The sequence below is a fragment of the Brevibacillus sp. NPDC058079 genome (assembly GCF_042885155.1).
In the GTDB taxonomy this organism is placed as follows: Bacteria; Bacillota; Bacilli; order Brevibacillales; family Brevibacillaceae; genus Brevibacillus.
Genome location: NZ_JBHVSO010000003.1, coordinates 403,700 through 519,042 on the forward strand (window position 1 = coordinate 403,700; position 115,343 = coordinate 519,042).

A 115,343-nucleotide genomic window follows, 5' to 3' on the forward strand; every position below is an offset into this window, starting at 1 on the left:
TTCTCGTTCCGGCCTCTCCACTCCATTGTATCCTTCGTTATTATAGGAAATATTCTGTAAAATTTGTTTCAAAACTTTTACATGTATTTGCACAATCTTTACTCCTTTTCGAAAACACGCAAGATTCCACGCAATACGTAAAGATCATGCAAAAACTAGTAAAAAAGATGAACAACCTTGTTCGAAATATTCACTACAATTAACATAGACAGCTAGACTGGACTCTCATCCACTAAATGCACTACAGAGAAAGGGCTGATTTCTAGTGATGCAAACTTTTTGGTTAACCAACGTTCGTCTTGATAAAGGATTTGAAACAGGAGACGACGGCGTCTTTCACACACTCTCAGAAATCTGTCATTTGAAAATCGAAGACGGCAAAATCGCAGAGATCGTTTCGGCGAACGAAACACTCGACACCACTTTACCGCAAGAAGATGCAAAAGGTTTATTGGCCCTCCCCTCTTTTGTTGAAAAGCATAATCATCTGGACAAAACGTATGCGGGCGCAACCTGGAAATCGTGCCTCCCTCCGAAAAAACTGATCGATCGCTTGGAGTTCGAAGCAAAAGAAATGCCGCTGATAACTGGGACGACCAAGGAGCGCGCGCAAGCAATGCTCCAGTGGCATATCAAAGGCGGTGCCACACATGTCCGCACACACGTCAACATCGATCCATACATCGGGCTGAAAAACCTGGAGGGTGTGCGTGCAGCCCTGGAAGAGTACAGCGATCGCCTGACGTATGAAATCGTCGCTTTCCCGCAGCAGGGGCTCCTGCGCACACAAGCAAGCTCCTTGATGAGACAAGCGATGAAGGAAGGCGCTACGTTGGTTGGGGGATTGGACCCAGCTGGGATTGATAATGAATTGGAAGGCTCCTTGCGTGAAATGATGGACATTGCGGTGGAAGCAGATGCGGATGTCGATATTCACCTGCATGATCCGGGGACACTCGGCTTCTATACGATCAAAAGACTGCTCGATCTGACCGAGGAAGCTGGCTGGCAAAACCGCATGGCGATCAGTCATGCCTTTGCGCTCGGAGATGTGTCGATAGAGGAAAGCTCGGACATGGCAGACCGATTGTCCCAGCTGGGAACGATGATCATGACGACCGTTCCGATTAATCGGGCAATGCCACCTGTTCCGATGCTTCATGCCAAAGGCGTACAAGTCGCACTTGGTTATGATGGCTTCTACGATTCGTGGTCGCCATATGGTACAGGCGATATGCTGGATAAGTTAAACCGTCTGGTTGAGCGCTACCGTTGGGTCGATGAGAAATCATTGGTGCAATCCTTGTACTTCATCACCGGAGGAAAAACAACGCTCGATAAAGATGGCAACCGTGCATGGCCAAAGGTTGGCGACGCGGCAAGCATCGTGTTTGCAGAAAGCTCCTGCTCTGCGGAAGCGATTGCGAGAAAATCTCGTCGGGCTGCTGTTATGTTTAAAGGGAAGATTGTGCATGGTGCTTTGGAGAGATTGGAAGCGGGCAGATAATAGATGGGAAGGCTTCGCAGATTTGGGCGAAGCCTCTTTATGTTTTATCGGATATTAAGCTGCTGGATGATTGGAGAAAGATTCCTTCTCTTTAGATAAGAACCAACCCAGTACAGCGATCAAGAGAAGAACGGTCCAGAACGTTGCCTTCCACGCGACCGACTTTGGGAAATCTGCTGCCAAATAACCTAGCTCAGGGTGCGACAGTGTGTATACGGCCAACTTAACACCAACCCAGCCGACGATCAAAAATGCGGCTGTCTCTATTCCAGGCTTTCGCTGTAGCAACCCTACAAAGTAAGAGGCGGCAAATCGCATTATGACTAACCCGATGATTCCACCGGCAAGAATGACACCAAACTGCCCGCCATCCAATCCGCCTACTTTTGGTAATGACGTCCCCGGGAGTGTCACAGCGAAGGCAACAGCAGCGAGGATAGCGTCAACTGCAAAGGCAAGGTCCGCTAATTCCACTTTCAGTACCGTCATCCATAATCCAGAGCCCTGCTTCTCGGCGCCAGTCTCCTTTTTTTGATCTTTGCGCAATATAAATTTCTTCACGATATGGTGGATGGCTATAAACAGGAGATAAGCTGCCCCGATTGCCTGTACTTGCCATACGTCCACAAGGTAGGAAATGATAAATAACGAACCGAAACGGAATAGAAAGGCTCCAGCAAGCCCATAAAATAAAGCTTTCTTCCGCTCTTTCTCCGGAAGATGCTTCACCATAATTGCGATCACCAAAGCATTGTCTGCCGCTAAGATCCCTTCTAGGCCAATCAGGACAAGTAGCACCCATCCATACTCCACTATCATAGCCCAATCCATTCCAGTCCCCCCTTATGTAAGTCCTATCCCTCTTTGTGGTAAATCCATCCTTTCTCTTTTTTTATTATACTGTATTCTTGTTGTTTATAAGTATATAAACATATGTTTATGTTAATGGATTTTAAAACCAAGCCTTTTTTAAGAGCTTCACACCAAGTTGGATTTCATCACTTGATAAATTACTGAAACCAAGCTTCATCATTGGTTGATCGGTTTTGTTTTTAAGGAAGTAGAGTGAAGTCGGATAGACTTTAACTCCCTGAATGGCCGCTTGTTGAATGAGCCATTCTTCTGAACGCTCCACGTGTACTTTGACTAATACGTACAATCCAGACTGCTCCCCAATGATAGAAATACGTTGTTTGAAATGCTTCCTCAATTCACAAACGAAGTGCTGCATTTTTCTTTTATAAACAAGACGCATCCGTTTAATATGGCGATTCCACTCCCCTTCTTCCATAAATTTCGCCATTGCGAATTGGCTAAGTAGTGAAGTGGTACTCTCGAAATGTGCGAATTGATTTTTATAACAGTTGATAAGTGGCTGTGGTAACACCATATAACTTAAACGAATTCCTGGCAGAAAGCACTTCGAGAAATTTCCGAGATAAATAACTCTCGTTGAATCGATGGAAGCGAGAGCCGGAAATGGTTGTTGGGTATAGCGATATTCACTATCATAATCGTCTTCGATAATATAGCCTTGCCTATTTTTTGCCCAATGGATGAGTGTATGCCTTTGTTGAATGGGCATGCTTACCCCATATGGACTGTGATGGGACGGCGCCACATATATCAATCGTGATTTCATATGTTCCAAGTATGAAAAATCAGCACCTGTCTCATAAACGGGTAACGTTTCCAGTGTAAAACCGTTCAATTGAAAAGCATTTCTAGCGCCATCATAACCAGGGTCCTCCACAATGATGCTAGGAAAATCATGTTTCAGAACAAGACCAAGATACACAAGCATTTGTTGGGTACTACTCCCGATAATGATGGCATCTGGTTCTGTTCTCACTCCACGAGACTGGAGTAAATATGCTGCGATTTGCTCACGTAGGCTCCATTCACCAAAAGGCTCCCCATACCGAAAGCTGTCCTTTGCCGTTAATACTTGATTCGAAATCCTCCGCCATGTTTTTAAAGGGAAATGCGCTTGATCGACGATGTCTGCGCGAAAATCAATGCGAACAGGTGGTACCGGCTCTGCATGCTTGTGAGTAGAAGAGCTGCGGGCCTCTAGAAATAAAACGGGCTCTAACTCATTCACAAAATAACCCTTGCGGCCTTCTCCACGAATATACCCTTCAGCAACAAGTTGTTCATACGCCATTAATGTTGTATTACGGCTTACATGTAAGGAATCTGCAAGTTGACGAATGGAGGGCAATGGCTCATCCGCCTTAATGTCGCCTTGTTCAATAAATAATTTAAATTTCTCGTATATTTGTTTGTATTTAGGAGAGTTATCTTTGAATGTAAAAATGGTATTTTTCATTTGCACCCCTTCTGACATGTATATTTGTTTGTTATTGTATCTTTTTTTATGTCAGTTTGTATCATACTCTTGGTTCAAGAACAAGTTGAAAGGGTGGTTACTGTGTACATTCCTAAGCAATATCGGATGGATCATGACGAGGCAGTTCAAATGATGAAGTCTAACCCGTTTGCCCTATTGATTACGGTTGATGAACATCGCCCGTTGGCTACGCATATTCCGTTGGAAATTCGTGAAGAGGAAGGGAAAATCTATGCGACTGGGCACATCGCATACGGAAACACGCAGAAGAAAACGTTGGATAACAATAGAGAAGTTTTGCTTATTTTTCAAGGACCGCACGCTTACATTTCGTCAAGCTGGTATGAGAGTGAACAAGTTCCCACATGGGACTATCTCGCTGTACATGCGTATGGGACAGCACGTATCCTCACGAAGGATGAACTGAAATCGGCTTTGGATTCTATGCTTACACACTATGAATCTGACCGAGAAAATGGTCGGCTCTGGGAGACCTTCAATCCTGAGTTGCTTGAGAGAGAAATGAAAGGAATCGTTGGTTTTGAGATTGAAATCACCTCTTTTCAAGGGGCAGCCAAAATGAGCCAAAATCGCAACAACACCGATTATCAATCGATTGTGGCAGAGCTTGAAAAATCAAGTGATCAAGGGGAAATTCAGGTTGCTCAGTGGATGCGTGAGCAACGGAAAGAGTTATTTAAATGATCAGCCTATAGAACGGCTTCCGAAATTCCAAAGGCCCCTCCAAAACATAATAAGTGAAATGAAACGGAGAGATAGGTTATGACTAGATTTATCATTGAAGATGATTTTTGGTCGTTATTTCCGCATGCAAAAATAGGCATCGTGATTTGCCAAGGAATTGATAATTCAATTAGGGACGTTGAAAAATACGAGAAGCTGCTGCAGGAGGCAGAGAAAGAAGCGCATAAATTCTTACGTCTAGAGGAATTCAGTAGTAATCCTGTCATTTCCGTTTGGCGAGAAGCTTTTCAGAAATTCAAGACTAAGAAAGGGGCAAGGTGTTCCATTGAAGCTTTATTAAAAAGAGTGAAAAATGGCAATCCGATCGGAACAATAAACCCGCTTGTTGACATCTATAATTCCATTTCATTGCGTTATGGGCTTCCGTGTGGTGGAGAAGATATCGATACTTTTGTAGGCGATATTCGGCTAACACAAGCAAACGGTAACGAACCGTTTATCCCATTGGGACAGGATGAAAATGCTTCGCCATATGAAGGGGAAATTGTTTATAAAGATGATGACGGTGCCATCTGCAGATGCTGGAATTGGCGTGAAGCTCAGCGGACGATGCTAACAGAAAATACGAATAATGCATTCCTCTGTATTGAATTAATAGATGAAACAAGAAGCGATGAATTCCTTATGGCGCTAAAAGAATTGTCTGATTTAGTGCCACATCATCTTGGCGGTATGGTGAAGATGGAAGTGTTAGATATCAATCTTAAGGAAATGACCATCTTTGGTTAAACAAACGGCAGCCAAATGCACTGGCTGCCATTCTTTGTGTTTATGAAACGATCGATGCCCGTTCGCTCAACAACCATATCCTGACTTTAGAACATTCCATTCTCATTGGGGGAATCATCCGGTATGGGCTGGCCTACATCCCACAATTCAATGATTTGGTCGTTATGAAAACGGAAGATATGGACCACAGCTCCCCCAAGATCCTCTTGGTTTTGCTTCACATGGGAATGAACCGCAACGATCTCCCCCTCTTCGATGGCACGTTTCACTTCGAGAGTCTTATGAGGATTCTTTGCGGCGTTCTCTTCCATTGCGAGCATAAGAGAATGAGCATCGCCACGGAAAAAGGGATTATGGTGGCGGAAATTCGGACCAGTGTATCTTTGGTATGCTTCTCGCACATTCCCCGACGCTACCAGTTGCAAAAACGACACCGCATTCTCTTTGAGAGAAGTCTTCATACCAAATCATCCTTTCTTTAATAAGATACCCGTTCATACAACACGTCTATCTATGCCCAACTTTTTGCACTTTTTAACACTCCTCGTACGTCCTCCTCGTCACTCGCTATGCTTTCAATCTTGCCATTCGTATTTACTATTTCTTCTGTGTACCCAATTAACCTTTTTCCCACATCCGTTATTCAACCGCTCATCTTGCCTGCTGCGTTGAGGTATAATAGTTCAAAGAAAAGGGGGCGGAAAACTGTGGAGTGGTTAATCGGTCTGGCATGCAGCGCCGGGATTGCCGGAGCGGCTTATGTAAAACGGTCGCTGGCTGGTTCCGGCTTTTTGGCGGCAGTGATACTGGGCACCATGATGTACGCACTCGGAAGCCCTATCTGGTTCGGCTCCCTCATCGCTTTTTTTGTCTCGTCCACCTTATTGTCCAAGTGGAAAAAGCATAAAAAGCAAGAGGCCGAGCGCGGTTATGAGAAAACAGGGAGACGCGATGCTGGCCAGGTGCTCGCAAACGGCGGGCTCGGGCTCCTGTTTTGTGTAGCAAATTGGGCGTGGCCGCATCCGCTATGGTGGTACGCGTTCCTCGGCGTGATGGCGGCGGTCACAGCCGATACATGGGCGACAGAAATCGGCGGCTTAAGCCGGAAGCCTCCGCGATCGATCAAGACGGGTCAGCGTGTTCCGCCCGGCACTTCTGGCGGCATTTCTGGCCTGGGCATGGGGGCTTCGCTGGCTGGTGGACTATTTATCGGCGTTGTAGCGTGGTTGCTGCTTGCAATTCCCGGGCAACCCGCGCCGGATGTGATCACACCTGCCCTTAGACTGGCAGCCTGGATCGGCATAGCAGGACTGGCGGGCATGGTAGGGTCACTGGTTGATTCGTGGATCGGTGCGACATGGCAGCAAATGTACCGTTGCGGCGCTTGCGGTCGTGAAATCGAGCAGGCTCGTCACTGCGGCAAACCAGCCGTGCGAATCCGCGGCCGCACTGGTTGGAACAACGATGCCGTCAATGTCGCTGGCTCACTTGCAGGTGGTGCTTTCGCCGTCTTATTGGCGCTGGCAATTGGCTAATCGTTTGACATATAAAGAAACGGAAAGACTTCGTATCACAAAAACGATACTGAGTTTTTCCGTTTCTTTATTTCGGGACACAAGTCTAGGCTATTTTCGTCACTTTCTTCGCGTTCTGTACCATTTTTGAGACGCACGCCCAAAGTATGAAGCCAACCAGGAGAAAGCCGACATTCATGCTGATGACGCCTCCCCATCCGTATGCGGACCAAAACAATCCTCCGATTGTTCCTCCTACACTTGAGCCCGTATAGTAGAAAAATAAGTACAAGGAAGAGGCCTGTGCTTTGTTCTGTAAAGCAAGCTGTCCTACCCAGCTGCTTGCAACGGCATGAGCTCCAAAAAATCCAAAAGTAAAAAATCCAAGTCCTCCTATTTTTAGAATGAGATTCGCTTCCCACGTCAAGCAGACGCCGATCAATGCGAGAATCAAGCTTATGAATAATAGCTTTTGCTTACCATGACGATCTATTAATTTTCCTATCCAGACAGAGCTGAACATTCCGATGATCATAATTAAAAATGTCCAACTTATAAATGTTTGGCTGAGTGAATAGGGCTTTTCGAGCAATACATAAGCGATGTAATTGAACAGCGCTACATTACTCCCTAAAAGTATAAAGCCGATGACAAATAAACAAATGAGACTTGGAGCCTTTAGATGGTCCATTAAAGACAGACCTAACTTTCTAATGACGAATGGGCGTGCTTTGAAATTTTGTGATGGTGGTAAGGCGTTCCAAAAAATCAGTGTGGCAGCCAAACTGATGAGACCAATCCCCCCTATTGCGATCTGCCAGCCGAAGTAGTCACTCATCATTCCAGAGAAAACCCGGCCAAACACAGCCCCAATGGAATTGCCGCATATATAGAGACCCATAGCGGCTCCCAAACTTTTGGATTCGATTTCTTCTCCGAGATAGGCCATTGCGATGGAGGGTAAACCGGCCAATGAAATTCCTTCAATCGTTCGCAATACTAGCAGAACATGAAAATTCGAACTAAATGCTGTGAGAATACAAAACACAGACGAAGCGAGCATGGAAACGATCATGATTGGCTTGCGTCCCCATACTTCTGACAGCGACCCAAAAATGAGCATACTGATGGCAAGAACCATCGTTGTAATGGAGAGGGAAAAGCTTGCTGTCGTTGGACTAACCGAAAATTCTTTTGAAAATTCCGGCATTAAAGGCTGTACGCAGTAAAGAATAGCAAACGTATTGAAACCAGCAGCAAAAAAAGCAAAGCTGGTTTTGCGGAAGAGTGGCGTGCCTTGTTGTATCATGTGATCACCATATCATTTCAGGATGATTATGGTTTCATGGTATCACCATTTATCTATGATGTATAATTCATTATAATCATGTTTTCCATGCATTTATGTAATGAAAAATCCGAACAGAAAGTGGTGCTTTCGAATGGAATGGCAACAGTTCGAATATTTTCAAACCCTGGCAAGAATCCAACACGTGACACATGCTGCCGAAGCTCTCTCGATTTCGCAGTCTGCCCTTAGTCGTTCGATTGCCCGATTTGAGGATGAAATAGGCGTGCCCCTGTTTGACCGTCAGGGACGATCTATTCGGCTCAATAAATATGGTCAGATCTTTTTAAAGCGAGTCGAAAATATGATGAAGGAATTTCAAGAAGGAAAACAAGAGATCATGGATTTACTTGATCCAGATAAGGGAGAAGTGTCACTTGGATTTCTGCACACGTTAAGTACGAGTCGTATACCTGATTTACTAGCTTCTTTTCGCTCCCACTACCCAAACGTTCATTTTCGGCTCGGACAAGGTCCCTCCCATACGCTTATGAATCAGTTACAAGGAGGAGAATTTGATCTTTGTCTACTTGCTCCTATGGATATGAAATCTCCCTTTGTATGGAAGCCGCTTTGGAATGAAGAACTTTTTGTAATTGTCCCCAAAGACCACAAATATGCAAATCGTCCCTCGATTACTTTGAAAGAGATTGCAGATGAAGCATTTATTCATTTAAAAGAAGGGTACTCCCTTCGTATCACCGTCGAGCAATTATTTCAAGAAGCTGGCATTACACCTCCGATTACATTTGAAGGAGAAGAAGCAGACACCGTTGCAGGACTGGTCGCTGCTGGGCTAGGAATCTCCCTTTTGCCCAATTTAAAGGGCACGGACCAGAGTAAGATCACACAAATCCCTGTCAAAAGCCCGAAGTGCCAACGGACAATTGGAATTGCTTGGGTAGAAGGGAGATATTTATCACCTGCCACTGAAAAATTCAAACAATTTGTTATGAACCATGCCTGCGATTTTGAATAGGGATGTGTGAATCTACGACTCCCCCGCTTGCCTTGATTCCCGTCGCCAACTTCTAAGTACCAAAGACAATGAGATTGTCGTGAGGATAATGCCAAGCGCTTGCAAACCCTCGGCGCTAAACTTATCTCCCATTACAATGCTTATCAACAACGAGGAGAGAATGGTTCCCAGGTATCTGGATGTATTAAATAATCCGGATGCTACTCCGATGATTTCTTTTGGAGAACTTTTGAACAAGGTTGCTTGCATTCCGACATTGTTTAACCCGTTGCTAATACCGAATGCTGCTAACGCCACACACACACTGATCACATGTGAATCTTGATTGAACGTCACGAGCCACAATGACCCAAATGTCATAAGCATGGCGGATGCGAACAATGCCGGCCGAGGTCCTGATTGATCAATCCATCTTCCTGCTATTGGAGACACAACGAGTGAGCATAAACCTAAGCTGAGCATGAGCATTCCTGTATGGAACTCGCTGACATGACGAACCATTTGCAAGTAGGACGGAAGCCCGAAAAAGAGCGAATAAAAAAGGACGTTAACAAGCATGAATTCAATATTGACCCACGTCATCGCAGGATACTTGGCGAATGTCCGTAGAGGAATAAACGGAGACGTCGTTTTTAACTCATGTCGTACGAAAGCCCCCAGTGTAACGAGGCCGATCCCTCCAACCATGATATGCCACCATGTGACATGCCCCGATGATTTTGCTGACAGTAATCCAACGAGCAGTGCAACCAGACCCACTGCGAAGAGCATGATCCCTGTTGCATCAATCAGCTCCAACCATTTTCGAAAGGACATGTTATGTGCAACAGATGCTGTCGATTCATTCTTTGGAATCATCTTCCAGGCTAACAGTAAGCTCGCCACCACGAACGGAATATTAATGAGAAAGATAGCAGACCAATCCCAATAATGAATCAATACCCCGCCGATAAAAGGTCCAATTGCTGCTGCTCCGGATAGGAATATGGACAGTACGGAAAGCGCAGTCGCTTGTTTCTCCGTAATATGGATTCGTACAATGGCCATTCCAACCGCAACCATCATGCTTGTTCCGATCGATTGCACAATTCGGAACACAATGAGCCACCCAAAGCTTGGTGATAATGGAGCCAATGATGAAGCAACGAAAGATACGACAAGCCCGGTAAGAAATATCTTCTTACGGCCGAACAAATCGCTTGCCTTTCCCATGACAGGCTGAGCGATCGCACTCGCAATGTAAAACGAGAAAATAATCCACGAAACAACAGTGAAGTCAAGACGGTACACATTTTGCAGCCTTGCAATCGCAACAGAAATCATCGAAGAATTTAATGGGTTCAATAATATCCCCAGTCCAACGGAAATCATCAACCACCTGTTGTGAGTCCCCATTTTCATCCCCCCTTAAAGCGTTTTGATGATATCGTACTGGAAATCAAACATTTACTCCAACGCATTTCATGTTATGATTTCATGGATTGAAAGGAATGAATGGAGGAGCTACATGGAACTTCTTCAACTGCAATACTTTCTTACGGTAGCTCGTATGGAGCATATGACCGAAGCTGCGAGAAGTCTGCATGTGACCCAGTCGTCTCTAAGCAAAACGATTCAACGATTAGAGGAGGATCTGGGAGTCCCGCTCTTTGATCGAAAAGGGAGAAAGCTACGTCTGAATGAGTTCGGAAGCAAATTCCTTTGCCGTGTGGAAAGAGCTTTATTTGAATTAGAACAGGGGAAGCTAGAGCTTAGCGATTTGTCCAACCCGGAACATGGCACACTTGAATTGGCGGTGACAACTGCAAGCACGCTGCCCAATATCCTTCGCGAGTTTCGGAAAAAGCGGCCCGATATCCAATTCCATGTACAAATGCTCACCACGCAGGAAATGGTTACGCTTCTTCATAGAGGAGAGGTCGATTTTTGCTTGTCCTCCCCTCCTATACAAGACGATGACATTGAATGTCAAATCGTCTTCATTGACCCTATCCTCGTAGCTGTTCCAAGGGGGCATCGACTAGCAGACCGAAGTATCGTATCTTTGACAGAGCTGAAGGATGAATCGTTTGTCGGTGTAAAGAAAGGGTACGGTACACGCGATTTCGTAGACGCTATATGCAAGTCAGCTGGATTCGCACCTACATATGTGTATGAGGGAGATGAACCCGCAAGGCTAATCCAGCTGGTGGAAGCAGAGATTGGCATAGCCTTCATACCAAGCACAGCAAGAGATTCTCGTGAACAAATCAAGTATCTCCAAGTAGAAAATCACGAATTGGTACGGGAAATCGCATTATTATGGCACAGGAGTCGGTACATTTCGCGAGCCGCTCAAGAATTCCGTGAGGTTGTTGTCGATTATTTTGGGGATGTAATTACGTTGATGAGAGGTGATGAATCATGAAACTTCACGATTGTCCTACTTGTAATACCAACAGTCAAGAATGTATGATCGTCATCGAGAATGCGTTGCACCCTACAGCTGAGAGATTAACGTGCAGTATATGTTCCTGGAGCGGCAAGTGGTCGGACATGAAAGTGCGCGAGATCCCAGACGAACCAATCCCGGGCGTCGAACCGATTACCGACTATGGTGTGCTACATTCAGATCAAATTCGGCTTCGATATACAGGAGGTTGTTGCCCTCATTGTGGGGGAGATGATCCTTTATGCTGGTGCCATGCATTTTAGTTGCAGGCAAATGAACAAAAAAACAGACACGTCACATTTGCGTGTCTGTTTTGATAGAGGATACAGGCGTCGTCAGGATGATGCGATCTTTTTCCAGCTCGATTCGGAGCTTGCCGTCCGCCTGAATCGCCTGGAGGTACTCCATTGGGATCTGCAGCCTCCCCACCTGATCAAGCACCGCCAATTCCTCATGAGTGTCCTCGTTAGCTGACTCATCCGAAGACTCGGAAGTGTTTTCTTCCGTTCCTTTTCGCCGCAACAACTCGCTGGACGTTTTCCCATCCCTAATTGCTACGACGCGATCCACATTGCGCGCCAGCTCCAAGTCATGAGTCACGATGACGACGGTTAGCCCAAACGATCGGTTCAGCTCTTGAAACAAATCCAGAATGATAGCTGCCGTTCGAGTGTCTACACTGCCAGTCGGCTCATCTGCCAAAAGTAGTTTGGGCTCGTTCGCCAACGCGATCGCGATGGCTACCCGCTGTTGCTCCCCGCCGGAAAGTTCGCTCAGCTTGTTCTTTTTTCGGTGGCCCAGCCCCACCAGTTCCAACAACTCGTGGGCCCGCTCCCTTTTTCGCTTGCCCCGCAAAAGCATTGGCATCTCCACATTTTGCAGAGCAGATAGATAAGGGATCAGATTGCGTGCGTTGTTCTGCCAAACAAAGCCTACAGTCTGCAAACGATACTGAACCAGCTCGGAAGTCGTCAATCGAAATAAATCAGCTCCCGCGACGGAAAGTTTTCCTGCCGAGGGACGGTCCAGCCCTCCTAGCATGTTCAGAAGCGTTGATTTTCCGCTGCCGCTATTCCCGATGATCCCCATTAGCTCTCCAGCCTCTACACGCAAATCCAACCCTTGCAGCGCCACCACTTCCAGATCATTTGCCTTGTAGATTTTCACCAAATTTTCGCATACGATCATTTGATTAGTCCTCCCCCAGCTTTACGGCTTGATGGATCTGCATCCGTGACAGCAGAATACCGACGACCCCGATTCCGATAACTAGTGTCACAGCAATGAACGTATAAATGATTTGTTCATCTTGCGGCATCGAAATAACAGTAAAGGGAGGAACTTGCTTATCGGCATGCAAATAGAGACTGAGTGCAGGCAAAAACAGGCTATTTGCCAGCTTGCCCGCTGTCATTCCCATTGCAAAAGCGACGCCAAACGTCAAGAGCTGCTCCCACGCGAGTATGGCAAGAAGCTGTCTGAATGGCATTCCCATCGCGCGGAACACGCCGTATTGCAATTTTCTGGCTCCTAGTGTAAGCACCCAGTACAACACGTAGCCGATAAAGGTGACCAGCATGGAAAGCAGGAATCCGAGCGTCAGCGATCCGTTCAGCCCCAAATAAAATGCGTTGTTTTTCATCTGGATGACTTGCTGTCTGGCATTATTCAGCATGGCGAGCTTGACTCCCTCTTGTGCCAGACCCTTGTAAAGCGCTTCAGAAGACGAGCCCTCTTTCATTTTGATCCAAACCTCATACGGCTCCATGCGAATCTTGTCTTGTACGAACGGGAGATTGGCGACTGCCAAATACTGCTCTTCCATTCTGCTTCCGTATGTGCTTTTTACAGACGTAGGATTCCATCCCGGCCAGTAATCCACGATGGCATACACAATCATTTCAACCCTGCGAGAATCCCCCCAACCGAGCAGAATGGTTTGTCCCTCCACCACGTGCAGCTTGTCAGCGAGGCTGCGAGACAGCAATAGGGCACGCGGTTCTTTTGCTATCAAATTCAAATAATCGTGGAAGTGATGCGGGAGCAAGTCAGACTTCATCCAAGCGGTCTTTGCAAACTCTTTGGGGTCGATCCCCATCAAGGTGATGTCCTTCACAGGATCGCCCTGAAAAGAAGCCTCCGCCAGGCCGTTCACAAAGACTTTTGTTGCATGCTCAACTTCAGGCAGTCGACTGTACACTTCGAAATCCGGCTCTACATACTGAACGGGAGGAGCAGCAGGCGCTTGTTCCACTTCTGCTTCCTCACCTTCTTCCGCATTCCTTCCTCCCCGATAGACCGTTACTTCCGGTTTGTCGCTCTGCCACTCTGCCTTCAAACGAATATCCGTGCCGATCTGGTAACGGATTCTCTCCTCTGCATTTTGATTGATCGTCCGTGCCATGCTTGCACTGAACATTCCTACTGCGACCGTAATCGTCACAAACAGCATGAGAAAATGATACTGCCGTGGAGCTCTCCCCACCTGAACCAGCGTCGTATGTAGAGAAAGCGGGAAAAAGGAGCGTCCTGCCCAAGACATCAGACGCAGGAGCCACGGGTACAAACGGAGAAGCAGCAGGCCAAGACCGAGCGAAAACAGAACGGGCACAAAAAAGAGAAGGAAATCGATCGAGATCGCCGTAGCTCCTTCGCTCGTTTTTGCTGCGGTTTCAGCGGCGTTTTGATAGGAATACCATCCATACCACGAGACCGCAAGCAGCAATACGTCGAAAAACAGCCGGTGCCAAATGGCGGATCCACTCATTCTCGCCATGTTTTGTTTGTGCGTGACGATATTTTGCCTGGTTGCCAGAAACACAGAAATCAAAACAAGTGTGATACAAGCAACCACCATCCACGCAGCATACACGAATACTTCCGGACTGATCGTGACATCTAAACCTTTGCGATCGACAAATTCGAGAAATCCATTCGAGACGCCAAGTATCTTACTAAGCTGAATCCCCACAAAGGGACCGATCAAGAAGGCGCATAACCCAAGAATGGCGATCTCCATAAAATAAATAGAAAAAATCTGCATTCTGCTGGCTCCCCTGCTGCCCAGCACTGCGATTTCCGTTCGTTGCCTTTCCACAATTAATCCCGAAACCATCACGAGATAAAGGCCCAGCATAATGAAAATGGGGATGTAGAGAGACCAGAGAATGGTTTTGAATTGCTTCTCTTGCTCATTGTACTTGCCCACAAGACTAGCCGCCGGAAACTGAACGTCGATTTCCGCTTTTTTCAATCCATGCTGTTGCAGCTTCCCTTCGATTCCGGCCACCAATGAATTCAGCTTCTCTGTATCGCTGATCCGAAATGATTGATAGTGAAAGGCCGTATACATCTGGGTTGAAATGACCAGATTTTTCTCTTCCAAAAACACACTCTGAAAAAGCCGTTCATCCAATACGAAGCCACTGGAGTATTCACTGGTCGAAGCAAACCAATAAGGATCGTTCCCCTCTTTTTCCTTGAAAACACCGACTGGCTTGATTCGCACCTTGAGTCCTTCTACCTGGATCGTGGTCAGCTCATACAAGCTGCCTAGCACCATCCGGCGGTCCTTTAACGCTTTTTCCGTTACCAGCGCTTCGTACACGCCATCAACGGGGGTTGCAGCAGGCAGGCGACCGTCGACAAGCGTCATATGCTGCGCAAGTCCGCTCAGCGAATAGATCCGCGAACTGTCGGAACTGACCGGGCTCTTCGGCTGTATGTTTTCTTGAATGGCATTAAACGGAATGGTCCGCAAAACGGTCACTTCTGCATACACCGGGACATCCAGTTGAGCGATTACTTCGTTTTGCAGATGAGCGGTCATTTCGTCTACAAGAGCCGCCCCATTCTTTCCCAGTTTGTTTTGATTGACCCCGATCAGTAAGCCACCAGGGAAGCGGTTCACATTCTTCTGGTATTCCTCCATATCCTTGGTCAACATGCGTTGGAGTACCCCTGACGTGAATGCGGGTATACTCGATACCAATCCGACAGCGACGACCAGCCCGATCAACAGACTGCCGACCAGCCAGCGGTTATTCATCATTTTCCGCAAGATCATTTGCAGCATCGCCACGAAATTGTCCCCCTATTCCAAAATAACCAGTTGGCCTGCCGATAGACCTTTGCGAATCTCAACCTCCCTCTGGGTGATGATACCAGTCTCCACGTCCACTTCCTTCTTGCTATTCCCGTCGAGCACCCGAACGTACTTCCTACCTGATAATTCATGAAGTGCTTTTCTCGGTATAAAAAGCGTCTGATCCTGCTTGTCCACAATCACTTCAATACTGACTCCTGTCCCGATCTCCAAGCCCTTTGGAGGGATTTTCGGTGTAATGAGTAGACTTCTCTGATACAGCTTCGTCAAATCCTCTGGTAAATTGGATGGGACATGCAGGGGTGTCTGAACAACGGTCCCCTCGCCTTTTTCGCCGTCTTTGCCCGAGAGAATGACTTTCATCCCTTCCCTAACATCTTGCAGCGCCTCTTTCTCGGGAGCGGTATACACCACGAACAGCTTGGTCGGATCGCCTATCGTTACCAACTTTTGATGCGCTTCCACCTCATCTCCCACCTGTTCGTTGCTTGTAAAAAGCACGATGCCGTCAAAGGGCGAGATCAGCTTGGTTTCGGCCCAACGCTGTTGCAGGTTCTTCAGGTCCATCTCTTTTTGCTTCACGTTTAGTCTGGCACGCTCCACCACGTACTGCCGCTTCTTGGGATCCTGCAATTTCGCCAAGTCTAGCTGAGCCTTTTCTAATTCGATCTTGGCTAGCTTGGTCTCGTCTACCTTGGCGTTCATCTCTGCCTTCAAAACATCCAGCTTGGCGGATTCGACTTCGTAGTGATTATCCTGCTGGGCTTCAAGCAGCTCCAGCTTTGCCTTCTCCACTTCATACCGGGCCGACTCGATCGATCTCTCCATTTCAGCCGCATCCAATTCAGCAAGTACCTGTCCTTTTTTCACCTGATCGCCGCCTTGGACAGAGAACGACTTCAGCCGCAGTCCCTTCGTCTCTGGGAAAGAGAGCTCCGCCGTTTTCACGGTTGTAAAGGAGGCGTTTCCTTTCACACTTTTTACGATCGTCCCTTGTAAAACTTCTGCCACCTCGTATTTGATAGGCGACGGCTCCACTAATGGCGGAGCCAGAACCTCCTCTTCCTTAGGGAATAGGGAACAGCCCGTCAACAAAAGGAAAACGCTCAAGTACGCCCATTTTATTTTGCTATTCCTTGATACGACCGTCCTCCAATTCATAGACATCGTCCGCCACCTCCATTACACCAGGATCATGTGTCGTCATGACAATGCTCATAGCACCTTCATCGACCAGTTGGCGAAACAAACGGCTAATTTGCAGACCCGTTTTACTATCTAGCTCAGCTGTCGGCTCATCCGCCAATAGTAGTGTTGGCCTGTTCGCAACAGCTCTGGCAATCGCACAGCGTTGCTGTTCTCCACCGGACATCTCAAACGGCCGATGATGCGCCCGTTTGGACAACCCTACGATATCCAGCGATTCGCGAACACGCTCCCTCCATTCGGCAGCAGGCACCCCTGACAGGCGGAGTCCAAACTCGACGTTTTCAGCGGCTGACATCAGCGGAAGCAAGCCAAACGACTGGAAAATAAAGCCCATGTTCTTTCGCCTGATCCTCGTTCGCTCATGATCCGATAGCTGGCCGATTTCTCGTCCCTGAAAGTACACGCTTCCTACCGTCGGACGATCGAGACCACCCAAAAGGTTTAATAGAGTCGTTTTTCCTGATCCTGATCTGCCTTTTAGTACGAGCAATCGCCCTGATTCTACGCGCATTTTTATGCCCGCAAGCGCTCTGACGGCAGTTGCCCCTCTACCAAACGTGCGTTCTATGTTTTTTGTCTCTGCAATGAACGACAAAATGACACCCCCGAAAATATATCTGAAAAATGCAAGTTTTGTTAATAGTAACTCAAACAAAAACTATTGTTTAGTAAAATTGGAATAAACTAATATAAACGAAAATAAATACCCGCGTTTTGGCCGCTATTGCCACTTACAAAAAGAAAAAGGCAAAACCCTGTGGTTCTGCCTTTTTTCTTATTTCATTTTCGATTTTACAAAGCCCCAGAAACGACATTCCCGCGGAACATCACTGCTTGACGCTTCGCACGGCGTGCAACTGCTTCTGCTGCCGAGGATGCATGAACGAATACGATATCCGCCTCGTCGCCAACATTTGGCCACATACGATTGCCCTCTTTATCCAGCGGCGTTTTCCCGCCTGTAATGAAGCCCAGTGCTTGGGACAGGGAACGCTCATCCTGCATGCGGAAGCGCTCTGCCAAGCGACCTGCTTTTTCCAAGCTGTCACCTTGTCCAAATGGCGACCAGTGATCGGTAATACTGTCGTCTCCGAGAGAGACGGAGACACCTTTTTCATGCAGCAATGGAATGGGAATCGTCCCTCTGTTCACTGGTACAGTGGAAGTGATCGAAATGCCCAAGCCAGCAAGCATTTCAGCAACGTCACCTGCTTCTTCCAGGCTGATGTCAGCAAGGGAGTTGGCATGGCTGATGGTAACGCGACCTTGCCACCCTGCTTCTTCGGTCATTTTAGCCAAACGCTTGAATGTAAACACCCCGAGATGATCTGGGTCATGCAAATGAACGTCGATTGGTGCATTCGCTTCGACTGCCAGCTCAAAAATGGTAGCGAGCGATTTCTCGATGTTTTGATCCACTGTCGCCGGGTCTACACCACCAACGTAGGTCGCGCCCATCTTCAAGGCTTGACGGATGTTCTCCACTTGGTTGCTTCGCAGAAGACCTTGCTGTGGGAAGGCAACGACCTCGCACTGTAATCTGCCGCTAAAGGTCTCCAGTGCAGCCATGGTCGCTTCCAGGTTTTTAAGTCCGATGTACGGATCGATATTACAATGGGAGCGAATATGGGTGGAGCCTGCGGACAGCAGCAATTCCAGCATTTTTTCCGCGCGCTCTTGTGCTGTTGGCAACAGCTTCGGCATGAGCTGGCTCTCTTCTTCCAGTCGACCCAAGATGTTTTTTACTGGTGTCACGGCTTTCCAAGGACCGCCATAGTACGTTTTATCGATATGGATGTGCATATCCCTAAATGACGGCAGTGCCAACAAACCGCTGGCATCCTTCGTTGGCAGCTCGGTTTGTGGAGCAGCTCCACTCACGATCTGTGCAATTCGTCCGTCTTCTATTAATAGATGCGCCACTTCAGTATCTGTAGCAACCACCTTGTCATTTTCTTTGCGGTATCCGCTCTCCAAGCGGACGTTGGTAATCCAATAGGCTGTAGACATCTATCCATGACATCCTTTCTATTTAAAAGTAGTACTACCACTCACCTGCTACCCGGTTACCTTGGAAAAGAACGACCTTGCGCTTCGCACGTCTCGCAACAGCTTCTGCTGAACATGTCGCTTCGACCGCCATCAGGCTCGCCTCATCTCCAGCCAATGGCCACAGGCGATTCCCGGTTTCGTCGAGAGTGATCCGCCCTTCTGTCACAAAGCCGAGTGCTACGCCTAACGATCTTTCATCCGTCAAGCGGAAGCGTTCAGCCAGTCGTCCTGCTTTTTCCAACAAGTCTCCGCTGCCAAAGGGTGTCCAGTTGTCTGTCAAGCTATCGTTGCCGAGCATGACCGCTACGCCTTCTTGATGCAGCAACGGAATCGGAATGGTCGGGCGATTGATCGGCACTGTCGATGCAATGGAGATACCAAGGGAGGCGAGACGTTGCGCCATCTCTCTGGCTTCCTCCTGTGAAACATCGCCTAATCCCATCGCGTGGCTAATCGTGACACGTCCTTGCCAGCCTGCCTCTTCAGTCAGAGTAGCAAGGCGCTTCATCGTAAATACTCCGAGATGCCCCGGATCATGCAAATGCATGTCAATGTCGGCATCCGCTTCGACTGCCAGCTCTAGCATCGTTTGCAGAGAACGCTCGATGTCGCCGTCTACTCCACCTGGATCGACGCCGCCTACATGAGTGGCTCCTTGACGCAGTGCCTCACGTACCATGTCGCGCGCTTGTGTACGCAGCATGCCATAATGCGGGAAAGCAACGATTTCGTGGGAGACACGGTCTGCAAACGTCTCAAACGCACTCTTCATTCCTTCCAAAAACCCAAGACCAACCTGTGGGTCCACATGACAATGCGTTCTTACATGCGTAACCCCTGTTTCCACCAGCAGCGAGAGAATATTTTCTGCTCCTGTCTGAGCCTGTTTGAGATACAACGGCAACAGCCCTCTGTCCTCAGTGTGGCGTTCGAACAAGTTTTTTACGGGAGTCGTTGCCTTCCATGGGCCGCCGTAATACGTTTTTTCCAGATGAATGTGCTTCTCGGCCATAGACGGCAAGATCAGTAAGCCCTTCGCGTCCTTTTTAGGCAGCCCATCCTCCAAAATTTCACTAGAAGGGACAATGCGTGTGATTTTTCCATGCTCAATGAGCAAATCGCACAGCTCTGTCCGCGTTCCACTGATCACGCCTTCTTCCCACTCATACCCGATTTCCAATCGAGCGTTGACGATCCAATAAGGAGAAGATTTCACCGGCTTTTCACCCCTCTTAAACGTTCACTTCATCCACTTGACCAGAAGCGAGATTGCCTTTGAAGAATACTGCGTGTCGATCTGCACGGCGCGCGATCGCTTCTGCCGAGCAGGTCGCATCCACGAGGATCAGGCTAGCGTCTTCGCCTTGTGCAGGCCACAGCTGTGTTCCGTTGGCATCCAACGTCGTTTTGCCACCTGTGATAAAACGTAGCGATTGAGATAGGGACAACTCATCCAGCCAACGATTGCGTTCTGCCAGTCGCCAGAGGCGCTCCAATACATCGCCATTTCCATATGGTTGCCACGTGTCAAAAATGTTGTCGCAGCCGACCGCAACGTCTACGCCATTTTGGTGCAACAGCTGCACAGGTGGAATGACGCGGCTAAATGGTACGCTGGTGATGATCGTGATGCCCGCTTCCCGCAGGATCGTCGCCATCTCTTCTGCTTCTGGCACAGGGATGTCTCCGAGCGCAAACGCATGGCTGATTGCTACGCGACCTTGCCAGCCAGCGTCTACGGTCATTGCAGCCAGTCGTTTCATTGTGTAGGTTCCCAAATGTCCTGGGTCATGCAAATGCAAGTCCACACCTGCGTTTGCTTCTACAGCCAGCTCCATCATTTGGTGCAAGGATTCTTCTATATCGCCATCCACATTAGCTGGGTCTACGCCACCTACATGAGTCGCGCCTTGACGCAATGCCTCACGTAAGAGCGCTTTTGCATCTGTACGCAACAAGCCATGCTGCGGGAATGCCACGATCTCGTGGGTTACTCGATCCGCGTAGGTTGCTAATGCTGCTTTTACTGATTCCAAATTGGAGATTCCCACTTCCGGGTAAATGTCCACATGTGTACGCACGTGTGTCGAGCCATAGGACAAGAGGATCTCCAACAGATTCTTCGCACGCTCTTGTGTAGTTGTCGGCAATCCCGGCAGTGTACGTTTTTCAATTTCACAGCGTTCAATGATAGTAGACACAGGAATGACGGCCCGCCATGGTTCTCCCTGAAGCGTCTTGTCCAAATGAACATGCTTCTCTACGAAAGATGGGAGTGCCAATAAGCCTTTTGCATCCTTTTGCAAAATACCATCTGTAAGCTTCTCTGTCGCTGGTGCAATACGCGCGAATTTTCCGTCTTTTACCAAAATGTGAAACAAGGATGCCTCTGTCCCCGTGACGACACCGTTTTCCCGACGGTAGCCCGTCTCCAAACGAACATTGGTCAACCAATAGGTAACGCCCATCCATTATCCACCCTCTCTTTGTCTCTCTCCATTCCTTTCTCCCCCATTATCTAGGAAGCCGGAAGACTTGATTTGCACAATCTTTACGTCTATTTTCACTATTTTTACGACTTGTTCAAATTGCCTTTACTTCGTACATTTTTCTGATAACTTTGACGTAAGCAAAGGAGGGGTTACACCATGAAGGTTGAGATCGCACCAACCAATCAAGCTCTTCCGCCGAAAGCAGCGGCTGCACGCCCTAGCAGATGGCGGACTTTTTACAGGAAATTACGAAAAAACAAACTCGCCATGGTAGGTGGCTGTATCGTGATTTTTTATATTGCGATTGCCCTGTTGGCACCATTCATCGCTCCCTACGATCCATATGAGATTGACTTGGTTAACAAGTTGAAGCCACCATCTGCTGAACACTGGATGGGTACCGATGACAAAGGTCGGGATGTAATGAGCCGTCTTTTATACGGAACACAGCTCTCGATGTCCGTCGGATTTGTCGCCGTCTTTATTGGTGCATTTTTCGGAATTATTCTCGGATTATTATCCGGTTATTACGGAGGCTGGGTAGATACAGTTATCTCCCGTATCATCGATGTCCTGCTCGCCTTCCCGGGAATCCTGCTTTCTCTGGCCATCGTAAGTGCTTTAGGGCCGAGTCTCTTTAATGTCATGGTCGCCGTCGGTATCTTCTCGATCCCTGTATTTGCACGGATTGTTCGCGGTTCTACCCTGACTGTGAAAAAGCTGGAATACATCGATGCGATCCGCTCACTCGGTGCTAATGACTTCACGATTATCTTTAGACACATTTTTCCAAACATTTTGTCTCCTATTATTGTACAGGCAACGATGCGCCTAGCTACCGCGATTCTTTCCGCCGCTGGCCTTTCGTTCCTCGGACTGGGAGCACAGCCTCCTCTGCCGGAGTGGGGCGCCATGCTCAGTAACGGACGCGACTTCTTGTTTACCGCTCCGCATCTGGCCATGTTCCCTGGTTTCGCTATTGCAACTCTTGTTCTCGGCTTCAACATCTTTGGGGACGGCCTCAGGGACGCTCTCGATCCACGAATGAAACAATAGGAGGGAATGCTACATGTTTGTTTACATTATCCGTCGCCTGCTGCAGATGATTCCCGTCCTGCTCGGTGTCATTCTGGTCGTGTTTTTGATCATGCAAATGGTTCCTGGCGACCCGGCGGTATTGCTTGCTGGTGAAGGCGCTTCTGAAGAAACGATTGCAAAAATGCGTACACAGCTCGGCTTGGATCAGCCGGTCATGGTTCAATACGTGCAATATGTCGCCAACGTGTTCCAAGGCGATCTAGGTACATCACTTCGCTCCAATCTTCCCGTGTGGGATGAGATCATGGCGCGCCTGCCTGCTACCATCGAGCTCGCCGTTGCCAGTATTTTTGTAACGGTTGTACTCGGAATGATCGCAGGGATCATCTCTGCTACCAAGCAATACTCTGCTGCTGATATCACGATCATGGTTATTGCCTTGCTCGGTGTATCCTTGCCAAGCTTTTGGCTCGGCTTGAGTTTGATCTACACGTTCTCCGTCAAGTTGCAACTCTTCCCGGTCGCAGGCTGGGGCACTTGGAAGCACATGATTTTGCCAGCGATCACACTCGGTACCGCTGGGGCTGCCATCGTTGCTCGTATGACTCGCTCCAGTATGCTCGACGTCGTACGTCAAGACTACATCCGCACTGCGAAAGCAAAAGGCTTGCGTGAAACAGTCATCATTTACAAACATGCTTTGAAAAACGCGTTGATCCCGATTATTACCGTCGTTGGCTTGCAGTTCGGTTTCCTTTTGGGTGGTACGGTTCTCGTAGAATCAGTATTTGCCATCAACGGCTTGGGTCGTCTGATCGTCGATGCGATCCGCATGCGCGATTTGCCTGTCGTACAAGGCGGCGTACTCATCGCTTCCATTATCTTCGTGTTCGTGAACCTGCTCGTCGATGTATTGTATCGCTACTTTAATAAACGAATTGATCTGAACTAAGGAGGGATCACCATGCCGGAACAACAAGATATCATCCTGGACGTTCGCAATCTGCAAACGCATTTTTTCACAGAAGATGGCGTCAGTAAAGCAGTGGACGGCGTTGATTTCTCTCTAAATAGAGGAGAGACACTAGGTCTGGTAGGAGAATCGGGCTGTGGAAAAAGTATCACTTCCCTCTCGATCCTGCGTTTGATTGCCAGCCCTCCGGGAAAAATTGTAGGAGGAGAAATCCTTTTCAAAGGGCAAGACCTCACAAAGAAATCCGAGTCAGACATGCGCTCGATCCGCGGCAACGAGATTTCGATGATTTTCCAAGAACCAATGACCTCGCTTAATCCGGTTTATTCGGTTGGGGAACAAATCGCAGAGGTATTGCGTCTGCACCAAAACATGGGACGTAGGGAAGCGTGGGACAAAGCAGTCGACATGCTGCGTCTGGTCGGTATTCCTTCCCCGGAAAAACGCGCGACTCAAGAGCCACATGAATTGTCTGGTGGTATGCGCCAACGCGTCATGATCGCGATGGCTCTCGCCTGCCGCCCGGAAATTTTGATCGCGGATGAACCGACGACGGCTTTGGACGTTACCATTCAGGCTCAGATTCTCGAGCTGATGAAAAAGCTACAAGTCGAAATGGGCATGAGCATCATCATGATTACTCACGATCTTGGCGTCGTTGCTGAAACATGCGATCGCGTTGCGGTCATGTACGCAGGAAAAGTCGTGGAGTACACGACTGCACAAAATCTGTTCGCGAATCCACGCCATCCCTATACAGTAGGGCTGATGAACTCCCTCCCCCGTCTGGATGAGGACGTGGAAGAGCTGCAAGCGATTAAAGGGAACGTTCCAAGTCCGTTCAACATGCCAGTTGGATGCCGATTCGCTCCACGTTGCCCGCATGCAACAGAGCTGTGCAATACGAAGCTTCCTGAGCTCTTGGAGTATGCAGACGGAAGCAAAGTACGCTGCTGGATGTATACGTCAGAGTGGAACGGCGACACCAAGACTGCTACGGAAGTGGGGGTATGACCATGATGACGACACAAACGAATCCAACAAAAAAACCACTGCTCGAAGTTAAAAATCTCAAGCAGCACTTCCCGATCAAAGGCGGCATTTTAGGCCGTACCGTCAACCATGTAAAAGCCGTGGATGACATCAGCTTCACGATCCATGAAGGAGAAACACTGAGTATTGTAGGCGAATCCGGTTGTGGCAAATCCACTACCGGTCGTGCCATCCTCCGTCTAGATGAACCGACGAGCGGAACGGTATTATTCGAAGGACAAGATCTGCTGGCGATGTCCAAGAAGCAAATGCGCGACATGCGCAAGCATTTGCAAGTCATTTTCCAGGACCCATTTGCTTCGCTCAACCCGCGCCAATCTGTATCCGCTATTCTCGGGGAAGCGTTGGCGATCCAAAATATCGTACCTGCGCATCAACGCCGCGAGCGCATTATCGAGCTGCTCGGCTATGTAGGCTTGCGTCCGGATCAAATTGATCGTTTCCCGCATGAGTTCAGCGGTGGACAACGCCAACGGATCGGGATTGCCCGTGCCCTCGCGATGCAACCAAAGCTGATCATTTGTGACGAAGCCGTATCGGCACTCGACGTGTCCATTCAGGCTCAAGTGCTGAATCTCCTGAAATCGTTACAAAAGCAGTTCAAGCTGACGTATTTGTTCATCTCCCATGACCTCGGCGTCGTTCGTCACATCTCGGATCGCGTCATGGTGATGTACCTCGGTAAAGTGGTAGAGATCGCGGATAAAAAGTCGCTGTTCGACAACCCGCAGCATCCTTACACACAGGCACTCTTGTCTGCGATCCCGGTGCCAGACGTTAACAAAAAGCAGGAGCGAATCATTCTGCGCGGAGATGTACCTTCTCCCATCAATCCTCCGCAGGGCTGCCGCTTCCATACGCGTTGCCCGTATGCGATTGATCGCTGCAAAACAGAAGTACCTGGCTTGACCAGCCTGCACGACACACACCAAGTCGCCTGCCACATCGTCTAAGAGGTTGTTCAAAAAGTCGACTTTTGATCACGAAGTAATTCTGAAAGCGAATTCGGCATCGAAACTGGCGTTCACCTTTGAAGTCCGGTGCTCATGTAGGTTTCCTACACTCCGCTCCTCCTTCTTCAGGTTCTCGCCACTTTCTCGGTGCTGAAAAGCCGACTTTTTGAACTTTACCGTAAAGAGATTAAAATTTTCTAAAAACGCAAGCGATAACGAAGCAGCATGATATGATGGTAACTGCAAAATCTATCCATACAGAAGGGATCTCATGATAAGCTTCGAAGGTTTCACATTGCTCATTCTACTGTTTATTTTGGCTCCTATCATAGGAGCTATTGCTTTATTGTTTCTGTTCATTTTCGAGAAGCGGATTGATCTGTTAGAAAACAAGAATCTGAAGATCGAGCTGGAAAAAGAGCTACAGCAAGCGCTCTACAATCAGTTGAATCAACAAATCCAGCCTCACTTCTTGTTTAATACGTTAAATGTCATTCTGAGTCTGGCGCGATTGAACCGAACGAAGGAACTGGTGAGAGCGCTCGAAGTCCTCTCCCAGTTTCTCAAATTTAAATACAAATCCACTGAGCCGTTGATTTCATTGGCGCGGGAGATTACGTACACGGAACAATATTTGGAGATTCAAAAGCTGCGTTTCGGCAATCGGCTCCGTATTCAGCTAGATTGTGCAGAGGATCTCTTGCAAGCATCGATTCCGCCATTCGTCTTGCAAACGCTCGTGGAAAACGCATTTAAGCATGGATTGGAACGAAAAATGGGCGAAGCTACCTTAGACATCCGCATAAGCCGAAAAGATGACGATGTCCTGCTTACGGTCATCGACAACGGTTCTTCCGGACTCACAGCATTCCAGAATGAAAGTGAGATCGAAACTGAACAGCCACATGAGGAGAGCGGTCACGGGTTAGACAACATCCGCAGGCGGCTCCACCTTTGTTTTGGTGATCATGCACATCTGGAGCTTGCTCCGATATCTGAGGGAGGAACTCTTGTGTCTGTCAGGTGGCCCTGTACGTATGAACAAATCGATCTGAGGTGAGAAGATGAACGTACTACTCGTGGATGACGAACCGTTGGAGCTGGACCAACTCGAGTATTTGATTCAGCCCATGTTCCCCTTGTGGAAATTCTACAAGGCCGCAGATGGCAGTCAAGCCATGGCGATCAGCCAGAAGGTTCCTCTTCATCTCGCCTTTCTGGACATTAATCTTCCGGGGAAATCCGGGCTGGTGCTTGGCGAAGAGCTGAGAGCCCAGCACAAAGACATCGAGCTCATCATTGTCACGGCTTATCAAGATTTCCATTATGCCAAGCAATCGATCCGTCTCGGTGTCGTCGATTACATCACGAAGCCCGTCATTGAGAGCGAGCTGGTCGACATTCTGAAAAAATATCAGAAGAGCCCTGCCCTCTCCGCTTACACCCGAATTATTTCCGATGCGATGAACATCATTCATCAAAAATTCGCGGAGAAGCTGAATTTGGCTGATCTTGCCGCAGAAGTCCATATCAATCCTACCTATTTGAGCCGCCGTTTTCATGAAGAAGTAGGCGTCTCATTCTCTGAGTATTTAATGCAGTACCGCATTCAAATGTCGAAGAAGTTCCTGATCGCTCACCCTGATTGGAGCATATCGACGGTTGCCGAGCGGACTGGCTTCAACAGCCAACACTATTTCAGCACCATTTTTCGCAAGGTAGTGGGGAAAACCCCGAAAGAATACCGGGACAAGGGGAATGTATCTTGACCTACTTATCGTTTCGCGAATACATGGTAGGTGCAGCAAAGATCGGCATTGGGCTTGGGGTCGTCTCAATCCTCGCCCGCTGGGTGACCGGAAACACGATCTTCGGTTCACCGGAAGCACTCGTCAAATACGGGATATTTGGCGGGATCGGCTTCGCTTTGATGGGAGCATTTGCCCTCAGTATGTTTGGACTGCTTGGGCGTAAGGTCCGCCGTGAGTTATCAGAAGGGATGACCATCGGGGATTACATGCGGGACAAGCTGCATCCTTTTGGTTACTGGTTGATGATCATCATCCTTTTGATTACCACGATTGAAGCGATGTTCGTCCAGGGAATGGCTGGGGGCGTATTGCTGAACATCTTGTTTGGCTTACCGATCCCGCTCGGCTTGCTCTGTTTTTTTGGATTTTGTGTGCTGTTTGCAGGCATCGGAGGTATCCGCTCGATCCATCGTTTTGCCATCGTACAAATTGTCATTACGTTTGCGGCCATCATCCTGATTCCCGTCTACTTTTTCGTTGGAAAAGGGGTCGAGCACGTCTATAACGGACTGCGCCTTTACCATCCTTACCTTCTGGTGCTCAACAACAACGAGGGTCTTTTTTTTATCATTACCGGGCTGTTAATTGGGTTTGGTCAAGTGTTTGTCGATCAGGCATCGTGGCAGCGGCTCTATATGATGGAAGAGAAAAAGATCGTCCCTACCTTTCTGGTGTCTGGACTCATTTTTGCCACCGTACCACTGGCGTTTTCCTCGCTGATCATCATCGTTCTTTTTACGGGCGGCTTTGATGATATTTACTCGCTGTTGTTTGATCTCGTACGCAAGATTGACACGATGATCTTGCTTGTATTATTTGTCCTCTGTGCCTTTGGTGCGATCATGTCCGCTTTTGGTGCAGGTCTTCATTCCATGATCAGTCTGATGGTCAACAACGTCTATCAGCTGTTCCGCCCAGACGCTTCTGAACGGCAAAAAATCCGTTTGGGCTACATCCTTGCCATTGCCATCGGCGCGCTTTCGTATGGTTTGACGATCTACTTCCAGCCGACCTTGCTGGATTTGCTGTTCTTCTTTGGCATTATTTATGCCTCGCTGTTTTTGCCTGTCGTCGTCATCGTGTTGACGAAGGGGAAGGCACCTACTTTCATTTTGATCAGCGCAGTAATGGGATTCGTCGCAGGCTATAGCAGCCGGATGTACGTCGATCCCATGATGGCAATCTGGATTGCCTCCTTATGTACAGCTCTGGTCTTAACGGCCTACTTGTGCATGACCTGGCTATGGAAACGGTACATCCGAACGCCGGATCACACTCGCTGACCCACAGGAAGGAACGAATCCTATGCTACGCTCCTACTTGCTACTCATTTTTTGCGTAACCGCTTGGGGCAGCAATTTCGTCTTCGGGAAAATGCTCGTCGCCGAGTTTTCTCCGCTCTTTTTGTCGGCTATGCGTCTCTTGTTTATCGTGTTGTTTCTGCTCATTTGGTCCAGAGGGTGTCTAAAAATGCCAAAGCTCTCTCGTACGGACTGGCTCTTGCTCGCGGTACTGGGAGTTGTCGGCGTATTCATCAACCAGTGGTCCTTCTATAAAGGTCTCGTTACAGCTGATCCGACCACCTCTGCCCTGATCCTGGCGCTGACGCCGATTACAACGGCTCTCTTGGCTGCCTTGTTCTTGAAAGAATCGCTGACTGGCCGCATGGCAATCGGTTCGGTGATTGGAACATCAGGCGTTTTATTCGTCATTTATACAGGGGCAGAGCTGCATTTTGATGTCGGTATCCTCTGGATTGTATTGACGATGCTGACGTTCGCTACGTCGATCATACTCGTCAGGTTGTTGGGACATCGACTCCCTCCACTCGTGACGACACTCGTATCCAATTTGATCGGCTTCGGATCGATGCTGCCTTTTGTCCTGATCAGCATTCCTGCGGCCACGGTAAGCACCAGCCTCTCATCCTGGCTTCTCTTGTTTGTCACCGCTGTCGTCATGCACGGCATTGTGACCCTAATCTGGAACAGTCAACTACAGAAGGTGGGCGCTGCCAAAGCCGCGATGTTTGCCAATCTGGAACCGTTTATTGCCATGCTTTTTGGCTTATTATTGCTGGCAAAGCCTGTAACAGCCGTACAATTTTTCGGTGCGATTCTCATCATCGCGGGGGTGACCTTGACCACAACTTCCAAGGGGCCGCGTGAAAAGAAGAAGCTCTCCTCGTTTTCATCCTGAGTAAAGCAGTTCGCCGCACTTTTCATACTAAAACAGTCGGAATTGTAGTTGAGAAGTACAATTTCGTTGCTTTATACTAGAAGAAAGCGGGCGAGTCTGTACCGTTACATCGTGATAAGAGGAGAGGACAGTCCATGTCTACCGTAAAACTATCCCAGTGGGAAACGATGCTCTTAGAGGCAGCCCGTGCCCATGGATTCGTCGAGGAAGAAATCATCCACAAGCTGAGAACAGGTGACCCTGCGCCTTTTTCGGACGTGGAGGGCGGTAAATACGATTACACCCATCTCTTTGAGCTGTCCAAAAATGATCCCTCTACGCTGGAAGCTGCGATTCGCGAAGGCTACCAGATCAAGTTCACCACTTTTAACGGGATCAAATTTTTGCTGAACAAACGCTACAACATCCAAGCGGAGCGTGACTATCAAGTCGAGGAAACAGCGCTGCACCACGTTCGCTTACCAGACGATGCACTGGCGTGGATGCGCAGGACAATCTCCCCTAACTGGCGAATTGTTGAACTAGAAAAGCTCGCAGACACCAAAGAAACGCTCGTCAGATTTGAACTGGCAGCATCGTAAATACAAAAGAGCACTTTCCTTAGGGGAGAGTGCTCTTTTTTCGAAATGCGGGGTATTGGAAGGAGAATCATGACGACAACGCAAGCGTATATCCAACACATTCAAGCAACGTATCCAGAATTGACCATCACTTCCGCCAACTTTAACGAAATGGGTCAAAACAATGATGTGCTCATCGTCAATGACGCGTACGTGTTTCGCTTCCCGAAATATACCGCCGGAATCGAGCAACTGAAGGTCGAAACGAACATTTTACGTACGGTAAAACCATATCTCTCCCTGCCGATTCCAGCTCCGATCTATTTGTCCTTTGCCGAGGAACTACCTGGGAAGGTGTTTGCCGGATATCCGCTACTCGAAGGTGAGCCTTTTACCCGAGAAGCTTTTCAAGCAGCCTCTCTTCAAAACTCGGTACCGACTGTCGCTGCCCAGCTGGCACAATTTCTTCATGAACTACACCAGCTTCCCGTCTCCTCCTTGCTCCCGGAGCTTATCTCCTGCGATTTTGACATGGCCAAGCAGTTGACTGAGCTGTATGAACAGATTCTATCGCAGCTGTTCCCAGCCATGCGTGAGCAAGCGAAAAAGGATGTAGCTGAGCGGTTCGAATCGTACCTGGCAGACCCTGCCCACTTTGGTTTTCAGCCTTGCTTGACTCACGGAGATTTCGGCACAGGGAATATCTTGTACTCCCCGGCAAAACAACGCATCACAGGCATCATCGACTTTGGAGGCTCGGGTGTGGGCGATCCGGCATACGACCTCGCAGGACTCTGCGCAAGCTACGGGGAACCGTTTTTGCAGCATTTCACTCCGGTGTACCCCCAGCTTGAGCAGGTGATGACAAGGATGAGATTTTACCGCAGTACATTTGCCTTGGAGGAAGCGCTGTTCGGTTTGGAAAACGATGATGAGACAGCGTACCAAGCCGGCATGCGGGACTACATCTAGCCTTTTACGGCACCCTGCGTGAGCCCTTCCACCAAGTACTTTTGGCAAAAGGCAAACAGCAGCATCGTCGGGATGACTGACAGCACCGTAGCTGCCGACATCGCTCCCCACTCGATATCGTACTTTTTGATGAAGGCATTCATCGCGACGGGAATCGTTTTGACCGACTCTTCATCAATGAACAGAACTGCCATAATCAGCTCGTTCCAGCATTGCACAAAGGCGAAAATAAACGTGGCCGCAATTCCGGGGAGCATGATCGGCACGATGACGCGAAACAGGGCGCTCAACCGGGAACAGCCGTCCATCATCGCTGCTTCCTCCAAGGCGTTGGGTATTCGTTGGAAAAAGCCAGACATGATGATCGTACAAAATGGAATCAGCATGACCGTGTAGATGAGCATCAACGAAAACAGGCTGTTTAAGATGTGCATCTTGGACATCATCATGTACAACGGCGCCATGCCAATGAACATCGGGATCATTTGGGTGACGAGAAATCCGAACATCACCTGCCGCTTCCCTTGAAACGAAAAGCGGGCCAACACGTAACCGCCGAGCATCGAGATGAACACGACCATAGCCGAAGCGACCAAGGAAACGAGAAAGCTGTTCCAGATATATACCTGAAAGTGGGAAATCTGAAAGATCTCCAAGTAGTTGATCAGTGTCACCTGTTCCGGCCAATATTGAATCGGGAGCGAAAAGATTTCCTTTTGACCTTTGAGCGACGTAATGATAATCCAATACAGCGGGAAAATCGCGAACGCAAGAAACAAGGTCAATACAATCGCTCTACCAGTCCTCCACCCTAGATGTTCACGGTGCATCAGAAGTCCCCTCCCTTCTCTACTTTGGTCGCTTTCACGTAAAAGATCGTGAATAACATCAAAATCAGCACGATGATGACACCCACTGCCGAGGCTTGCCCGTAGTCTTGTCCAAAGATGACTTTATCGATCATGTAGGTAGCGAATATATGCGTGGAGCCTGCAGGAGCTCCATTTGTCATCGCGTAAATAATGTCCGGGAAGTTGAGAATCCAGATCACCCGCAACAGGATCGTCACCAGCATCGTAGGCATGATATATGGCAGCGTCACTCTCCAAAACTGCTGAATCCGTCCCGCTCCGTCCATCGCTGCTGCTTCGTACAGCTCCTCTGGGATCGATTGCAGGGCTGCCAGGATCATGATGGCAAAAAACGCGACGCCATACCATATATTCGCGATAATGACAGCAGCCATCGCCCAAGCGCCATCCGCCAAAAAGGAGATCGGCGCATCAATCAGGCCCGTTTTCAAGAGCAAATCGTTAATGACGCCAAACTGGGCATTGAACATCCACCGCCAAATTAACCCAATCAGAAAGCCGGACATCGCCCACGGGAAAAAGACAAATGCCTGATAAATCCCTCTCCCGCGAAATTTTTTACGCATCAAGAGGGCCAGCATAAAGCCAAACAGCAATTGAAAGACAAGGGAGAAAAACACCCAGTAAAAGCTGTTCATGGCAACTCGCGGGAAGTCTGGGCTTGTCAATACGTTCACAAAGTTGTCCAGCCCGATGAACTGAATATTCATCAAGTCAAAGAGCGTGTAGTTCTGAAAAGACATGATGATTCCACGCACGAGTGGATAATACGTAAAGACCGAAACAAACAAAAGGGCGGGCAATAAGCACAAAAATATAAAGCGACCTTCTTTGGAGATCTGGAACGATTTCTTCCCTTCCGGCACAACCTGCTTCGTCGTCATGACGATGGGTTTTTGTGTGTCCAAGCTACCATCCCCCCACGTCTACTTTCGCTCGTCTTTTTCTTTCGTCCAGTATTGATCCCATTTTTTCAACAGGTCCTCTGCGGTGAGCTGATCGAGCAAAAAGCTTTGAATATCTTTATCCGCCGTGCTTTGCCAAGCTCCCCAGCCTTTGTAATCCACAGGACGTGAAACATCGAGGAACTTCGTTGGCTGCTGGCTCATCTCAATAAACGGCTGGAAGTAACCTGACTTGTAAAACTCATCTTCTGCCGCGCTCTTCACGACAGGAATCGTGGAAGTCTTTTTCGCAAAATGAGTGCTCTGTTCAGGATCAGAGAGGAATTCAATCAGCTTCCACGCCTCTTCCTTGTGCTTCGAGTACGAAGCCATCCCCCAGCCTGGTCCACCGACTACTTGTTGCGCGACACCTGAAGGACCAATCGGAATCGGAGCGGTCGCCCACGTCCCTTCCTGCATCTTCTCCTTGGCTCCATCGATGACGTCAGGGTCTTGAATCAGCATGGCAGTCGAACCCGCTACAAAGCCCTGTACCATCTCCTGAAAGCCCCAGCTCACCGAATCTTTTGGTGAGGCTTCCTTGTAAAGCTGTTTATAATACTGCATCGCTTCCAGTGATTGTGGCGTGGAGAAGAGCGTGCGTCCATCCTTCATGAAAAAGGCTGAGTCAGGGTCGACCTCTGTCCCGTTATAGGCCCACATGGTGATCAACGCATAATCCCACCCAGTCGCACCTCCCCGGAAGCTGTACCCGTAGCGGTTTTTGGCTGGGTCCGTCAGCTTTTTAGCTGCGACCAAGAGCTCATCCCACGTCTTCGGCACCTCGATCCCTGCTTCCTTAAACCAATCCGTCCGATAATACAAGACGCGCTGGTATAGTCCATTCGGAATGTAATAAGGAGTTTTGTCCACCCAAGTGGCTCGACGTTTGGCGACATCGGTCAGCTGATCGTAATTCTGCCATTTGTCTGTGTAGGGCTTCAAATTTTCAATAAAGCCGTTCATCGAAAACTGCTTGGCATTAAATTCGCGAACCTCTAGTACGTCCAGCTCTTCTTTTGCCATCAGCATCTGTGTGATCTTCTGATCCGCTCCTTCAAATGGAGGTGAAATCAGATCGACTTTGATCCCCGGATTCTTCGCTTCAAACTGGGCTAGCATTTCTTTTAACAGCGCAGTTCGTTGTGGGCTAGTAATGCTCTCGACCATTTTTAGCGTGACGCCATTCGTACCTGACGACGATGCTGAGTCAGGAGTGGCCGTCGGCTGACTACAGCCTACAAGCAATGCTGTCGCCATCGTTAATTGGAGCGCCACAGAAATCCAGGAACGAAATCCCATACACGAACCCCCTCATGATCTTTTTGTAAGACAGTTCGTATTATATTAAATATTCTGAATTATGAGTTTTAATATTTTTACCAGTTTTTTCGTTTTCTTTACTCTTTTTTCAGTGAGGCTTTCCCGGCACTCTTTTATTTGACTAACTGGAATAAATAAGTTAGCATTTTATATGCTACAGCATGTATACGAAGGAGTTTGGATTCTTTATGGAATTATTCAATCTGACTGGATTTCTTCTTCACCGTACAGATATGAAAATGACGAACTATTTTAAGAAGAGGTTAAAACAATTTGAGATCACGCCAGAGCAATGGGGAATTCTTAGTGTAATGGATGGAGAAAGAGCGATAACACAAAAAGAACTTTCAGATGCTATTGACCGCGATCAAACCACAGTCGTCAGAATGATTTACTCGCTTGAAAAAAAGGGAATCGTCATTCGCACTTTAAATGACGCGGATAAACGCTCTCATAACTTGTTGCTGAGTGACAAAGGGATGGAGCTAAAATCAAAGCTTCTACCCGTTGTTACCGAAGCGCATAACCATGTAACGCAAAACCTTACCGATGTAGAGATTGCAGAATTGCATGCATTGCTCGACAAACTATACCAAGTAGTAAAAGATGAATAAATGGAGATGCAGATACTTTCTCCATCAAATACATGCTATAGCATATATTCAATTTGATACGGAATAACGAAAGTGAGGAAGCCGTCATGATCCTAATCGTTTTGCAAGTCATTGTTGCGATCTTCTTTATGTTTACAGGTACAAAAATTATTTCCGGTAAAATGGCGAATGAGTTTGATCGATTTGGACTCCCTCCCCTCTTTAACTTCTTAACTGGCTTTATTGAAATCATCAGTTCCATTGGCTTGATTATTGGAATATGGTTTTCGATCGCTGCGTTACTATCAGGATTACTTTTAGGCGTGACCATGTTGGTAGCTGCCTTCATCCTACTCGTGATTGCTAGAGATCCTTTTCCGAAAGCAATACCGGCGCTCGTTCTTTCCTTTTTGTCCTTTTTAATCTCGACGTATCATTTTTAGTCTAGGCAGGGGAATCTCAACCAAACTAAGGATACAGTCATAACAGCGGCGAGTCCAAGACATTATTATCATGTCGTAGGTCGCCGCTGTTTCATTTATTGAGTCAGTCTAGGACTTGTTTTCATTCCTACAAAGCATTCTCAGCCCCATGAGGACTGCCCATGCTTGCTGCTGTTCTTTGAAAAAGAAGCGGAGCGGTTGACCGTTTTGTACATCGATCAGCGTATCGTGGCTGCTGGCCCGTAACTCGTACTCCATACCAGCTACCTCTGCAACAGGAGCTTCGTCTCGAAGGAAGAGTCGCAATCTTCCGCCTTCCCCTGACGTGTACGTCCCGACGAGCTTCTCTAGCTCTTCTCTCGTTGGCGTATAAAGCGGAGCTTCGTCTTCTTTGTGTGCAAGCGGCAAACCAAGGGCAGCATTCACAGCAGCCAGCCATACGCCCCGGATCGGCACGTTTTCCAGGTTGGAAAGAACGGTGACGACTAGACCTTTTTCTGGTACAAACCCGAAGTTCGACGACACCCCTGGCTGACCGCCCCCATGCTCAACTAGCGTTATTCCTGCATAATTGGGGGTTGTTTTGAGCGCATAGCCATACCAGGCGTCTTTTGTCAGTCGATGAACCGGCTGCCACATGGCTCTAAGCGAGGCTCCATCTGCTACCTGCTTCTCTTTATAGCGCCCGGCATTGATATAGAGCTGACCGTATTTCAGCAAATCAACGACATTGGAGCGAATGCCTCCCCCCACTTCATAATTGCCAAGCGTGGGCCACGGCACCTTTTTTAGTTGCTGCTCCTCCCCTTTGACATAAGGGACGGAGACATCGGAAAAGCGAGCGACTTCTTCCAGGTTATAGGTCGAGCGATTCATTTCGAGCGGCGCTAGCAGGCGTTCTGTTACATAGGTACGGTAGCGCTGCCCAGTGACACGCTCGATAATAGCTCCTAGCAGGAGAAACATGTCATTACTGTAACTGATATACTCCCCCGGCGCACCAAGGGGGACAAATTGGACTTCGTTCAAATAGGCAATATGCTCGGGGAGTCTCGTCAGTTCTTCACGACGCAGCAGCGGTGGAACACCTGAAGTGTGAGAGAGCAAATGGTGAATTGTGATTTTGTCAGTATGTATGTCCCCCTTTACTTGTAAATCAGGCAAATAGCTGCGAATTGAGTCGTCAACTGTCAGCTTGCCTTCTGCCACTAGCTGCATGATGGCAGCAGCCGTAACTGATTTGGTAACCGAAGCAATACCGAAAATGGTCCCGGGTGTTACTGGCTGATTCGTCCCCAGATCGGTGACACCAAAGCCTTTTTGATAGATGGTCTCACCATCCCGGGAGATGCCAATGGAGAGGCCCGGCACCTTTTCCTTCTCCATAAACTGCTGCACAAATGCTTCTAGAGCTGAAACGCTTGCGTGGTCCATTCTATTCCCCTGCCTTTGGCTATAGATTCTAGTTAGCAAAAAGAGTGTTCCCAAAGCCATTCAACATGCCTTAGGAACACTCCTTTTCTACGTAATCTCATATTTTTTCATTTTATTGTACAATGTGCCCCGGGAAACCCCCAGCAGCTTCGCTGCCTTTGTGTAGTTATAGCGGCTATCGTTCAATGCTTTCACGATTTGCGTACGTTCATCATCTAGCGGCGTGGGCTGCAAAAGCCGTTTGCTGTCTTCCGTTGTCCCTGTTGACTCTTGGATCATATCCGGTATATGCCATGGGAAGATTCGGTCATCATCTGCAAAGACGACAGCATGCTCGATCGCATTTTTCAGCTCACGGACATTTCCTGGCCAATCGTATAATCGCAGTGCGTCCATCGTGTCGGGCATTAAGCGGTATGCAAATGATCCGTGTCTGTGAGCGCCCAAAAAGTGTTCGGCCATCGGGACGATGTCTTCTTTTCGCTCGCGCAGTGGTGGGACTTTTAGTTCTATCGAATTCAACCGGTAGTAGAGATCCAAACGGAATTGTCCAGCGTCAGCCATTCTTTTCAGATCCTTATTGCTGGCAGCGACGATCCGAATGTCTAAAGGGCGAGCCTTGTATTCTCCGATGCGGGTCACTTGCTTCTCCTGCAATACGCGCAGCAGCATCGCCTGAATCGGCAGTGGGAGCTCCGCGATTTCATCCAGGAACAAGGTGCCCCCGTCCGCAACTTCAAACAACCCCACTTTCCCTTCCTTCAAGCCGCCCGTAAACGTCCCCGGCGCATAGCCAAACAATTCGCTCGCGACCAGATCATGGGCAAAAGCGGCGCAGTTTACCGCAACAAAAGGCTTATGTCTTCGCAAGCTATGGTCGTGAATGTACTGGGATAGTACTTCTTTCCCTGTTCCGCTTTCCCCGATTAAGAGCACAGACATATTACGCCCAGCGACCTTGTCCAATTTTTGCAGCAAACCAAGCCACTGTGGTGACTCTCCCACCATTTCTTTCGTAGTTCCCTTGATAGCCAGTCCACGGTTTTGGGATGGATTGTCGGCAATTTCAACGATTTTCGCAGAACGCGCAGGTTGGCGGCGCATTTGAATAAGCGCACCGATCATCCGATTTTTGTAGTACACGAGCTGAAGTCTGCCTGTAGCAGGATCGGGAGAAAAAGGCAAAGGCCGCTCAGCCGGAACGATTGTGGATAACAAGGAAAGGTCGGATTGCTCCTGACAAGATTGGAAGAAGCGCTGCCAGTCGAATCTGTTACACCACTCCTGCTGGTCGCTCGTAGTCGGATCATTGCTCCGTACGATCTGCCCCTCCAAATCAATGGCCACCAGTAAATCATTGGTAATGGACAGCTCTTTTTCTAAAAACGTATTTTCGAGATACAGCCGATGAATTTGAAGCTGATTGAAAATCTCCATCTCCATGCTTTTCGCAACCGTTTGTGTTAAGACCAAGGCATGGGCAGGAAAGTCTTCTGCAAAGCTCGTCAAATCCAATACGCCAATCACCTGTTTCGTGATCGGATGAAAAATCGGCACACCCGCGCAGGAAATGTTTTGCCAGCTCTCACAAAAGTGTTGTGCATCATGGATGACGACTGGCTGCCCCGCCACGAGGGTGGTGCCGAACGCAGTCGTTCCGCATAGCTCCTCGCTCCACACTCCACCTGGAACTGCATTGAAGCTGGTTAACAGCTCCATCAATTGGTGGTCGGCATTGACATGGAGTAATCTCGCTTTATGATCTGCAAGCATGATGGAGTATTTTGTATGAATGAAAGATTGGATCTTTGGGATAATCGATTGATATGCATGGTATAACAAGCTGGATTCCTGTAGCATGTGGACATCCATTTGGTTGAGTACTTCAGGCGTTTTTCGCAAATTCGGATCGATTTTATAGGACAGGCTCCTGCTCCACGACTCTGAAATACTGACGGGAACATCAGCCTTCACTTGTCCAGCAGAGAGAAACGTCTCTCTGGCATTCATCCGATTTTTGTACATAGCCTACCCTCCCATCTAGTTATCTCTCCTTCTTTTATTATACCTCTATACCGTATGGCATTCTACAGCTGTTGCCAGTAATGAGCTTCAAAGACCTGCAAGACCCTGGTCCAGACTTTAGTGGTGAAGAGAAAAAAGAAGAAAACGCTCAAGTTCTTGGTCTACCTGCCGTGAGGCAGTTCTGCCCAGCTCCATGGAAAAAACGAAACCCGCGTCCAAAGTCGCGCATCTAAGGAGCGTCTCAGAGGTGGACGCTAAAGGCAGGTTTCCTTTTTTCCATTACGCTTCGGTTGGTATCCCAAAGACTTTCGCTTATTTCTTCTTTTTTCTCTTACAGCTACGGTGGTTTTACTCGCTAAAAAGATTATTGCTCAGATTAAGCTTACGAAGATACTTCGATGAATAGCTTCCGAGATCATTGCATCCTCCCATGAATAAAAGATCAAAGACTTTGACAAAAGCCACGTAGAAGAAGCGCATTTCCAGTCCAAGTGCCTCTGGAGCCCAACCCAGCTCCGGAATAAATGGCGGGGAATTTAAGCTTCACTTATGGAACTCTTCCTCGAAACTTCTACGTTTGAAGCGCTCCCGCCATTTATTCCGGAGCGGGCAGTCAATCCCCCTTGCGGGGCGTAGGCCGAAGCGTAGACTGGAAATGCGCTTCTTCCCCCACTACAGCTACTTAAAAAAACAAATCCCTTCGGTCTTTTGAACGGAAGGGATTTGGCTTTTATCTATTAAAACGGAAACGGACGAGTTTCCTTCTGAATGGATACCCAGCGTGGAGACGTAAACTCATGCAGAGACCAGTCGCTGCCATGGCGTCCCAAGCCGGATGATTTTTCTCCGCCAAATGGTACGTTCGGCTCGGTGTTGATGCTTTGATCGTTGATATGCATCATACCTGTTTCGATTTGCAGAGCGACTTCTACACCATGCTCCAAATCGCGTGTAAACAAAGATCCGCTCAAGCCAAAATCAGTTTCGTTTGCGATGCGGATTGCTTCCTCTTCGCTATCCACCGGCAAAATATTGGCAACAGGACCGAATACTTCATTCTTTGCTGTCGCCATATCATTCGTGACATCTGCCAGAATCACTGGCTCCATCAGTGTGCCTTTTACTTCACCGCGTTTGATGACACGCGCACCTTCCGCGATTGCTTGATCGACCAAGCCTTGAATTTTATCCACTTGTCTTTCGTTAATAAGCGGACCGACAAAGGTATTCGGGTCTGCTGGATTGCCCGCTTGGATGACGGAAGATTTTTTCGCGAAAGCGTCAATAAATTGATCATAGATTTTGCGATGAACGATAATGCGGTTCAACGCCATGCAAACTTGTCCTTGGTGGAGGAATTTCCCGAAGACAGCCGCACTTGCTGCTTGCTCGATATCTGCATCTTCCAGGACGATCATCACGTTGTTTCCGCCTAATTCCAAAGAAGCTTTCTTCAAGTTTCTGCCGCAGATTTCACCGATTCGACGACCAGCAGCGGAAGAGCCTGTGAAGGAAATGACTTTTGGAATCGGATTTTCGATCATGGCATCGCCGATTTCCGCAATATCTGCAACAACTACGTTAAACAAGCCTTTTGGCAGTCCAACTTCTTCAAGTAGCTTCGCAATGACCAATCCACCGGAGATGTATGTTTGCAGATCCGGCTTGACCACAACGCCGTTACCAGTAGCCAGAGCAGGGATGATGGCACGGATAGACAAGTACAGTGGGAAGTTAAACGGACTGATTACACCTACTACCCCAACTGGCAGATGGTAGACGCGGTTTTCTTTGCCCGGAATGAAGGAAGGCAATATTTCGCCTTTCATCCGTAATGGCAAGGAAGCATATTCCTTGATATCGCCGACCACAAAATCAACTTCCGCGTTTGCTTTTGCAAATGTGCTGCCTGTCTCGGAGACTAAAATATTCACGAGCAGCTCACGATTTTTTTCTACCACTTCTGCGATTTTGTGAATGATGCCAGAGCGAACGTACGCATTCGTTTTTGCCCACTCTTTCTGTGCTGCTTTTGCAGATCGGTACGCCTGCTCTACATCTTCAACCGTAGCCAGCTTGATACTCACCAGCTCGGATTGATCGTATGGGTTGCGGTTGGTATAGCTATTCTGGCTCTTTCCTTCTCGCCATTCGCCATCAATGAATTGTTTTGTGTACTCGTTGAAAATGTTGCTCATATAAAGTGTCCTCCTAGCTTAGTCCATCTTGATGATTGCTTTGATTGTTTTACCGCTATGAGAATCGGCTACCGCTTGGTTGATTTCATCGAAACGATAGAATTTTACCAGCTTGTCCATCGGGAATTTCCCTTGCTTGTACAAATTGATCAGCTGCGGAATGAAAATGCGCGGTACGCAAGCCCCTTCTACCACGCCCGTAATAGTTTTGTTGAGCAAGAGCAAGTCGTTCGTATCGATTTTCTCATTGGTTCCGAGTGGAGGTGCCCCGATTTGCGCTACGACTCCGCAGAATGTGAGTGCATCGACAGCTTGACGCAACACGCCTGGTCGACCAGCAGTTTCTGCTGCATAGTTTACGCCGCCATTGGTAATCTTCTTGATCTCTTCTACCGGATCAACGTTTCGCGCATTAATGACATGGGTCGCACCCAGTTCTTTTGCCAGCTCAAGACGGTTATCATGCACATCGACCGCAATGATCGTGCCGCAGCCGATTGCATTCGCAGCCATGATCGCGCTAAGGCCAACCGCTCCTGCACCAAATACGGCAATGCTTGATCCTGCCTCTGGCTTCAGCCTGTTTATAACCGTTCCACTACCTGTTTGAATACCGCATCCAAGTGGTCCCAAAAGAGCCAAATCCACATCTTTGTCTACTTTCACCAGATTGCGCTCATTTACAATCGTGTACGTTCCAAAAGAGGACTGACCGAAGAAGTTGGACAATCCTTTCTCTTCGCAGTGATGTCTTTTTGTCCCATCTTCCATATTGCCAAGGAAGTTCAGCTCGAAAAATCTTTCACATACATACGGGCGTCCGCTCAAGCAATAGTGGCATTTTCCGCAATGGGCAAAACCGAGCACCACATGATCGCCAGGCTGTACATAAGTAACACCCTCGCCTACCTTTTCAACTACTCCCGCACCTTCATGGCCCAAAACAGCAGGAAGCGGAACAGGATATTCTTGATCACGCGCAATCATATCTGTGTGGCAAATTCCAGAAGCTACGACGCGAATCAGAACTTCTCCGCTCTTAGGTTCATCGAGTTGAATTGTTTCAATACGAAATTCTTCACCTTTTGAGTGAGTAACAGCAGCTTTCATTTGCATAAAATATCCCTCCGGTGATTTCTTCGCACCACTCGATCATTTTTCGAGGATTAACCTACCAGATTCATTTATGATTTCGTAAAGACACCTGAATATAGCACCTTGCTGTAGGAAATGAAGAAAAATCCAATCGAGTGTTGTGCGTCGAGAGTAACGTAATAGTTTCTCTTCTCCGAGGATTATTCTATTAGCAACTTTCATGCCAATCATATCTTTCAACTGAAAAGGAACGAAATCCGGACTCTATCCGCACTTTTTCTACGCGTACATTTGTCGATTGCCTTTGAACGAATTGAACAAGTTGTCTAGCTCACATTGAACAAATTGTTCAAAGTAAGACAAAAAACAAAGGCATCGCCCTCTTGTTTGCAAGAATGGGCAATGCCTTTTGATTTCTCTCGGTATTTCTAGCTGGGAGCGACCGTTATTTTGCTTTCCCCCATTCTACCTCCTCCCATTCAAATGAATAGGCCAGCACATCGATACATGAATCATGCGCGCATAATACCCAATGCTTTACTCGCGGGGATGTGAATCCAAAAGCTTCTTTCACGTTCGATTCCACAACCTCATAGAATCCAGGGTTCGGGCAAACATTCGTTTCGTTCCATTCATCACTGATAGACAAGCTTCCGTCATAGTACGGATCAAGCATGCTGAAATCATATCGTTCATAACCGTCTATTTTACCGTATTTCGTAAAAAGACCGATCGCCTTGAATGTAATTTTGATCATAGCACTGCCGGCTTTATTGTATTCGTCGTCTGGAATGTCATCCCCGTATTGCTCTTGTAGCTTAGACATGACCTCGTCGTATCGCTTTTGATTAAATCCACACATCACTTCCACGCTTACTTCCCGATCCTCATAACCAGTAAAACCGGCAAAATCATGGGAGGGACTGATCATCCAGGGAACTTCGACGGGTACAACTTTCATTTGGCTCATCGATTCACCTCCGCTTCAAAGAACACCATTTCATCAAATGTAATCCCCAGAACACTAAGTCCATAAATTTCATCGTTTTTCAGAGCACTACCCTCATCTATTTTTTTAAAATAAACAGAAGGAGACGTGCCAGCTTTCAGTGCGATTGAAAACGATATTTTGGTAATTTCTAAAAAAATAACCGATATGCTGCACCAAGGCAGAAATATCGGCTTTCTAAACCTCTCCATATCAAGCGTTAATAAACTCCATCAGCTTCTTATTAAAATCATCCGCCTGACAAATTGGCAAACCGTGTCCACTGTTATCAAACGGAAACAGCTTCGACCCTTTGATTTGCTGCTGGGTGAGCTCGGCGCTTTTGAATGGGATCAATTGATCGTGAATCCCATGAAAGATTCCGGTTGGCACACGGATTTGACTCAAGTCATTGATTACATTCTCTCTCGATGCTGCTTGCATGATTTTGATGAGCGCATAGGACGCGGAGTCCAGCCCCATTTTGACAAACCACTGGAGCGTAGCAGTCCCTAAATTTCGATTGAAAAACTGCAAAGAAACCGTGTTTAATAACTCAGGTAAATTGGCGTACATCTGACTGATCAGCCCATCTGCTTGCTCCTTCGGGACGCCGTATGGAGAACCCGGCATTTTCACAAAGGAAGGAGAAACCGCATCCACTAACGCCAATTTGGAAATATGGCGTCCCTCATAACGAGACATATACCGAATCGAAATGGCTCCACCCACTGAAAAACCTAGCAAGACGGCATCCCTTATCTTTAATGCTTCCAAAACGACATAGATGTCATCTGCTAAGCGATCATACGTATAGCCGCTCCACGGTTTGTCCGATTGGCCGTTGCCGCGTATGTCCATAGCAACACAGCGGAACCCATGCTGAGGAAGTACGTTGAATTGGTAGGAATACATGTTATGGTTGAGCGGCCAGCCGTGAACGAAAAAAATCGTTTTGCTATTCGGGCCAGGATTGAGGTCTTCAACGAAAACCGTGACACCCTTTTCGACTTCAATGTACATAACCCTACCTCCTGTTTCACACCATGCACTCTTTACACTCAAGGTATGTCACCAGTTGTAAGGTTATGTTACTACTCTCCTAAGTCCTGACTTGGATACGCATGAACGATGCGTCCTTTTCTTCCCCTAGTCGTGACTGCTTGCGAAAGAGAATGGTAGATGGCTTCCTCTGTCGCTTCTGCCGCAGCAGCAAACAGCTCGTTCATGATCGGGTGATCCTCGCGTAATTGCACGCGGTTTTCCGTAATGGCTGTTGTCTGATGTGGGATTTTTTGCGCTGTGGAAAAAGCGATAACGATGTCGCCGCTCCCGTGCCCAAAATGGCTCCCCGTTCGTCCCAAGCCGATTCCTGCGCGCTTTGCTACCCGAAGCAGTTGTCGATCACTGAGCGGCGCATCTGTCGCCAGTACGATGATGATGGAGCCATCCTCGGACTTCTCTACTGCGTTTTCATTGCTTTTACAGCTTGTGAACAGATTTGCTCCCAAGAAATCATTCTTGTTGCCAAAGTTGCTTAGTACCAAAGCCCCCAATGTATAGACCTGCTCCTCAGCCACAACGAGACGAGAAGACGAGCCGATACCACCTTTATAGCCAAAGGCAATCATCCCCGTCCCTGCCCCGACAGCTCCTTCTTCTACGGCCTGGTCCGTTGCGTTCTGAATCGCTTCTCGAGCATCTTCTGGGCGCACGACACAGCGGCGAATGGAATTGAGATGACCATCGTTGCATTCGCCCACGACAATGTTGATCGTCCCGGTCGTGTCCCCGATCTCTTCGTTCGTATCCAGCATGTATTGCAGAGTCCCTTGTGTAACTGCGGGAACGGAAAACGTATTGGTGAGCATGATCGGCGATTCCAATAACCCCAGCTCATTTACTTGCACGAGTCCCGTCGTTTTTCCGAAGCCATTGATCACATAGCTGGCTGCGGTTACCTTTTCGCGAAACAAGCTACCGCCATGTGGCAAAATAGCTGTCACTCCTGTGCATGCATAGTCGTCGTTGTCCAGCTCATGCTGGATCGTCACATGTCCCACTCGGACTCCGGCTACATCCGTAATGTCATTTTTCTTACCGACCGGCAGCCTCCCGATTGTCGCACCGAGCTGCCGAATTTTTTTCGTCATGCATTCCATTCCTTTCGTAAGGCTGTGCCGATCGTTTACACGGGACGATTGCGCAGAAAGTTCTCATAGGCAAACCCGTGCACTTCTTCTTCCTTAAAATGCTTGAGCAGCTCGTTGATCAGGTTTTGGCTCTGACCCGCATGCTCCAAGCCCACGACCTTTGCGGTAATGCCGTCGAAGTCGGAGCCGAGCCCGATATGACGCACGCCACCGAGTGAACAAAAATGATCGATATGCTTGATCAGATCATCTATCGTGGTTGGTATCGTTTCATTGATAAACTGAGTGCAGTAGACGACATGTACATTCGCGCCTTTGGCAAATAACGCTTTTGCCTGTTCATCCGTCAGATTGCGTGGATGGTCGCAGATCGCTCGTGCATTTGAATGACTCGCGATCGGGTATGTAGCGAGCTCAATCGTATCCCAGAAGCTGCCCTCCCCTAGATGTGAGACGTCCGTCAACATTTTATGCTCATTGTGAAACTGAATGATTTCCTTGCCAAAAGTTGTCAGTCCGGCATTCCTCGGTTCCAGCGCACCATCCGCAGCTAGATTCGCGAAGTTCCAGGTGAGGCCCACAGAGCGAACGCCTAACTGATACAAAATGTGCAGCTTCTTCAAATCGTTGCCGATTGGCTCTACACCTTCCAACGTCAGCAATGCTCCGATCTCACCCTCTTGCAAATGGTCGAGATCGCTCCAATCACGAATTTGTTTCATTTCTGGATGTTTTCCGAGCACCTCAGTATAAAAGTAATGAATTTGATCCAAAGCTTTTTGAAAACGTTGCTCCGTGGACAATTCAGGCGATGTCCAGATCGCATAGCACTGCAGCTTTACCCCGCCATCGTGCAGCCGTTTTCTGTTGACGTCTAGCTCGTCCGCATCCGCAAAGGACAGAGCCCCATTTTTCTCCCAAATTTTCAGAAGTGCATCACAGTGCAAATCGATAATCGGCATCTTGGTCATCTTTATCCACCCCTTGTACTAATTTCCTTTGAGAACACTACCTATTCTGTTAATTTTAAGGTAATGTATTTTGGAGAGCGAATCCAATAAATTATTGCTATAAGTCACTTAAGAAAACATGATCGAGGCATGTCCGAGGAGGAGCAGCCGCGTTTTTGCGGAAAGTTTAAACATGGTCGCTTTTACACTGTAAAGCACGTAAACTTTTCTACACGATTTAAAAATTCACATAATGGAGCCACTACTCATGAATATGGAGCAAATTGAAGCATTCATCTTTGTCGCCCTGACCGGGAGCTTCAGCAAAACGGCTGATTTGCTCTATCTGTCACAGCCCACGGTCAGCATGCGGATCAAGGCACTCGAAACGACTATGGGCTGTAAGCTGTTTCAACGTACGGGTCATACGATTTCTCTTACAAAGGAAGGCGATCTGTTCCTTCCCTATGCGAAAAACATCATGCACATGCTACAAGAGGGACAGCAAGCGATTCAGCGATCACAAGGCGATGTAGAGGGAGAATTGACCATCTCCACCGTTTTTGTCTCCGCCTTTTACATTTTGCCTGACCTCGTCCAGCAATTCCAACAGCTGTACCCCAAAATCAAGCTGACGATCCTCACCGGACATTCCCATCAGGTGCTCGATATGGTTCTGAACCACGAGGTGTCATTCGGAATTGCTCGTGCTGTTACCCATCCACAGATTAACCGGATTCAACTGATGCCGGATGACATGGTCTTAGCGATTTATCCCGACCATCCATTTTCTTTCCGCCATCAGGTTTCCATTGAAGAAGTCGCACGTGAACGACTGATCTTGTTCAATCGGGGCTCGCTCGACTGGAAGCTGATCAACAATGCGTTCAGCCATTTTCAGCTACAAAACAATGTCGTCATGGAGGCTGACAACATCGAAGTCGTGAAACGGATGGTTAAACAACGGCTGGGCATCGCCTTTTTGCCTCGCTTTGCCATCTCCAAGGACTTGAGTGAAGGCGAGCTGCAGGAAGTAGACGTCCTGAATCTGCCGCAAATCAACCGGAACTTCGAGCTGATTTACCTCAAGGATACACCTGTTCACGGGATTATGCGTACGTTTATCGACTTTTTGATGCAGAGTAAAGCCTTGCAGCAGTAGGATAGCCACCACATACTATTCATACAGATCCCCTGGAGGTGATTTCCCATGTCGTCTCATCTATTCGAACACGTAGCCAAAACACCCACTCTGCAGCAGCCCTTCCACAAAACGATGCCCCCACCTTCTGCATCCATCAAGCGAGATAGCCCGTCACACCTTATCCAGCTGCAGAAATCGATTGGAAATCGTACACTGATTCAATTAATGAAATCCCAGAGGCAGGGAATCGTGCCTAACAAACAGCCAATTCAACGCTTTAAAGACGAAGATGGCCATAATACGGCTCGTCGAGCAACCGCAGAAGAAGCTAGAAGCGAAGCTTTTCAAAATGATGAGATGCAAATGGATCATACCATCTCCCAGCATTCGCTGATCACGTTGAGCGAATTATTAGAGGGTATCCGGCAATTGCCGAACGAAACATTTAAGGCAGCCAAGGAATCCTACGCTCAACTTATACGCGAAGTAAAAGATGTCTCCGATAACGATGAAAAATGCACGAGGATTCAATTGGTGAATTTCTATAAGAACTTGGTGCCTGGATTTAAAGAAACGACTGGGAATCCCGGTTCAAAATTCGATCCTCAAATTGAGATGGTAAGCATGGCTAAGGAGTCGACAATCATCGCCAGAGAAAAGGCAATCTCTGAACAACTAAGAAAAATCGATTCGTTTATACGTAAGCTCTACCATTTGACCATGCTGTTTCCAAAAACGAAGCAAGATGATGATCTGGCCGAAGAGATGGATGAAGAGCTTTCCAAAATAATGAATGACATAAAGACCTGCTTGGAGAAGGTACGTCAGGAGTTCACGAAGGAACCAGGCTATGATGAAACCATCTGGTACAAATCTGAAACGAAAAATGTGAAGCGTGTACCTGCAGAATGGCTAAAAACGGGAGCAAGCAAGTTAGAGGATTTGGGCTCAGAGCAGCATTTATTAGGGTATGGAAAAGACAAAACAGCGAAACCAAACACGCAAGACACACAAGACGTACAAGATGCTTTCAAGGAAGCGACCTTTACTTGGGATTACCAGCTAACCAAATTTGATGAAAAAATCAAAGTGAAAGTAGTCATTTCCGAAAAATGCTGGAAGCACATTTACGCTCGGCATAAGTTGGAATACTTTGCGGGCGATGTGCAGGCGATCAATACATTTTGGAAAGACGATCCACATGGAACAATTACTCAAGAGCTCCTAGAGCCCGAGATCAACCTCCTCATCGAGAGATCGAAACTCTCATTACGAGATTTGCAAGAGGGGGATACAGATGCGATAAACGAAACAGCACACCATTTGTTCTTCCAAGGAAATATAGAAGTGGTGGAGGAAGTACAAAACATCGCCGAACCTGTAGCGAACCCCCAACTAGGAAGTAAAAGTAAAAACAAAAAGAGGAATCAAAAAAAATCCCCCAAAACTGAAATCAAGTACCCCATTAAAAGCATCCACATCACATTGGAATCCGTGGCACCACAAAGCCCCGAGCTAGCCTACGCAGTTGAACCCACTCTTCTGCAAAATGAATATTACAATAAACGAGAGTTACAGAGACTATTTCCCCCGAAACAAGGAAGTGAGAGCGTCGAAGAGGAGTAACAATTGAAAAAGCTGAGTCGCTCTCATGCTTTTTTCCGTGCTCGCAATTTCGTACGAATGATCATCTCCGCCGTCATGACAAGTCCAATCATGGCGACATATACACCGATTGTGTAGCTGAGCTCATACGGCAATCCTACTACCTTCTCTACGATCAGCTTCACGAGATGAATCGCCATGTTGGTGAACAAGAAGACGAAACTCCGGACCATCCATTCCTTATGCTGCATGACTTGGCGCTTTTTAATTTTGACGAGTGCCGTAATGGTGATGGCCGGCCAGATGACGTTCAACAAGTGGAAGGGCCAACTCGCCACTTTTCCACCCGTTACATAAGGGGCCATAAATCCCGAGGTGACTACCACAACCAACACACTAAAAAGATAAACATAGCCTGTTACTTTATGTAGCTTGCGGTTCTCTGCGAGCAGCTTGTCCGAAAAGTTAGCCACTCCACAGACCAGGGCAATCAGAGCGAAAAACAAATGGACATACATCACCGTAAGCCAGATCGATGTGTTCATTCGCTCTTTGTTGTAATCAGACTTGTGACTGAGAAAGCCTTTCGCTTCTGGATCGATGATAAAGTTTTGCACGAGTGCATACGTGATCGCTATACAAGCGACGAAAATGACAATCGAATACGGTTTGATACGGTTCATCCTGTCACACAACCCTTTGTTCGATTTTTGAGACCGGACAGTTCGGTCTCTTTTGATTTTACATGAATGCCTTCTTTCGTACATGAGAGAAATGTTACAATAACTTGGACGAATATAGACCGTGTTGGACGAATGAAAGGACTATCGCGATGCGAAAAGGCGAAAAAACAAAGCTGCATATCATCCAGAAGTCAGCCGAGCTGTTTAATCAAAACGGTTATACAGGAACCTCCATGCAAGACATCATGGATGCCACGGGACTTACCAAAGGCGCCCTCTACAGAGGTTTTGCCAGTAAAGATGAAATAGCAATCGAGGCCTTCAAATATGCTGGTGAAGTATTGAATGAACATTTTGCGGCTGCGCTAGAAAAACAGGACACAGCCACTGCAAAACTCGTAGCCATGGCAAAGGTATATTCTGATGCGGTAAACAATCCCCCGCTCCAAGGCGGCTGCCCGCTTCTCAACACAGCCGTCGAAAGCGACCATTCGTTCCCTGTTCTTCGCGACTATGCCGTCGCCGCTTACCAAGGGACCATATCGTTCATGCAAGGGTTGCTGGAAGAAGGAATCTCCCAGGGAGAATTTCGTGCTGAAATGGACGCAGAAGCAGTCGCTTCGGTTATCTTCTCTTCCATTGAAGGAGCCATAATGGCAAGCAGACTCACCCGCGATAACAAGCATGTCCATTTTTCCATCAAGCATATAGAGCAGCTTTTACAGACATACGAGCCATAGCAAAAAGAAAAGAGCAGTCGCGCAGGATGTGATACCCCTGCCCAACTGCTCTATTTTCATGGACTGTTCCTGCTAAATTCTATTTGATGTAGTGTACTTTTTCATGTCCAAGCAATGCTTCCAGCACTTGCTGTACTTTCACGCCTGTCTCAAACGTAACCAGTCTAGCGTCCCCACCGTTAATGGCAATGGACAGCTCATCCAACAACAGGGAGAGACGGTCTTGCTGTGGAATTTCAGCCGGAACGAGCGCTTCGCCGTGTCCACCCACAAACAGATTGCTCCAGTTCACGACACTCAGCGTCCCTTGTGACCCGTACACGCGATAATCCAAATGCTCCTCATGCGCGATACCCGCCAAGCCATTGATCGTAACCGGGGTACCATCTGTCAGACGTAGGAAAGCCGATACACCTGTCTCGCATAGCGCAGGATCTGCTGGATAATCTACCTCTGAGCGTACTACATGCAAATCTCCGAAGAGCGCATAAGTCAGGTGAGTGAAATGAGGGAGCACTTCACGGATGAAGCCGCCTTGCTCACGACCAGCCAGCCAAGGTGTTTGCTGCCATGGACGCGGCCACTGGTGAAAATGCGTCAAGATATCAATGCGTCGGATATCTCCGATTTCTTCGAGTCTGCGGGAGAGCTCAGGAAAAACACCTTGATAGTAGAGCGGGAAGTTCATCGCATGGACAACCCCTGCGTCATTTGCTGCTTCCAACATTTCTTGCGCTTCTGTCAACGAATTAGCCAACGGCTTTTCGCAGAGCAAATGCTTTTTGTGCGCCAGTACATCCAGGGCAATGGCATGATGGAATTTGGGAGGAACCGCCAAATAGATGACGTCCAGCTCTACCTTTTTCAATAATTCCTTATAATCTGTGTACCAAGGCACATCGCCGGACTTTTGCGCGGCTTCCTGTGCTCTTTCCGCCGATACATCGCTCACTGCGGCTACTCGAAATTTTTCGTGGGTACGGATCGCGTCCATCATGCGCTCGCCCATGACGCCTGCGCCAATCACCCCAACGTTCCATTTCACTTGGTCCATCTGCATTTCCTCTCTTCCTGGTGAATGTTCGTCTTCGTGCCTCTACCCCTTTCTCCATTCATCTGAACATTCCTTCTGAATTGCTCAGATTGACAGCTGTTTCTGCGCTTCCTTTTTGTTTCGCTTCTTCTCCTTGTGAATCGCGACGACTGTATAGAGAGAGGGAACGACTATCAGCGTAAGTAACATCGAGAACAGCAAGCCAGAAATGATCGTAATGGCAAGCGGCTGAAATAGCACGCTTCCCGCAATTGCCATCGGTGACAAACCGGCTACTGCGGCAAATGTCGTTAGCAATATCGGGCGCAACCGTGCTTTCCCCGCCCCGATGACTGCTTCGTTGAGAGAGACGCCTTGATGCCTCGCTTCCTCGATGAATTCAATTAAGACAATCCCGTTTCGGACGACGATACCAGCCAATGCGATAAAGCCTGCCACGGTCATGAATCCAATCGGTGTCGATGTGATGAATAGTCCGATCAAGCTGCCCGCGATCGCGAGGTACACTGTACTCATCACTAAAGCAGGAATAGACAAGGAGTTAAACTGCAATACGATCAGCAAAAAGATAAGGAAGACTGCAACGACCGCAAGCACTCCCAAATCGAGCAAAACTTCCGATTCCTCTTCTGTTTCACCTGTTATGTTCCAAGCATACCCGTCTGGCAATTCCAATTGCTCCATTTTCGCTGTTATTTCGCTCATCACGTCAGCAGCCGTCCGATCTCGGACATCACTCGTGATCGTGACACTGCGGGACATATTGTAACGAGGAATGCTCTGCATCGATAAGTCCGGCTTCATTTCTGTTATTTGTGAAACCGGGATGAGCTGCCCACGAGCATTGGGAACGGTGAGCTGCGCGAAGGCTTGCTCTGTCGTCATTCCCGACTGATCGGCTACCAGCGTGATATCGATCAAATTTTTCCCATTATCAAATTGACCCATGGGAATGCCTTGGCTGATCAAACGCAACGTTCTCGTCAAATCCGCTTCATTGATCAGCTCCCTGTCCATCTTTTCTTGGTTCACATGGAATTGAAGGGAGTACTGTTCATTTCCGAGCGTGTCGTTGATGTTGTACGTTCCTTTGGTCTCCATGATGAGCTTCTTGATTTGCTCAGAAATTGCGTACAACTGCTGCAGATCATCCCCATACACCCGAATCCCTACCGGGTCACCGGAATACATAGCCGCCTTTACACTGTACGGAATGATGTTCGCTTCTGGAAACATCTGCTTAAACTGCTCCGACCACGGCGCAAGCACTTTTCGTGCATCCATTTTGTGATTGTCAAAGGTAACGATCAATTGCGCTACATTTTCACCTGTACCAACCGGCGGTGCTGAGGGCATCATCTGTGGCGCATTGCCGCCTACGAAAGACGAGACTTTTTGAATGTGTGCCTGATTCGCAATCCATTCGGAAACCCCCAGGACAATCCGATCTGTTTCCTGTAAATTACCACCAACCGGCGTCGTTATATTCACGACCATCTGTGGCCTGTCATCATCAGGAAAAAGCTGAACAGGGATGACTGCAACGAGTCCGTAGATGGCGGTCGCAATCAGTACGCCGCTCACTCCTGTTTTCAGCGGATTTTTCAACATCGACCTCATGACACGATCGCCATACCAATTCGTCAGTGCATCGATTTGTCTGCCTAATAAACCTGCTGGCTTACGATAATCTGTTTCTGCTTTGCTCCGTTTCTTGTTCCTTCGCTCGTTCCATTCCCGGTAAATCGGAATGATCGTAAGCGACATGAACATCGAGGCGGCCATCGTAAAAATGATAATGAGCGGTACCGGAAAAATAAACTGACCTGCATCACCAGGCAGAAACATGATCGGCCCAAACGCAGAGATGGTAGCAAGGGTAGCGGTGACGATGGAGATGGCGACTTCCTTCGTCCCAGATACAGCAGCCGTGTAAGGATCTTCTCCCAAAACAGACAGTCTGCGCTCGATGTTGTCATTAACCACCACTGCGTCGTCTACTAAAATTCCGAGAACAATGATGAGCCCGAATACGGTCATTTGATTGAGCGTAATGCCAAAGAAGGGCAGGAGCACCATCCCAGCTGCTAAAGAGATAGGGATCGCCAATGCAACCATCAAGGATGTCGTCACATTCAATCCAAGGATGCAAATAAATAGTACCGCTATGATCGCAATGATCATTTCTAGATACAGTTCGGAAAAAATACTGTCGATTCGATCCACTTGTAAAAATACGGGCTCTTTTTTCGCCCACGCTGGGAGATTCTTTTCCAACGCTGCAAGCTTCGCATTTACTGCTTTTTGCACCGCTGGAACATCGCTTCCCAGCTCAGCATTGATGCTAATCGTCGCAGCAGGCTTCCCGTTGTAATACGTTCGATACTCCAACCGTTTGGTACTGTCGGAAATAGTGGCAATATCCTTCAAATAGACGGGCATTCCTTCCTGCGTACGTGTCACAACTACCTTCTCAAACGTCGCCACTTCATAGCTTACCGGTAATGTGAGCTGATATTTTCGCGTATCAATGTTGACGTCACCTAGGGGCGTTGTTTCGTTTTTCGTTTGCACAGCATTCATGACTTGCGCCCAGGAAATGCCGTATTGTTGCAGCTTCTGGGGATCGACAGCGATTTTTACTTCCTGCTCCGGCAATCCCTGGATCGAAACATCGGAAACACCCGGCACGGTTCGAAGTTGATCCTTCCACAGATCGAGCATATCGCGCAATTGGAGGATTTCTTCAAAAGAGTTAGCAGTGATTTGAAAAGTTTGAATGAAAGTACGGCTCATGTCATCATTGATGATAGGCTGCTCTGCTTCATCCGGTAAATCGGCCTCGGCATCCTTTACTTTTTTCCGTACATCTTCAAACACCGTTTTCGGTTCAACGTCATTCTCTGTTCGCACGCTAATAATGGATACACCGGAACGGGACTCCGAACTAATGGATTTGATACCTTGTACTTCGTTGATTTTTTCTTCCAGCTTCTTCGTGACAGTCTGTTCCACCTTTTCCGGAGTCGCTCCCGGATACACGGTGGTGATGGTGGCCATGCTGACGATAATGTCTGGTTGCTCTTGCTTCGGAAGCGTAACCGCGATGAACATACCAATCAGCACGAGCATCGCAAAGAAAACGAGGGTGATTTTGCGCTTGTTGATGAAAAACTCGATCATGGCTGATTGCCTCCTTTTACGGTGACAGAGTCCCCACCAAGCAAACGATCAGCACCTTTCGTAATCAACATGTCCCCTGCTTGTAAGCCAGCAGTAATTTCCAAATGATTGTCAACATACTGACCAATCGTGACAGGGGTCTTAACCGCTTCATCAGCCGCTAGCAAGAAAACGTAAGGCTCAGAACCTCGGCTAAAAACGGTTTTGGCAGGGACAAAAATGCCTTTCTTTTGAGACAAGGTACGCTTTGCGCTGATGACTTGCCCTGCAAACCAATCTTTTTTGGCGTTATCAATGGCGACTTCCACGCTTATCGTACCCGTCTGCTCGTTCGTCGCTGGATAAATCGTCGTCACCTTTCCGATTCTTTTGTCCTCATACAAACGAATCTCGACCTCATCGCCTACCTTCCACGATGAGATATCCTTGTCAGGTACAGGCAAAACGGTTTTCAACTGTTGGATGTTGCCGATTCGATAGACAGGCGCCCCTGGACTTGCGAGTTGCCCAACATCAGCCAATTTCGCTAGTATGGTTCCTTGTATAGGCGCTTTCACTTCCGTTTTTGCCAAAGTAGCTGCAGCCTGATCACGGGAGACCATCGCCCCTTGGTAGCTGGCATTTGTCGCACTGATATCTTCAGTCCGAGCGCCTTCGATCACCAGCGAATACGTCTCTTGCGCTTGTGCATAATCTTTATCGGCTAGTTCAAAAGCATGCTTGGCATTTTCATATTCGGTTTCGGAGATCGCCCCATTTTTATAGAGCTGCTCCATGCGCTGATAATCCTTCTGTGCTTGTTCTCGTGAGATTTTCTTCGCGTCGACTGCTACTTTTGCTTGTTGAACTTCTTGTTCCCGCGCCCCGTTTTTTACTTTGGAAAGTTCGGCGCTGGCACCATGCATCTCAGCGTTTGCCAATGCCAGCTGGAGAGAGTAGTCTGTGGTAGTGAGTCGGGCCAGCACTTCTCCCTTTTTGACAATGTCGCCTTCTTTGTAAGGCAACGACTTGATTTCCCCGGCTACTTCGAACGAAACAGTCGTCTCTTCGATAGGGGCAAGTGTCCCTGACAGTTCACTGGTCGATTGGAAGCTTTTCAGCTCAATCGGCTCCACTTCCACGATTCTGGCCTCGGCTTGGCCTTCGCTTTCCGTTGTCTTCGTCATTTGATTGCAAGCCGTGCCCATGACTGCTAGGGAGATGATCAGCAACATTCCAACCGCTTTTCTTACCGTCTTATTCACGTATACCTCACTCCTATTTGCTTCGTTCTCTTTCTTTATGTAAAATACACCATCGGAATGAACGTTCATTCCGCATTATTCAAAAAAAGGATCAGAATTAATGAATTCTGACCGCATCCCAGCAAGCTTCCTCTACGCCTGCAAGCAATTCCGGGGTTTCTTCGATTTCGCCAGCCTTGATGCACTTGTTCAATGCGATGAATGCCCCGTCAATAATCGCAATCAATGCATCCGCTGGCAACGGACGGATGACCTTATTTTTTTGTCCCCGCTCGATGAATTCGCATAAAAAAGCTCGTAGCCTCATGTATGCTTCGCGGCTGACTTGGTCCAGGTAGTGACCGTTTGTATGGGAATCCAGAAACAACAAGCCGTTCAAATTCTTTTTGGAGTAAAGAATTGTCTGCTTTGCAATATGCCGAAATTGCTCACGTAAGTCGTCAGATGTACGAGGATACCCATCTTGGAGTGTCTCAAGAAGTTCCCCTACACATTCTTGAAACAATGTATTGACGAGCGCTTCTTTGTTTTCAAAATAACGATAGATGGTACCGGCACCGACCCCTGCTTTTTCGGAAATCATCGGAACGGTCGTCCCATCAAAACCGCGATCTACAAACAAAACGAGCGCTGCATCCAAGATTAATTCGCGCTTGGTTTCTGACAAGTTCATGACTCCTTTCTTCTGCGGAATGAATTTTCATTCTGGTAGGAATTATAGTATACGCTTTACTGGAGTGTCAAATGGCACGTGACCCAGAGATATTACATGCTTGAAGAAAACAGCTAGGGATCTGATGTACCAACCTTGTTCCCTAGCATTTTATTTATCCAACTGCTTTGTTACCCAATGTGCAAACCAAATGTTTTTTCTCCGAACGAAACGGTCTCCATATCTGCTGCTTTCGCAAACGACACATCCGAAACAAGTACACTCTCACGCAAAACATGATCAAAACGCTCCAATGCTGCTCGTAGCTCATCGTCCACATCCAGTGTGAGCTGGACACGTTTATCGATGGGCAGATCCAGCTTTTTGCGGGCATCCTGAATGACACGGATGACTTCACGAACCAAGCCTTCTTGCTCAAGCTCTTCTGTGAGTGTCGTATTCAAGGCCACGTGGAGCTGATAGCCGGATGCAGAAGCGAAGCCTTGCTTCCCTTGCTTTTCCACGAGTAGCTCATCTAGTGTAAGCCGCGCGCTCTCGCCTGCGACCTCTACATCCAGGTAGCCATTGTCCACCGCTTTCTGTGCATCGGCTGCGTTCAATTCTTTTAGATACCCTTGGATTGGCCCAACGTGCTTGCCGTATTTTTTCCCAGCTACCTTCAGGTTGAGCTTGAAATGATACGTCACGAAGCTGCTGTCGCTTTGCTCCACCCGAATGTTTTTCACATTGATCTCGTCTTGGATAATGCCAGCAAATCGCTCGAGGTTAAATGGCAGCTCCATCGATACGATCAGCTCGGACAGAGGCTGTCTGGTCTTGAGTCCAGTTTCGTTGCGGACATTTCTCGCCAGCTCCACGATGTGTCGAGCCGTTTCCATGTCCCGCTCAAGGGTTGCGTCGATTGCTTCTGTGTTCACCTTCGGATAGTCAGTCAAATGAACACTGCCTTCTCCACCCAAATTACCATACATATCTTCTGCGATCAGCGGTGCGTATGGTGCGATCATCTTCGCCAGCGTCAGCAACATTTCCCGCAGGGTCTGGTAAGCAGATACTTTGTCAGGAGTCATCCCGCTGCTCCAGAAACGATCCCGCGAACGACGGATGTACCAGTTGCTCAGCTCGTCGACGAACGCTTCGATATGCCCAGCCGGATTCATGAAATCGTAGGTTTCCAGACCTTTTTCCACGTGCTGTAAGGTGGTATTCAAGCGGGATAGTATCCAACGATCCAATTCGTTCACAGGCGGTTGTGGCAGATGCTCTTCTGGCTTGAATGCATCGATCAAGGCGTATAACGAATAAAAAGCATGGGTGTTATGGATCGTATCGATCACTTTGTACTTCGCCTCGGCGACGATCCGCTTGGAGAACCGCTTGCTGCTCCACGGCGCACTGTCAGACAAGAGTGCCCACCGGAACGCATCTGCACCGAACTCCTCGATTACCTCCCACGGATCGATCCCGTTTCCTTTGCTTTTGGACATCTTCTGACCGTGTTCATCCAAAACGTGACCGGTAGAGATGACCGCCTTGTAAGGCGCTTTTCCGTTATACAAAGTTGAAACTGCCAATAAGCTGAAGAACCAGCCCCGCGTCTGATCGATTCCTTCCGAAATGATGTCGGCAGGGTACTGCTCCTGAAATACCTTTTCGTCGCCGAATGGATGATGGTACTGAGCAAACGGCATCGAACCACTGTCGAACCACACATCAATGACCTCAGGGGTCCGCTCCATCGTACCGCCGCAAGAGCAACGCAGCTTCACCTCATCCACAAACGGCTTGTGCAGCTCCAGATTCTCATCGAGTGGCGCCACAGACTTCTCACGCAACTCTTTTACACTGCCTGGCGCATATTCGCAGCCACAATCCTGACAAAGCCATAAATTGAGCGGCGTCCCCCAATACCGATTGCGGCTGATATTCCAGTCTACGAGCTCTTCGAGGAATTTCCCGAAGCGCCCTTCGCGCAAATGGCCTGGATACCATTCGATCTTGCTGTTGTTTTCGATCAGCTGATCCTTGATCGCTGTCGTTTTGATGAACCAGCTCTCCATCGCGTAGTAGAGCAGTGGCGATTTGCAGCGCCAGCAGAACGGATAGCTATGCTCGTAACGCTCCTTGGAAAACAACAGTCCGCGATGAGACAGATCCTTTACGATATCGACGTCGCAATCCTTTACGAAGCGACCCGCGAAATCTGAGATTTGATCGGTATAGCGGCCAGCCAAATTCACGACGTTCACGAAATCAAGTCCATGCTGACGTGTCGTACGATAGTCATCCTCCCCGTGCGCTGGCGCAGTATGCACGATGCCCGTTCCGCTCGTATCACTGACATAGTCCGCATCGACGACGATATGTCCATGGTTTACCTTGATATAGCCAAAAGGCGGCTCATACGGAGTACCGACGAATTCTGCTCCTTTGTGCGTGGACAAAACCTCGTAGTCTTCCTTGAACACTTTCTCCGCGAGATTTTTTGCTACGACGTACACTTCATCCTTGTGCTTCACCCGCACGTAATCGAGCTCTTTGTTAACAACCAAAGCCACGTTTGCTCGAAGTGTCCATGGTGTCGTCGTCCACGCGAGAAAGATGTCCTCGTTTGTCTTGCTTTTGAATTTGACGGTCGCACTTAAGTCCTTCACGTCTTCATAGCCTTGCGCCACTTCATGGGAGCTGAGCGTCGTCTGGCAATCCGGGCAATACGGACTGACACGATGTCCTTTGTACAGCAGTTCTTTCTTATGAATTTCAGAAAGGATGTGCCAGACGCTTTCGATGTAATCGTTGGTCAAGGTGACATATGGATGCTCCATATCTGTCCAGTAAGCAATGCCTTCCGTTAACTCGCGCCATTGCTTTTCGTACTCAAATACGCTGTTTTTGCACTCCTCGACGAACTTGGCCACTCCGTAGTTTTCGATCTCCTGCTTGCCGGAAATGCCGAGTCGTTTCTCCACCCCAAGCTCTACCGGGAGACCATGTGTATCCCAGCCTGCTTTGCGGACGACACGGTAACCGGACATCGTTTTGTAACGTCCGATGAAATCCTTGATGACCCGTCCAAGCACGTGACCGATATGCGGCTGTCCATTTGCAGTCGGAGGTCCTTCATAAAAGACGAAATTAGGCTTTCCCAGCCGATTGTCCATCGACTTGCGGAATGTGTCGTCTTCCCTCCACTGATCCAGAATGCGTAACTCTCGTGTCCTTGCTTTTTCTTTTACGTCTACTTTCCTCATCATGTACACTCCTTCTTCTGTAGTTTGCGTAGAAGTGTAGGTTCATAGAACGCAAAAAAATCCCGCCCCCTAAGGGACGAGATTTGATCTCGCGATACCACCCTTGTTCCGAAATCTTCATGCAAGCATGTCATTTCGGCACCTCTACTACGTACCATCATACGCGTCCCTTGTAACGGTGGGATTCCGGGTCAGCTTACTCCAGATGCTTCAGCTTTCCTTCTCGGAGAGGATTTTCGGCTAAGTCTTGAACGTTGGCTTTCAGCACAAGGGCCAACTCTCTGGGGAACAAGGGGATTAGCTTACTCTTTCTCGTCAATGAATTTGTTGGTGTTATTGTTGTTACTTTACTTTTTACACTGGTTTCTAAAAACTGTCAAGGGTTAGGCCACGACGCGCTTCACGCTGCGACGGCTTTCCACCTGCGACAAGAACAAGCTGAGAACCAGGATAATCGCGCCGAACAAATACGGTGCGTTCAAATGAACCCCGTACAGCGTACCTGCCACTGCTGGGCCAAAAATATTCCCCAGACTCATGTAGGCATTGTTCATCCCTGCTACGAAGCCTTGTTCATCCCCTGCTCGCTTGGAGATCAGCGTGTTGATCGCTGGACGCATAATCGACGTCAGGGTAAAGAAGATAACCGTCATAATCAGCATATACCAGAAGTTACCGGACAAGAGCATCATCACCATCGATACAGCAGACAAGAAGAACGTCACATTAATGAGCTTCTTCTCGCCAAAACGAGTAATGAGCTTACCGATCAGCGCTGCCTGCACAATCGTACCGGCAAGTGCTCCCACTGTGATAATAATGGAAATATCACGCGGAGTATAAGCGAACTTCGCATCGACGAACAGCGGGAAGATAACTTCAAAGTTCGCCAAACCAAACGTCATCGTAAAGACCAGCACCAGCATGATGAAGTACGACGATTGAAATGACTTGCCGAGTTGTGCGAAGATGTTTTCCTGCTTCTCTTTGGCGTTTCGTGCCGCGAGCTGCTTTTCCTTAGGAAGTGATTCTGACAAGAAAAAGATGGAACCAAGTGTGGCTACCGCACCAACTGCCGCGGAAATATAGAACGGCATACGCAAGCCAAGCTCTGCCAAAAATCCGCCAATACCAGGCCCGATAACAAAGCCGAGCGACATGGCAGCTCCGAGCATCCCCAGTCCTTTTCCACGTTTATCCTCTGTCGTAATGTCAGCTACATACGCCAGCATGGACGGAATCATCGCTGCTGCCCCGATCCCGCCGATCAGACGAGAAAGATAGAGCACCCAAGTTTGTTCAGCCAAGGCAAAGACCAGATTGGAGATCGTAAACAGGACGAGTCCCATTACAATCATGATTTTTCGCCCGTACTTATCCGACCATTCCCCCGCAATCGGAGAAAAAAGAAATTGGGTCACACCAAAGGCCGCCACCAAGTATCCAGCCGTCTCCCCACCCGCGCCGAACTCTTTGAGAAACTCGGGCAAAATCGGAATAATCAAGCCAATTCCCAGCATGGCGATAAACATGTTGATCATCAGGAAGAGAATCGGTCGCTGACTATTCTCTTGTGCATTCATATTCATTTATCCAGTCCTATCCTTATAGATTTTTCTCTTTAGCCTTGCAGCTTCGCTTTCACACTTTCAATCACCGTGCGCCAAATGGCAGGGTCTGTTGAAATCTGTTGCTTGAAGTTGCGGTATAGCTCCTTTTGCTTTTCCTCAAAATCAGGAGCGTCTGCAGCCGGCAATCCTGCACGGGCAGTCGTAATCATTTCCTGCACTTCTGGAGAACGCGGTCCCCAAACTCTGGCCTCGTAGCCATCCTGGTCGAGGAAAATAAAGATCGGGATCGCACGTGCTGTGCCATTGGTCAGGTATTGATCCATGAGCTCCAGATTTTCGTCACGGATGAGAAAGCGCAATTCGATGTTGCTTTCCTCGGCAATTCGCTGAATGACAGGAACGCACAAGGAAGCATCCCCACACCAGTCTGCGGTCAGCACGACCCCTTTCCAATTGCGCTGGGAAAGATCCTTCCAGACAACCAGATCCTCGTCAGTAAATGTGAGCTGATCGTATACGCGGGACACCTCTTCTTTGTTGACGTTCATGCTTTCTTTGTACGCAGCAAAGCTCATTCCTTTTTCAAACCAACTGTTATGATTCACGTTAGACATACTCCGTACTCCTCCTGTATATTGAAAAATTATTGCTCCCAAATAGCAGAAGTTCCCAAGCGATTGCGAATGGAAGAGCTTCTTGTTTTGCGGGCTTCTTTCCCTGACGTCTGTTTCATGGTGCTTGCCCTGGCAGTCAGGTCCATAAACCACTCTCTATCTTTGGTTGCGAGGGCGAGGTCGATCAGATCATGCATATGCTCTTCATCATCAAAAGAGCCTACCGGAATGCGTTCCATCCACTGTCTTGGAATCACCACCTGCTTGCCGATCGTCTCTTCGTTGTCGCATTGAACCACATAAACTTTCGCGGTACCTCGCAATGAATCATCTGTTTCGACGAAGCCTTGAACTAACTCGCCGAATTTGGTTTTGCCTAATATCCATTCTCCGACTTCCAATAACTCATCTCGATTCATTCCCGTGCACCTCCTAATTGTAACGGAAATTATTACAGTTTCCATGTTAAAAATTTGTATGGTTACTGTTGCGAATTCTCCTGACATCCTTGACGGACTTTATCTAATACAGTCTGGATCGTGATTTGTTCCAAATACTTTGTAAAGTACATCTCTGCTTCGGTAAAAATCTGATCCATGACTCCGTGCATATTCGCAGAAACCTGACACGCTTCTTGCGGATCTCCCGAACACCAGTGCGGCTTCAGTGTACCATTCGAGATCGAACGATATATCTCGGCCAAGGTGACCTCATTCGGGTCGCACGCAAGTATATAACCGCCGCCAATTCCCTCTTTGGTCTTCACAAACCCGTTCTTACGCAGAATGCTCATGATTTTGCGAATTCTGGCAGGATTCGTACATACATTTTTTGCGATGAGCTCACTGCTTGCCATATGCTCTGGGATATGAGCCAACAAAGCCAAGCTGTGAACAGCTATGGTAAATTCACTATTCACGTCACAGACGGCCTCCTTGCGAAGAGTACTGTAATAATAATTCGTACAGTTACGAATGTCAACAATTGTGTGGGGGCAAACTTTTTAAAAAGCCGGAGGATTTCAATCTGCGGTGGTCGGGGGGAAGCGAAGGCACATGTTTTCCAGTCGCCTTTTTCCTCACTACGTTCGGGCGGTCTCCTTCCAAACATGTACCTTCGCTTTTCGGACAACAGTTGCTTCTGCGGGGCATTTTTAAATAAGTTTTTTTATAAAAAGGATTTCATCGCGGATGGGGATGCCGTTATCTGCGATGAGGGGGATTTCTGGTTTGATTTGGCGGGCCTTGTCCACGGCATTGATGTACAGCTCGTGAAGCTGATAACCTCTTTTTTGGTAAAAGCCCATGGCGTGCAGGTTATCGTTGGTGGTGACGAGCTTCATGCGGTGACAGCCTTTTTCTTTGGCGGTCTGCTCTACTTGATTGAGAAGTGCGGTCCCGATTCCTTTGTTTTCGATCACGCTATCCAAGGAAATGATTTCACATTCCTGATCTCCGAGTACATAGCAAATAAATCCGTTGATTGCACCCTCTTCACCCTTTACTGCGTAGCCGTCCAGCGCATCGCATTGGAAGACGCCACTGGAGATGACCATTTGTGGACTTCCCCAGTGTTTGATGAAAAATTCAGTGATGACGTTTTTGTCCAGATCGCTTGTTGAAATCATCTGCATAGCATTCACCTCTCCAAAATGATAAAAAAAGCCCTCGCTTTTGAGTCAGCAAGGGCTCCACATCATTATGACCGCACATCCAGCAGTACTTTTCCCGTGCTCGCCCTGCTCTCGACCAACGCATGGGCGCTCGCTGCGTCTTCCAATGTAAAATGCTTGCCGATCTTGATGTCGAGCTGGCCATTCGCCAAATACTCCAAGACTTGCTTGGCTGTATCCTGCAACAAGTGTGGACGCAGCTTGCGTGTCGTACCAAAGCTGAAGCCTAATACAGAGCGGCAGCTGGCATGCAGGTCGATCGTCTTGATCTGACCGATTTCGCCGCTGGCATTGCCGAAATGGACGAGTCGACCGTACCATGCGAGGCATTCGAGACTACGCTCGCTCACCGTTCCGGAAATCGAGTCCAAAATGACGTCGGCTCCCGCACCATCTGTCAGCTCACGTACCTTTTCCACAAAATCTTCGCGATCATTGCAAATCACATGGTCGGCACCGGCTGACAAGGCAATTTCCGCCTTTGCTTCATTACCGACTGTGCCGATGACTCGTCCTGCTCCGAGCAGCTTGGCTAATTGAATCGCCGTTGTCCCGATTCCGCCTGCCGCAGCGTGAATCAGTACGGTTTCCCCTTTGGCAATGCGGGCAACCTTCGCCAGTAGCTGGTACGAAGTAAATGACACGACTGGGCAAGCGGCTGCTGTTTCCGTGCTGATTTGATCTGGCAGTGCAAAGGTCAAGCTCTCATCCGCCACGATATACTCGGCGTATGAACCGTTAGCCGGAAATGCGATGACTCTTTGCCCCACCTTCAGGCTTTGTACCTCTGCCCCCACCTGTTCGATCACGCCAGTCGCGTCGAGTCCCGGGATAAACGGCAGCTTGGATGCTCCCTTTTTTCCATATCTGGATTTGATATCCGCAAAATTGACACTGGTCATCTCGACGCGGATCAGGACCTGTGTAGGTGACATGGTCGGCATCTCGACATCCGCATATTTCATCGTTTCCGGCCCGCCTAATTCCGTTACCAAGATCGCTTTCATGAGAACCCTCCAGACAAGTTTGAAATGGAATGTTAGTTTTGCAGAATGGTCATGATTGCGGCTTTTTTCGCTGCGAACTCCTCGTCGGAAAGCACAGGGGTAAACGCAGCTCGCGGAATGTCCACCAATAGTTCATGCCAAGATTTGCAGCCTTGATAAGCAGCGTCAATGGAGATTTCTACAGGCTGCTCTATTCGATACATCCGCACGAACAAAATGTGCAGCGGCTGTTTTTTCTTCCAATGCAAGCGCACATCTGCGAAATTGTCCGTCCAGATGTGGAAGGGCGAAAGCGCACGCAGCTTGGCTTCGTCCATCAACTCAACATCGTCGGTTACTTCGGCAAAATATTCGATCATCACGGTCTTCTTGTCCATTGTCCAGCCTTCGAGGGTCGCGTCTAACAGATGTTGGTAGTCTGCCTTTACCATGTCGCGCTTCTGGTGCTCATAGGTCGGATACAAATAAAATTGATTATTTTCCAAGCGGAATTCTCGTGTTTCTTCGTATAATCCACCCTTGCGGATCGTGATGATCTGCTCACCTTCTCCAAGTGCTTTGACGGCGACTGCCCATTCCTTCAAGCTAAGGGGGGATAGCGGCTGTACGATCGACTGCATGCAGCACGGCTCCCTTCTACTGTCAGAATCGTTTGATGACATTAGTCTAGCCCAATTCCAGCTCGTTGAGAAGTCGTCTTCAACAGTTGATCGACATGCTGCATAGCTCCTTGCAGTCTCTCGGCATAATTTCCTCGCAGTGTCACGTACGTAATTCCCCGCTCATCCAGCATCTGGCGCAGTTTTTCATGATTGTGCAGGCGTACTTGCTCTTCTCCGTGCACGCGCAGTCCATCATCCACCCACGCGACATCTGGCTCCATGAACAGCCATAAATCATATGCTTGCTCGTCGGCAACCTGGTCGAGAACAGGGAAGGTTTGCCCGGTGTACAGTTCGGAGTAAAACTGGGTGACAATCGCTTCGGTATCGATGAACAAGAGCTTGTTGGCTTTCTGGAGCGCTTCGTACTCTTTCATTTTGTGACCATACGCAATATGCGGGAAATACTCCGGTGTCAAAATCGTATCGCAGCCCCCAACCTCTTCGCAGATTGTTCGTCCATACTCCTCGACAAACACGGTGTTGTAGATTTTCGCAAGATAACGGGTCAAGGTCGATTTCCCGCAGCTCTCTGTTCCTACCACCACTACCTTTTTAACGAAATAGGGCTGAACAACAGTCGGGATGTGCTGCCAATGGGTGTAGACCCCTTCATTGCGAATTTGAGTAGCGGAAATCGGTACTTGGCTGCGTGATTCATCGAGAATGATGTGCGCTGCCTCCGGGTATAAACGGCGAAAAATCGGATCGTAGGAGGGCTCGGAGCTGAAAACTAGATCAATTTTTTTCCCAATCATGCGTTTGATGTCCGCTGCTCCTGCCTCCCAATCGTAGCTCTCGTCGCTATCCGCAAGATCTTCGACTGCAAGCACGCGGACATTTTCCATGTCCTTGACCAGCGTGGACAGCCATCTCAATCGCACTTCATAGGGAATTGGCTTGATTCCTGCCTTCTCACACAGCTTTCGGTCGCGAGTAGGGCTGTGCGAGAGAACGACGTACAGCTCGTCGCAGCGGCAGGCCGCCTGTGTAATTGCGTATACATGTCCTTGATGCAGTGGCAAAAATTTGCCGCCAATGAAGCCTACGCCCCCCATGTCTGCTCCTCCCTTTGCTTGCGGTACTGCCGAACCCAGTTCATCAATCCGTAGATGGCATTCACCAAATAAGCAGACCACATGACCAGCATCGAGATATCGCTTCCGTCCTTCAAAAACGCTACCAGCCACATGTAAATCGTGAACAAATCAATGATGATCCAGACCACCCACTGCTCGACCAAACGCTTCACCATGAAGAGCATGGCGATGACGGAGAGAACAGCCGTCAAGGAATCGACAAAAGGCAAGGCCCCGCCCATTTGCTTCAATACAAACCCGTAAGCAATCGTTGTAATGATGCTCAAGACCGTCCACCAGATGCGTGCTTGGCTGGACAAAATGGTAATCTTAACGTCATTTTGCTTGACTTCGGACACGCGGTTTTTACGCCACAGGTAGAGTCCAATGAATTGCATCGGCAAAAAATAGAGAAGATTCAGCATCACTTCGCCATAGTACTTTTGCCCATAGGCGACGAACGCGTACAAAATCACATTGATGATACCCGGGTAGTAGCTCCACGTCTTTCCTTTGGCGACGAGCACGACACTCAGCATCCCTGTTAAGGAGGCGATCAAGCCGATTAATGTATCATCCAGTACAAAATACAAATAGAGGGTAACGAGTGTAAACGAGATGAGCCATATTTTTTCAAACCAATTCCAGTCTGCTAAAAAGCCGGTGCTTTTCGCATTCATGCGAATCTCTCCTTGAACGCTCGCAGGTTTTCCTGGCGCGCAGAATTGTCGTAGACAGCAAAAACAATGTGGTCAAAAAGCTGTACATACTGTTCCTCGATCAAAACAGTCGCAAAGTAATCTGCTACGTCCTCCGCTTTGTTGCGGAATACTCCGCAGCCGTATGCTCCCAAAATGATCGTCCGGTGGTTATGAATGGCTGCTGCCCGCAAAATTTTCCGAATGCGCTCCTTCATGACAGGGCCAATCTTCGCGATATTTTCAGGCTCTCGCTCACGAACAACCCCAGCATTCACGGCAGGCGCCGTAATAAAAGATAAGAGGTAGGGGTCATTCAAAAGCTGATCGCTTTGATCGCGGAGCACGGGGACCCGCGGTGAATAAATCATGTAGTCAGAATAAAAGCAGGTTTTCAACTGGCGGTGATAGGTGTACATTTCCTCCATTTGCACGATGCAAGGATACAGCCCGGAGGAACGCGCCAAGCTCTCTTCCTGCGCCTGGCTTCCCCCGAGGAATCCTCCACCCGGATTTTTGGCGGAAGCAAAATTCAAGCATACAGCATCTGCTCGCTTCTCGTGAACGATGAGGCGCTTGGCTGCATCCAGGCTGGATTCCGAGGTAACCTCGACCTTGGTACGTAGCTGTGCAGCCGTTGTTTGATGCGATGGTAGTGGCACTGTGTCTGCTGCCAAATCATTTGGCCGATACAGAACCGACTGGCTGACGGCAGAAGCTAGATTCTCCGTAATGCTCTTCTTTTCTCCTGCTTTATTCACGTAGTAACCCTGCTCTATGATTTGCAGTGTCTCTTGCGCGATTCGTACGCGAACGCTTCGATTGTGTCCCTGATTCATTGTGATTTCCTCCCTGGTACGGGGCTACGTCTGATCCATCCATTCCGGATTAAAACGAAAATACTTGGATGGTCGGTGCCCGGCATGTTTTCGATATTGATTCGTTTCCAGCACTTTGTCGGTTACCTTCCTGCGAAACGCCGCAGCCAACAGCTCACGTCCCAAAATCACTTCGTACACCTGTTGCAGATCGCTTAGCGTGAACAGCTCCGGCATTAAAGCAAAGGCGATGTCCGTGTATTCAATCTTGTTACGCAATCGCTCCAGTGCGTATTGAATGATTTTGGCGTGATCAAATGCAATGTTATTCGTCTCTACAATTTCGCGGGTCTCACGTACGGTACGACCCGTTACTGTTTTGGTGATCTTAATGGTGGCAGACAATTCTTCGCTCTCATGCACAAGTCGCAGCTCCAACCATTTTTCAGTAATGGAGCCGTCAATAGTCGCCATCTTTGTTTCTTTCAGCCATTTGTCCTCGATGCGGTACCACTCGGCCTCATCTGCATCATCCCCTGCCTGCAGCTGTAAAGACGAGCTGTCTACCAAGGCCATGTATGACGTGCTGATGACCCATGTCCGCGGATCTCTGCCCGCATCTCCCCAGGTGTAGAGCTGCTCCAAATAAATGTCGTCTACGTTTGTTTCCGTACGCAGCTCGCGTCTGGCTGCCTCCTCGAGACTCTCCCCAGGTGTAACAAACCCGCCTGGCAACGCCCATTGGCCGATATACGGATGCTCACCACGCTTCACGAGCAATATTTTCAACGACTTGGGCGAGAGCTTGCGGTAATTCTCCTCCTGCTCATCCATCACGGTGAATACCAGCATATCGACTGTCACAGACGGCCGCTCGAATTGGCTGACATCATAAGCCTCCAAGTACTCCAGTTCGGTTTGACCTTGTTTATATACATGTGATTTTTCTTTCATCCAATCGCCTCTTTTAGCTGCTGAATTGTTGTTGTCTTTTTGTTATTAACAAAATGTTATTATCAAGTTGTTGGTATCATATTACTCTTTCCTGTTTTTGGTGTCAATAAAAAATCCCCCACTTTAAAGCAAAGGGCTTTATTTGTAGAAAACAGCCGCGTAGAAGAAGCGCAGTTCCAGTCAAAGCGCCTCTGGAGCCCCTCCCAGCTCCGGAATAAATGGCGGGGAATTTCAGCTTTTATCACATACAAAAACGCTTTAGCGTTTTCGGGTTTGAAGCGCTCCCGCCATTTATTCCGGAGCGGACAGTTGTCACCCCTTGCGGGGCGTAGGCCGAAGCGCAGACTGGAAATGCGCTTCTTCCCACAACTACCGCCACTTTTTCAAACCAAAGCAAAAAAGCCCCCTGCCAGCTCATTCACTGACAGGAGGCTTCTTAAACACGATTTATCGCTTCTATTAAGCAGCACTTGGATCGGCTTTTACTGCCTGAACATAATCGTCTGCTTTCTTTTTGTCGAACTGACCTTCCCAACGAGAGATCACGATTGCTGCCAACGCATTACCTACTACGTTCACAACTGTACGAGCCATATCCATCAAACGGTCTACACCGGCGATGAAAGCAAGACCTTCTACTGGGAGACCTACAGAGCCGAGCGTAGCCAACAATACTACGAACGATACTCCCGGTACACCAGCGATCCCTTTGGACGTAACCATCAGTACGAGCATCAGCGTGATCTGTGTGCTGATTGGCATGTGAATACCATACATTTGCGCAATGAACAGAGCAGCCAGTGCCTGGTACAGCGTGGAACCATCCAGGTTGAAGGAGTAGCCCGTCGGAATAACAAAGGACGTGATCGCCTTCGGACAGCCCATCTTCTCCATTTTTTCCATAATTTTAGGCAGTACAGTCTCGGAGCTGGAAGTGGAGTAAGCCAACAACAGCTCGTCCTTCAGTACACGCAGAATGGAAGTGATTTTGACTCCGCTGATACGTGCGATGATGCCCAATACCACCAAGATGAAGAACAACATGGCAAAGTGAACCAAAATAACCAGTTTGCCCAATGGAATGAGCGATGACAAACCAAACTTGGAAACGGTAACACCAATCAGCGCAAAAACACCAAACGGAGCAAAACGCATGATTGTGTTTACAACCCAGAACATCGCGTCTGCAACCCCATTGAAGAAGTTGAGAACGGGCCTTCCTTTTTCTCCTGCTGCTGCTACACCAAGTCCAAACAGAACGGAGAAGAAAATAATGGCTAACATGTCGCCACGAGCCAGCGCATCAAACACATTGGTTGGCACAATATTGACGAATGTTTCCACCATGCCGTGGCTTTGTGTCGTTTCTGCCGTGTCTACATACTTGTGGATATCGGTCTTGGTAAGAACTGTTCGATCCACACCGAGACCCGGTTGAAAGATGTTCGCCGCCAAAAGACCAATGATAATGGCTATCGTGGTAACGATTTCAAAATACAGAATTGTCTTACCACCGATTTTGCCCAGCTTCTTCATGTCACCTACGCCTGCTACGCCCACAATAAGCGTGGCAACAACGATCGGAACGACAATCATTTTAATCAATCGGAGAAAAATATCACCGATAGGCTGTAAATAGGTCGCCACTGCCGGGTTGCCGTAAAAAATAGCACCCACCAGGATACCCAGAATGAGACCGATGACAATCTGCATCGCTAATCCAAACCGCTTCATTCTGACACCTCGCTATGAAAGATTAAGATGTGACTCTCAAGCCGATATGCTTATACGCATCAAGCTTAAGTGGTATATAGGTGAGCATCATATCATGACTTTTTGTGTTTTCCCCTTTTTTGTATTCTTTTCATTTCTTTATTTTTTCTGATATTTCCTTACGAATCGCGATATTATGGGGCTCGTTGTATTCGTTTCTGGAAAAATGATAAAATAAGGGAATCAGTTTTCAGCGATTTTTCATTCAGAATGGAGCGCAGTCATGACGATTCGGAAAATGATCATCCTGCTACTAGTTCTTGCAGTCGGGTTGTTTCTTTTACCTTACTCCGTCCCCTTTTTGCTAGCACTGTTAACAGCAATTCTGGTTGAGCCGCTCGTCTTGTTTCTTATCAAAAGGCTACGAATGAATCGGATGAGTTCGGTAATCGCCTCCTTTTTCCTATTCCTCATTTCTTTTGGGATCGTACTGTACTGGATCGGTACGCAGATCGTGATTCAGGGAATTGATTTGGCTCAGCGATTACCCGCTTTTTCGCAGCATATTTTTGAGTTGGTCGAGTCCTATTTGATGAGCTGGGAAACTTACTATGAATCGTTACCTGCCGAAACCGTCTCGGAAATCCAGAGTGTCTTCACTGGGCTTAAAAGCTGGGCGCTTACTTCAGCCTCCACGGTTGCCAAAGGCATTCTCGGTGTGGCAGCCATCGTTCCGGGCTTTTTGATCTCGACAATTATTTACTTGGTTGCCTTGTTTTTGATCAGTCTCGATTTGCCGAAATTGCGTGCGGGCTTCATGAGAATGTTTACGGTATCTGCTCGTGAAAAGGTCGAGGTGGTTATCTCTCAATTGAACCGTGCCACCCTTGGTTTTTTACGTGCGCAAATCATCTTGAGCCTGATGACGTTCACGCTGTCCTTTTTGGGATTGCTTATTTTGCAGGTCAAGTATGCAGCCGTCATTTCGCTCATGATCGTTTTCGTCGATATTCTCCCCATCTTGGGCGCAGGTTCGTTCCTCGTCCCATGGGCTATTTACAACTTCTTGATGGGCAACTCTTATTTGGCAATCGGCCTGATCGTCATTTTCCTCGTGATTACGGTCGTCCGCCGCATTATTGAGCCCAAGGTACTCGCATCTAATCTGGGAATTAGTGCCCTTGCCGCTCTTGTCAGCTTGTTCCTCGGATTTCAGGTAATGGGATTTTTCGGGCTCATACTCGGTCCAGCGCTCGTCATCATTTACGAGGCGCTGCGGAAAGCTGGTTTCTTGAATTTCAAAATAGATTTTTGATGGGCACAAAAGATTGGTAGTGCTGCGGCCGTTTTTTCCGGTGATAGAATCGGAAAAGCGGCCGTTGATATAGAAAGATCTGGGGGAGAGCTTATGTGTGCATACAAAGAACTGACCACCTCACAACGAACAATCATGACGCCAGGGCCCGTCGAGGCCGAGCCTAGTGTTCTTCGCGTGATGGGTTCACCCATTTTGGGGCAATTTGATCCAGAATTTACGAACATCATGAACGAAACAATGGAAATGCTTCGGAAATTGTTTCAGACATCCAATCATTGGGCATTCCCTATTGACGGAACTTCCCGGGCGGGCATTGAGGCCGTTTTGTGTAGCATAATCGAACCAGGAGATCGGGTGCTTGTACCCATTTATGGACGCTTCGGGCACCTGCTCACGGAGATTGCGGAAAGGTACGGCGCAGATGTGATTACGATGGAAACGCGCTGGGGAAGTGTCTTTGAACCGCAGGACGTCATTGCCGAAATCGAGCGAGTTCAGCCCAAAATCGTAGCAATGGTTCATGGCGAAACATCCACCGGATGTGTTCAGCCTTTGAAAGAAATCGGAGAAGCTTGCCGCCAGATGGATGTCCTATTTGTCGTCGATGCTGTCGCTTCGATCGGCGGGACAGAAGTGAAGGTAGACGATTGGTACATCGACGCATGTATTGGCGGCACACAAAAATGCTTGTCTGTCCCCTCTGGGATGGCTCCTATCACGTTTAATTCTCGTGTAGAAGCACTCTTGCTCCAACGGAAAAAAATTGAGCGTGGACTCGCTGATCCCTCTGCTCCGAAATCTATTCACACCCGAACGATCCGCAGCAACTATTTTGACTTGAGCCAGCTCATGGATTACTGGGGACCCGCACGGCTGAACCACCATACGGAGGCGACAACGATGCTGTACGCCTTGCGCGAGGGAGTGCGCATTGTCCTCACGGAAGGTCTGGAGGCGAGATTCGCCAGACATCGCTTGCATGAACAAGCCTTGGTCGCAGGTGTATTGGCGATGGGATTGCAGCTCTACGGCGATCCGGCTTGCAAACTTCCCGTCGTGACCTGCATTAAAATTCCTGAGGGACTGGACGGAGAGTCAGTCCGCGCCATGCTGCTCGAAGATTTTCATATTGAAATTGCCAGTTCCTTCGGGCCGCTAAAAGGGACAATCTGGCGGATTGGCACAATGGGCTACAGCTGCCGGAAGAAAAATATTTTGCATGTGCTAGGGGCGTTGGAAGCGGTTCTCATCCGGCATGGAGCCCGTGTACACGCAGGGCGCGCCGTTCAAGCCGCGCTGGATATCTACGATCAGGAAAAAGCACAACACAGCTAAACCCCTCTTCAGCGGAAAAAGCCCTTGTCATCCCCCACTCACTCAGGGGTAGACAAGGGCTTTTCTTCCTGCTGAACACGCGCCAATAAATCGACGATGTGCACGGCCTCCATCTTTCCTTCCAGTCCAGCTCGATGAATGCCTGCTTTCATTTGCAACAGACAGCCCGGATTCGAGGTCACGAGAATGTCCGCTTGGGTAGCCGCTACATGGCCCATTTTTTCATCCAAGAGGCTCCCGGCCATCTCAGGCTGCACCAGATTGTAAATGCCCGCAGAGCCGCAGCAGCGATCTCCCTCGCGAAGCTGTACGTATGTGGCTCCTGGAATGGCTTGCAACAGGCTCACCGGCTCTTTTGTCACCTTCATCCCGTTGCGCAGGTGACAGGAGGATTGATAGGTGATCCGCTGCGGCAATGATTGCCATTCTTTTGGCTCGACGATGAGTGCAAGCACCTCGCTAATATCCTTCACGCGTGAAGCGAACCATTGTGCCTTCTCCTGCCACTCGGCATCCTCCGCCAGCAAATGGTCGTATTCTTGCAGCATCGCCCCGCAACCGCCTGCATTGGATACAATGATATCCACATCAGCCTTGTGAAAAGCAGCCACATTTTTTCGCGCCAGATGGCGAGCCTGTTCACGCTCACCGCTATGTGCATGGAGAGCACCGCAGCACACCTGGTCTGGAGCGACGATGACCTCACAGCCTGCCTCACTCAGAAGCCGCACGGTGTTGCGATTCGTCTCATTGAATAGGACATCCATGATGCAGCCGTGAAACATTCCTACGCGATACTTGCGCTCGCCTACGGCTGGAATAACCGTGCCACCGAAAAAGTCCACGATACCTTTTCCAGATGCTTCAGGCATGATCGCTTCCATTTCCCGCATTTGCTTAGGTAGGATGGATAACACTCCCAGCTTGCGAGCAGCTTTTTGCACACCTGAGCGCTGATAGAAGCGTAAAAGCCCGCCGAGCTGGTACATGCGCTTCTGATGAGGAAACAGGTGAAAAAACGCGAGCTTGCGGACGGCTTTGACCCACCATGGATGCTCCTGTACCTCTTCGATCGCTTCTCTCGTCTGCTCGATCAGCTGACCGTACGGCACACCTGCTGGGCATACAGGCTCACATGCTCGGCAGCCTAGACAGAGATTCATTTGATCGACGAAATCTTTGTCCGGCTCCATGACACCGTCTGCTACGGCTTTCATCAAGGCGATGCGACCTCGTGGAGAAGCTGCCTCATAGCCTGTTTCCCGAAAGGTCGGACAGGCTGGCTGACAGAAGCCACAGCGCATACAGTTGGACAGTTCATCGTAATCGAGTTTATTTACCAAGGCTTCTTTAAGCACGCTGGACCACCACTCTGTTCCGGGACTGTTTGGCAAACATCTTGTCAGGGTTCAGGAGATTGTGAGGATCGAAAGCGTGCTTGATGCCTTTCATGATCTCCATACCTGCGGCTCCTACTTTCCACTCCAAATACGGTGCCTTGACGATCCCTACGCCATGCTCTCCCGTAATCGTTCCGCCCAAATCGATTGCCGCAGCAAAAATTTCCTCGAAGGCATGCTCGACACGCTCGATCTCTTCCGTGTTGCGAGCGTCTGTCATGCAGGTCGGATGCAAATTGCCGTCACCTGCATGGCCAAAGGTGCATATTTGCAGTCCGTAACGCTCTGTAATCTCTTGGATCGCGGCGACCATCGGTGCTATCGCGGCGCGGGGAACGGTCGCGTCCTCCAAAATGGTCGTAGGACGCATCCTTGACAATGCGGCGAGCGCACTGCGTCTAGCAGTCATTACCTCATCCGCTTCCTCGGCTGTCGTCGCTACTTTGATTTGGACGGCATCGTTCTTCTGGCAAATAGCCGCGATCTGCTCCATGTCCCGATCGACTGTCTGCGGCTCTCCATCCTGACCGATCAGGAGGATCGCCGCCACATCTGTCGGAAGCCCGATCTGTTTGAAATCCTCGACAACACGGATTGTACCCTGATCGAGAAATTCAAGCGTGCCAGGAATGATGCGATTGGCAATAATATCGGAAACAGACCTCGCCGCCTGTGCCATATCTGCAAACATAGCCAGCATGACTCGCTGTGTTTGCGGCTTCGGAATCAGCTTGAGAATAGCCTCGGTAATGATCGCCAATGTGCCCTCGCTGCCGACCAAGAGCTTGGTCAGATCATAGCCCGCCACATCCTTCATCAGCTTGCCCCCGGTACGGATGACCTCACCGTTCGGCAACACAGCTTCGAGACCCAGCACGTAATCCTTGGTTGTTCCGTACTTCAACCCACGCAGTCCACCCGAATTGAGCGCAATATTCCCGCCAATCGTGGAGATGACCATGCTGCCTGGATCTGGTGGGTAAAACAAACCGAGTGCCTCTACCGCCTGATGGATGTCGACCGTTCGAACCCCCGGCTGCACCGTTATCGTCAAATTTTGCTCGTCAATCTCTACGATCTGATTCATCCGGCTCAATACCAAGACAATTCCGCCACCGACTGGTATCGTTCCGCCGCATAGATTGGAGCCTGCTCCACGCGTCACAATCGGGATGTGATGTCGCGCTGCAACTCGCATGACCTGTTGGACTTCGGCTGTGCTCTTCGGCATGACGACCACATCCGGCAATGCTTGCTGCATCGGCGTCGCGTCATACGAATAGGCGACTAATGCTTCCTGTTTGTCGAGACAGTTTTTCTCTCCGACGATGGCACGCAGCTCTTCGCGAATGGATTCTGGCAACATGGAATCTCTCCATCCTTTCCCAAAAACTTAGTCAAACTGCTGAATGGCTTCCCTGATTCTTCCATTGGTAACATTCAACAGACGAGTGGCCTCTTCCCTGCTCGATCCAGTCAGCTTCATGATAATGGCTGTCTTCGCATCACCGTCTGCCTGATCAGCCAGTTGCTCCGCTTCCTCGTAACTCGCTCCGGTCACTTCCATGATGATCCGCTTTACTCGTTCCTTCAGCTTGAGGTTGGTCGCCTGCACGCTTACCATCAGATTTCCGTACACTTTTCCCAAACGAATCATCGTCGCTGTCGTCAGCATGTTCAGCACCAGCTTTTGGGCCGTTCCTGCCTTGAGCCTCGTCGATCCGGTCAATACTTCCGGTCCTACGACGACATTAATCGCTACATCTACACCTTCATTAATGTACGAAGGCTTGTTGCAAGAGACAGCAATCGTCTTGGCATCGATCTTCTGTGCCTCCGCCAAAACACCGAGAACATACGGAGTCCGTCCACTGGCTGCGATCCCTACGACCACATCATTTTTGGTCACGCCGTATTTATGCACATCTTCTTGGCCTAATTCAAAAGAATCCTCTGCACCTTCTACCGCGCGTACCAGTGCGGATGGTCCGCCTGCAATCACACCCTGAACGAGCTCAGGCTGGGTACCAAAGGTCGGTGGGCACTCGGACGCATCCAAGATCCCTAAGCGTCCACTCGTTCCAGCACCAAAGTAAAACAGTCTTCCGCCCTTTTCCAATGCGTGTGTGATGACATCTACCGCATCGGATACTTGATCGAGGACGCGCTCTACTGCATAAGGAACCTTCTTGTCCTCATCGTTCATCATTTGTACGATGCCTCGGGCACTCAATTGATCCAAATCACTGCTGCCCTCGTTTTTTCCTTCAGTCGTCAATGCTTGCAAGTTCTCCAGATTCATGCTCTATCGAACCTCCTTTTCAATCTTACTGCCCCATGCTCACTTCATGACTGATCCAGATGGCAAGTGACAAAGTGCCCTGCTGAAACCTCGCTAGCCACTGGCGCGACTGTTTTGCAAATGTCCATACAGTGGCGGCAACGCGGATGAAATGTGCAGCCAGACGGCGGATTCGCTGGACTAGGCAGGTCTCCCTCCAAAATGATCCGCTGGGTCGTCAAATGGGGATTCGGTACAGGCACCGCTGATAACAGTGCTTGTGTATAGGGATGTGTTGGTTTCTCGTACAACAATTGTTTATCCGCTACCTCCACCACTTTTCCGAGATACATGACCGCTACCCGATCAGAAATATGGCGGACGACACTCAAATCATGCGAGATAAACAAATACGTCAGATTGAATTCCTTTTGCAAATCTTGCATCAGGTTCAAAATTTGTGCCTGAATCGACACGTCCAGAGCAGATACAGGCTCATCAGCCACAATCAGCTTCGGGCGCAAAATCAGTGCCCTTGCTATGCCAATCCGCTGGCGCTGACCACCGGAAAACTCATGCGGAAAGCGATCCAGCTGCTGCTTGGAGAGGCCGACGATCTGGATCATCTCCTCGACTTGCTTGCGGCGTTCTACTGAATTGCCGATGCCGTGGATGATGAGTGGGTCCTCCAAAAGCTGGCCGATTGTTTTTCGTGGGTTCAGCGAGGCAAACGGGTCCTGAAACACGAGCTGCATGTTGCGTCTAGCCCGTCGGAGCTCTGATTCATTGAGCTTGCGGATATCCTGTCCTTCAAAAAAGATTTCTCCATCAGTCGGTTCAATCAGGCGCAGGATGCAGCGTCCTGTCGTGGACTTCCCACAACCTGATTCGCCTACGATACTGACAGTCTCGCCTGGGTAAACAGTCAGATTGACTCCATCGACGGCACGTACGATTTTCTCCTTGCTGAAGAATCCTTGCTTGCTCGTGAAATGCTTGGTCAATGATTTGACTTCCAGCAGTGGTTGCCTCATTGCATGTCCTCCTCGCGATACAGCCAGCAGCGGCACTTTTGGTTGTCTGCGACAGGCGTAAGCTCTGGATTTTTCTCGCGGCAAATATCCATGACCTGTGAGCAGCGCGGTGCAAAACGACATCCCACTGGCATTTCGCTCAAAAGAGGCACCGAGCCCGGAATCGCATCCAAACGCTCTTGGTTGACACTGACAGAAGGCATCGATTTCAAAAGCCCTCTCGTATACGGATGCTTCGGCTCGTCAAACAGCTGCTTGACGTCGGCTTCCTCTACGATTTGACCTGCATACATGACGATGACGCGATGACACATCTCCGCCACGACTCCCAGATCATGTGTGATAAGCAGGATGGAAGTGCCTTGCTCTTGCCGGACTTTTTTCATGAGTTCCAATATTTGCGCCTGAATCGTCACGTCCAACGCCGTCGTCGGTTCGTCGGCAATCAAGAGCTTGGGCGCACAAGACATCGCCATCGCGATCATCACACGTTGACGCATCCCGCCTGACAATTGGTGCGGATAGTCGGAAATGATTTCATCGGCACGCGGAATTCCGACTTCTTTCAAAAGCTCGATCGTCCTTCGCTTGGCTTCCTGTTTAGACAATCCGAGATGCCGACGAAGTGGCTCGCTGATCTGTTTGCCGATCGAATGCAATGGGTTGAGCGAAGTCATCGGCTCCTGAAAAATCATCGCGATCTGATTGCCGCGAATCGTCTGCATTTGTTTATCCGTAAGTGAGAGCAGCTCCTTGTTTTGAAAACGGATGCTCCCGGTCATCTCCACATTCCGTCCCAAGAGCTGCATGATGGACATGCTGGTCACGCTTTTTCCACATCCGGATTCACCGACCACACCGACGGTTTCACCAGGCTCTACAGAGAGACTGACACCCTCGATCACGGTCAGCTTTTTGCCTGCTTGGATAAAAGAAGTTCGCAAATCATCAATCGTAAGCATTGCTGCCATGAGTACTCCCCCTTTTCATCAGGATGTGTGGTCAGGTTTGATCACAGAAAATAATCGATTATGGTGAGCGGTCCGCCACGCCCCGATTAACGGGCTCGCAACAGGATGCACGCGGTTTGTCAATGTAATCAGCGTCACGTCTCTCGCCGGGTCCGACCAGATCGACGTTCCTGTAAAGCCGGTATGCCCAAAGGCGCGCTCCGAAACAAGGTCTCCCCCACTGCAACCTGCGGCAAGCTGTTCTAAGGAGCCGCCTGTCGAGGAAATGATCCATCCCAGTCCTCTGCGATGAATCGAATGGTCTGTGAGTGCGCGAGTAGCCAAGGCACACAGCGTCGGATCAAGCTGTACGGAAGCCTTCCCACTCGTCCAAATGTGCATGTAGCGCTCTGTATCAGCCAAGGTGGAAAAAAGTCCGGCGTGCCCACTGACACCTTCCAAGCCATAGTGGGCGTTGCAATCGTGAACCGTGCCACTAATAACTCCTTCTCGCCAACTGTATCCGGTCAAAGCTTGCTGCCATTCCAACGCCAATGGATGTCTGGCTTCTGCCAGCTCCGACAAAAAAGTCACAGCCATCTCTTGTTCAAAGGCATTTCCCTTCTCCGTAGCAGCGATGTCCATTCCTTGCAGACGTGTTTGTTCCAGCGGCAAGTAGCTCGTATGAAGCATTCGGCTCGGTTGAAAAATCAGTCGCTTCGAAAGCGCGTCCAGTTCCTCGTCCCAGATACGCTCCAGTAAAAAGCCCAACAGCATGAATCCCAAATCACTGTACACAACGCTACGTCCTGGGTCATTCAGCATCGACTCGTTTGCGATGAGCCGCAAATAGTCCTCCCGTTTTTTCCCCAGTAAAAAGTACGGACGCCATGCAGGAAGTCCCGATGTATGTGTGAGCAGGTGAATGATTTTGATCTGCCCTTTGCGTTCCTGATCGTGGGCGCTCGCCAATTCTGGCAAGTAGGTCGTCACGGAGTCAGTCAACGAGAGCTTGCCTTCCTGCACACTGATGAGGATGAGTGGCAAGGTCACCATCACCTTGGTCAAAGAGGCCATATCGTACAGCGTTTGACTATAAACCGGCCTTCCATCATGTCCATAGCTTGTTTTTCCCATGCAAACTGTCACAGCAGGCGCATCTTTTCGCAGTATGCTGACAGCGCCTCCTGGAAAAATGCCCTGATGAATCCCTCGCGTCAGACTGGACTCCATTCGTTCTCTGAACTGTTGCACGTTCATTCGTTCTCACCTCAGCCTATCGTTCCTATTTCCCACGATGACGCGGGTCGAGAATATCACGGACGGCATCCCCAAACATGTTGCAAGCAAGAATCGTCACCGTCATGGCAATGCATGGCCAGATGATCATGCCCGGAGCCAGCTCCATGTAGCGGCGCGCCTCTGAAATCATCCCGCCCCATGACGGGTCTGGCGGCTGAATCCCCAAGCCCAAAAAGCTGAGGGCCGATTCTGTCAGGATCGCACCTGAAATCGCCAGAGAGGATTGAACCAGCAGTGGTGCCGTTACATTCGGAAAAATTTCCTGAAACAAGATACGCGGTGTACTCGCACCGATGGCACGAGCGCTTTCTACGTACTCCAGATTTTTGATAGAGAGAACCGCTCCCCTCACCGTCCGGGTGAAGATCGGAATGTTCACGATCCCGATAGCCATGATCGTGTTGAAGGTTCCCGGCCCTAATGCGGCGACAATCGCCAGCGCCAGCAAAATTTCCGGAAAAGCAAACAGAACGTCCATACAGCGCATGATAAAACCGTCAATCCAGCGCCCGAAGTAGCCAGCGATCAAGCCAAACAGCGTACCGAAAACGACACTGACAAGAACGGCAGAAAGCCCGACCACAAGCGATACGCGCGCACCGTGGATGATGCGGCTCAAAATATCACGACCAAACTGGTCCGTACCTAGCAAAAACTCACCCGAGCTGCCTTCCATCCGATGATCCTGAAACATTTGTGTCGGGTCATGCGGAGCCAACACCGGAGCCAGCACTGCCGTCAAACAGAGCAACGCCAGCAAAATGGAGCAGAAGACGGCTGTCTTATTCGCCAAAAAACGCTTTCGAAATGTGCTCATGTCGCATTCCCCTTGTCAATACTTGATACGTGGATCAATCCAGGTATAGATCAGGTCGATGAGCAGATTGACCAGGACAAACACCAGAGCGACGAACAAAACGCCTCCCTGTACAACCGGATAATCCCGCTGATAAATTCCTTCCAGAATGTACTGGCCCAGACCAGGAATCGAGAACAGCTGCTCGACGATCACAGACCCGCCCAGCAGGTAACCAATCTGCATACCTGCGATCGTGACGATCGGAATCGAAGAGTTGCGGAACGCATGGCCCATAACGATTGTCCATTTACTGTTGCCCTTGGCCCGCGCTGTCCGAATAAAATCTTTGTCCATGGTTTCCAAAAACGCAGAACGAGTCATCCGCATCACACCAGCAGCCACCACAATCCCCATCGTTGTCGCAGGCAGTATGAATACCTTGAACGCCTCGATCGGATCATCCCAGAAGTTCACCACATCAATAGGTGGGAACCAGTTGAAATAAAGCGAAAAGCCGAGCAGGAGCAGGGTCCCGATGGCAAAGTTCGGAACAGAAATGCCTAGTAGCGTAAACACACGAACCACGATGTCTGTTTTGGAATGAGCGCGAATCGCCGAGAGAATCCCGAACGGAATCGCGAGCAACCATCCAATCAGAACGCCAAATACAGTCAGTTGCATGGTGATGGCAAAACGCTTGAGAATTTGGGGCAAAATCTCTTCTCCTGTGTGGACCGATACACCAAAATTCCCTTGCAGGATTCCTGTGATCCAATGCAGGTACTGGTTAATCAACGGCTGATCCAGCCCCATGCTTTTATTTAACGCCGCAATCGCTTCCGGTGTGGCACTCGTTCCTAGCATGATGGAAGCTGGATCGCCCGGCACCAGATGCAGGATCGTGAAGATCAAGACGGATATGCCAAACAGGATGGGAATCAGGCTGGCGACACGTTTGATTAGATAAGATCCCACGAGTTTCCCTCCATATTTAGAAACTTGGCTCCGCCTAACCTCTGGCGGAGCCTTCATCACACGTATGCTACATTACTTGATCGAAGTTTTGATCAGCGAGTATACTTCGCCCGCTGCGGTCGGTGTGAAATCGATATTGTCACGCACCGCGTAGTAGTTTTTCGGTGATGCCAGGAACAGGTTTGGTGCATCTGCTACCAGCATGGTTTGTGCTTCGTCATACAGCTTTTTGCGCTCACTCTGATCTACTGTCGTCAGTGCTTTTTGCACCAGTTCATCGTAGGCAGGGTTGGAGTAGTTCCACACGTTGGCAGAACCAGTTGTCGAGAAGAAGAAGCGCATGGAACGGTCAGCATCTACACCAGAAGTGTTGCGGCCTACCATCAAGTTCATGTCCTTGGATTTCCACGTATCGATGTAGTTCCCCCACTCAAGCTGGTTGATCTTCGCATTGATGCCAATTGCTTTGAGCTGTTGTTGAATCACTTGTGCCGTTTCTACCATGTCTGGGTAAGTTGCTGCTGTCTCGATTTGGGTCTCGAAACCATTTGGATAGCCTGCTTCCGCCAGCAATTGCTTCGCTTTTTCTACATCTGTTTTGTAGGTCGGATAAGTAGCAGGGTCCAAAGCCGAATTGGTCAACGCAGGCGCGATCGGACCAGTCAGAGTCGCTTCCCCTTTCCAAACAGTCTGGATAATTTGGTTACGGTCAACGGCATAGCTGATCGCTTCGCGCACTTTTGGATTGTCAAAAGGCTTTTTGTTTACGTTAATGCCCAGGTAGCTGTACTCCAGGGATTGGTAGTTTTTGATCTGTACGCCTGGCTTGCCCTCCAACAGCTTCGCTGAATCAGCAGACACCATGCTGATGTCGACTTTACCGGAACGAATCGCAGCGAGACGCTCCGCCTCGTCCTTCATGATTTGGAACTTGATGGACTCTACCTTTGGCAGTTCTTTATTGAAGTAATCCGCATTTTTCTTCAGCAGGACATATTGTCCCGACTCACTTTTTTCCATTTTGAATGGACCGGTACCGATTGCTTCCTTGGTCAGGTCAGTGGAGCCTGTTGGCACGATGGAAGCATAAGCACTTGCCGTGTTCGCTACGAACGATGCGTCTGCATTTTTCAGCTTGAAGACAACCGTTGTCGGATCTTTCACTTCAATTGCTTCTACGCTGGAAAAATACGATTTCGCGATTGAACCCGTGTCTGGATTCATGATTCGCTCAAAGCTGAATTTTACGTCCTCTGCCGTCATGTCTTTTCCGTTGTGGAATTTGACGCCTTTTTGCAGGAACATCGTGACCGTTTTTCCGTCTGGCGCAATCTCCCATTTCTCTGCCAGGTTCGGTACGATGTTCATGTTCTCGTCCAACTTGGTCAGGCTATCGTAAATGAGCGCATAGACCCGCAAACTGGATGCGGCTGGAACTTTGTGCGGATCGTAGCCCACTGGCTCTTGCTCGGCTGCCACGATCAGTTCTGTTTTTGCTTGTCCTTCTGCTGACTTGCCTTGCTCTGCGGGTGCTGTTCCTCCACCAGAACAAGCGGAAAGCACGAGAGACAATGATAGGAAAAAGCCTGCCAATACTCTTTTTTTCACGATGTTACCCCCTCTGTTGATCTCATGTTAGAAGCATATATTTCCTAACGGTACGGCCCTCTTCGCCCCTGTTACGGATGGCACATTGGATGGTCGTCCCATTAGTGTCTCATGACCCAAAATGGCAAAAGCGACGGCTTCCTTCGCATCGTCAGGCATCCCAAACTGCTGCGCCGTCATCACGGTCATTCCTGTCGGCAATTGACGCTGCAGCATCGCGAGAAGCGTCTGGTTATGAGCGCCTCCCCCTGAGACGATCACTTCCTCCACTTTGGTTGTTGGTAATACGAATTGCATATAGGCGTTCGCAATTGTCGTGGCAGTCAATGCTGTCACGGTTGCTAACAGATCCGTCTGACTAATCCCGAGTTGATTCGCATCATGAAACAGCTCTTGGGCAAAAGCTTTGCCGTATACTTCGCGACCTGTGCTTTTCGGTGGCTTGATCTGGTAATAAGGGTCCTGCAGCCATTTTTCCAGTAGCACTGAAGAGACGGTGCCACCAGCGGCCAGCTTGCCACCCTCGTCATACCTCATCTGTCCGTTGGTCATGAGCTGAACGATTTGATCCATGATCATATTGCCAGGGCCTGTGTCAAAAGCGACGACTTGATCGATAGCTACGCTTGCAGGGAGTAATGTGACATTGGCGATTCCACCGATGTTTTGCAGCAGTCTGCCTTTTTGCGGATGGCGGAACAAAATATAGTCCGCATACGGAACAAGCGGTGCTCCTTCTCCATCAGCAGCCAAGTCTCGAGCGCGGAAGTTTCCCACTACCGGAATACCCGTACGTTCTGCCAGCGTGGACAGCTCACCGATTTGCAAGGACGCTCTGACCTCTGTCATTCCTCGTGGTCCAGGAAATGGCGCGCGCCCGGCAATATGCCAAATGGTTTGTCCGTGCATACAGACTGCATCTACTTCGGCTGTCGTGACACCAGCTTTCTGCATCAATTGCTGTACCGCATAGGCATACCATTCAGATAGGCCGTAATGAACCGCAGTCAACTGATCCACTCTCGCTGTCTCTACACTACACAGATTCATGACCCACTCACGCAAGTCATCGGAGTAAGGCATATAAAAAAAATCGCGGAGAGTCACCTTTTCGATCTCGCCCTGTTCATCTGTGCGGATCGCTACGAGTGCGGCATCAATGCCATCTAGCGAAGTACCCGACATGAGGCCGATGAGTACATGCTCATTTTTCGCACGATAATCGAGCAATTTTGCAGGTTGATCCATGTCAAAAGCCCCCATTTGAGAATCGAGAATCGTTGAAAAATTCGTTCCTGTTATCGCTTTCATTATATGTAGCAAAATTACACAAGTCAATCGATTATTAGTAAATTTTATTTCTCGAAACAACAACCATGCACAGGTCTCACCCCGTTCAAGCTGTCACAGCAATAGCCCGTTCTATTGAGAAAAAACCGGGATGTTATGGGGATGTTTTCCTATTAAAAAGTTTTATATATCAGCCAATGATTCTGTCCACAAACACAAACAAGCCGAACCTTTATACATAGGCTCGGCTTGTCTTCATATGCAAGAATCGTATTACGCAAACAAACTGATCAGGTTTCCATCCGGGTCTTTCACAATGGCATACCGCTGGCCCCAAAAAGCATCCCACGGCTCACGGTGACTCTCGTAGCCATGTGAAACGATTTTCGTATACAACGCATCAAGCGCCGCAGCATCCTCACACAAAAAAGCCAGCTCAATCCGATGCCCGACAGGTACTTCCCATCCTCCATACACACTCTTGGCCACTTCCATTGTATCAAAGGCCAAACGAACACCGTCCTGCGCTACCTCCACATGAGGCTCGTCATTTGCTACCTCGGGAATATCGAAACCGAGTACTCGATAGAAATCCAACGCTGTTTTCATGTCCTGTACGACTATCCCTACCATATCAAGCTTGATTCCCACATCACTCACTCCTGTTCGCTCTTGATTTCTTGCTGGACGCGCTTGGGCAGCTTTTGGAGCACCGTTTCGTACGCATGCGCGATCATCTTTTCCCATAAGCCTTCGGGAATGTCAGCGTCCAAGTAGATCGAATTCCAATGGGATTTATTCATGTGATAGCCAGGTACGATCCCTCCGTAGGTCTCGCGCAATTCCTCCGCACGCATCGGATCGCATTTCAAGGTGAGGATGCGAACACCTTTGGAATCGCCTCCGATCATGGCAAATATTTTGCCTCCAACATGGTAGCGATCGCATTCCCAATCCATCTGATAGTCATGGGTGGCACCTGGCTGCTTCCGGCAGTATGTATCTAATGTTTGTTCATTCACATGAATTCACCATCCTTTCTTTAGGGTAACGCGTCTCGCAAAAAGAAGATTGTAAAAAACGGACAACTTTTCGATCCTATCGATTCGTACGATCTGGCGAGACAATTTTACTTGGAGCTTCACCGTAAAAAGTGTGAAAGCTCTTGATCAAGTGCGACTGATCGTAATAGCCACATTGGAGAGCTGCATCTGTAAACGAAGTCTGTGTTCCCTTTGCCAGCATTTGCAGCAGCCCTTGAAATTGAATGATTCGTCCCAGTTCCTTCGGGCTCATTCCCAACTGGTGTTGAAACGTCCTGCGCAAGGTTCTCTCGCTATAATTCACTTTCTCGGCAAGCGCGGCCATGGAAAGATTTCCTCTGTATTCATATAAATAGTTCATGCTTGTCAAAAGCAACTGGTCTACCGGATCATCTATCCACAATCGTTTGATAAGCTCCTGCTCCAACCAAGCGATCCGCTCCGCCGTGTCGGAAGCCTCGAGCAAGCCTTCTATCACCTGATCCGCCTCTTTGCCCCAGATGTCTTCCAGATTGGGATGATGCCCGTTGATCATGGCGACCGGATAGCGTAAAAAGCGAGCTGCTCCCTCAGCGTAAAACCGAATGCCGATCAAGGATTGTGGTTCGGTCAATGGGATAACCTCGTACGTCCTCATCAGTCCCGTTAGAAATGCCCCATTCTGATTGGAAGTGGCACCGAGATTGAAAATGATATCGACGCATCCATCGGGTATGACTCGGCTTGTAAGTGCTATCCCTTTGCCGTCGTACTCTGAGGTCCAGTAGCAGGCTATATAGTTCACCAGACATTTGCTGGGCATGTACTCTTGGTAGCGATAGGCATTTTGGGCGCTCGCTCGTTGCAGAGTCGGAGTTTGCACCGGACGGAATTGCCGCATTATTTTCGCCATCCTTCTCCTATGATTAGAACATATATTCCCCCATAATCCTTTAACTCCTTCTTAAGTCCTTGGCAATTTTTGAAAAACGTCCCCTTTCAAAATAAAAACGGTCACGATCGCTTCTGCATATGCTGGGACGAATGGATTTTTCGTAAAGTGAGGTGCATGATGTGATCTCCTCCTCCAAGTGGAGCCTTCATCAGTTCTTTTCAAAAAGTCCTTACCTTCGCCCTTACCTACCGCCTACTTCTTTATATCAGCCCGCAAGTTTGGACTCGTATGTAGCGCAGTATTCTACCGTCTATATCAAACCGACGAGAACCCATATGGGGAAAGGCATTATCCGTGTCTGGAAAACGGATGGCGAGGGCTATCAATTTGTCAAGGAGCGCGGAGAACCTATGCATGCAGAGTCTTTGGCTAACTTGAAGCAGCAGCTCGCCGCGCAGTGTACGGAAAAAAAATACGTGATTCAAAAAGGACTGGATTTAGCTGAAATTGACGGCCGCCCCTTTGATATTCGCGTCATGATGATGCGCAATGGCTTGGGCAAATGGCAATATGCCGGCATGCTAGCCAAGGTAGCCGGTGCCGACAGTATCATTACCAATGTCGCTCGCGGCGGCGGATATGCCGTCACAGTCCCGCATGCCTTGAAGAAATCAGAGGCAGTCGCGCCCGACAAAATAAAAAGTGTCGTCTCTCAGTTGATCCAAATCAGTCACCGTGTATGTGCCCACTTTAATAAATATCGGCACAGTGCGCAAATCGGCGTTGATTTTGCCATTGATAAAGCAGGAAACCTCTCCATTATTGAGGTCAATTACGACTTTCCATCCCACGGGCTGTTTGCCAAGCTCAAAGACAAGACTTATTACCATACGATTAAAAGACTTCACTCTCAGTACAAAAACCGCGCGAAACGAAAACAGAGGAAGGCATAATCGCCCTCCTCTGTTCGTTTGATTCGTGTATTTGTCTTATTCGTGTGCCAATGTTCCTTTTGTCTCCAGCATGGAGGTGCAGTTCGGGCAACGTGTAGCCTTGATCGGAATCGCCGAGATGCAATGCGGGCACTCTTTCGTTGTCTCAGGTGCTTTCTCCACTTCTTGCTTGCGTTTGAAACGGTTGAGCTGCTTGATGACGATAAAAATGGAAAAGGCGATAATGACAAAATCTAGGACGGAATTGATGAACAACCCGTAGTTCAGTGTCGCAGCTTTAGCTAATTTTGCTTCAGCGATCGTCTTATAAGGAACTCCGCTCAAATTGATGAACAAGCCGGAGAAATCGACCTTGCCCAAAAGCATCCCAATCAATGGGGTAATGATGTCATTGACAAGCGAGGTCACAATCTTCCCGAAAGCCCCACCGATCACGACACCGACAGCGAGATCCATCACATTTCCTTTTAACGCAAACTCTTTAAACTCTTTTAACACAATACCTACCTCCTAATTTCCTAATACATTCTGTAAAAAATGACCGACAAAGCGCTCATGGTCAACCTCCAAGCACACGTCCACATTCGGCGGCTGCGCTGGATGTTCCCGTCTGTCCCCAATCGTACGGGCATCACTGGCTCCCCCGGACGTATCTACCGCAACATGCATTGAGACTGACTTCACAAACGTCGGATCAATGACGACACCTACCGCCAACGGATCATGCAGACCGCAGCCGCGCAAATTACCCACTGTGGCGTAGGCATTCATGTACACCTCGCACATATCCGCGAAAACATGACTCAAGCGTGTATCCTTCGCTCTCCATTCCTGCAAGTGTTCGCGGGTAAGCAGCGTTTGCATCGTCACATCCAGGCCTACCAGCGTCACTGGAATACCAGACTGGAAGACATACGCTGCCGCTTCCGGATCGGCGCAAATATTCGCCTCCGCTACAGGCGTGCGATTCCCCGGCACCGTTACAGCGCCTCCCATCACGACTACTCGTTTGACAAGGGATACGATCTCTGGAGCAGCCATAATCGCCTGCGCCAGATTCGTCATGCTTCCGACTGTCACGAGTGTCAATTCGTAAGGATGTTCCTTTATCGCAGAGATGAGATATTGTATGGCACACTGTGGCTGAGCCGTTGTCGAAGGTTCAGGAAGGACGACATTGCCTAGCCCGTTTTCACCGTGGAACAGCCTTGCTTTTCCTGTGAGGTCGCGAACAATCGGCTTCGATGCCCCCTGATAGACAGGAATCGTAGAGGCATCCAGCAGCTCTAGCACCTGTAAGGTATTGCGTGTTGCTTCCTCCACCGTAATATTGCCAAAAGTCGTGGTAACCCCACACACTTCAAGAGCAGGCGAGTGAACGGCATATGCAATCGCCAGCGCATCATCAATCCCGGTATCTACATCCAAAATGATTTTTTCCATGCGCTTATACCCCTCCCTGATCCAAAACGGTTTGCAGCCAGCGCTCTGCCTCTGCCATCTCAACCTCAACGCATACGGCGGTATCGGTTCCTACACTCGGTTTCGCCCGTAGATCGGCTAGAGTGGCACCCCGTGACAATTCGCTTTTACATTCGACTGAGAGCTTCATCTGCTCCGTCCGCATCTTTTCAGGCGAGAGAGCCGCGAGCATCGCTACCCATGCATGGAGCGAACGAGCAGAAGCGGCGAACTGCATGTCTGACATCGTCGTTCTATCGATCAAGCCAACTGCTTGTGCGAGACTGCTCAGCGTATGTACTTGCTCTTCCGTCAAACGAAACGAGCTGGTTGTATCTACTGGAACAAGCACAAGCGGCAAGCGGGCTGCCAAAACGAGCGCAGCTGCTTCCGGATCACCATACATGTTTGTTTCAGCAATGGCCGTAACATCTCCTGGTACACGTATGGCTCCACCCTGCACCACGATTCTCGTAAATTTATGCGCCAACAATGGATCACGCGCGACAGCCATAGCTAGCGTCGTCAAACGGTCAAATGTCACGAGCGTCAAGTCACTTTCCTCATCTTGCGTGTTTTCTGCAAGGAGCCGTACACCTTCAGAGGTGGTCGTCTCTATCGTTCCCGAGAAAAGCGGTTGCTTGGCACCTGTAACGATTGGAATTTCATAGCCTGGCTGTGCAAAATCAATCAGCTTGCTAGCCAAGCTTGACTGCGTGTCTCTGCAAATGATTCCTGCCACTTGAACATCAGGCGACCGCAAAGCATACAGCAAGGCCAGCCCTTGACCAAATCCACCGCAAAACTCGATGATCAACCGGTGTTTTTTTGCCACAATCTCATCTCCCGCTTCTCGCTATTGCCATTTGTCAAAACTGCTTTTCCTATGCTATCCAAATCAGCAGCAACCGTCAAATATCCAAATGCTCATCTCTACCTTCTCTTCTCTTGCATCGAACGGATAACTATTTTACACTTATTCATAACTTCGACAAAAATCGCCATCACGCAAGACTAATGCGCCAAGCCATGCAAAAGGAGAAGAACGGTCATGCCTTCGTTGAATCACCCAACCATGGATGCTATTTCTCTCGTGAAAAACCAACTGATCCAAGCGATTGTGCAGCACCAAACGAAGCCTTATCTGCCTGTTTGGGGAGAAATGTTTACAGCGTTGCGGGAAATCCGAAAGGCAGGCCAGCATTCACAGAAAAATATACACGTCTATTCTATTGAGCCGACAGGCGATCTCTGGTATTTGTACCGAGAGAATGTATTTTCTGTCGATCTGCCCGGGATGGGCATCACGATTTCTCTCACACAGGAGCAATTTATTGATGCCTTGCTGAAAGGCAGCTTTCAACCTACCCTATCGATAACAAAGCCGTCATGAAAAACGGCTTTTTTTCATGCATTTTGAACAAAAAAAAGCCCCAAGATCAAATCTTGGGAGAGAGTAGTACGTTGTATTCACGTGAATGAACTTATTTTATATCCAACTACTCACTCATTCCAGTTGTATATTCAGGTAATTGTACCTATTATATCCTATGAGTAAAAATGCTGTCGAAAACGAACATTTGTACAATCATAAAAAAAAGAGGCGGCCCTTCTGCACAGATTGGGTGCCGCCATCCCGAACTTCCCCAAGTTCGTTCATATTGGAATTGTACTATGAAACAGTCCTATCGAAAAGTGTCAGGTTTTGTTTTCCTGTGAATTATTGCAAATCCCTGACGCCTGCTCGGGCCATCAGGGATCATTCTATTTGCTATCGTTGTTGAGCACATCAGCAGCTCTTGGTCCAAAAATGATATACAAATAGACATATTGGCTGACGCTAACTCGAGGAAAGACGAACGCAACACTGGTCTTGCCCTCTTGTTGTCTGACAAAATAACGCAATTTGCTTGTTTTGATCCTTTTCACAATACGTGTTGCTTCTCGCCATGGTACGGAAAATTGAACGCTTTTTTCCATCAGCTCCAACACCTCTCACGGCTAGTATGCCCGGATTGGAAAAATTACACACTCACTCATACCGCAGTGCATCAATTGGTTTGAGCTGCGCTGCTTTTCTCGCCGGATACACACCAAAAATGACTCCAACCAATGTAGAGGTCAAAAACGCATACATGATCGGCGACAGACTAATGGAGGTCGCCATCTGACCGAGCTTGCTAACCAAATACGCAGCCCCTACCCCTAAGGCAATACCAATCACCCCGCCAATCAGGCTAAGCGTAACCGCTTCGATCAAAAACTGACGGAGAATATCTCCCCGCTTGGCTCCAATCGCCTTGCGAATCCCGATCTCCCGTGTCCGCTCCGTGACGGATACAAGCATAATGTTCATGACGCCTATCCCGCCAACAATCAGCGAGATGGCAGCAATGCCAGATAAAAGTGCGGTCATCGAGCTGGATACTGACTGTGCCGTACTTAAAATGTCTGACTGGGACGTAATGCGGAAATCATCGGCAGCTTGTGGCCGTAGTTTGTGATTGGCACGAAGGGCTTGCTGAATATCTTGTTGCGCCTTCTCCATCAAGTCCGACGATGCTGCCGAGACGTAGATCGAGCCCACGTTTTTATCTCCGGTCAACCTGTTCATCGCAGTAGTAATCGGAATGATGATCCGATCGTCGTTGTTCGTCATGCCTGAACTTCCCTGGCTCTGCAATACGCCGATGATCGTAAACGGAATCCGGTTGATCTGAACGGTTTGCCCTACTGGATCCGCTCCTTTAAACAGGTTGCTGACCACCTCTGTCCCCACGACTGCCACGTTGTATTGCATCTTCACTTCAAAGTTACTAAAGAAACGCCCTTGTCCAACTTCTACATTCCTCACCTGAGGGAAATCAGCTGACGTCCCCTCGAGCGTACTGGAATAGTTATTGCTTCCCCAGACAATCTGCCCCCGCGAATTAACGCTGGGAGCCACACCCGAAATGGACTCTTTTTGCATCAAGGTTTCTGCATCTGCCATCGTCAGCGTATTCAGTGAGCCAGCCCCAAGGCTTACCCTGCCTTGTGTCGCCTGACCAGGTGTGACAATCAGCAGGTTGCTCCCTAAACCATTGATCTGCGAAGCAACAGACGTGGAAGTCCCTTCTCCGATCGCCACCATCGCGATAACAGCTGCCACACCGATGATAATTCCCAGCATCGTGAGAACGGAGCGCAAGCCATTTGCCCTAATGCTGCGAAATGAAATGCGTACACATTCAATAAAGCTCATCTGCTCTACCCTCCATCGACACCCTCCTGCGATCCTCCACCACTTCATCCGCGATGATTTGCCCATCAGGAAACCGGACAATCCGCTTGGCATACTCCGCAATATCAGGTTCATGTGTCACCAAAATAACCGTCTTGCCCGCATCGTTCAGCTTTTGAAAAATACCCATGATCTCTTCACTCGTCTTCGTGTCCAGCGCTCCTGTCGGCTCATCTGCCAGCAGGATGACCGGATCATTGACGAGAGCTCGCGCGATTGACACACGTTGCTGCTGCCCACCTGACAGCTCATTGGGCTTGTTGTTCAACCGTTCTGCCAGTCCGACACTCGTTAATGCCCGGATGGCTTTTTCTCTTCGTTCCCGTGCAGACGTGCCTCCATATAATAGAGGCAGCTCTACATTTTCAACTGCGGTTGTACGTGGCAGCAGATTGAAATTTTGAAAAACAAAGCCGATTTTCTGATTGCGGATGACCGCCAATTCATCATCATGTGCTTGTGATACAGGATAGCCGTCTAAAAAAAATTCCCCCGAGGTGGGCTTATCCAGACAGCCAATCACATTCATCATGGAAGATTTGCCTGAACCCGAGGGCCCCATGATTGCCACGAAATCCCCTTCCTCAATCGACAAGCTGACACCCCTGAGCGCATAAATCTCCTGATCTCCGATGACGTACTGTTTTCTCAGCTCTTCTATTTGAATGACCGCTTTCATCTGCCTACCGTCCCCTTATCTGGACGCCCATTCCGCCGAATCCCGGCATACCGCCGCCGCCCATTCGATTTCCATTTTGACTCGTTCCAGATGAGGTCTGTGTATTCACGAGGATGACGACACGCTCTCCCTCGGTAAGCCCCTCCGTCACCTCTACCTGATCGGCAGTGAAGTATCCCATTTTGATCGGTACAAATCGATACGGCATATTCGCTCTGCCCTCTTTGCCTCCACTGCGGTTATTCGCTTGCTTCGTCTCAGCCTGATTCCCTTCAGCTCCTTCACCAGCTTGTTGTATAGCAGCATCCTTTAGTACATACACGCCATCCTTGCCATTTTGCGTTTGCAGCGCTTGCGCAGGTACCACGAGCACATTTTTATGGGTTCCTCGTTCGATCGCGACGTTCATCGTCATGCCGATCTTCAATTTGTTATCTTGGTTTGCCACAGACAAAAGCACATCGTAAGTGGTGACTCCAGCGTCGGTTTTCGCTTCCGGATAGATCAGCTTTACTTTTCCACGGAACGTCTCGTCCGCATAAGAACTCGTCGTAAACGTCACAGGCAAGCCTTCCTGCACTTTTCCGATGTCACTCTGGCTAATCTGGGCCAACACCTCTAAATCTCCGCTATTCGAATTATCCATGATAATGAAATCATTGCCGGGTATTTCGCCTACATTGCCATTCACCTGAACGATTACTCCGTCCATCGGTGCTTTCAAGGTGACAGCTCTCCATGCCTTTTGTGCTTGTTGCAGCCCCGCTTTTCCCTGTTCCACCGCTGCTTTTGCCGATAATACTGTGGCAGCATCAGGGCCTTCATTCGCTTCCTGCAACGCTTCTTGCGCTGTTTGATACGCAGCCAATGCCTGCTCTACCTTCACACTGGCCTGCCCTGTCGTCTGTCCGGCTGTCAATACCGCCGAGTTGTAATCGCGTTGGGCCTGATCCAACGAGGACTGGGCACTGTCGAATTCACTCTTGGCAATCGCACCTGCCGCAAACAAGGTCTGCTGGGAAGTGTACGTCTTCTGGGCACTCTCCAGGTTTGCCTTTGCCTTCTCCACGTCATTCGCCGCTTTTTTCCCGTCAATGTTTTGCTTTGCGAGCTCCCATTCGTTCTTGGTCTGATTGACGGCGGCTTGCAAAGACGTGATTTCTGCGGGACTCTTACGCTTTTGTGCCTCCTCTAGCTTGGCTTGCGCCGATAAAAGATTTGCTTCCGCATTGGTCACCTGGATCCTCGCTACGGAATCATCCATCGTTGCTAGAACTTCCCCTACCTTCACGGCATCACCAACGCCGACCTGAATAGTAGAGATCGCATCCTTGGCTTCTTCTGCATCAGAAAACGAGAGAGACGAGCGCTTGGAAGCCTGGACAGTGCCTGATGCCTGCACGACGTCTGAGATGTCTCCCCTTTTTACCGCCTCCACTTGAAAAGCGGCCTGCGCCGTTTGTGGGGGAAAAAACGACTGGTAGCCGAATATACCACCTGAAACGATCACAGCCCCGACAGCCAAAACTCCAACCATCCACCTTTTCTTGTTGCTTCCTACCTTCGAAAACAACTCTCTCTTTTTCTCCTTGTGAGTCACGCTCAGTCCTCCTACCGTCTACTTGATTGAAGACTTGTCTTTTTGGTTGCGACCACTATACGGAACGAATACGTCAGGGAAAAGTCAGATGAAGACACAAAAAAACGACCAGAGAACCAGGTCGTTTTTGGATCATGCCTATTTTATTTACGCAAAATCAACGTGAAGGTGCTGCCTGACGCTGTACTCTCCGTCAGGATCAACATACCTCCTAACGCTTGGGCAATCATTCTGCTAAAAGACAGACCAAGCCCCAGCCCACGGATGATGTGCTTCTTGTCCTCGCCTCGGTAGAATCGCTCGAATATCAAAGACTGTTCCTCTATCGGTATCCCACGTCCACTATCCTTCACATCAATGCGAACCTCATCGGCTGATGCAGATAGTGACACGACGATCCGCCCCTCCGATTCCATCGCTTGTGCTGCATTGTTTAGGAGATTGTACAGGATTTGCTGCACACGTAGCGGGTCGGTCTCTATCATGATCGGATCAAAGGTACTTTCGATGTGCAACCTGAGCTTTTCTTCTTCCTGCACAATTTTCCATTGGTGCGTAATCTCCCGGATCAGTTCCTGCATGTTTTGAGGTTGCCGGCGAATGCGAATGTCACCCACAGCAAAAGAGTTAAAATCGAGCAAATCCTCTATCATCTTTTGCAGACGTGTCGTTTCCTTCGTACAAATATCCAAAAACTCCTTGGCTTCCTCACCGCTCACAACCTCTTCCCTCACGGCTTGCACCAGCCCACTGATGGACGTAACAGGTGTTTTGAGTTCATGGGTCACCCCTGCCAATAGCTCGGTACGCATCATTTCCAGCTGCTTCAGTCTTTCTGCCATTTCTTCAAAGGAATGGATCAGCTCATACACTTCTTGTTCTCGCTTGTTTTTATCCAATTGAATCTCGTAGTTTCCCAGCACGATTTGCTTGGCAGCGTCTGCCACATCCTTAATCGGCTGAGACAGCTTTTTCGTCAGCAAATAAATGACGAGCCAGCCAAGCAAACCGAGACTCAGAAGCATGATCGCGAGCAATTGGAATTCGGTCATGCTACGTATCACCTGTTTTTGTGGGGTAAACAGCATGACCCATCCAACCACTCGCTCATCAACCTTAATGCTTTCCTTCACGAAAAGCACTTCGTCGCCCCGCGCAAGCTCAAACTGTGACAGGCTGTCATCCGCTTCCACCAGATCAGGCGCGATGCGCTTCAGTTCCCCAGAAAAAGGACCGGGTACGCCAAATACTGGTTGTTTGTGTTCATCTAAAATCATCATAATTGGCTTGTAATTGACTCCGAGTGATTCCTGGCGACTGTCCACTATACGAAACAAGAACGGAGCCATTTTTACCTTGCCTTCCACATCAACGACCCGATCCGCTACTTCCGCTGCCATCAGCCTCATAAAATCAAGACGTTTTTGTGTCTCGCTATAAGAAATCCAGTAGCTGGATGCAATCCCGATCACGAAAAGGCCGATACACAAGATGATCAAGTATCGCGTCGTCCAATAGCGAAACAAAGAGGTACGTTTTTTCTCACTCATATACACAAAGCTTGTATCCCAAGCCACGATAGGTACGGATTTCCCCTTCGGATGTCGGCCAATTCTCCAAAGATCGCCGGATGCGTTTGATAGCGAGGTCTACTGCGCGATCACTTCCTTCGTAATCCATCCCCCACACCTGCTCGATGAGCTGTTCTCTGGTGAATGTCTGGTTTTTGTATTGCGCCAAAAAAAGAAACAGGCACAAGTCCTTTGGCGTAAACGCCAGTTCGATGCCGTGCAGCATGACAGAATAAGCCTTGAAGTCGACTTTCAGACTGCCAAACTGCTTGACATGATTGCCTTCTATCAATTGTTTCGAGCGACGTAATACTGCATGTACGCGAGCGACCACTTCGTCGGCAATAAAGGGCTTAGTAATATAGTCATCGGCGCCTTTGTTCAAGCCAGCCAGCTTGTTATCGATTTGTCCCAACGCTGTCAGCATGATGACAGGACACGAGCTTTTCGCTCGAATATATTCGAGAATACTCCATCCGCTTCGCCCAGGCAGCATCACATCCAGCAAGACGAGCGTAGGATTGAGTGAATCAAACTTCCGCTCTGCTTCCTCACCGTTAAATGCCTGTTCGACCCGAAAGTTGTTTTTTTCCAAGTACGCCTTCAATACCCGAGAGATGGGTAACTCGTCTTCCACGATTAAGATGTTTGGCATTCTTCAGTACTCTCTCCCCTCTGCTCGGACTAGTCTCCCCTTTAGCGTAGGACATGAATATGTCAAGTAGATGTCTGGAAGGAAGCATACTTTGTAAGTAAAATAAAGAGACCTGAATGTAAATAGGGAGGTTTTTCTCATGAAACGCTTAACCGCGGAAGAAAAAAACGGTTTGTATAAAGCCATCAGCAATCGTCGCGATATTCGTAGCTTTCGTCAAGACCCTGTCGCCCCGGAAAAGCTCGCCATGATCTTGGCTGCTGCCCACCATGCTCCTTCCGTCGGATTCATGCAGCCATGGAATTTTGTCCTGGTAGAAGACGACGCAACCAAACAAGCTCTCGCAGAATGTGCGGATAAAGAACGCCGGGCGCTAGCCATCCACTACGAAGGCACGGGACGGGAGTCGACCTTTTTGGAGTTGAAAATTCAAGGGATCAAGGAAGCACCTGTCACCATCTGTGTCACTTGTGATCCTACACGTGGCGGAGACCATGTCCTCGGACGCAATTCCATCCCGGAAACAGATATTATGTCTGTCAGCTGTGCGATCCAAAACATGTGGCTAGCTGCCTACGCAGAAGATTTGGCGATGGGCTGGGTCAGCTTTTACAAGAAGGCAGATGTGCGTCGTATCCTGAACATACCGCCGCATATCGATCCTGTCGCATTGCTGTCGATCGGCTACACGGATCATTATCCAGAACGTCCACTCTTGGAGCTGCACCACTGGAGACAACGCGAGGACCTGCAACAGTTGATTTATCGGGAGCAGTGGGGGAACAAGGCGTAAGCCGCGACGAAAGACAAAAAAAGAAAAGGTTCCCGTTTCGAGCATGGGGACCTTTTTCTTTCAGGAAAGGAATATGAAATGAAAGAGATTCTCTTGAAATACCTTACTAGATTTACAACCCTTTCTGAAAAAGAGCAACGGGCAATCGTTGATGAAATCGTTACGGAGGAGTATAAAAAAGGAACGATACTCCTTCAACAAGGAGATAAACCCACGAAGTGTTATTTTGTATTAAAGGGATGTGTTAGACAGTATTCGATAGATGAATCAGGGAAAGAAGTTACATCCCAATTCTACACGGAAGAACAAACCATTGTGAATCTGGGTCAGCATAAGCTGGATCAGTCATCTGTGTATTTTTTAGCTTGTCTCGAAGACTGTACATTGGTCGTAGGTAATCTTGATACCGTAAGTGACATGTTCAGCAAATACGCACAATTGGAAAGCATGTCACGCAAGATGCTAGAAGAAAACCTTGGCGAGATACAAGATGAGTTCGCTTCCTTTATCGCTTCCACACCCGAAGAGCGGTATAAAACCGTTTTGCAGAAACGCCCTCACTTAATCGATCGTGTGCCCCAGCATCAATTGGCGAGCTACCTGGGCATGACGCCAGAGTCATTAAGTCGGATTAAAAAGAGGACCTCCACTAACAAATCGTAGCGGGTTGTCAGCTTCTTTGGGAGGCTACCCCTCCTTTCAACAGCAGCCAAATCCCAAAGCCCAACTCTCCCGCGATCATTGGCAATTGAAATATAGCTGTAAGCGTCGATATCATTCCGATATTTTGTGGAAAAAACAATTTGCTTAGGTTGATCACCATATAGCCTACGGAGGCCACCAACAGTAATAAGCCAATGACCCTCGGGATGTTTTCTGATTGGAAAGCCACATAACCGACAAGCATGAGATGCCCGCCAAAGATCATTAATCCAATGGACCAAATTGACTCAAATGCTTGCAAACAAAGCATCATTTGTGCTTGAAGCTGATCGATTGGAAATAGCCCCAATGGCTCCGTACTTTCCGAAAGGAGCAGCACAACAATCAGATTAAGCAAGGCTATTCCCAAAATAGCGGTATAGATCAAACGGAACCAAGCAGCGAGTAGTGACAGGTACGGATTATTCGGCTTGAGGAAGAGATAAAAAGCCCAAGCGACGACGATATCCGTGATTAGGATGATGACCCAACCGAAAATCTCGGCTTTGAACAGCATAGGGGATGACTTGATGTTCTGAAACGTTGCGTTGGCATCTCCTTGCACGACAAGACTTTCATGAGCAAAACCGTACGAAAAAAAGGAAGCAAGCACCATGATGAAAAGTGAAATACCAGCAATCAGAGCAGATTTTCTCTGAATCGATGGCTGGATGACTGAGACCGCCATAAGATCCCTCCTACTTTACAATGTAGAGTTTATTGTAGGAGGAACAATAGCGGCGGTCATTGACTTAAATCAATGGAACCTTTTTATGCAAAAAAAAGACCGCCTGATCAACAGGCAGCCCAGAGAAATAGAGGGGGTAGTACGTGATTCACGGTATCTTCCTGACGTACCCGAACACGAAGAAGGTTTCACAATTGACGTGACTCACGAACATGGAACTAGCAAAATGGGAAATTTCACCTGACGTCGAGCCCTTCCTCTATGCCCGAATATACCTAGCTACTCGATTTATATGCGTGGACGCGTCCGATTTGTCGGAATGGCCGCTAGCGGATCATCTGGCCAATAATGCTTGGGATAACGGCCCTTTAAATCTTTTTTCACTTCAAAATACGCATGTGCCCAAAAGCTCCCCAAGTCCCGTGTCACTTGTACCGGACGATGAGCTGGTGAAAGCAGGTGCAATGTCAGTGGTACTCTGCCTCTGCCTATTCTCGGAGAGTCTTGCCAACCAAACAACTCCTGTAGCCGGACCGAGAGCACCGGTGCCACTGGATCGCTGTAATCGACAGGAATTTTGGAACCACTCGGGACGATCACATGAGTTGGAACGTATTCGTCTAGTTGTCTGCGCTGCTCCCATGACAGCATACTCTCCAGCAACGTCGTCACTGACAGCGACTGCAGGTCTTCCTTTCTTTTGAAACCATACACATGGGGAGCGAGCCATTCCCCCAAGGAAGCAAGCAGTGCCTCATCTTCCACATTCGGCCAGCCTTCCTCCAGACGATGCATAAACAGCAAACGCTCGCGATACTGTCTCGCCTGTCGATTCCACGGCAAAATCTCCAAGCCTTCTTCCTTTATTCCTTCCAAAAACGCTGTTAACACCTCATCTGGCGAAGCCTCCGCAGGTATATCCGCCAGCAGGATCGCCCCCAACCGTTTTTGCTTACGGCTGCGAACTGCCCCTGCTGAATGCTCCCACCATACGTTCATTCCTTCGGTAATCTGCATCGCACAATCATTCAACAGCTCGCTTTCTTCCACACTAGCCGCCAGTAATATCCGACTATCTGCGCCTTGGTCATCGAGTTCTGCTGCCACAATATACGGCGAAGCAGTCAGTGGTTGTTGCACGGAAAAAGCCGCCCCACGCCCATTGCAAAGCAAATAACGTCCATCTGCCCTTCGCTGGGCAATCCGGTCCGGGTACGCAAACGCCAGCAGTCTTCCCGTCGCTTCTGTACGAATGGAATTGTCACCAGACTGATTTTTTGCCCATACCCGCTTGAAGTGAGCCGCCTCTTTCCAAAGTCTTTTGCACGCCCCTACATCAATCGAAAGCTCCACTGCCACACTCTGTTTGTTTGCTACCTGACGAAGCAGTTCAACACGGGTGCGCATATCCGCATCTGCTGACGCTTGGCGCCCCCTCACAATATCTCGTTCTTCCAAGAGGACTGCCAGCTCGCAAGCTAGTTCACCTTGTCCCAGTTCATACGCTTTCTGAATCATGTGGCCTAATCTCGGATGCACACCCATCCCAGTTAGCATTCGTCCATGTGGTGTGATCTGCTTCCGCTCATCTAATGCGCCCAGCTGAAGCAGCAGCTCTTGAGCCTGTGCCATCGCTGCCTTTGGCGGGGGATTCAGCCAATCCAGCTCTTCCGGTGCCCCGACTCCCCACAGAGCCAGCTCCAAAGCGAGCACAGCCAGATCCGCTTCCATGATTTCAGGTGCCTGCTGTGGCATGAGCATGCGATCTTCTTGCTCTGTCCACAGTCGAAAGCAGGCCCCGGGTGTAAGCCGTCCAGCCCTTCCTCGACGTTGGTCTGCAGACGCCCTTGATACCTTTGCTGTTTCCAGTCTCGTCATCCCTGTTCGTGGAGAAAAGCGCGGGACCCGTTTTAATCCACTATCAATCACGATGCGCACACCCTCGACAGTCAAGCTCGTCTCAGCAATAGAGGTGGCGAGGACAATTTTGCGCTCCCCTGTTTTCCCGGGCTGGATCGCCTTATCTTGTTCCTCCTGCGACAAATTTCCGTAAAGAGGCGCAGTCCGTATATTCGTGCCCACACCGCTTTGTTCAAGCAAATCTTGCACCCGGTGAATTTCTTTGGCTCCTGGTAAAAAGACGAGCATATCTCCCTCTTCTTGTCTCAACGCTTGGAAGATCATCTGGACAACTGCTTCCTCCAGACGTCCCTCCATCGAGGAAGTCAAAAAGTGCGTCTCCACCGGGAACATCCTGCCTTTACTACTGATAACAGGAGCATTCCCCAGCAAGGCTGACACGGGCTCAGCATCGAGCGTAGCGGACATCACAAGAATTCGCAGGTCTTCCCGAAACAAGCTTTGTGCCTGAAGACTAAGGGCCAGACCTAAATCCGCGTGCAAATTCCGTTCGTGGAACTCGTCGAAAATAACAAGACCGACATCAGATAGCTCCGGATCATCCTGTAGCATTCTCGTTAAAATTCCTTCTGTAATCACTTCAATCCGAGTGCCTGGACCTACTCTTGATTCACGCTTGACCCGGTATCCGACCGTTTGTCCAACTTCTTCCCCCAGCAAGGCAGCCATGTAGGTAGCAGCTTGACGTGCGGCCAGTCTGCGTGGCACCAGCATTACCATTCGTCGATTGTGTAACCAAGCTTCTTCACGCAAGGCCAGTGGTACCCGCGTCGTCTTCCCCGCACCCGGAGCAGCGACCAACACTGCGTTTGTCCCTTTGCTCAGCGTGTCTACAAGCCCTGGCAATACTTCATTTATCGGCAATGCATTCATGTTTTCACCTCATACGAGCAATCATCCCTATTCATCATACACGATACAGGGATGTAGAATGAGTGTGAATCGCAAACAAAAATGACTGAATAATCATTCAATAGTATAATAATTCCATCACTATGGGAGGTGTTCGGTATGATTCACATTCATCATCATGAAGACGTGGCCTGTCTAGAAGGGATTGTTCGCGTAGGGGATTGGGAATCAGGGATTACTGTTTATGTGACAGATGGCATGCTGGTTGATACTGGCCCGAAAGTACTCGAGCATGCTCTCGTTCACAGGTTTCAAGAAGCCTCGTTTGATTCGGTCGTACTGACACACAGCCATGAAGACCATGTCGGTACCGCCTCGTGGATTGCCCAGCACAAGCAGGTCCCTCTTTTCATTCACGAAAAAGGAGTGGCCATTTGCTCCCAAAAAGCACAATACCCTTTCTACCGTAAGCTTACTTGGGGAATTCGCGATCCGTTTGTGGCCCAACCTTTGGGTGACATCTATCACTCTCGCTCCATCGAATGGAAAGTGCTTGATACCCCCGGCCATGCCCAAGACCATATAGCCTTATTGGACGAAAGGACTGGTCGCTTGTTCTGTGGCGATCTTTTTATGGGTGTGAAAACAAAGGTCATATTACGAGAAGAATCGATCCCCACCTTGATGAATTCCCTTCGTACGGTTCTCGCTTGTGACTTCCAATCGATCTTTTGCGCCCATTCCGGATATCATCCAGACGGGAAAACACGCTTGCAACAAAAGCTGGAGCATTTGGAGAATCTGTCTGGGGAAATCCTGCATTTCCATAGCAAAGGGCTTTCTCCCCATGAAATTAACACGCAACTGTTTCCTTCTAAACCGCCGATCATCGCGGCTTCATCTGGCGAGTTTGACTCGTTGCATATCGTCACATCTGTTCTTGCAGAACACCTTCCTTTTCCAGCACCGGATAGTATACTAGAAGGATAATCCTTACCATTTGATAGAAAAAAGAGAGGAGAACATATGAAAGTCATCACGGTGTTACTTGCACTCATTCTGGGATTATCTAGTATTTATCCTGCGGTTTCTCATGCTGCACCGATATTTAATGATGTCGATCCAAAGAAATACGGCTGGGCCATGAATTCGATCTCCTTCATGGTAGATAAGGGAGTCGTGAGCGGTTATCCTGACGGTCGCTTCCAGCCTGAAAGATTGGTCGACAAGGCAGAAATGACTGTTATGATCTATCGCCTGTTTGATCGGTACCGACCGTACAAAGCTAACCAAAAGACAGATTATGGCGACTATCACATCGAGCGATTTGCCGACGTGCCCAAAAATCACTGGGCGTACACGGAGATCAGCTCGATTGTCACACGAGACTGGTGGAACGCTGTCCGCTATTCGTCCCATGGCTACTTTTATTTCCCAGACACGAAACTAAATCGAATTGGTGCGGCAAACGTCCTGCCCGTCTTTATGTTAGAAAACCAAGACATTCCAGCGGCAGAGGTCTTACAAATCCTCTCTACCATGCGGGATATTCCCATCATCTTGAGTCAGTATTCGCTTGACCCAAATTCGCCTGAAGACTTTTTCCAGGAGGATGGTCGGTACAACGAAGATGGGAGAGACCAAACGAACATCCTCTATCCGCTTCTCTTTGGCCAAGATGGCGATGAAATATTGTTTACGGATGACTACAGTGGAATCCTAGGAACCAATCTCGCCCTCTTGCAAAAAACAGGGATCATGACTGCCTGGAACGGCAAGTTCGAGGGTGGAGAAATGCTGACTCGTGCAGAAGCTGTCACTATTTTGCACAGATTTTATAACTATTTGAAGCAAACAGGGACACTCAGCCAATACTCGAGCAAATGAAAAACCTCCATCCTGGAGGTTTTTTTGCGAATCCTTATTCTTTGTCGATCGGATTGCTGATATGGTCATCATACGGATCGAAATAAATATGTCCATTGGAGCTAATTACGGCGTAATTCACTTCCGCGACGCTCAAGCCTTTTTTGCCCACCTGTGAGAGTAGCCACTCGATGGTTAGGTTATGTTGGCGTAAATTGCTCTGGATGATTTGGCCATCCATGATCAATTCAATCGGGAATGTCTGCCTGTTCCCCATTTTCAGTTTCAAGTCTCCGCGAGTAACAGGCAAAAACTGCGGTTTTCGCAGAATCGATACCTCTCCGTTCAACTCCAGCACAGCATATTGAACTTCTTCGATATTAAAAATGTTTCTCTCCCTCAGCTCTTGATTCAGCGTATCCAAAGACAGCTTCAGCTTGCGCATGTTATCTTCAAGAATTCTTCCATCCTGGATGATCACCGTCGGCTGGCCCGAAAACCATTTTCGCATCTTCCGGCTTTTCAGGGAGAGGATCATCAACACATAGGCGATACCACCAAAAGTGAGTAGCGTTACGAGCATGTGCGATATTTTGGCCATGTTGTTAAAGGCAAGATTTGCTGTCAGCGCCCCCAAAGTAATTGCCGCGACAAAGTCGTGATACGTCATTTGCGCGATCGTCTGCTTGCCCAACATCCTTGTAATGATCATCATGATAGCAAAAGCCAGCACTGCTCTCGCAACCATTTCCACAATAGACTCCATGCTCCACCCCGGGGATGACGAAATTTGCATCACACCCCAATTATAGCCATGTTTTTCAACCGAAAACCCACCATGACTGTTTGCGCATACAGACTTTCCCTCCAAATTCTTCTACAATAGATAAAAATCATACCTGTAGAAAGGAATGAAGTGATATGGCGATCAAAAAACTGGAGCATGTGGGTTTGATGGTAAAAGATTTGGAGACCTCGATTACCTTTTACACCGAAGTGATTGGGATGGAGCTCAAAGGAAAGCTCGCTCATTCTAACGGAGTCATTACCCTTGCTTTTCTTGGATTTCCGGGAAGCACAGAGACAGAGCTGGAGCTCATTCACGGATATAGCGATTCGCTGCCGATAGAGGGCAAGGTCCACCACCTTGCGTTTGCTGTGGACAATCTCGAAGCTGAAATCGACCGTTTGAAGCAACTACATGTATCCTTTATCGATCAGGAAATAACCACATTGCCGAACGGTTCGCGTTATATGTTCTTCAAAGGTCCGGATGGGGAATGGCTGGAGCTGTTTGAAAGCACAAGAACGTAGAGGGAAAAGATTCGCCTTTTCCTTCTACGCCCCCTCTCCTTCTATTCCACTTTGATCTCTTTTCTACGTCCCATATACCACTGATAAAACCCTTCTGCCAACTCTATCGGCACATCTGTTACCCCTTTATGACTCACGGGTTTGGCGCGATTGACCGTTTTGATCGAAGCAAGCCCTAGCTGCTTTTGCAGGAGACCTCTTTTGACGTTGACCTCTATGATCTTCTCTCGTTTTGACACAAATAAAGTCGTGGTTAGGCTCCCTGTTTGGAACTGAATAAAGTGATCATTCAAGGTGTATCGCGTGTTGGTAAATTCAATGACTTCGAAGGCCAGAATGAGCAGTGTCAACGCAATGGATATAACCCACCACGCTTGCTCCCACCCCAAAATATTCGGCTTGAAATAGGAAAGCACACCTGTGCCTATGATCCAAATCCAGCTCGATCTGACCAAGCGAATCCATAATGATTTTTGAGGGAGACTCGTCATTTCTTCCGTCACTTCATACGCAGGCAATATTTCTGAGATCATCTCATACGCACGTTTTACCGGTAAAAATGGATAGAGTGAGCTGACATCCTGTTTATCTTTATCCGAATCACTATCCCCGCCGACAACAGTCAGCTTGACTTCGGCGAGGCCCAACATGCGCTTTAACAAGGATTGTTTGATTTTAATCGCTTGCACTCTTTCTTTTGCGATCGAAAAAGCTGTTTCTTCAATGACTCCTTTGGCAATGTAAATCCGCTCGTGATCTGACGAAATCTCATATTTTCCGTAACGAATATAGGTCGTGACCATGCCGAATACGATGGATAGGACGAGAAGTCCAACGGCTGTCAGCGTGATCCATGTCCACGAGCTCGTAATAAGCGAATAAATACCTACTACCTGCTCCTCCACGTCGATATATTCGGTGAGCTTGAAATATGCCCATACCAGTAACGTAATCATCCCGAGGAAACTGAGAGAAGTGAAGGAAGCCTTGATAATCTCTTTTTTCGTTGGCGTAAAATGAATGATTCGCTCAGGAGTGGTATACGGCGTACTGATTTCCTCTGAAGAGGTCGCGTCACCTTCTTTCCCTTTAGCTCCAGCATCCAGTCGATCCGCTTCGATTACAGAAATCACCGCAAATTCGACGCTAGAATCATCCCCAACCATCCCTGTCTCAAACCGGATAGAAGTCACTTTAAAAATCCGGTGCAGCAATGTCGTATGTCGATTGACGTTTTGGATTTTGGTAAAGGGGATCGTTTGCTTTGTCTTCGTAAAAATTCCTTCGTATAGATGGAAAGCCGTATCATCCAGCCTATACTTGTACGAAACCCATTTCAAAACCAGATAGACCAGCATCCCTACTACATAGATGTAAAAAACAATTCTCCCGTACGTAATGAATGCGTTCGTCGAGTCATAATTGAACACAAACAAAATCAACGCAGGAAAAAACAGATGCTTTACTTGAGTGATGAGATCAAAAAGGATATTTAGTGGATGGTATCGTTTTGCTTCCATCACTACTCCACTTCCTTTAATTTGGCGTAGTGAGCAATCTGTTCTCTTAATTGAGAAGCGACATCTCCCCGCAGTCCTGGAATCTCGTGCGAGGAGCCCATCGTTTTTATCGAGATGGTGTACAGCCCGTACTTTCGTAAAATCGGTCCTTGTTTCGTTGAGACTGCTTGAATTTTCGTCATGGGGACAAGGAAATGTCTCTCTATGATCACCCCGAATTTCATTTGCAAGAAATCTTCGTCGATATCATACCGCCAGCTTTTATATAAAAAATACGGCTCAACAAAAGACCAAATCGTCGCGATCACACCGATAACGAGCAATCCGTGCAAACTCCATCCGATCCATTCCTTCCAAGCAAAACGATCATCTAGATAATAGAGGACGGCCAAAATAACTAACCCGATCACAACCGTGATCCCCTCGGTAATAAGCTGTACTTTGAACGCATCCTTGGACAAGCATTTTTGCGGTGCATTGATTGGAGATGGCATATCATCACTCCTGTATGTTAATTACGCTATCAATTCGCTCTTTATTTCATACGTAAAACAATCCGCCCGGTTTCTACGGACGAATCGTCAATTTTTCATGCAGCAAACGAATACTCTGATGCCGTTCGAATCATACTAAATGATGGAGAAAACGGCTTGTAAAAATTATCACATTATAATCATTATAAAAAACTTGACTTACTGAATCATTTATTAAATAATAATCATTGTAAATTATATTCAAGCATGCCTCGTAACGCATGTCCTGAATATGTACTATACAAAAAACATATAAAGGAGCTAACACTATGTCACTCATCGGAACTGAAGTATTGCCTTTCAAAGCACAAGCATTCCAAAAAGGTAAATTCCTCGAAGTAACAGAAGCAAACTTCAAAGGTCAATGGAGCGTAGTATGCTTCTACCCAGCAGACTTTACTTTCGTTTGCCCTACTGAACTCGAAGATCTGCAAAACCAATATGCAACTTTGAAAGAACTCGGTGTTGAAGTTTACTCCGTTTCTACAGATACGCACTTCACTCATAAAGCATGGCATTCCAGCTCTGAAGCAATCGGTAAAGTAGAATACATCATGATCGGCGATCCTTCCCATGTTATCTCCCGCAACTTCGATGTATTGATCGAAGCTGAAGGTCTGGCAGATCGCGGTACATTCATCATCGACCCAGACGGTGTCGTTCAAGCTGTTGAGATTACTGCAGGTGGCATTGGCCGTGATGCAAGTGCTCTGATCAACAAAATCAAAGCAGCACAATATGTTCGCAACAATCCAGGTGAAGTTTGCCCAGCAAAATGGCAAGAAGGTGGCAAAACACTGAAACCAAGCCTTGATCTCGTAGGCAAAATTTAAGGTGTGATATAAAATGGCCCTTGACCAAGAAATCAAAGCGCAACTAGAACAATATCTCGAGCTCTTGGAAGGCGATATTGTACTCAAAGTCAGTGCAGGCACCGATGAGGCATCTTCTGAGATGCTTGCACTGATTGATGAGTTAGCCAGCATGTCTTTGAGGATCAGTGTGGAGAAAGCCGAATTAACTCGCACACCTAGCTTTAGCGTAAACCGTGTCGGTGAAGATACTGGCGTCGTTTTTGCTGGTACTCCACTGGGTCACGAATTTACTTCCTTGGTATTGGCTCTCTTGCAAGTTAGCGGAAGAGCTCCAAAGGTCGAGCAAAGTGTCATTGATCAAATCAAAGACCTTCGTGGTGAATATAAGTTCGAAACTTACATCAGCTTGAGTTGCCACAATTGTCCAGATGTTGTCCAAGCTCTGAACTTGATGAGTATCTTCAATCCTGGTATTACTCATACAATGATTGACGGTGCCGTATTCAAGGACGAGGTAGAGAGCAAAAACGTGATGGCTGTGCCAAGCGTTTTCCTCAATGGTGAATTTTTCGAAAGCGGTCGTATGACAGTGGAAGAAATTCTTGCCAAGCTGGGTTCTGCTCCAGACGCATCTGAGTTTGACAATAAAGATCCTTATGATGTGCTTGTTGTCGGCGGTGGCCCAGCAGGTGCAAGTGCGGCGATCTATGCAGCACGCAAAGGGATTCGTACTGGTCTCGTTGCTGAACGCCTTGGCGGTCAAGTCAATGATACATTGGGCATTGAGAACTTCATCAGTGTGAAATACATTGAAGGTCCTCAGCTCGCAGCCAACTTGGAGAAGCAAGTAAAAGAGTATGGCATTGATGTCATGAAGCTGCAACGTGCCAAGCGTTTAGAGAAGAAGGATTTAATCGAAATTGAACTTGAAAACGGCGCTGTTCTGAAGAGTAAGACAGTCATCTTGTCGACAGGTGCTCGTTGGCGGAATCTGGGTGTACCAGGTGAAGCAGAGTTCAAGAACAAGGGTGTAGCTTATTGCCCTCACTGCGATGGTCCACTGTTCATAGGCAAAGATGTTGCAGTTGTTGGTGGCGGTAATTCAGGTGTGGAAGCAGCGATTGATCTCGCAGGTATTGTGAAACATGTAACGGTTCTGGAATTCTCGCCAGAACTGAAAGCTGACGCGGTATTGCAAGATCGTCTCTACAGTCTTCCAAATGTCACTGTACTTAAAAACGTTCAAACCAAAGAAATTACGGGTACTGATAAAGTAAACGGCATTTCTTACATCGAACGTGAGACAGGTGAAACCAAGCACATTGAATTGCAAGGTGTGTTTGTACAGATCGGTCTGGTACCGAATACAGATTGGTTGGGAGACACGATTGAGCGCACTCGCTTTGGTGAGATCGTGGTAGACAGCCATGGTTCTACAAACATCCCTGGTGTTTTTGCAGCCGGTGATTGCACAAATAGTGCTTATAAACAGATCATCATTTCAATGGGATCTGGTGCTACTGCGGCTTTGGGAGCTTTCGACTACCTCATCCGCAACTAAAAACAAAGCCACTCCTTCTCAAGGGAGTGGCTTTGTTCATTTATTCGGTTATTGGGTACCCACATTGATAAACGGAGTAGCTCCACCCGTTACGTTCGGCAGCTTTCCATCCCATTTGCGGATCGCTTCGAGTTGCGCCTCAATCTGTCTGAGCTGAATCAGCTCTGGCGTAACCTCTTGCTTTTGCAGGCGCAGTGCTTGTGCCTGTGCTTCCGCTCTCGTAATTTCTTGCTCTTTCTCGATCTTGATCCGCTCCAGATCCAGCTTCGATTTGAGCGCTTGCTGCTCGGCTACCTGCTTGGATTCAATGGCGCGGTTGAATTCATCACTGAAAGTAAACTCGCGAATATTGATTTCGTCGAGGATGATGTTATAGTTTGCCAGCTTTTTATGCAGAACTTCTTTTACCTTTTGGCTGACCTCGGAACGCTTGGATACCAGTTCTTCTGCTGTGTATTGAGCGGTCACGGCTTTAAATGATTCGGCAATGGCAGGATCAACAATTCGGCTATTGTACTCCAATCCTACTTGCTGATACAGTTTGTTGACACTTTCTGCATCCAAATGATGGTTAACGGCAATCGTCGTAGATACGGTTTGCAAGTCACGTGAAGCAGAAGTCTGACTCATTTCTGATTTTTGTACCCGCACTTCCATCGGCACCACGGTTTGGATGAACGGAATTTTAAAATGCATGCCCTCTTGCAGCACTTTTGGCTGTACCGCTCCCAGTTGCAGCACAACTCCACTATGCCCTGCGGAAATAATCGTAAAAGATTGCGTGCCAAGCAAGACCAACGCGACCAGTACCACAATCGTGGCGATCAGCTTTCCTCCTGCTTGAAAGGGACTCATTTTTACAACATTTTTGTCGCTCATACTCGTCCTCCCTCTATCTATACATGCTCATTCATTTATACGAGGGAGTGGGCTATAAGTTTCAAGAAATTTATGAAAAATACATGTCATGAACGCTCTGCTTTCGATGCTTCTAAAAGAACATGTGCCATACGCTCTGCCTCGATTTTGCATAGCTCAAATTCAACTTCACCAGATACATGTGAAATCAATTGAATGACTTCCTCACAACCGTGATTGCATATTAAAAACTGTCCCCACCGCACTTCCGCCCGTGGTACCTTGCGAGCGGAAAAGCCGCTTTGAAAGCCACCAAGACTCATATCAATGCACATCTCCTATCCGAAAAACAAATCTACAATATTCATCGTTGACGAAGAATTTTGTTTATACATCTCACTATAACCGCAATTCACACAGCTGATCACATCATACACCTGGTACTGAACATTCAACATGCGCGATAAGCCACCGCCTGTAGCTGACATCTGTGTCACAGTTGTACGCGTGCAGCCGCATTTTATACATCCTCTGCGTCCACTGTTACGATTTGACGTAGCTCTCTCTTGCCTTGTACACCTGCACTGGTTGTTTTGATCCAGATTTTCGTTGCATATTCCGCATGCTCCCAACATCTTACCACCTCAACTCATTCGATTATCCACAGTCCCCTCATCATACCCTTTATTTGGTAAACAAGGCAAAGAAGATTGTTGAAGGAACTCCTCTTTCTCACTACTATAGAGACAAGAAGGGAGATGATTCATATGCTACACCCTTATGTACGAAGAGCCGATTACGGCTCTGAGCAAAGAGTTCCCCTTTCTCTTGGTTCAGAGCCTTCCCGATATTGAGTTGAGGATCTCTTTGCTCATCTATATACGCACATCACGCTATATAGATAGGAGCAAAGCACATGAAATACAAAAATGCACAAGACCTATTGCCAGACGATCTGCTGCGGCAAATTCAACATTATGTACAAGGAAGTTACTTGTACATCCCGATCCACCACGAAAATAAGCGACAATGGGGCTCCTCCACAGACACAAAGCAATGGCTAAACGAGCGCAATCAAGCGATTTTGCAGGCCTATCGCGAAGGGGCTTCTGTCAAAATGCTCGCCCGGAAACATTACTTGACCGAACACAGTATTCGACGCATTATACGTGGACATAAATGAGACAGAGAAAAGGTCGACCGTGTGTCTATTTCCCAATTGCGTTACACTCCTTTTTAAGATCAGCCAGTCAGGAGGGACTACGTATGAACCAGATTCACTTTCTCGCCATTTCGTTTATGTACAATGGATCTGCACAGGTCATTACCCCGGTGCTGTTGCAGGATGAGCATGAAATGATCCTTGTGGACTGTGGTTATCCGGACTTTTTGCCACTGCTTCAGGAGGCCGCACACAAGCAACAGCTTACGCTCGACGACCTAACGAAGGTCATTGTTACGCATCACGATATGGATCACATCGGTTCTTTGGCAGCGTTAAAAAGAACCGATCCGCACCTCGAAATCATCGCTTATGAATCCGAAGCACCATACATCACCGGACAAAAAACATCTTTGCGATTGGAGCAGGCGCAAGCAACACTGGACCATCTGTCGTCGGATGAAAAGCAGCACGGTAAGGAATTTATTCGCTTTTTGCAGTCCATTGAGCCCACTCCGGTTGATAAAACCGTAACGAATCATGAACGTCTACCTTGGTGCGGAGGCATCGAGGTCATTCACACACCTGGACATATGCCGGGACATATATCGTTATATTTGATCGCAAGCAAAACGCTGATTGCCGGAGATGCTGTTGTGATCGAAAACGGTAGACTCGAAATTGCCAATCCGTCCTATACGCTGGATATGCAGGAAGCAATTCGCTCTGTCCGCCGCTTGCTTGATTATGACATCGAGCAGTTGATTTGCTATCACGGTGGAGTGTTTCAGGGGGACGTCAAGCAAGCGCTGCGGGAACTACTCCAAGCCTACGACCCGACCCAGGAGGTTTTGAATGGATGAAACAGAACAAATACGATGAGCAAGGTTTTTTCACCAAATACAGTCAAATGGCTCGTTCGGTTGAGGGACTGAACGCCGCGGGAGAATGGCACGCGTTTCGGGAGCTACTGCCTTCCCTTCGCGAGAAAAAGGTCCTCGATCTTGGCTGTGGCTTCGGCTGGCACTGCCGATATGCGCGTGAGCAACAGGCCCGCTCCGTTGTGGGTATGGACCTTTCCGAAAAAATGTTGGCTCGTGCCAGAGAGACGACAACTGATCCCGCTATCGAGTATCTCCGTCTTCCGATTGAAGACATTGATTTTGCTCCAGAGGAATTCGACGTCGTCATCAGCTCCTTGGCCATCCATTATGTGGAGCGCTTTGACTTGCTTTGCCAACGTGTTTATCACTGTCTTGCTCCTGGAGGTTCCTTCGTTTTCTCCGTGGAGCATCCCGTCTTCACTGCTCTCCCTGAACAAGACTGGCATTACGGACCTCAAGGCGAACGCTTGCACTGGCCAGTGGACAACTACCAGCAGGAAGGCATCCGGCAAACCACCTTTCTGGATCATGAAGTCATCAAGTATCATCGAACGTTTTCGAGCTATATGAACGATCTCCTTGCTGCCGGATTTCAACTAACAAAAGTCGCTGAACCTGGTCCTCCTGAAGAAATGCTGGATATACCCGGGATGCGAGACGAAATCCGTCGGCCGATCTTCTTGTTGATCGCCGCCAGCAAACAAGCATCCTAACCAATAAAAAAAGCACCCCGTCATCCACATCATTTCCGTGTTTGGACGGGGTGCTCTGTTATTCCCCAGCAGCCTCCAGATTTTTAAACTGGTTGTAAAACAGTTGATAATAGGTACCTTTTTGCTCGATAAGTTCGTCATGACTGCCTTTTTCCACGATCTCTCCCCGATCCACAACCATAATCGTGTCGGCATCCCGAATGGTACCCAGCCTATGCGCAATCACAAAGCTCGTACGCCCCTCCATAATAGTAAGGAGCGCATCCTGGATATTCAACTCTGTCCGTGTGTCGATGCTGCTTGTCGCCTCGTCGAGTATCAGCAGCGACGGCTTGGCGAGTATGACACGGGCTATCGCCAAAAGCTGACGTTGTCCCTGACTCAGGTTGCCCCCATTTTCCGTCAGCATCGTATCATAGCGCATCGGGAGTCGATTGATGAACACGTCCGCATTTGCCATTTTCGCAGCGGCTACTACCTCCGTATCTGTCGCATCCGGCTTGCCGTACATAATATTCTCCTTGATGGTACCGGAAAACAAGTACGTATCCTGCAAAACAAAGCCAAAGCTGCGCCGCAAGCTGTCCCGGGAATACTCTCGAATGTCTTTTCCATCCAAATATATCGTTCCTGAGGTCACATCGTAAAACCGCGTGAGCAAATTCACAATGGTGGTTTTGCCTGCACCCGTCGGTCCAACTAACGCGATAGTGCTGCCTGCCTGAGCCTCGAAGCTGATATTTTTCAAAATCAATTGATCCGGACGATAGCCGAAGCTAACCTGATCAAAGACGACGTGACCCTTGGGATGTGCAAGCACAGTGGCACCCGGAGAATCCAATGGCTCCTCTTGTTCATCCAATACCTCAAACACACGCTCCGCGCCAGCAACACCGGATTGAAGCACATTGAAAATGTTCGCGAGGTCGTTCAGCGGACGAACAAACTGTCGGGAATAACTGAGAAAGCTCGCAATCACACCGACTGTGATCAATCCTTTTACAGCGAGAACGCCTCCTACAATCGCCACCATTGCAAAGCCGAGGTTGTTAATCACGTTCATGATCGGCATGAGAAAGCCGGTCCATACCTGTGCCTTCATCCCGATCTTGCAGAGCCGGTCATTGATCGTCGTAAAGTCCTCAATGGCCTTTTGCTCATAATTGAAGGCCTGCACCACCTGAATGCCAGAAATCGTCTCTTCAATGTGCCCGTTCAGCTTGCCCAGCTCCATCTGCTGATTTTTGAACAGTACACTTGTTCGTTTGGCAATCGTGCGTGTGAGTAGAAACACGAGTGGCACCGTGATCAAGCATGCGAGTGTCAAGATCGGAGACAAGACGAGCATCATCACCAGCGAACCAAGTAACACGATTCCCCCTGACATCAACTGCGTTGTGGATTGAGAGATGGAGTTGCTGACGTTGTCGATATCATTCGTGAGCCTGCTCATTAACTCCCCGTGCGTACGCTCATCGAAATAAGCAATCGGCAGCTTTTGCAGCTTGTCAAAAAGGGCTTGCCTCAGATTCGTAACGATCCGTTGCGAGATGCCTGCCATCAACCAGCTTTGCAAAAACGTCAACGCCCCATCCAAGATGTAAGAGCCGAGCAAGGCAAGAATGATGATAGACAAAAAGCTAAGAGCTTCCTCGCCACCTGTCATCGTATCAATCGACTTTCCGATCAAATATGGCGCAGACAGCATGAGTAATGCATCGACAAAAACAATGACAAATACAATCGGCAGCAGCTTTTTTTCTTTGCCAAAAGCTTGCCAGAGTCTTTTTAGCGTAGCCGAAAAATTTTTGGGCTTACTCACTGGACCTCTGGCAGCACCATGTCCAAACCCTCGGCCAGGTCTCGGTGAAAAGACCGGTTGTTGCTTCTGTTGACTCACCTTACTTCACCTCCCGGCCGATTTGTGACTGAAAGATTTCCTGATAGACCTGGCAAGAGGTCATCAGTTCGTCATGCGGACCGATGCCAGCGACTTCTCCATTGTCGAGCACGATGATTTTATCCGCATCCATGACAGACGTAATCCGCTGTGCGATCAAGATGCAAGTGAGGCCAGCCGCATAGGCTCGAAGCGCATCCTTAATCTTCCCTTCTGTCGCCACATCTACCGCGCTGGTACTGTCGTCGAGAATGAGGATTTCCGGCTTTTTCACCAAGGCTCTGGCTATGGAAATGCGCTGTTTCTGTCCACCAGAGAAGTTGACTCCTCCCTGCCCTACGCGTGTCTCATAGCCTTCAGGAGTGGTGGAGATAAACTCGTGAGCCTGCGCCATACGTGCCGCTTGCTCGACCTCCTCATGGGTC

General features: G+C 48.5%; 110 protein-coding genes and 1 other annotated feature (1 of these 111 cut by a window edge). Of the genes, 36 read left to right on the top strand and 74 right to left on the bottom strand.

Annotated elements, in window-relative coordinates; all coding sequences use genetic code 11:
• Nucleotides 1-265: 265 nt before the first annotated feature.
• A complete protein-coding gene (locus tag ACFVS2_RS12045) occupies nt 266-1,507 on the top strand; it encodes an amidohydrolase family protein (protein ID WP_390234068.1) in 1,242 nt (413 codons plus the stop codon).
• 54 nt (nt 1,508-1,561) lie between these two features.
• On the opposite strand, the gene ACFVS2_RS12050 is transcribed toward ACFVS2_RS12045, so the two are convergent.
• The gene (locus tag ACFVS2_RS12050) at nt 1,562-2,338 is read right to left on the bottom strand and encodes a TerC family protein (RefSeq protein WP_390234071.1); all 777 of its coding nucleotides are present in this window, start codon (nt 2,336-2,338) and stop codon (nt 1,562-1,564) included.
• 121 nt (nt 2,339-2,459) lie between these two features.
• On the bottom strand, nt 2,460-3,839 hold the full coding sequence (gene pdxR, locus ACFVS2_RS12055; RefSeq protein WP_390234074.1) for a MocR-like pyridoxine biosynthesis transcription factor PdxR: 1,380 nt from the start codon (nt 3,837-3,839) through the stop codon (nt 2,460-2,462).
• Between the two features lie 102 nt (nt 3,840-3,941).
• Between pdxR and ACFVS2_RS12060 the strand changes: the two genes are divergently transcribed.
• Nucleotides 3,942-4,565: an FMN-binding negative transcriptional regulator gene (locus ACFVS2_RS12060; RefSeq protein WP_390234076.1), complete on the top strand. Its 624-nt coding sequence runs from the start codon at nt 3,942-3,944 to the stop codon at nt 4,563-4,565.
• Between the two features lie 78 nt (nt 4,566-4,643).
• Complete coding sequence (locus tag ACFVS2_RS12065) at nt 4,644-5,354, top strand: B3/B4 domain-containing protein (protein WP_390234079.1); 711 nt, start codon at nt 4,644-4,646, stop codon at nt 5,352-5,354.
• Nucleotides 5,355-5,440: 86 nt separating this feature from the next.
• Here ACFVS2_RS12065 and ACFVS2_RS12070 read toward each other — a convergent pair whose 3' ends face one another.
• Nucleotides 5,441-5,815 carry a nuclear transport factor 2 family protein gene (locus ACFVS2_RS12070; protein ID WP_390234082.1) on the bottom strand — a complete coding sequence of 125 codons (375 nt, stop codon included), beginning with the start codon at nt 5,813-5,815 and terminating at the stop codon, nt 5,441-5,443.
• Between the two features lie 246 nt (nt 5,816-6,061).
• Here ACFVS2_RS12070 and ACFVS2_RS12075 point away from each other — a divergent pair, with 246 nt between their 5' ends.
• A complete protein-coding gene (locus tag ACFVS2_RS12075; RefSeq protein ID WP_390234526.1) occupies nt 6,062-6,889 on the top strand; it encodes a DUF92 domain-containing protein in 828 nt (275 codons plus the stop codon).
• A gap of 85 nt (nt 6,890-6,974) precedes the next feature.
• Here the strand turns inward: ACFVS2_RS12075 and ACFVS2_RS12080 are convergent, their stop codons facing one another.
• A complete protein-coding gene (locus tag ACFVS2_RS12080; protein WP_390234084.1) occupies nt 6,975-8,177 on the bottom strand; it encodes an MFS transporter in 1,203 nt (400 codons plus the stop codon).
• Between the two features lie 133 nt (nt 8,178-8,310).
• Here ACFVS2_RS12080 and ACFVS2_RS12085 point away from each other — a divergent pair, with 133 nt between their 5' ends.
• Nucleotides 8,311-9,195, top strand: coding sequence for a LysR family transcriptional regulator (locus ACFVS2_RS12085; RefSeq protein ID WP_390234087.1), 885 nt, complete (start codon nt 8,311-8,313; stop codon nt 9,193-9,195).
• Between the two features lie 12 nt (nt 9,196-9,207).
• Here ACFVS2_RS12085 and ACFVS2_RS12090 read toward each other — a convergent pair whose 3' ends face one another.
• Nucleotides 9,208-10,590, bottom strand: coding sequence for an MFS transporter (locus ACFVS2_RS12090; RefSeq protein WP_390234089.1), 1,383 nt, complete (start codon nt 10,588-10,590; stop codon nt 9,208-9,210).
• Between the two features lie 112 nt (nt 10,591-10,702).
• Here ACFVS2_RS12090 and ACFVS2_RS12095 point away from each other — a divergent pair, with 112 nt between their 5' ends.
• On the top strand, nt 10,703-11,602 hold the full coding sequence (locus ACFVS2_RS12095; RefSeq protein WP_390234091.1) for a LysR family transcriptional regulator: 900 nt from the start codon (nt 10,703-10,705) through the stop codon (nt 11,600-11,602).
• A 318-nt stretch (nt 11,603-11,920) separates the two neighbouring features.
• On the opposite strand, the gene ACFVS2_RS12100 is transcribed toward ACFVS2_RS12095, so the two are convergent.
• The 7 genes from ACFVS2_RS12100 to ACFVS2_RS12130 form a co-directional block, all read right to left on the bottom strand.
• Entirely contained in the window at nt 11,921-12,814 is an 894-nt protein-coding gene (locus ACFVS2_RS12100) for an ABC transporter ATP-binding protein (RefSeq protein WP_390234093.1), read from the bottom strand.
• Nucleotides 12,815-12,818: 4 nt separating this feature from the next.
• Complete coding sequence (locus ACFVS2_RS12105) at nt 12,819-15,701, bottom strand: ABC transporter permease (RefSeq protein WP_390234529.1); 2,883 nt, start codon at nt 15,699-15,701, stop codon at nt 12,819-12,821.
• An 18-nt stretch (nt 15,702-15,719) separates the two neighbouring features.
• The gene (locus tag ACFVS2_RS12110) at nt 15,720-16,898 is read right to left on the bottom strand and encodes an efflux RND transporter periplasmic adaptor subunit (RefSeq protein ID WP_390234096.1); all 1,179 of its coding nucleotides are present in this window, start codon (nt 16,896-16,898) and stop codon (nt 15,720-15,722) included.
• The gene (locus ACFVS2_RS12115) at nt 16,861-17,535 is read right to left on the bottom strand and encodes an ABC transporter ATP-binding protein (protein ID WP_390234099.1); all 675 of its coding nucleotides are present in this window, start codon (nt 17,533-17,535) and stop codon (nt 16,861-16,863) included. The genes ACFVS2_RS12110 and ACFVS2_RS12115 overlap by 38 nt, the downstream gene beginning before the upstream one ends.
• A 197-nt stretch (nt 17,536-17,732) precedes the next feature.
• Nucleotides 17,733-18,950 carry an amidohydrolase family protein gene (locus ACFVS2_RS12120; protein WP_390234101.1) on the bottom strand — a complete coding sequence of 406 codons (1,218 nt, stop codon included), beginning with the start codon at nt 18,948-18,950 and terminating at the stop codon, nt 17,733-17,735.
• A gap of 34 nt (nt 18,951-18,984) precedes the next feature.
• Entirely contained in the window at nt 18,985-20,208 is a 1,224-nt protein-coding gene (locus ACFVS2_RS12125) for an amidohydrolase (protein WP_390234104.1), read from the bottom strand.
• Between the two features lie 16 nt (nt 20,209-20,224).
• Entirely contained in the window at nt 20,225-21,460 is a 1,236-nt protein-coding gene (locus ACFVS2_RS12130) for an amidohydrolase (RefSeq protein ID WP_390234107.1), read from the bottom strand.
• Nucleotides 21,461-21,640: 180 nt separating this feature from the next.
• Between ACFVS2_RS12130 and nikC the strand changes: the two genes are divergently transcribed.
• The 10 genes from nikC to ACFVS2_RS12180 all read left to right on the top strand — a co-directional run bounded on the left by nikC (nt 21,641) and on the right by ACFVS2_RS12180 (nt 31,043).
• On the top strand, nt 21,641-22,540 hold the full coding sequence (gene nikC, locus ACFVS2_RS12135) for a nickel transporter permease (RefSeq protein WP_173619162.1): 900 nt from the start codon (nt 21,641-21,643) through the stop codon (nt 22,538-22,540).
• A gap of 13 nt (nt 22,541-22,553) precedes the next feature.
• The gene (gene nikB / locus ACFVS2_RS12140) at nt 22,554-23,474 is read left to right on the top strand and encodes a nickel ABC transporter permease (protein WP_390234110.1); all 921 of its coding nucleotides are present in this window, start codon (nt 22,554-22,556) and stop codon (nt 23,472-23,474) included.
• 12 nt (nt 23,475-23,486) lie between these two features.
• Nucleotides 23,487-24,509: an ABC transporter ATP-binding protein gene (locus ACFVS2_RS12145; protein ID WP_390234113.1), complete on the top strand. Its 1,023-nt coding sequence runs from the start codon at nt 23,487-23,489 to the stop codon at nt 24,507-24,509.
• A 2-nt stretch (nt 24,510-24,511) separates the two neighbouring features.
• Entirely contained in the window at nt 24,512-25,501 is a 990-nt protein-coding gene (locus tag ACFVS2_RS12150) for an ABC transporter ATP-binding protein (RefSeq protein ID WP_390234115.1), read from the top strand.
• Nucleotides 25,502-25,772: 271 nt separating this feature from the next.
• Nucleotides 25,773-26,561, top strand: coding sequence for a sensor histidine kinase (locus ACFVS2_RS12155; RefSeq protein ID WP_390234118.1), 789 nt, complete (start codon nt 25,773-25,775; stop codon nt 26,559-26,561).
• 4 nt (nt 26,562-26,565) lie between these two features.
• Nucleotides 26,566-27,270, top strand: coding sequence for a response regulator transcription factor (locus ACFVS2_RS12160; RefSeq protein ID WP_173619166.1), 705 nt, complete (start codon nt 26,566-26,568; stop codon nt 27,268-27,270).
• On the top strand, nt 27,267-28,595 hold the full coding sequence (locus tag ACFVS2_RS12165) for a sodium:solute symporter family transporter (protein ID WP_390234120.1): 1,329 nt from the start codon (nt 27,267-27,269) through the stop codon (nt 28,593-28,595). Before ACFVS2_RS12160 ends, ACFVS2_RS12165 begins: the two co-directional genes overlap by 4 nt.
• Nucleotides 28,596-28,617: 22 nt before the next feature.
• Entirely contained in the window at nt 28,618-29,511 is an 894-nt protein-coding gene (locus tag ACFVS2_RS12170; RefSeq protein ID WP_390234122.1) for a DMT family transporter, read from the top strand.
• A gap of 134 nt (nt 29,512-29,645) precedes the next feature.
• Nucleotides 29,646-30,092, top strand: coding sequence for a hypothetical protein (locus tag ACFVS2_RS12175; RefSeq protein WP_390234124.1), 447 nt, complete (start codon nt 29,646-29,648; stop codon nt 30,090-30,092).
• A 69-nt stretch (nt 30,093-30,161) separates the two neighbouring features.
• Entirely contained in the window at nt 30,162-31,043 is an 882-nt protein-coding gene (locus ACFVS2_RS12180) for a phosphotransferase family protein (protein WP_390234126.1), read from the top strand.
• Here ACFVS2_RS12180 and ACFVS2_RS12185 read toward each other — a convergent pair.
• From ACFVS2_RS12185 to ACFVS2_RS12195, 3 genes are read right to left on the bottom strand one after another with little or no spacing between them, the layout of a single operon-like run.
• Entirely contained in the window at nt 31,040-31,873 is an 834-nt protein-coding gene (locus ACFVS2_RS12185; RefSeq protein ID WP_173619170.1) for a carbohydrate ABC transporter permease, read from the bottom strand. The genes ACFVS2_RS12180 and ACFVS2_RS12185 overlap by 4 nt on opposite strands.
• Nucleotides 31,873-32,823 (bottom strand): carbohydrate ABC transporter permease, encoded by a 951-nt coding sequence (locus ACFVS2_RS12190; RefSeq protein WP_173619171.1) that lies wholly within the window; start codon nt 32,821-32,823, stop codon nt 31,873-31,875. The genes ACFVS2_RS12185 and ACFVS2_RS12190 overlap by 1 nt, the downstream gene beginning before the upstream one ends.
• 18 nt (nt 32,824-32,841) lie before the next feature.
• Nucleotides 32,842-34,161 carry an ABC transporter substrate-binding protein gene (locus ACFVS2_RS12195; RefSeq protein ID WP_173619172.1) on the bottom strand — a complete coding sequence of 440 codons (1,320 nt, stop codon included), beginning with the start codon at nt 34,159-34,161 and terminating at the stop codon, nt 32,842-32,844.
• 209 nt (nt 34,162-34,370) lie between these two features.
• Between ACFVS2_RS12195 and ACFVS2_RS12200 the strand changes: the two genes are divergently transcribed.
• Both ACFVS2_RS12200 and ACFVS2_RS12205 read left to right on the top strand, forming a co-directional pair.
• The gene (locus tag ACFVS2_RS12200; RefSeq protein ID WP_390234131.1) at nt 34,371-34,796 is read left to right on the top strand and encodes a MarR family winged helix-turn-helix transcriptional regulator; all 426 of its coding nucleotides are present in this window, start codon (nt 34,371-34,373) and stop codon (nt 34,794-34,796) included.
• Between the two features lie 86 nt (nt 34,797-34,882).
• On the top strand, nt 34,883-35,218 hold the full coding sequence (locus tag ACFVS2_RS12205; protein ID WP_390234133.1) for a DoxX family protein: 336 nt from the start codon (nt 34,883-34,885) through the stop codon (nt 35,216-35,218).
• Nucleotides 35,219-35,326: 108 nt separating this feature from the next.
• Here the strand turns inward: ACFVS2_RS12205 and ACFVS2_RS12210 are convergent, their stop codons facing one another.
• Nucleotides 35,327-36,652, bottom strand: a complete 1,326-nt coding sequence (locus ACFVS2_RS12210; protein ID WP_390234135.1) for a serine hydrolase domain-containing protein — start codon at nt 36,650-36,652, stop codon at nt 35,327-35,329.
• 87 nt (nt 36,653-36,739) lie between these two features.
• On the bottom strand, nt 36,740-38,677 hold the full coding sequence (locus tag ACFVS2_RS12215) for a sigma-54-dependent Fis family transcriptional regulator (RefSeq protein ID WP_390234138.1): 1,938 nt from the start codon (nt 38,675-38,677) through the stop codon (nt 36,740-36,742).
• Nucleotides 38,678-38,757: 80 nt separating this feature from the next.
• Here ACFVS2_RS12215 and ACFVS2_RS12220 point away from each other — a divergent pair, with 80 nt between their 5' ends.
• Nucleotides 38,758-38,910 (top strand): hypothetical protein, encoded by a 153-nt coding sequence (locus ACFVS2_RS12220; protein ID WP_390234141.1) that lies wholly within the window; start codon nt 38,758-38,760, stop codon nt 38,908-38,910.
• A gap of 504 nt (nt 38,911-39,414) precedes the next feature.
• On the opposite strand, the gene ACFVS2_RS12225 is transcribed toward ACFVS2_RS12220, so the two are convergent.
• The 6 genes from ACFVS2_RS12225 to ACFVS2_RS12250 all read right to left on the bottom strand — a co-directional run bounded on the left by ACFVS2_RS12225 (nt 39,415) and on the right by ACFVS2_RS12250 (nt 46,082).
• Nucleotides 39,415-40,875 (bottom strand): aldehyde dehydrogenase family protein, encoded by a 1,461-nt coding sequence (locus ACFVS2_RS12225; RefSeq protein ID WP_390234143.1) that lies wholly within the window; start codon nt 40,873-40,875, stop codon nt 39,415-39,417.
• An 18-nt stretch (nt 40,876-40,893) separates the two neighbouring features.
• A complete protein-coding gene (locus ACFVS2_RS12230) occupies nt 40,894-41,991 on the bottom strand; it encodes an NAD(P)-dependent alcohol dehydrogenase (protein ID WP_390234146.1) in 1,098 nt (365 codons plus the stop codon).
• 424 nt (nt 41,992-42,415) lie between these two features.
• Complete coding sequence (locus tag ACFVS2_RS12235) at nt 42,416-42,940, bottom strand: hypothetical protein (protein WP_173619179.1); 525 nt, start codon at nt 42,938-42,940, stop codon at nt 42,416-42,418.
• A 231-nt stretch (nt 42,941-43,171) separates the two neighbouring features.
• On the bottom strand, nt 43,172-43,981 hold the full coding sequence (locus tag ACFVS2_RS12240) for an alpha/beta fold hydrolase (protein WP_173619180.1): 810 nt from the start codon (nt 43,979-43,981) through the stop codon (nt 43,172-43,174).
• A 71-nt stretch (nt 43,982-44,052) separates the two neighbouring features.
• Nucleotides 44,053-45,111, bottom strand: a complete 1,059-nt coding sequence (locus ACFVS2_RS12245; protein ID WP_390234150.1) for a DmpA family aminopeptidase — start codon at nt 45,109-45,111, stop codon at nt 44,053-44,055.
• 35 nt (nt 45,112-45,146) lie between these two features.
• Nucleotides 45,147-46,082: a dipeptidase gene (locus ACFVS2_RS12250; RefSeq protein WP_390234153.1), complete on the bottom strand. Its 936-nt coding sequence runs from the start codon at nt 46,080-46,082 to the stop codon at nt 45,147-45,149.
• Nucleotides 46,083-46,329: 247 nt separating this feature from the next.
• Here ACFVS2_RS12250 and ACFVS2_RS12255 point away from each other — a divergent pair, with 247 nt between their 5' ends.
• Nucleotides 46,330-47,223: a LysR family transcriptional regulator gene (locus tag ACFVS2_RS12255; RefSeq protein ID WP_173619183.1), complete on the top strand. Its 894-nt coding sequence runs from the start codon at nt 46,330-46,332 to the stop codon at nt 47,221-47,223.
• A gap of 48 nt (nt 47,224-47,271) precedes the next feature.
• Nucleotides 47,272-48,831 carry a hypothetical protein gene (locus ACFVS2_RS12260; protein ID WP_390234156.1) on the top strand — a complete coding sequence of 520 codons (1,560 nt, stop codon included), beginning with the start codon at nt 47,272-47,274 and terminating at the stop codon, nt 48,829-48,831.
• Between the two features lie 23 nt (nt 48,832-48,854).
• Here ACFVS2_RS12260 and ACFVS2_RS12265 read toward each other — a convergent pair whose 3' ends face one another.
• On the bottom strand, nt 48,855-49,493 hold the full coding sequence (locus ACFVS2_RS12265; protein ID WP_390234159.1) for a DUF2306 domain-containing protein: 639 nt from the start codon (nt 49,491-49,493) through the stop codon (nt 48,855-48,857).
• A gap of 149 nt (nt 49,494-49,642) precedes the next feature.
• Here ACFVS2_RS12265 and ACFVS2_RS12270 point away from each other — a divergent pair, with 149 nt between their 5' ends.
• Nucleotides 49,643-50,233 carry a TetR/AcrR family transcriptional regulator gene (locus ACFVS2_RS12270; protein ID WP_390234161.1) on the top strand — a complete coding sequence of 197 codons (591 nt, stop codon included), beginning with the start codon at nt 49,643-49,645 and terminating at the stop codon, nt 50,231-50,233.
• Nucleotides 50,234-50,312: 79 nt separating this feature from the next.
• Here ACFVS2_RS12270 and ACFVS2_RS12275 read toward each other — a convergent pair whose 3' ends face one another.
• The 17 genes from ACFVS2_RS12275 to ACFVS2_RS12355 all read right to left on the bottom strand — a co-directional run bounded on the left by ACFVS2_RS12275 (nt 50,313) and on the right by ACFVS2_RS12355 (nt 70,447).
• Entirely contained in the window at nt 50,313-51,287 is a 975-nt protein-coding gene (locus ACFVS2_RS12275) for a Gfo/Idh/MocA family protein (protein ID WP_390234164.1), read from the bottom strand.
• An 84-nt stretch (nt 51,288-51,371) separates the two neighbouring features.
• Complete coding sequence (locus ACFVS2_RS12280) at nt 51,372-54,470, bottom strand: efflux RND transporter permease subunit (protein ID WP_390234166.1); 3,099 nt, start codon at nt 54,468-54,470, stop codon at nt 51,372-51,374.
• Nucleotides 54,467-55,714 carry an efflux RND transporter periplasmic adaptor subunit gene (locus tag ACFVS2_RS12285; RefSeq protein ID WP_390234169.1) on the bottom strand — a complete coding sequence of 416 codons (1,248 nt, stop codon included), beginning with the start codon at nt 55,712-55,714 and terminating at the stop codon, nt 54,467-54,469. The genes ACFVS2_RS12280 and ACFVS2_RS12285 overlap by 4 nt, the downstream gene beginning before the upstream one ends.
• A gap of 97 nt (nt 55,715-55,811) precedes the next feature.
• On the bottom strand, nt 55,812-56,387 hold the full coding sequence (locus tag ACFVS2_RS12290; RefSeq protein ID WP_390234172.1) for a TetR/AcrR family transcriptional regulator: 576 nt from the start codon (nt 56,385-56,387) through the stop codon (nt 55,812-55,814).
• Nucleotides 56,388-56,557: 170 nt separating this feature from the next.
• Nucleotides 56,558-59,638, bottom strand: coding sequence for an isoleucine--tRNA ligase (gene ileS, locus ACFVS2_RS12295; RefSeq protein ID WP_390234174.1), 3,081 nt, complete (start codon nt 59,636-59,638; stop codon nt 56,558-56,560).
• A gap of 69 nt (nt 59,639-59,707) precedes the next feature.
• Nucleotides 59,708-59,966 (bottom strand) — a binding site (T-box leader).
• Nucleotides 59,967-60,021: 55 nt separating this feature from the next.
• Nucleotides 60,022-61,227 carry an MFS transporter gene (locus tag ACFVS2_RS12300; RefSeq protein WP_173619188.1) on the bottom strand — a complete coding sequence of 402 codons (1,206 nt, stop codon included), beginning with the start codon at nt 61,225-61,227 and terminating at the stop codon, nt 60,022-60,024.
• Between the two features lie 32 nt (nt 61,228-61,259).
• Nucleotides 61,260-61,823 (bottom strand): thioredoxin family protein, encoded by a 564-nt coding sequence (locus ACFVS2_RS12305; RefSeq protein WP_390234176.1) that lies wholly within the window; start codon nt 61,821-61,823, stop codon nt 61,260-61,262.
• Nucleotides 61,824-61,852: 29 nt separating this feature from the next.
• Nucleotides 61,853-62,242 carry an IDEAL domain-containing protein gene (locus ACFVS2_RS12310; protein WP_390234178.1) on the bottom strand — a complete coding sequence of 130 codons (390 nt, stop codon included), beginning with the start codon at nt 62,240-62,242 and terminating at the stop codon, nt 61,853-61,855.
• A gap of 62 nt (nt 62,243-62,304) precedes the next feature.
• Nucleotides 62,305-62,742 (bottom strand): RrF2 family transcriptional regulator, encoded by a 438-nt coding sequence (locus tag ACFVS2_RS12315; RefSeq protein ID WP_048031845.1) that lies wholly within the window; start codon nt 62,740-62,742, stop codon nt 62,305-62,307.
• Nucleotides 62,743-62,976: 234 nt separating this feature from the next.
• Complete coding sequence (locus ACFVS2_RS12320; protein ID WP_390234180.1) at nt 62,977-63,456, bottom strand: GNAT family N-acetyltransferase; 480 nt, start codon at nt 63,454-63,456, stop codon at nt 62,977-62,979.
• Between the two features lie 65 nt (nt 63,457-63,521).
• Entirely contained in the window at nt 63,522-64,502 is a 981-nt protein-coding gene (locus tag ACFVS2_RS12325) for a quinone oxidoreductase family protein (RefSeq protein ID WP_390234183.1), read from the bottom strand.
• A 32-nt stretch (nt 64,503-64,534) separates the two neighbouring features.
• On the bottom strand, nt 64,535-65,122 hold the full coding sequence (locus ACFVS2_RS12330; RefSeq protein ID WP_390234186.1) for a DUF1802 family protein: 588 nt from the start codon (nt 65,120-65,122) through the stop codon (nt 64,535-64,537).
• Between the two features lie 41 nt (nt 65,123-65,163).
• The gene (gene nadR / locus ACFVS2_RS12335) at nt 65,164-66,222 is read right to left on the bottom strand and encodes a multifunctional transcriptional regulator/nicotinamide-nucleotide adenylyltransferase/ribosylnicotinamide kinase NadR (protein WP_390234188.1); all 1,059 of its coding nucleotides are present in this window, start codon (nt 66,220-66,222) and stop codon (nt 65,164-65,166) included.
• Nucleotides 66,210-66,923 carry a nicotinamide riboside transporter PnuC gene (pnuC, locus tag ACFVS2_RS12340; RefSeq protein WP_390234191.1) on the bottom strand — a complete coding sequence of 238 codons (714 nt, stop codon included), beginning with the start codon at nt 66,921-66,923 and terminating at the stop codon, nt 66,210-66,212. Before pnuC ends, nadR begins: the two co-directional genes overlap by 13 nt.
• Complete coding sequence (locus tag ACFVS2_RS12345) at nt 66,920-67,780, bottom strand: TIGR02452 family protein (RefSeq protein WP_390234194.1); 861 nt, start codon at nt 67,778-67,780, stop codon at nt 66,920-66,922. Before ACFVS2_RS12345 ends, pnuC begins: the two co-directional genes overlap by 4 nt.
• Nucleotides 67,781-67,804: 24 nt before the next feature.
• A complete protein-coding gene (locus ACFVS2_RS12350; protein ID WP_390234196.1) occupies nt 67,805-68,713 on the bottom strand; it encodes an NUDIX hydrolase in 909 nt (302 codons plus the stop codon).
• Between the two features lie 459 nt (nt 68,714-69,172).
• Nucleotides 69,173-70,447 (bottom strand): cation:dicarboxylate symporter family transporter, encoded by a 1,275-nt coding sequence (locus tag ACFVS2_RS12355; RefSeq protein WP_173619199.1) that lies wholly within the window; start codon nt 70,445-70,447, stop codon nt 69,173-69,175.
• A gap of 262 nt (nt 70,448-70,709) precedes the next feature.
• Here ACFVS2_RS12355 and ytvI point away from each other — a divergent pair, with 262 nt between their 5' ends.
• Together ytvI and ACFVS2_RS12365 are read left to right on the top strand one after the other, a co-directional pair.
• Entirely contained in the window at nt 70,710-71,741 is a 1,032-nt protein-coding gene (ytvI, locus tag ACFVS2_RS12360; protein ID WP_390234199.1) for a sporulation integral membrane protein YtvI, read from the top strand.
• 93 nt (nt 71,742-71,834) lie between these two features.
• Nucleotides 71,835-73,079 carry a pyridoxal-phosphate-dependent aminotransferase family protein gene (locus tag ACFVS2_RS12365; protein WP_390234202.1) on the top strand — a complete coding sequence of 415 codons (1,245 nt, stop codon included), beginning with the start codon at nt 71,835-71,837 and terminating at the stop codon, nt 73,077-73,079.
• A 38-nt stretch (nt 73,080-73,117) separates the two neighbouring features.
• Here the strand turns inward: ACFVS2_RS12365 and ACFVS2_RS12370 are convergent, their stop codons facing one another.
• From ACFVS2_RS12370 to ACFVS2_RS12430, 13 genes are all read right to left on the bottom strand, one after another.
• Complete coding sequence (locus ACFVS2_RS12370; RefSeq protein WP_390234205.1) at nt 73,118-74,437, bottom strand: (Fe-S)-binding protein; 1,320 nt, start codon at nt 74,435-74,437, stop codon at nt 73,118-73,120.
• Nucleotides 74,430-75,845: an FAD-binding oxidoreductase gene (locus ACFVS2_RS12375; RefSeq protein WP_390234208.1), complete on the bottom strand. Its 1,416-nt coding sequence runs from the start codon at nt 75,843-75,845 to the stop codon at nt 74,430-74,432. Before ACFVS2_RS12375 ends, ACFVS2_RS12370 begins: the two co-directional genes overlap by 8 nt.
• 27 nt (nt 75,846-75,872) lie before the next feature.
• The gene (gene murQ / locus ACFVS2_RS12380; RefSeq protein WP_390234210.1) at nt 75,873-76,781 is read right to left on the bottom strand and encodes an N-acetylmuramic acid 6-phosphate etherase; all 909 of its coding nucleotides are present in this window, start codon (nt 76,779-76,781) and stop codon (nt 75,873-75,875) included.
• A 44-nt stretch (nt 76,782-76,825) separates the two neighbouring features.
• Entirely contained in the window at nt 76,826-77,794 is a 969-nt protein-coding gene (locus ACFVS2_RS12385) for an ABC transporter ATP-binding protein (protein ID WP_390234213.1), read from the bottom strand.
• The gene (locus ACFVS2_RS12390; RefSeq protein WP_390234216.1) at nt 77,791-78,765 is read right to left on the bottom strand and encodes an ABC transporter ATP-binding protein; all 975 of its coding nucleotides are present in this window, start codon (nt 78,763-78,765) and stop codon (nt 77,791-77,793) included. Before ACFVS2_RS12390 ends, ACFVS2_RS12385 begins: the two co-directional genes overlap by 4 nt.
• 18 nt (nt 78,766-78,783) lie before the next feature.
• The gene (locus tag ACFVS2_RS12395; protein ID WP_390234218.1) at nt 78,784-80,004 is read right to left on the bottom strand and encodes a serine hydrolase domain-containing protein; all 1,221 of its coding nucleotides are present in this window, start codon (nt 80,002-80,004) and stop codon (nt 78,784-78,786) included.
• A gap of 25 nt (nt 80,005-80,029) precedes the next feature.
• A complete protein-coding gene (locus tag ACFVS2_RS12400) occupies nt 80,030-80,863 on the bottom strand; it encodes an ABC transporter permease (protein ID WP_173619207.1) in 834 nt (277 codons plus the stop codon).
• 15 nt (nt 80,864-80,878) lie between these two features.
• Nucleotides 80,879-81,820, bottom strand: a complete 942-nt coding sequence (locus tag ACFVS2_RS12405; protein WP_390234221.1) for an ABC transporter permease — start codon at nt 81,818-81,820, stop codon at nt 80,879-80,881.
• 72 nt (nt 81,821-81,892) lie between these two features.
• A complete protein-coding gene (locus ACFVS2_RS12410) occupies nt 81,893-83,428 on the bottom strand; it encodes an ABC transporter substrate-binding protein (RefSeq protein WP_390234224.1) in 1,536 nt (511 codons plus the stop codon).
• Nucleotides 83,429-83,455: 27 nt separating this feature from the next.
• A complete protein-coding gene (locus ACFVS2_RS12415) occupies nt 83,456-84,676 on the bottom strand; it encodes an anhydro-N-acetylmuramic acid kinase (protein WP_390234226.1) in 1,221 nt (406 codons plus the stop codon).
• A gap of 315 nt (nt 84,677-84,991) precedes the next feature.
• Nucleotides 84,992-85,369 carry a VOC family protein gene (locus ACFVS2_RS12420; RefSeq protein WP_390234229.1) on the bottom strand — a complete coding sequence of 126 codons (378 nt, stop codon included), beginning with the start codon at nt 85,367-85,369 and terminating at the stop codon, nt 84,992-84,994.
• 5 nt (nt 85,370-85,374) lie between these two features.
• Nucleotides 85,375-85,740, bottom strand: a complete 366-nt coding sequence (locus ACFVS2_RS12425; protein WP_173619212.1) for an MmcQ/YjbR family DNA-binding protein — start codon at nt 85,738-85,740, stop codon at nt 85,375-85,377.
• A 76-nt stretch (nt 85,741-85,816) separates the two neighbouring features.
• Complete coding sequence (locus ACFVS2_RS12430) at nt 85,817-86,641, bottom strand: AraC family transcriptional regulator (protein ID WP_390234232.1); 825 nt, start codon at nt 86,639-86,641, stop codon at nt 85,817-85,819.
• A gap of 173 nt (nt 86,642-86,814) precedes the next feature.
• On the opposite strand from ACFVS2_RS12430, the gene ACFVS2_RS12435 reads away from it, so the two are divergent.
• Nucleotides 86,815-87,588 (top strand): YheC/YheD family protein, encoded by a 774-nt coding sequence (locus ACFVS2_RS12435; protein ID WP_390234235.1) that lies wholly within the window; start codon nt 86,815-86,817, stop codon nt 87,586-87,588.
• 36 nt (nt 87,589-87,624) lie between these two features.
• On the opposite strand, the gene mscL is transcribed toward ACFVS2_RS12435, so the two are convergent.
• From mscL to ACFVS2_RS12450, 3 genes are read right to left on the bottom strand one after another with little or no spacing between them, the layout of a single operon-like run.
• Entirely contained in the window at nt 87,625-88,086 is a 462-nt protein-coding gene (gene mscL, locus ACFVS2_RS12440; RefSeq protein ID WP_017250903.1) for a large-conductance mechanosensitive channel protein MscL, read from the bottom strand.
• Between the two features lie 12 nt (nt 88,087-88,098).
• Nucleotides 88,099-89,031: a nucleoside hydrolase gene (locus tag ACFVS2_RS12445; RefSeq protein ID WP_390234237.1), complete on the bottom strand. Its 933-nt coding sequence runs from the start codon at nt 89,029-89,031 to the stop codon at nt 88,099-88,101.
• Between the two features lie 4 nt (nt 89,032-89,035).
• Nucleotides 89,036-89,884: a nucleoside hydrolase gene (locus ACFVS2_RS12450; protein ID WP_390234239.1), complete on the bottom strand. Its 849-nt coding sequence runs from the start codon at nt 89,882-89,884 to the stop codon at nt 89,036-89,038.
• Between the two features lie 216 nt (nt 89,885-90,100).
• Here ACFVS2_RS12450 and ACFVS2_RS12455 point away from each other — a divergent pair, with 216 nt between their 5' ends.
• Entirely contained in the window at nt 90,101-90,442 is a 342-nt protein-coding gene (locus tag ACFVS2_RS12455) for a hypothetical protein (RefSeq protein ID WP_390234242.1), read from the top strand.
• A 371-nt stretch (nt 90,443-90,813) separates the two neighbouring features.
• Here ACFVS2_RS12455 and ACFVS2_RS12460 read toward each other — a convergent pair whose 3' ends face one another.
• The 6 genes from ACFVS2_RS12460 to ACFVS2_RS12485 all read right to left on the bottom strand — a co-directional run bounded on the left by ACFVS2_RS12460 (nt 90,814) and on the right by ACFVS2_RS12485 (nt 96,837).
• Complete coding sequence (locus ACFVS2_RS12460; RefSeq protein WP_017250899.1) at nt 90,814-91,029, bottom strand: hypothetical protein; 216 nt, start codon at nt 91,027-91,029, stop codon at nt 90,814-90,816.
• 52 nt (nt 91,030-91,081) lie between these two features.
• Nucleotides 91,082-92,293 (bottom strand): ABC transporter permease, encoded by a 1,212-nt coding sequence (locus ACFVS2_RS12465; RefSeq protein ID WP_390234244.1) that lies wholly within the window; start codon nt 92,291-92,293, stop codon nt 91,082-91,084.
• Complete coding sequence (locus tag ACFVS2_RS12470; protein ID WP_390234246.1) at nt 92,280-93,011, bottom strand: ABC transporter ATP-binding protein; 732 nt, start codon at nt 93,009-93,011, stop codon at nt 92,280-92,282. The genes ACFVS2_RS12465 and ACFVS2_RS12470 overlap by 14 nt, the downstream gene beginning before the upstream one ends.
• Nucleotides 93,012-93,015: 4 nt before the next feature.
• Nucleotides 93,016-94,611, bottom strand: a complete 1,596-nt coding sequence (locus ACFVS2_RS12475; RefSeq protein ID WP_390234248.1) for an efflux RND transporter periplasmic adaptor subunit — start codon at nt 94,609-94,611, stop codon at nt 93,016-93,018.
• Between the two features lie 143 nt (nt 94,612-94,754).
• The gene (locus ACFVS2_RS12480) at nt 94,755-96,188 is read right to left on the bottom strand and encodes a HAMP domain-containing sensor histidine kinase (RefSeq protein WP_390234250.1); all 1,434 of its coding nucleotides are present in this window, start codon (nt 96,186-96,188) and stop codon (nt 94,755-94,757) included.
• On the bottom strand, nt 96,154-96,837 hold the full coding sequence (locus tag ACFVS2_RS12485) for a response regulator transcription factor (RefSeq protein ID WP_390234252.1): 684 nt from the start codon (nt 96,835-96,837) through the stop codon (nt 96,154-96,156). Before ACFVS2_RS12485 ends, ACFVS2_RS12480 begins: the two co-directional genes overlap by 35 nt.
• 139 nt (nt 96,838-96,976) lie before the next feature.
• Between ACFVS2_RS12485 and bluB the strand changes: the two genes are divergently transcribed.
• Nucleotides 96,977-97,630: a 5,6-dimethylbenzimidazole synthase gene (gene bluB, locus ACFVS2_RS12490; protein WP_173619224.1), complete on the top strand. Its 654-nt coding sequence runs from the start codon at nt 96,977-96,979 to the stop codon at nt 97,628-97,630.
• Nucleotides 97,631-97,708: 78 nt separating this feature from the next.
• Nucleotides 97,709-98,293, top strand: a complete 585-nt coding sequence (locus ACFVS2_RS12495) for a Crp/Fnr family transcriptional regulator (RefSeq protein WP_390234254.1) — start codon at nt 97,709-97,711, stop codon at nt 98,291-98,293.
• Nucleotides 98,294-98,300: 7 nt separating this feature from the next.
• Here ACFVS2_RS12495 and ACFVS2_RS12500 read toward each other — a convergent pair whose 3' ends face one another.
• Nucleotides 98,301-99,020 carry a DUF4386 domain-containing protein gene (locus ACFVS2_RS12500; protein ID WP_390234256.1) on the bottom strand — a complete coding sequence of 240 codons (720 nt, stop codon included), beginning with the start codon at nt 99,018-99,020 and terminating at the stop codon, nt 98,301-98,303.
• Between the two features lie 288 nt (nt 99,021-99,308).
• A complete protein-coding gene (gene hrpB, locus ACFVS2_RS12505; RefSeq protein WP_390234258.1) occupies nt 99,309-101,813 on the bottom strand; it encodes an ATP-dependent helicase HrpB in 2,505 nt (834 codons plus the stop codon).
• A gap of 138 nt (nt 101,814-101,951) precedes the next feature.
• Between hrpB and ACFVS2_RS12510 the strand changes: the two genes are divergently transcribed.
• Both ACFVS2_RS12510 and ACFVS2_RS12515 read left to right on the top strand, forming a co-directional pair.
• Nucleotides 101,952-102,782 (top strand): MBL fold metallo-hydrolase, encoded by an 831-nt coding sequence (locus tag ACFVS2_RS12510; RefSeq protein WP_390234260.1) that lies wholly within the window; start codon nt 101,952-101,954, stop codon nt 102,780-102,782.
• Between the two features lie 36 nt (nt 102,783-102,818).
• On the top strand, nt 102,819-103,679 hold the full coding sequence (locus tag ACFVS2_RS12515; RefSeq protein ID WP_390234262.1) for an S-layer homology domain-containing protein: 861 nt from the start codon (nt 102,819-102,821) through the stop codon (nt 103,677-103,679).
• Between the two features lie 34 nt (nt 103,680-103,713).
• On the opposite strand, the gene ACFVS2_RS12520 is transcribed toward ACFVS2_RS12515, so the two are convergent.
• The gene (locus ACFVS2_RS12520) at nt 103,714-104,424 is read right to left on the bottom strand and encodes a YetF domain-containing protein (protein ID WP_390234265.1); all 711 of its coding nucleotides are present in this window, start codon (nt 104,422-104,424) and stop codon (nt 103,714-103,716) included.
• A gap of 155 nt (nt 104,425-104,579) precedes the next feature.
• On the opposite strand from ACFVS2_RS12520, the gene ACFVS2_RS12525 reads away from it, so the two are divergent.
• Nucleotides 104,580-104,972 (top strand): VOC family protein, encoded by a 393-nt coding sequence (locus ACFVS2_RS12525; RefSeq protein WP_173619231.1) that lies wholly within the window; start codon nt 104,580-104,582, stop codon nt 104,970-104,972.
• Between the two features lie 41 nt (nt 104,973-105,013).
• On the opposite strand, the gene ACFVS2_RS12530 is transcribed toward ACFVS2_RS12525, so the two are convergent.
• Both ACFVS2_RS12530 and ACFVS2_RS12535 read right to left on the bottom strand, forming a co-directional pair.
• Nucleotides 105,014-106,495 (bottom strand): PH domain-containing protein, encoded by a 1,482-nt coding sequence (locus ACFVS2_RS12530; RefSeq protein ID WP_390234268.1) that lies wholly within the window; start codon nt 106,493-106,495, stop codon nt 105,014-105,016.
• Nucleotides 106,495-106,986 carry a PH domain-containing protein gene (locus ACFVS2_RS12535; protein ID WP_390234269.1) on the bottom strand — a complete coding sequence of 164 codons (492 nt, stop codon included), beginning with the start codon at nt 106,984-106,986 and terminating at the stop codon, nt 106,495-106,497. Before ACFVS2_RS12535 ends, ACFVS2_RS12530 begins: the two co-directional genes overlap by 1 nt.
• Before the next feature lie 308 nt (nt 106,987-107,294).
• Between ACFVS2_RS12535 and ahpC the strand changes: the two genes are divergently transcribed.
• Together ahpC and ahpF are read left to right on the top strand one after the other, a co-directional pair.
• The gene (ahpC, locus tag ACFVS2_RS12540) at nt 107,295-107,858 is read left to right on the top strand and encodes an alkyl hydroperoxide reductase subunit C (protein WP_007727513.1); all 564 of its coding nucleotides are present in this window, start codon (nt 107,295-107,297) and stop codon (nt 107,856-107,858) included.
• Nucleotides 107,859-107,871: 13 nt separating this feature from the next.
• Complete coding sequence (ahpF, locus tag ACFVS2_RS12545) at nt 107,872-109,401, top strand: alkyl hydroperoxide reductase subunit F (RefSeq protein ID WP_173619234.1); 1,530 nt, start codon at nt 107,872-107,874, stop codon at nt 109,399-109,401.
• A gap of 48 nt (nt 109,402-109,449) precedes the next feature.
• On the opposite strand, the gene ACFVS2_RS12550 is transcribed toward ahpF, so the two are convergent.
• The 4 genes from ACFVS2_RS12550 to ACFVS2_RS12565 form a co-directional block, all read right to left on the bottom strand.
• Nucleotides 109,450-110,280: a prohibitin family protein gene (locus ACFVS2_RS12550; RefSeq protein ID WP_390234272.1), complete on the bottom strand. Its 831-nt coding sequence runs from the start codon at nt 110,278-110,280 to the stop codon at nt 109,450-109,452.
• Between the two features lie 86 nt (nt 110,281-110,366).
• Entirely contained in the window at nt 110,367-110,582 is a 216-nt protein-coding gene (locus ACFVS2_RS12555; protein ID WP_173619236.1) for a hypothetical protein, read from the bottom strand.
• A 15-nt stretch (nt 110,583-110,597) separates the two neighbouring features.
• Complete coding sequence (locus tag ACFVS2_RS12560) at nt 110,598-110,747, bottom strand: zinc ribbon domain-containing protein (RefSeq protein ID WP_238543350.1); 150 nt, start codon at nt 110,745-110,747, stop codon at nt 110,598-110,600.
• A 32-nt stretch (nt 110,748-110,779) separates the two neighbouring features.
• The gene (locus tag ACFVS2_RS12565; protein ID WP_256434937.1) at nt 110,780-110,902 is read right to left on the bottom strand and encodes a hypothetical protein; all 123 of its coding nucleotides are present in this window, start codon (nt 110,900-110,902) and stop codon (nt 110,780-110,782) included.
• 273 nt (nt 110,903-111,175) lie between these two features.
• Between ACFVS2_RS12565 and ACFVS2_RS12570 the strand changes: the two genes are divergently transcribed.
• The 3 genes from ACFVS2_RS12570 to ACFVS2_RS12580 all read left to right on the top strand — a co-directional run bounded on the left by ACFVS2_RS12570 (nt 111,176) and on the right by ACFVS2_RS12580 (nt 113,018).
• Nucleotides 111,176-111,442 carry a CD3324 family protein gene (locus ACFVS2_RS12570; protein ID WP_173619238.1) on the top strand — a complete coding sequence of 89 codons (267 nt, stop codon included), beginning with the start codon at nt 111,176-111,178 and terminating at the stop codon, nt 111,440-111,442.
• 83 nt (nt 111,443-111,525) lie between these two features.
• The gene (locus tag ACFVS2_RS12575; RefSeq protein ID WP_390234275.1) at nt 111,526-112,284 is read left to right on the top strand and encodes an MBL fold metallo-hydrolase; all 759 of its coding nucleotides are present in this window, start codon (nt 111,526-111,528) and stop codon (nt 112,282-112,284) included.
• On the top strand, nt 112,281-113,018 hold the full coding sequence (locus ACFVS2_RS12580; RefSeq protein WP_390234278.1) for a class I SAM-dependent methyltransferase: 738 nt from the start codon (nt 112,281-112,283) through the stop codon (nt 113,016-113,018). Before ACFVS2_RS12575 ends, ACFVS2_RS12580 begins: the two co-directional genes overlap by 4 nt.
• Nucleotides 113,019-113,076: 58 nt before the next feature.
• Here the strand turns inward: ACFVS2_RS12580 and ACFVS2_RS12585 are convergent, their stop codons facing one another.
• Together ACFVS2_RS12585 and ACFVS2_RS12590 are read right to left on the bottom strand one after the other, a co-directional pair.
• Nucleotides 113,077-114,918, bottom strand: a complete 1,842-nt coding sequence (locus ACFVS2_RS12585) for an ABC transporter ATP-binding protein (protein ID WP_390234281.1) — start codon at nt 114,916-114,918, stop codon at nt 113,077-113,079.
• A gap of 1 nt (nt 114,919) precedes the next feature.
• Nucleotides 114,920-115,343, bottom strand: partial view of an ABC transporter ATP-binding protein gene (locus tag ACFVS2_RS12590; RefSeq protein ID WP_390234283.1) — the final stretch only. The gene runs 1,307 nt beyond the window's last position; the window shows 424 of its 1,731 coding nt (coding positions 1,308-1,731); its start codon lies off the right edge, out of view; it ends in the stop codon at nt 114,920-114,922.

Coding starts and splice junctions, on each gene's coding strand:
- ACFVS2_RS12050 (WP_390234071.1), bottom strand. CDS start 2,338: ATGGATTGGGCTATGATAGTGGAGTATGGATGGGTGCTACTTGTCCTG.
- pdxR (WP_390234074.1), bottom strand. CDS start 3,839: ATGAAAAATACCATTTTTACATTCAAAGATAACTCTCCTAAATACAAA.
- ACFVS2_RS12065 (WP_390234079.1), top strand. CDS start 4,644: ATGACTAGATTTATCATTGAAGATGATTTTTGGTCGTTATTTCCGCAT.
- ACFVS2_RS12070 (WP_390234082.1), bottom strand. CDS start 5,815: ATGAAGACTTCTCTCAAAGAGAATGCGGTGTCGTTTTTGCAACTGGTA.
- ACFVS2_RS12080 (WP_390234084.1), bottom strand. CDS start 8,177: ATGATACAACAAGGCACGCCACTCTTCCGCAAAACCAGCTTTGCTTTT.
- ACFVS2_RS12085 (WP_390234087.1), top strand. CDS start 8,311: ATGGAATGGCAACAGTTCGAATATTTTCAAACCCTGGCAAGAATCCAA.
- ACFVS2_RS12090 (WP_390234089.1), bottom strand. CDS start 10,590: ATGGGGACTCACAACAGGTGGTTGATGATTTCCGTTGGACTGGGGATA.
- ACFVS2_RS12095 (WP_390234091.1), top strand. CDS start 10,703: ATGGAACTTCTTCAACTGCAATACTTTCTTACGGTAGCTCGTATGGAG.
- ACFVS2_RS12100 (WP_390234093.1), bottom strand. CDS start 12,814: ATGATCGTATGCGAAAATTTGGTGAAAATCTACAAGGCAAATGATCTG.
- ACFVS2_RS12105 (WP_390234529.1), bottom strand. CDS start 15,701: ATGCTGCAAATGATCTTGCGGAAAATGATGAATAACCGCTGGCTGGTC.
- ACFVS2_RS12110 (WP_390234096.1), bottom strand. CDS start 16,898: ATGTCTATGAATTGGAGGACGGTCGTATCAAGGAATAGCAAAATAAAA.
- ACFVS2_RS12120 (WP_390234101.1), bottom strand. CDS start 18,950: ATGTCTACAGCCTATTGGATTACCAACGTCCGCTTGGAGAGCGGATAC.
- ACFVS2_RS12130 (WP_390234107.1), bottom strand. CDS start 21,460: ATGGGCGTTACCTATTGGTTGACCAATGTTCGTTTGGAGACGGGCTAC.
- nikC (WP_173619162.1), top strand. CDS start 21,641: ATGAAGGTTGAGATCGCACCAACCAATCAAGCTCTTCCGCCGAAAGCA.
- nikB (WP_390234110.1), top strand. CDS start 22,554: ATGTTTGTTTACATTATCCGTCGCCTGCTGCAGATGATTCCCGTCCTG.
- ACFVS2_RS12145 (WP_390234113.1), top strand. CDS start 23,487: ATGCCGGAACAACAAGATATCATCCTGGACGTTCGCAATCTGCAAACG.
- ACFVS2_RS12150 (WP_390234115.1), top strand. CDS start 24,512: ATGATGACGACACAAACGAATCCAACAAAAAAACCACTGCTCGAAGTT.
- ACFVS2_RS12155 (WP_390234118.1), top strand. CDS start 25,773: ATGATAAGCTTCGAAGGTTTCACATTGCTCATTCTACTGTTTATTTTG.
- ACFVS2_RS12160 (WP_173619166.1), top strand. CDS start 26,566: ATGAACGTACTACTCGTGGATGACGAACCGTTGGAGCTGGACCAACTC.
- ACFVS2_RS12170 (WP_390234122.1), top strand. CDS start 28,618: ATGCTACGCTCCTACTTGCTACTCATTTTTTGCGTAACCGCTTGGGGC.
- ACFVS2_RS12175 (WP_390234124.1), top strand. CDS start 29,646: ATGTCTACCGTAAAACTATCCCAGTGGGAAACGATGCTCTTAGAGGCA.
- ACFVS2_RS12180 (WP_390234126.1), top strand. CDS start 30,162: ATGACGACAACGCAAGCGTATATCCAACACATTCAAGCAACGTATCCA.
- ACFVS2_RS12185 (WP_173619170.1), bottom strand. CDS start 31,873: ATGCACCGTGAACATCTAGGGTGGAGGACTGGTAGAGCGATTGTATTG.
- ACFVS2_RS12195 (WP_173619172.1), bottom strand. CDS start 34,161: ATGGGATTTCGTTCCTGGATTTCTGTGGCGCTCCAATTAACGATGGCG.
- ACFVS2_RS12200 (WP_390234131.1), top strand. CDS start 34,371: ATGGAATTATTCAATCTGACTGGATTTCTTCTTCACCGTACAGATATG.
- ACFVS2_RS12205 (WP_390234133.1), top strand. CDS start 34,883: ATGATCCTAATCGTTTTGCAAGTCATTGTTGCGATCTTCTTTATGTTT.
- ACFVS2_RS12210 (WP_390234135.1), bottom strand. CDS start 36,652: ATGGACCACGCAAGCGTTTCAGCTCTAGAAGCATTTGTGCAGCAGTTT.
- ACFVS2_RS12215 (WP_390234138.1), bottom strand. CDS start 38,677: ATGTACAAAAATCGGATGAATGCCAGAGAGACGTTTCTCTCTGCTGGA.
- ACFVS2_RS12220 (WP_390234141.1), top strand. CDS start 38,758: ATGAGCTTCAAAGACCTGCAAGACCCTGGTCCAGACTTTAGTGGTGAA.
- ACFVS2_RS12225 (WP_390234143.1), bottom strand. CDS start 40,875: ATGAGCAACATTTTCAACGAGTACACAAAACAATTCATTGATGGCGAA.
- ACFVS2_RS12230 (WP_390234146.1), bottom strand. CDS start 41,991: ATGCAAATGAAAGCTGCTGTTACTCACTCAAAAGGTGAAGAATTTCGT.
- ACFVS2_RS12235 (WP_173619179.1), bottom strand. CDS start 42,940: ATGAGCCAAATGAAAGTTGTACCCGTCGAAGTTCCCTGGATGATCAGT.
- ACFVS2_RS12240 (WP_173619180.1), bottom strand. CDS start 43,981: ATGTACATTGAAGTCGAAAAGGGTGTCACGGTTTTCGTTGAAGACCTC.
- ACFVS2_RS12245 (WP_390234150.1), bottom strand. CDS start 45,111: ATGACGAAAAAAATTCGGCAGCTCGGTGCGACAATCGGGAGGCTGCCG.
- ACFVS2_RS12250 (WP_390234153.1), bottom strand. CDS start 46,082: ATGACCAAGATGCCGATTATCGATTTGCACTGTGATGCACTTCTGAAA.
- ACFVS2_RS12255 (WP_173619183.1), top strand. CDS start 46,330: ATGAATATGGAGCAAATTGAAGCATTCATCTTTGTCGCCCTGACCGGG.
- ACFVS2_RS12260 (WP_390234156.1), top strand. CDS start 47,272: ATGTCGTCTCATCTATTCGAACACGTAGCCAAAACACCCACTCTGCAG.
- ACFVS2_RS12265 (WP_390234159.1), bottom strand. CDS start 49,493: ATGAACCGTATCAAACCGTATTCGATTGTCATTTTCGTCGCTTGTATA.
- ACFVS2_RS12270 (WP_390234161.1), top strand. CDS start 49,643: ATGCGAAAAGGCGAAAAAACAAAGCTGCATATCATCCAGAAGTCAGCC.
- ACFVS2_RS12275 (WP_390234164.1), bottom strand. CDS start 51,287: ATGGACCAAGTGAAATGGAACGTTGGGGTGATTGGCGCAGGCGTCATG.
- ACFVS2_RS12280 (WP_390234166.1), bottom strand. CDS start 54,470: ATGATCGAGTTTTTCATCAACAAGCGCAAAATCACCCTCGTTTTCTTT.
- ACFVS2_RS12290 (WP_390234172.1), bottom strand. CDS start 56,387: ATGAACTTGTCAGAAACCAAGCGCGAATTAATCTTGGATGCAGCGCTC.
- ileS (WP_390234174.1), bottom strand. CDS start 59,638: ATGAGGAAAGTAGACGTAAAAGAAAAAGCAAGGACACGAGAGTTACGC.
- ACFVS2_RS12300 (WP_173619188.1), bottom strand. CDS start 61,227: ATGAATATGAATGCACAAGAGAATAGTCAGCGACCGATTCTCTTCCTG.
- ACFVS2_RS12305 (WP_390234176.1), bottom strand. CDS start 61,823: ATGTCTAACGTGAATCATAACAGTTGGTTTGAAAAAGGAATGAGCTTT.
- ACFVS2_RS12310 (WP_390234178.1), bottom strand. CDS start 62,242: ATGAATCGAGATGAGTTATTGGAAGTCGGAGAATGGATATTAGGCAAA.
- ACFVS2_RS12320 (WP_390234180.1), bottom strand. CDS start 63,456: ATGCAGATGATTTCAACAAGCGATCTGGACAAAAACGTCATCACTGAA.
- ACFVS2_RS12325 (WP_390234183.1), bottom strand. CDS start 64,502: ATGAAAGCGATCTTGGTAACGGAATTAGGCGGGCCGGAAACGATGAAA.
- ACFVS2_RS12330 (WP_390234186.1), bottom strand. CDS start 65,122: ATGCAGTCGATCGTACAGCCGCTATCCCCCCTTAGCTTGAAGGAATGG.
- nadR (WP_390234188.1), bottom strand. CDS start 66,222: ATGGGGGGCGTAGGCTTCATTGGCGGCAAATTTTTGCCACTGCATCAA.
- pnuC (WP_390234191.1), bottom strand. CDS start 66,923: ATGAATGCGAAAAGCACCGGCTTTTTAGCAGACTGGAATTGGTTTGAA.
- ACFVS2_RS12345 (WP_390234194.1), bottom strand. CDS start 67,780: ATGAATCAGGGACACAATCGAAGCGTTCGCGTACGAATCGCGCAAGAG.
- ACFVS2_RS12350 (WP_390234196.1), bottom strand. CDS start 68,713: ATGAAAGAAAAATCACATGTATATAAACAAGGTCAAACCGAACTGGAG.
- ACFVS2_RS12355 (WP_173619199.1), bottom strand. CDS start 70,447: ATGAAGCGGTTTGGATTAGCGATGCAGATTGTCATCGGTCTCATTCTG.
- ytvI (WP_390234199.1), top strand. CDS start 70,710: ATGACGATTCGGAAAATGATCATCCTGCTACTAGTTCTTGCAGTCGGG.
- ACFVS2_RS12365 (WP_390234202.1), top strand. CDS start 71,835: ATGTGTGCATACAAAGAACTGACCACCTCACAACGAACAATCATGACG.
- ACFVS2_RS12375 (WP_390234208.1), bottom strand. CDS start 75,845: ATGTTGCCAGAATCCATTCGCGAAGAGCTGCGTGCCATCGTCGGAGAG.
- murQ (WP_390234210.1), bottom strand. CDS start 76,781: ATGAATCTGGAGAACTTGCAAGCATTGACGACTGAAGGAAAAAACGAG.
- ACFVS2_RS12385 (WP_390234213.1), bottom strand. CDS start 77,794: ATGAGGCAACCACTGCTGGAAGTCAAATCATTGACCAAGCATTTCACG.
- ACFVS2_RS12390 (WP_390234216.1), bottom strand. CDS start 78,765: ATGGCAGCAATGCTTACGATTGATGATTTGCGAACTTCTTTTATCCAA.
- ACFVS2_RS12395 (WP_390234218.1), bottom strand. CDS start 80,004: ATGAACGTGCAACAGTTCAGAGAACGAATGGAGTCCAGTCTGACGCGA.
- ACFVS2_RS12400 (WP_173619207.1), bottom strand. CDS start 80,863: ATGAGCACATTTCGAAAGCGTTTTTTGGCGAATAAGACAGCCGTCTTC.
- ACFVS2_RS12415 (WP_390234226.1), bottom strand. CDS start 84,676: ATGGATCAACCTGCAAAATTGCTCGATTATCGTGCGAAAAATGAGCAT.
- ACFVS2_RS12430 (WP_390234232.1), bottom strand. CDS start 86,641: ATGCGGCAATTCCGTCCGGTGCAAACTCCGACTCTGCAACGAGCGAGC.
- ACFVS2_RS12445 (WP_390234237.1), bottom strand. CDS start 89,031: ATGGAAAAAATCATTTTGGATGTAGATACCGGGATTGATGATGCGCTG.
- ACFVS2_RS12455 (WP_390234242.1), top strand. CDS start 90,101: ATGCCTTCGTTGAATCACCCAACCATGGATGCTATTTCTCTCGTGAAA.
- ACFVS2_RS12460 (WP_017250899.1), bottom strand. CDS start 91,029: ATGGAAAAAAGCGTTCAATTTTCCGTACCATGGCGAGAAGCAACACGT.
- ACFVS2_RS12465 (WP_390234244.1), bottom strand. CDS start 92,293: ATGAGCTTTATTGAATGTGTACGCATTTCATTTCGCAGCATTAGGGCA.
- ACFVS2_RS12470 (WP_390234246.1), bottom strand. CDS start 93,011: ATGAAAGCGGTCATTCAAATAGAAGAGCTGAGAAAACAGTACGTCATC.
- ACFVS2_RS12485 (WP_390234252.1), bottom strand. CDS start 96,837: ATGCCAAACATCTTAATCGTGGAAGACGAGTTACCCATCTCTCGGGTA.
- bluB (WP_173619224.1), top strand. CDS start 96,977: ATGAAACGCTTAACCGCGGAAGAAAAAAACGGTTTGTATAAAGCCATC.
- ACFVS2_RS12495 (WP_390234254.1), top strand. CDS start 97,709: ATGAAAGAGATTCTCTTGAAATACCTTACTAGATTTACAACCCTTTCT.
- ACFVS2_RS12500 (WP_390234256.1), bottom strand. CDS start 99,020: ATGGCGGTCTCAGTCATCCAGCCATCGATTCAGAGAAAATCTGCTCTG.
- hrpB (WP_390234258.1), bottom strand. CDS start 101,813: ATGAATGCATTGCCGATAAATGAAGTATTGCCAGGGCTTGTAGACACG.
- ACFVS2_RS12510 (WP_390234260.1), top strand. CDS start 101,952: ATGATTCACATTCATCATCATGAAGACGTGGCCTGTCTAGAAGGGATT.
- ACFVS2_RS12515 (WP_390234262.1), top strand. CDS start 102,819: ATGAAAGTCATCACGGTGTTACTTGCACTCATTCTGGGATTATCTAGT.
- ACFVS2_RS12520 (WP_390234265.1), bottom strand. CDS start 104,424: ATGGAGTCTATTGTGGAAATGGTTGCGAGAGCAGTGCTGGCTTTTGCT.
- ACFVS2_RS12525 (WP_173619231.1), top strand. CDS start 104,580: ATGGCGATCAAAAAACTGGAGCATGTGGGTTTGATGGTAAAAGATTTG.
- ACFVS2_RS12535 (WP_390234269.1), bottom strand. CDS start 106,986: ATGCCATCTCCAATCAATGCACCGCAAAAATGCTTGTCCAAGGATGCG.
- ahpC (WP_007727513.1), top strand. CDS start 107,295: ATGTCACTCATCGGAACTGAAGTATTGCCTTTCAAAGCACAAGCATTC.
- ahpF (WP_173619234.1), top strand. CDS start 107,872: ATGGCCCTTGACCAAGAAATCAAAGCGCAACTAGAACAATATCTCGAG.
- ACFVS2_RS12550 (WP_390234272.1), bottom strand. CDS start 110,280: ATGAGCGACAAAAATGTTGTAAAAATGAGTCCCTTTCAAGCAGGAGGA.
- ACFVS2_RS12555 (WP_173619236.1), bottom strand. CDS start 110,582: ATGAGTCTTGGTGGCTTTCAAAGCGGCTTTTCCGCTCGCAAGGTACCA.
- ACFVS2_RS12560 (WP_238543350.1), bottom strand. CDS start 110,747: ATGTCAGCTACAGGCGGTGGCTTATCGCGCATGTTGAATGTTCAGTAC.
- ACFVS2_RS12570 (WP_173619238.1), top strand. CDS start 111,176: ATGAAATACAAAAATGCACAAGACCTATTGCCAGACGATCTGCTGCGG.
- ACFVS2_RS12575 (WP_390234275.1), top strand. CDS start 111,526: ATGAACCAGATTCACTTTCTCGCCATTTCGTTTATGTACAATGGATCT.
- ACFVS2_RS12580 (WP_390234278.1), top strand. CDS start 112,281: ATGAAACAGAACAAATACGATGAGCAAGGTTTTTTCACCAAATACAGT.